Source organism: Streptomyces sp. NPDC001663 (assembly GCF_042893105.1).
Classification (GTDB): domain Bacteria; phylum Actinomycetota; class Actinomycetes; order Streptomycetales; family Streptomycetaceae; genus Streptomyces.
Map to the genome: position 1 here is coordinate 451,102 of NZ_JBIAUR010000004.1, position 113,037 is coordinate 564,138.

The following is a 113,037-nucleotide window of genomic DNA, read 5'->3' on the forward strand; positions in this document are numbered from 1 at the left end:
CATGCTGGACCTGGGTTTCGTCGAGGAGGCCACCGCCTTCGTCCACTGGCTCGTCGGCAGACTGCACGAGCGCGAGGGCAAGGAGGAGGAGCCGCTCCAGACGATGTACCGGATCGACGGCAACCCCGACCTGCCGGAGGAGACACTCGAACACTTCGAGGGCTACCGGGGCTCCTACCCCGTCCGCATCGGCAACGGCGCCGCCGACCAACTCCAGCTGGACATCTACGGCGAGGCCCTCTACGCGCTGTCCCAGGGCCGCGAGATCGGGCCGCAGGCCACCTACCGGGCATGGAAGACGATGGCCAGGACGCTGGACTGGCTCGCCGACCACTGGGACCGGCCGGACGAGGGCATCTGGGAGACCCGCGGCGGCCGCCAGGACTTCACCTACAGCCGGGTGATGTCCTGGGTCGCCTTCGACCAGGGGCTCAGCCTGGCCGAGCACTACCGCAGGCCCGCCGACCTGGACAAGTGGCGCAGCGCCAGGGACGCCATCCTCGAACAGGTCATGGAACGCGGCTGGAGCGAGCAGGAGGGCGCCTTCGTCCAGCACTACGGCGGCGACGTCCTGGACGCCTCCCTCCTGCTCATGCCGAGGGTCTCGTTCATCGCCCCGAAGGACCCGGCCTGGCTCTCCACCCTCGCCGCCATGGACCGCAAGCTCGTCTCCGACAGCCTCGTCTACCGCTACGACCCGGCGGCATCCCCCGACGGGCTGCGCGGCTCGGAGGGCACCTTCAGTCTGTGCACCTTCCTCTACGTCGACGCGCTGGCCCGGGCGGGGCGACTGCCCCAGGCCCGCTACACCTTCGAGAAGATGCAGACCTACGCCAACCACGTCGGGCTCTTCGCCGAGGAGGTCGGTCCGACCGGGGAGCAACTGGGCAACTTCCCGCAGGCGTTCACGCATCTGTCGCTCATCATGGCGGCCACCACCCTCGACCAGGCGCTCGACGCGGAGCAAGGGCGCTGACCCATGACCACCCGTGCCCGTCCGGCCGGACCGCCACGGCTGACCAAGGACGAGTTCGGTGTGCTCCACCGGCACCTGCTCTCCCGCGCCGCCTGGGCCTCTGGGGACCGGGGCGCCCTGGAAGCGCTCACTCCCGCCCGGGTGGTGGCCGCCACCCGCGAGGTGCGGACGGGCCGGACGGTGACGCTCGCCGCGCCGGTGGAGACACTGCCCGGCCCGGACAATCCGGAGCCCGCGAAGCACCGGATGAGCGGCCGGCCGGACGAAGACACGTCCAGCGGGCTCCACTTCGCGAGGGACAGCTTCGCGATGAACGTGCACGGCGACGCCGACAGCCACCTCGATGCCCTCTGCCACGTGATCTACGACGGCACCCTGCACGGCGGCGTGTCCGCGAGCAGCGTCACGGCGGACGGGGCCACGGCGCTCTCGGTCGAGGCGGCGCGCGACGGGATCGTGGGGCGCGGCGTGCTGCTGGACATCGCGCGGCTGCGCGGCGTGCCCTGGCTCGAACCGGGTGATCACGTGACGGTCGGCGACCTCACCGCGGCCGAATCCGCCCAGCACGTCCGCGTGACCGAGGGCGACCTCCTGTTCGTCCGCGTCGGCCATCGCCGACGCCGTGCCGAACTCGGGCCGTGGCACGCGGCGCGTGAGCGCGCCGGACTCCACCCGTCGGCACTGGAGTTCCTCGCCGACCGGCGGGTCGCCGTGCTCGGCGGCGACGGCAACAACGACACGGCCCCGAGTTCCACCGAGGGCGTCGACTTTCCCGTGCATGTGCTGGCGGTCCAGGCCATGGGCCTGCACCTGCTGGACTACCTGCAGTTCGAGGACCTGGCACCGGTCTGCGAGGCGGAGGGACGCTGGTCCTTCCTCTGCGTGATCGCCCCACTGAGGCTGCCGGACGCCACCGGCTCGCCGGTCAATCCGATTGCCGTCCTGTGACCCCGGCACCCTCCGTCGTGGTGGTCATGGGTGTCTCGGGATCGGGCAAGTCCACCGTGGGACTGCTGCTCGCGCAGCGGCTCATGGTGCCCTTCCTGGAGGCGGACGACGTCCACCCGGCCGCGAACCGCGCCAAGATGGCCGCGGGTCGCCCACTCGACGACGAGGATCGCCGCCCGTGGCTGCGGTCCGTCGCCGCATGGATCCGCGAGGCGACAGACGCCGGACAGGGCGGGGTGGTGGCCTGCTCGGCCCTCAAGCACGAGTACCGGGACGAGTTGCGCAGGGCAGGCGCACGCGTGTGGTTCCTGTATCTGGCGCTGGACCGCGCGATCGCCGACCAACGGGTCACAGGCCGTGTGGGCCATTTCATGCCCGCCCGGCTGGTGGATTCCCAGTACGCCGCCCTGGAACCGCTGCGCCCCGACGAGCCCGGCCTGACCGTGGACGCGCAGGCCGACCCGCAGACCCTCGTCGACCAGGCGGTGCGCGCCGTCCGGGCCGTGAAGTGACGGGCGCCTGATCGACTCCGCCCGGTCGCCGCCGACCGACCCACCCGATAGTTTGGGAATTGGCGCTGAATGTCCCGAATGCGCGAATGTCCGTGCGGAACAGCACAGCCCGGAGCCCCCCGGACGGGCGCTCCGGCCAGGACAGCCGACGACTCCTAGAACGGGACCCTCTCATGGCCGACGATCAGCACTACGACGTCATCGTCATCGGTACGGGAGCGGGCGGCGGCACGCTCGCCCACCGGCTGGCCCCCTCCGGCAAGCGGATCCTGATCCTGGAACGCGGCGGCTACCTGCCGCGGGAGCGGGACAACTGGGACTCCACCGCCGTCTTCGTCAAAGGCAGGTACCGTGCCCCGGAGTTCTGGTACGACAAGCACGGCAACCAGTTCCCGCCGGAGGTCAATTACTACGTCGGGGGCAACACCAAGTTCTACGGCGCCGCGCTCTTCCGGCTCCGGCCCGAGGACTTCGGTGAACTGCGCCACCACGACGGCATCTCTCCGGCCTGGCCGATCCGTTACGAGGACCTGGAGCCGTACTACACCCAGGCCGAGCACCTCTACCTGGTGCACGGCCGGCACGGCGAGGACCCCACCGGAGGGCCGACCAGCGCGCAGTACGCCTACCCGCCGGTCGAGCACGAGGCGCGCATCCAGCAGCTCAGCGACGATCTGGGCAAGGCCGGTCTGCACCCCTTCCACCTGCCGATCGGTGTGAACCTCACTCAGGACGAGCACGGCCGGGCCACCCACGACAGCGTCTGCATCCGCTGCGACCGGGTCGACGGCTTCCCCTGCCTGGTGGGCGCCAAGTCCGACGCGCAGGTGATCTGCGTCGACCCGGCGCTGAAGTACGAGAACGTCACGATGGTGACCAACGCCGATGTGCAGCGCCTGGAGACCGACCCGACCGGACGCACCGTCACCAGGGTCGTCGCCGAACTCGGCAACGGAGCGACCGAGGAATTCAGCGCGGACATCGTGGTGGTGGCCGCCGGCGCGGTCAACTCCGCCGTTCTGCTGCTGCGTTCGGCCAGCGACAAACACCCCGCCGGTCTGGCCAACAGCTCGGACGTGGTGGGTCGCCACTACATGCGGCACAACAACCTGGCGCTGATGGCGGTGTCGAAGGAACCGAACCCCACCAGTTTCCAGAAGACCCTGGCGCTGAACGACTGGTACCTGGGCGCGGACGACTGGGAGTTTCCGCTCGGCGGCATCCAGATGCTCGGCAAGTCGGACGCCGACCAGATCCACGGCGAGGCTCCGCGCTGGGCCGGTGCCGTCATGCCCGACATGCCCTTCGAGGTACTGGCCCACCACGCCGTCGACTTCTGGCTCTGCGGAGAGGACCTTCCGCTGCCCGAGAGCCGGGTCACCCTCGACAAGGACGGCGCCATCCACCTGGCCCTCGACGAGAAGAACAACATCGCCGGGTTGAAGCGCCTCCAGCACAAGCTGCGGGGGATGCTCGGGCACCTGGGCATGCACGAGCACCATCTGCTGGATCACAGCATCTACCTGCACAAGGGCATGCCGATCGGCGCCACCGCACACCAGGCCGGCACCGTGCGGTTCGGCGACGACCCACGCAGTTCGGCCCTGGACGTCAACTGCAAGGCCCACGACCTCGACAACCTCTACGTCGTGGACACCAGCTTCTTCCCCAGCATCGGCGCGGTGAACCCGTCACTGACCGCCATCGCCAACGCCCTGCGGGTCGGCGACCACATCGCCGCCCGGCTGAGCTGACCGGGGGCCGCTACGCGTTGTCGCCGGACGCTCTGGCGGCCCGGGTGTCGGCGTCGGTGAGCTCCTCCAGCTCACCCATCGTGTCGAGCCGGTAGAGCAGTACCAGCGCCGGACCGACCAGCACGATCGCGATGGCGGTGACGATCACCAGCCAGCGCAGGGTGTGGGTGGCCCCGGCCGCCTCGGTCACCGTCAGCGAGGTGGGCAGCACGTAGGGCCGCTGCGCGAAGCCCCAGGCGCCGACGACCAGGGCCACGCTCGCCACCGAGGTGTAGCGGGACCAGCCGTGGGACCGGCGCAGCAGAAGCAACACCGTGGCCAGACCGCAGACCGCGGCCAGAATGATCAGCAGCAGGCCCCAGCCCCCGGTGAGGCCGTCCCAGACGTAGCGGGCGTCATCGTGCGTGACGGGCAGGGCGATGAGCGCGAGGACCACAATGGCACCCAAGGCACACAGCGCCCGTACGCGGAAGTAGTCGACGAGATCGAGCGCGCCGAACCGCAGGGCGTCGGAGCAGAGGAAGACCGCTCCGAGGAAGGCGGTGGCGGCGATGGCCAGCAGACCCGTGAGGACGGAGGTTCCGTTGGCCCAGGCGTCCGCGGAGGCGGTCGTGCCGACCTCGACCCGGCCGGAGGCGATGCCGCCGAGCACCGCCCCGAGGAAGAACGGCGTCATCAGTGACGAGACGGCGAACATCGCGCCGTAGATCCGTTGTTGGGCCAGGCGGCGGGTCGGCTTGCGCAGGGCGAACCCGGCGCCGCGCAGGACCAGACCGACGGCGGCGAGGGCGAGCGGGAGCCACATCGCGGAGAAGACGGCCTGGAACATCGTCGGGAAGCCGGTCCACATGATGACCAGGACGAAGATCAACCAGACGTTGTTGGCCTCCCAGACCGGTGCCATGGCGTGGTCGATCAGCCAGCGGGGCCGCTTGCCGCGCTCCGGGCCGCCGGCCAGGAGGTCCCAGAAGCCCGCGCCGTAGTCGGTGCCTCCGGCGCAGGCGTAGGCGGCGATGGCGAGCACCAGCACCCATGCGATGAATTCGGCCATTACGACGCACCGCCAGGGGTGTGGTCGGATCCGCCACCGGACACGGTGCCGGCGGTTGTGGGCTCGGGCTCGCTCCGGGGCCCGTAGGGGGTGTCGGTCTCCGGTGGCAGTTCGGCGCGCGCGGCGGCCGAGCCCTCGTCGGCGATGCGCCAGCGGGTACGCATCTTCAGGACGACCGCGAGGAACGAGCCGAAAACGGCCACGTACACGACGATGACGATGCCGAGCATCGCCCACAGCGATCCGGCACGGGTGCTGGTCACCGCCTCCGAGACCTTCATGTACTGGTAGACGATCCAGGGCTGACGGCCGACCTCCGTGGTGATCCACCCGCACTCGACGGTGAACAGGCAGGCGACTCCCGCGAGCGCGGCACAGCGGTAGAACCAACGGCTGCCGGGGTTGTCCCGGTGCCGCAACCAGGCCCAGGCGTACCAGAGCGCGAGCAGGATGAGCACGCTGCCGATGGTGGCCATGATGTCGAAGGCCCAGTGGGCGATGGTGGCCTGGACGGCGGTGGGGCGGTCGGCGGCCGGCACCGACGTCAGCCCGATCACCTGGGTGCTGGGCTTGAAGCCTGCGAGGATCGAGTCCAGCTGAGGGATCTTGAGTCCGCCGGAGATGGTTCCGTTGGTGTTCAGCCGCCCGAACATGTACTCGGGCACATGGGTGTCGGTCTTCCAGACGACCTCCAGGGCGGCGAACTTGACCGGCTGCTTGTGGAAGACGGCGCGAGCGGCGGAGTCGCCGAGCATGAACTGGATCGGGGTGAGGATCGCGGCGACGGTGAACGGCACGGTGAAGCCGAGCCGGTGGTAGCGGTCACGGCGCCCGCGCAGCCAGCCGACCGCGTAGACACCGGCGACCACGTAGCCGGCGGTCATGAGCATCGCGACCACGAAGTGCCAGTACTCCGGGCCGAACATCGGTGTGAAGACCGCCTGCCGCACGCCGACGTCGACGGGATTGCCGTGGGCGTCCAGGCGGAACCCCTGCGGGGTGTTCATCCAGGAGTTGGCCGCGATGATGCCGAACGCCCCCATCAGGGCGACCGGCGGCAGCGGCACGGCCAGCCAGAAGTGGGTCCAGGGCTTGAGCCGGCGCCAGCCGTAGAGGTAGATCGCGATCAGGACGGCTTCCAGGAAGAACGCCCACGCCTCGACGCCGAACCCGAGGCCGAAGACGTCTCCCCAGCGGCCCATCATGCCGGGCCACAGCAGGCCGAACTCGAAGGACAGCACGGTGCCGGTGATGATGCCGATGGCGAACTGGACGGCCATCACCGCCGACCAGCGCCGGGCGAGTGTGAGGGCGACGGGGTCGTTGCGGCGGAGCGCCCGGTGGTGCATGAGCAACGTGATGAGCGGCAGTGCGACGCCGAACGGGACCAGCAGGATGTGCGAGGCCAGGGTGAAGGCCATCAACTCTCGTGCCGGCAGGAGTTGGTCCGGGGTGCTGTTCGCCAGAAAGCCGACGGTGCTGAGCATGTGCGCCTCGATGGTCTGCCCTGTGGGGGTGGCGGGGCTGAGGAGGGACAGGACGCGAAGGGGCGCCCGTAGCGGATCGGCCGGGGCCCGTCAGGGAGGCGGAGATGCCCCCGGGCCGCCCGCCCGGGCCGCCGACACGCCGGTGTCGGGCATGGTGAAGGCGCGTTCGCGGCGCGAGCCGGTGGCGAAGGCGACGGACCAGCTGAGCACGGCTCCCAGCCTGCTGCGGAAGCCGGTGAGGAACGCCAGGTGGATGAAGAGCCAGACCAGCCAGCCGGTGAAGCCCGACAGATGCAGCGGGCCGACCTTGACCACGGCCCGGCCGCGGGCGATGTAGGCGGCGCTGCCGAGATCCATGTACTTGAAGGGCTTCGGTTTCTTCGTCCTGCCTTCGACTGCGTGGCGCACGCTCCGACCCGCGTACGCACCGGACTGCATGGCGACCTCGGCCAGGCCCGGCAGCCTGTTCAGGCTCATCACGTCGCCCGTGACGCGGATCTCCGGATGGCCCGGGACGGTGAGGTCGGGTTCGACGAGGATGCGTCCGGCCCGGTCCTGTTCGGCACCGGTTGCCCTGGCCAGCGCGGCTGCGATGGGCGGCGCCTCGACTCCCGCCGTCCACAGGACGGTGCGTGCGTCGAACCGGGTCGCCTTGCCGTCATGGTCTTTTACGGTCAGGCCGTGAGCATCGATGTCGGTGACCGTCGTGCCGAGGTGGAGCTCCACCCCGAGACCCTGCAGGGTTCGGGCCGCGCGGTGAGCCAGTCGAGGACCGAACGCACCCAGCACCGCGTCGGACCCCTCGAACAGCAGCACCCGGGCCTTGGCGGAATCAATCGTCCGGAACTCCCGCTCGAGTGTGTGGCCGGCGATCTCCCGGATCTGTCCCGCGAGTTCGACACCGGTCGGCCCGGCGCCGACGAGCGCGAAGGTGAGCCATTGCTGCCGTTCCCGGTCGTCCGCGGCCGTTTCGGCCATCTCGAACGCCCGGTAGATACGTCGGCGGATGTCGAGCGCGTCGTCCAGGGTCTTCATGCCGGGGGCGTGCGCGGCGAACTCGTCGTGCCCGAAGTAGGACTGACGCATGCCCACCGCGACGATCAGTTCGTCGTACGGCAGCACGACGGTTCCGCCCTCGGGTCGCCGGGCGTGGACCAGCCGGGCGCCGGCATCCACGTCCGTGGCCTCGGCGAGCACGCAGCTCACGTTGTGGTGGCGTCGCAGGACCCCGCGCAGCGGCTGTGCGATCTGTCCCTCGGACAGGATCCCGGAGGCGCACTGGTACAGCAGCGGTTGAAAGAGGTGGTGGGCTCGGCGGTCGACCACGGTTACCGCGACCGGTGACCTCCGCAGTGCGCGGGCGGCGAACAGCCCCGCGAACCCTCCGCCGAGGACGACCACCCGGCGGGGCGTGACGTGATCCTCCACCGGAGATCAGCCTCCGGTGGCGAAGCCGGGAAAGAGCGTCATTCCGCCGTCGACGTAGAGGGTGGTCCCGACGACGTAGTCGAGCAGGTCGGACGCCATGGCGACGACGGCGTTGGCGATGTCGTCCGGGTCGCCCACGCGGCGGTACGGGATCAGCCGCAGGAGGTCGGCCTCGGCCTCGGGGGTGGACCAGGCATCGCGGTTGATCGGCGTGCGGATGGCGCCGGGTGCGACCGCGTTGACCCGGATCCGATGGGGAGCGAGCTCCTGGGCGAGGGTCTGCATCAGCATGCCCACACCGCCCTTGGAGGAGGCGTAGTTCACGTGCCCCGACCACGGGACGACCTGGTGGACCGAGCTCATACAGATGATCTTGCCCGCCGAACGGGAGACCTCCTCCACCACACCGCGCCGCATGAACTCCTTGGCGGCCTCCCGCGCGCACAGGAACTGGCCGGTCAGGTTGACGTCGATGACCTTCTGCCACTGGGCGAGCGTCATCTCCGTGAGGGCCGCGTCCCGCTGCAGGCCCGCGTTGGCCACCATGATGTCGATGGTGCCGAACTCCTCGACCATCCGCGCGACCATGGCGTTCACCTGGTCCTCGTCGGACACGTCGGCCTCGTGGGCGTAGGCGCGGACCCCGAAGCCCTCGATCTCCTTCACGACGTTCTCTGCCTCGTGCGCACCGACGACGTAGTTCACCACCACGTCCGCTCCGGCCCGGCCCAGGGCGACGGCGGTCGCCAGGCCGATGCCCGAGTTGGCACCGGTCACCAGCGCCTTCTGGCCCCTGAGAAGCTGCGCGGGCATCGCCCTGCGCCTCTCGCTGACGTTTGCTGTCACCACGATCTCTCCTTCTGCGTTGCGGACGGACGCCCTCGGCAACCGGACGACGCAGGAGAACGGCTGGACGTCGGCCGACCCGTCAGGACCGACACAGGAGCCGTCGCACACCCGGCCCCCCGACGAAAGCACCCCGCGTCGCGGGTGGGACTGACCGGCGCGCAAGGCAGCCGCACTTCGGCCGGGCACGTCATACGATCGGGCTACGAGCTGATCCCAAACCGCCTTCGTACACCGCGGCCCGCCGCACCGGGATGTCACCGCCGTCCACGTGTGGCCGTACCTGTCCTCGGCGCAGGGCGGACCGGCCGCGCAGGGTTTCTGCGCGGCCGGAATCGCTCGGTTTCAGACCTTCAGGGAGACGTATTCCTTGCCCTGGTCGTTCTCCACCCGGACCTTGGCGACGTCGTCGATCGGAATGGCCGCCGAACCGTCGAGGTTGGCGCCCTTGTCCTCGTCGGCGACGACCCAGCTGCCGGCGATCTCGCGTTTGCCGTCCTTGCTCTCCACGATGAGGCGGCAGTGCTCGCCCACCGGGATGCCGGCCACCGAGGCGTTCACCCGGACCCAGGACGCGGCCGGGGTCACCCGTACCGTCATCCGGCTGCCCGTCGAGGCGCTGGTGCCCGAGGCGAGCCGGGTACCGACGGGCGGGGTGGCAGTCGCCGTGATCGAGGGCGTCGGGGGGTCCGCGACCGAGCTGGTGTCTCCGCCCATCTGCCGGCCGATCAGCACACCGCCGCCCAGTACGGCGGCCGCAGCGACCGCGGCGACCGCGGCCAGGACCGTCCGTCGTCGGCGCTCCACCCCGTCGCGTTCGTTGCGCACCTGCCTGATCGTGCGCTGCAGCAGCAGATCGCCGCCCTCCGGCGGACCGTCGAGGAACGCCTCCGGCGGCACCTCACCGAGTGCCGCTTCCATCTCCCGCAATCCGTCCAGTTCTTCGCGGCACCGGTCGCACGAGGCCACGTGTTCGTCCACGGCTCGCACTTCCCGCTCGTCGAGCGTGCCGAGGACGTAGGCGCCGAGCAGTGCGCTGTCGTGCTCCTTGATGCTCATGCCGCCACCTCCTTCAACGCGACGAGCTTCGCGGTCTTCGGTTTGTCTCTGTACAGGTCCCTCAACTGTTTCAACGCATAGTGTGATCGGGATTTCACGGTCCCGGGAGGTATTCCGAGAGTCTCGGCCGCCTCGGCGACGCTGCGACCCTGGAAGTAGATCTCGTTGAGCACGTCCCGGTGGTCCGGGGAGAGCCGGTCGAGGGCCTCCATGACGAGCATCGAGTCCACCACGCCCTCCGCGTGGTCCTTCTCCACCGGGGTGGTGCTCACGGACTCGGCGACCTCCTGCGGCCGCGCCGCCTTGGCCCGGAACCGGTCCGTGATGATGTTGCGGGCCACGGTGAGGAGCCAACCGCGCACCGAGCCCTTGCCGTTGACCAGGGCCTCCTGGTTCTTCCAGGCCCGGATCAGGGTCTCCTGGACCACGTCCTCCGCGGCGGCATGGTCACCCGTGAGCCGCTGGGCGTAAGCGAGCAGGGCCCGGCCGTGCTCCTCGTACAAGGAGCGGATCAGTACCTCGTCGCTTGTTCTCTGCTTGTCCCGAGCGCGGGACCACAGCGCCGCCATCCACTTTCTCCCGTCCTCTCCTGAGCTGACGCGCTGTACACGGGTGGCAGCCGGAGTCGGTTCGATCGAGTTCGGAACTTTTTTCACGCCAGGCTCCGGCGTCACTCCGGTCGGCAGTGCCGGCCCTCGTTGAGGCAGCCGACCAGTGCGGACATCTGACGGTCCGTCATGACGTCGATGAACATGCCGTGGTCCGTCTTCGGGTCGCGCTTCTCCTCCGGGAAGGAGTCCACCGCGTACGGGGTGCCCTGCGGCAGCGCGTACGTGAGGGTGATGCGCAGTTGCGGCACGGCGAAGGTGGCGTGCGGGCAGACTCCGTCGGCCGCCGGGAACACCACATGCGTACGGTGGTCGGGGCTGTCCGTGGACAGACCGTCCCAGCAGCTGGGGAAGTCCAGGGTGCGGGTCGGCCCACTGCCCTGCGGGCACAGGGTGTACCTGGTCGTGAAGCGGTCCGTGAAGCCGGAACAGCCCCACTGGGCACGCACGTTGGCGTCGCCCACGATCACCGCGACCGGGTCGCCGGTGACCAGCCGGAGGAACCGGGGCATGGCGACCACCTTGCTCACCGGGTTGCCGCGGAACTCGATCACGGCCGAGGCCGGCGTCAGGATCTCACCGGTGTTGCCGTCCGTCCCGCCGCCCAGGGCGTGGGCGTCCGCCCCCGCCCGGTCCAGCCGCCGCAGCACCGGCCAGTAGTACGTGGAGCGGTCGCCGCCGACACAGGTGGTGCGGGCGGCGGCCAGGCTCTCGTTGCTGGACAGGGCGGTGGTCGACACATTGCCCACGTAGTCGTGGACATGGTGGGCCGAGCCCGAGACGCCGGGTGAGACCACCAGGTTGTCCGCGTTGCGGTGGGCGTTCTCGTTGCGGCCGCAGTCCTCGGTGTACGTACCCGTGGAGGCGTCCGGCAGGACGGCGGGCAAGGAGGCCCGGGCGACCGAGGCGATGTCGACGTACCGGTCGGCGGCCGGCACGGCCTGGGCCGCGGACGGACGGCCGGCGACGATGAGACCGGCTCCCAGGACGGCCGACACACCGACGGCCGCGGGCAGAACCATCCGGAGTAGACGGGCTCTTGAACGGAAGAGTCGAATCCACACGCGAGCAGGGTCGCAGTAACGTCTAGACCAATCAAGTCTCGCTTGGAACGATGACTGATTCTTGAAGGTCGTTCGCCCGGAAGCCGTCTGTTACTGAACGGTGGTTCACCTTTTGTTGAACGGCGGTTCAGCGGAAGAGCTGACCGCGGACCGCTCCGTCGGGGAACTCCTCGGTGTGCAGGTTGGCGTAGAAGCCGGTCGGGGACTTCTTGATCTGGGCGAGCACCGAGGGGTCCTGGACGCTCACGGTGCCGGAGATCGCGAAGATGTTCTGCGGGACCGGGGTGACGAACAGCGGGATCTTCACGTCGCCGTTGCGGCCCAGCGTGCCCTGGTGGACGTGACCGGCGAGCGGTTCGCCGATGTTCACCCAGGCCACGGAGTAGCCGACCCGGCTGCTTCCGGGGTACAGGAACGTGACCGCGTGGCCGTCCGGATCGCCGACCCGCTTCGGGTCGCCGGTCGGCACCTCCTGACCGCCGTCCGCGAGCGCGCGCAGCTTGCCGCCGCGGATGATGCTGAGCGGGTTGACGGGCTTGGCCAGCGGCCGCAACTGACCGCGGACGGCACCGCCGGGGAACTCCTTGGTGTGCAGGTTGACGTAGAAGTCGGCCGGGTCGGTGCGCAGTTGGCGGGCGAGCGCCGCGTCGGTCACCGAGGTCTGGCCGGCCGCGGACTGCACGGTGGACGGCATGGGAGTGGTGAACAGACCGACCTTCACATCGCCGTTGGTGCCCGTGGCGCCCTGGTGGATGTGGCCCAGCGTCGGGCGGTCGATGCCGTTCCAGGAGAGGGCGAAGGTGATGCGGTTGCCCTTGACCTTGACCAGCGCGACGGCCTTGCCGTCCGGGTCGCCGACAGCGGGGCCGTCCTTGACGGGCACCTCCTGGTCGCCGGAGAGCTGGGCGATGAGGGAGACGGCGGGTTCGTTCGGGGAGACGGCGGGCGGCGGTGAGGCCGTGGCCGACTCCGATGTGCCCATGGCGCCGTGCGAGCCGTGGCCCTCGTGGGCAAGTGCCGGGGACGTGGCGAGCAGTCCGGTGGCGAACACGGCTGCGGACACCGCGAGAGAGAGCTTGCGCATTGTTTTCTCCGTCGTTTCGGTTTTCGGTCCGGTGCAGTGCCGGAAACACGAGCGGACGCAGTCACCGGTTCAATTCCATTGCCGTAGAAGAAAACTGAACCCGAAACCGACTCGGCACGTGTGGGTCGCGGGGATGCGACCCCCTCCAATTCACGGCTGAGAGAGGTCATCACAATGCGCGCACGGACGGCTCTGATCGCGATACCGCTGGCTCTGGGGCTGGTCGCCTGCGGCGGGGGCAAGGACGACGGCGGCGCCGGCCAGGGGTCCGGCGGCAAGAGCGAGGCCATCGCCGTCAAGGACTCCGGGCTCGGCTCCATCCTGGTCGACGGCGAGGGCCGGACCCTGTACGCCTTCACCAAGGACAAGGGCGGCGCGAGCAACTGCGACGCCAAGTGCATCGCCGTGTGGCCCGCGTTGACCGGCGGCGCGAAGGCCTCCGCCGGGAAGGGCGTCAAGTCCGCGCTGATCCAGGAGGCCAAGAAGTCGGGCGGCGCGGTGCAGACGACGTACGGCGGCTGGCCGCTCTACTACTACGTCGGTGACGCGGCGCCCGGTGACGTCAACGGGCAGGGCCTGGACGGGCAGTGGTTCGTCGTGGGGGCGGACGGCAAGCTCGTGCGGAACGACACCTGAGGGCACCCAACGCTTCGTACGCGGATGGCACGCGAGCGCCGGTCGACGGCCCGCGTGCCGTCCGCGTTTTCGTGCCCGCACATTTGACATGCCCGGGCTTTGAACCGCCCCGCCCCGGGTCCCGTTCCTGGTGCGAGGCAGGACGAGCCCGCCGAACCACGCACCCAGGGAGGAGCCCATGGCCGAGATCAACATGCCCGGAGACGAGGTGGAGCGCCTCGGCACGCTGCTGCGGCAGGTGATGGACCTGATCGAGACCAGGTCGAGCGGTTTCGACGCCGACGCCGTGGGCCGGCCCCTGGTCGACGCGGGCAGCAACTTCGACAAGAAGTGGAACGACGGGCGCACCCAGCTCAAGCGGAACAGCAAGGACCTCAGGGAAGCCTGCGAGGCCATCGTGAAGGCGTTCGCGGACGCCGACAACCAGCAGGCGTCGGCGCTCGACGGCAATGACGGAAGCAAGTCCTGACGACGGCGACGGCCGAACGCGACGAACCAACCGGACGCGACCAACCCAAGGAGCACGGTCCCCATGACCAACGGTTCGCAGACCTTCGGGATCGCCATCCCGGACAACTGGACGGAGTACGACCTCAGCGGCGACACACTCGCCGAGCGCCGGGCCGAGCTGCTGCGGCAGACCCCCGACAAGCCGACGCGGGACGTCGTCAACCAGGCCTTCCGCAATGCCCGGCGGATCATGGACGGTGCCCGCCGGCGCGGCGCCGTGTACGCCGCGGGCACCACGACCATGTACGAGGACGGCCTGCTGATGGCCGGTCTGCTGGTGTTCAGCATCACCCCGCCGCCCGGCGAGGACTTCTCCGCGCACGGCCTGGCCAAGCAGTTCTCCGCCACCGGGGACCGCCGGGGCCAGGGCACGACGCGGACGTTCACGACGGAGACGCTGCCCGGCCCCGGGCAGGTCGGCCGGCTCGTCGGCATCGAGGAGAGCGAGGTCGCCGCGGGCGTCTCGTACAAGCTGGTGGTGATGCACACGGTGGTGCCGGTGCCCGACAGCCGGCGGGTGCTGATCATCACCTGCTTCAGCCCGAACATCCCGCTGGCCGACCAGCTCTACGACCTCTTCGACGCCATCACGTCGACGTTCGCGTTCGGGGAGGAGGCGCCGGTCGGCGCCGCGCGCTAGGCGCGGAACACGAAAGGGGCCCTGCCGTCCGTCGGACGGCAGGGCCCCTTTCGTACGGGCGCAGTGGTCAGTCCACCGTCGTCTCCGGCACCCGTACCGTCAGGAACCGGCCGTCGCCGAGCTGGAGATGGGCGCGGCCCGGTTCGCTGTCCTCGCCGAGGATCCCGCGAGGGACGCGGGCGCCGACGAGTTCGCCGTCGCTCGCCGAGCGCGGGGCGAGCAGTGCCCCGCAGCGGTTGCGGCGGACGATGGCCTGCCAGCCGGACAGGCCGCCGAGCAGGACCTCGTTGTTGCCGGCCACGACCAGGCCCCAGCCGTCACCCGCGCTGCCCCGGGCGAGGGCGGCCAGGTCGTTGTCCAGCTCCGAGTTGATCATCAGCTCCGCGTCGTCGACCAGGATCGCGCCGGCCGGTGAGTCGACCCTGCCGAGCGCCGCGCGGAAGGCGGCCACCTCGACGTCGGAGTCCGTGAAGACCTCGACCACACCGGGATGTCCGGAGAGCCCCCGCAGGAGCGAGGTGCGGGGCGTGATCACCACGAGCTTCGTGCCCAGGTCGAGCAGCGAGCGGGCCATGGTGAGCAGCACGGTGCTGCGGCCCGAGCGCGGCGGTCCGCCGATCACGAAGGACGGGACCTGGGACATGTCGGTGCCCTGCGCGGAGAGTTCGTCGCCGCCGACGCCGACCATCGCCCACAGCGGGGAGACGTTACGGGGCCTGCGCTCCAGGGCCTCCTCGAAGCCGAGCCGGTCGGGCAGCACGTCTACCCTGAACGGCCGCCGCCCGTCCGGGACTTCGGCGTCCCGCTCCGTCGTCCGCTCGGCCAGTGCGACCAGGGCGCGGGCCTGGGCGGCGCCGCTCGGGTCGGTGCCTTCGACGAGCGCGATCTGGGCGTTCGTCGTGTCCTTGGGCTGGATGGCGCGGCCCGCGGGGAGGTCCTCGGGGACGGAGCGGGCGGTCAGGCCCACCATCGAGTAGTCGTTGCGGTCGTTGAGCCGCAGCACCAGCTTGTCCTCCGTGGTGGAGGAGAACCGGCTCTGGCTCAGCACCCGGTCACCGGCGAGCACCAGATGCACGCCGACGCTCGCACCCTCGCGCATCAGCAGCGTCATCGCGTCCATCACACTGCCCTGGTCGTACGCGGAGAAGTCCCGCTCGAAGGCCTCGAACCGGTCGACCAACAGCAGTACGTGCGGCGGCCGTTGCTCCTCGGGCAGGATCCGGCGCAGCTCCGTGAGGTCCGCGACGCCCTGCCGGCCGAGCAGCGCGCGGCGCCGGCCGACCTCGCCGGTGAGCCGGGACAGCAGCCGCACCACCCGCTCGGTCTCGCCCCGGTCGACGACCGCGCCGCAGTGCGGCAGCCCGGTCAGGGCCTGGAGGGCGCCGTTGCCGCAGTCGAGGCCGTAGAGGTGGACGTCGGCGGTGCCGTGCGCCCCGGCCAGGGCAGCGGCCAGGGTGCGCAGCGTCTGGGAACGGCCGCTGCGGGGCGAGCCGATGATGTGCAGATGGCCCATCCGGTCGAGATCGAAGGCGAGTTCGCGCTGCGCCTGCTCGGCCGGCACGTCGACCATGCCGTACGCGACGGGGGCAAGGTGTCCGGGTTCGGAGGAGGCGGCGGAGGAGGCCAGGTCGGCGAGTGCCAGTGTGTCGGGCAGCGGCGGCAGCCAAGGCCGGCGCGCGGGCGGTACGGCGAGCTGCTCCGCCGCCCCGCGCACCGCCTCCACCAGCACCGAAAGGTCGGTTACCGGCTGCACGGCGAGCTCCGCGACGGCCGCGCGGGGCAGCGGGTCGCCCAGTTCCTCCCAGTGGAGTTCGGTGAGGACCGGGGCCGCGTGCTCCTCGTCCAGGGCCGTCGGGTCGAGGCGGCGGCCGCCGATCCGGCCGGTCTGGAAGGGCAGCAGTGCCGCGTGTCCGAGCCGGGCGTAGGCGCGGCCGGGGGTGCGGGGCGAGAGCTGGCCGGAGTCGGGGGCGTCGATGATGTCGCGGCTCTCGCCGGTGTCCGTCGTGCGCAGAGCGATACGGAGGTTGGTGTTGGCGCGGATGTCGGCGGTGACCGCGCCGGAGGGGCGCTGGGTGGCCAGCATCAGGTGGATGCCGAGGGAGCGGCCCCGCTGCGCGATGTTGACCAACCCCGAGACGAAGTCGGGCAGTTCACGGATCATCGAGGCGAACTCGTCGATGACCAGCACCAGTCGGGGCAGCGGTGCGAGCTCGGGGCGCCGGGTGCGCTTGTCGGTGTAGTCGTCGATGTCCTTGGCGGCCGCCCCGGCCAGGATGTGCTCGCGGCGCTTGAGTTCGGCGCCGAGCGAGACCAACGCCCGTTCCACCAGGTGGGTGTCGAGGTCGGTGACCATGCCGACGGTGTGCGGCAGGTCCTCGCACTCGGCGAACGCGCTGCCGCCCTTGTAGTCGATGAGGACGAAGTTCAGCTCGTCGGGCCGGTTGGCGACGGCGAGGCTCGCCACCAGGGTCTGCAGCAGCTCGGACTTGCCGGAGCCGGTGGTCCCGGCGATCAGTCCGTGCGGTCCGTCCGCGGCGAGGTCGACGGAGAACGGCCCGTCGACTCCCTCGCCCAGAACCGCCCTGGTGCTACGGCCGTTGAGGACCCAGCCGGCGGCGACCCCGTCCGGCACCGGCGGTTCCAGACCGAGCACGTCGAGCAGTCGTACGGAGCCGGGCAGCAGGTTCTCCTCGGCGTCGTCGCCCACGTCCCGCAGCGGGGCGAGGGCGCGGGCGACGCCGACGGACCAGGCACGGCCCGGCGCATCCATGAGCACGCCGACCACGGGGTCGGCCCCGGTCTGCTCGACGCGTAGCCGCCCGTCGGGCCCGGCCACCGCCACGGCCTGGCACTCCTCGGGCAGCAGCCGTGCCTCGTCGTCCACGCACACCGCGTACACGCCGACCGCCGGCCCCTCCCGCAGGATCTGGATGACGCCGGGCAGCGCGCGCAGTCTGCGGGCGCCGTCGAGGACGACCAGGACGTCCGGTTCGCCGGCCGCTCCCCCGCGCGGTCCGCGGTTCCCGGCGGCCTGCCGGGCGGCGATCAGCGCGCAGATCTCGGCGATACGGCGGCCCACGGACTCGGTGGTCGCGCCGACCAGGCTGCGGGTGTCCTCGCCGAGCGGGGCGGTGTGCGGCAGCCAGTGCACCCAGGACCAGCGGTCCTCGCCACTGCTGCCCGCGAGTACGCAGATCCGCAGGTCGGAGGGGCTGTGCAGGGTCGCGGCCTGGGCGGCGAGCCAGCGTACGAGCGGTTCGGCGGCGTCGCCGCCCGCGATGCCCAGCACTCCAGCGGCGCGCAGCGGAACGGTGACGGGCACGGCCCGGGTGATTCGGGTGATCCGTCGGCGGTGCTCCGCCTCGGCCGGGTCGTCGAGTTCGACGTAGGCCGGCCGGTCGGCGACACCGAGGCGCAGCAGCAGGAAGTCGTCGTCGCGCCAGCGCCGCTCCCACAGCCGCAGGCGCGGACCGGCGGCGATGAGCAGGGTGCTCGCCGGGTCGGGGCTCGCGGTCCGCCGGGCCCGCTGCTCCGCGAGCACCGCCTGGTCCACCTCCTCCTCCAGCTCGGCCTTCTTCTTCTCGTACTCGGCGACCTGCTCCTGGTGGTTCTCCTTGCCGCGCTTCTTGTTGGAGAGCTGGCTGACCAGGGCGATGACCGGGGAGAGGAGACCGAAGATCAGGAAGCGGAGGTTGCCGAGCAGCAGCACGGAGACCCCCGCCATCACCAACGGAGCGAAGATGAGCGGCAGTTGGAGCTTGTTGCGGGCCGGCTTGCCGGGCGGCACCGGCAGCTTGAACCGGTTCTGCACGGGCGGCGGCAGCAGCCGCGGCGGACGGTTGTAGTCCAGACCGACGCCGTCCTCGGAGGGGACGAGGGCGGCGTCGGGGAACGAGGGGGCGGCCAGCTCCAGCAGGACCGGGCCCACTTCGAGGACACCGGCTGCGGGCCACTCCGTCCAGTCGGGTACGGCGGTGTCGTCCAGCAGCACCCCCTCACCCGGCGCGGACCGCACGGTCGCGGTGCCGTCGGCCAGGACCTTCAGCTGGGCGGCCGTCTTGGCGAGGCCGTCGGCGGTCAGCCGGATCCGGCAGGCGTCGGCGGCGCCGATCTCGTAGTCGCCCGGCGGCAGCCGGAACACGGCCCCGGCATCGGCACCACCGACCGCCCGCACCTCCGCGACCCCGTCCGGCTCCCGGCCGGGCACGGCCACGGGCACGTCCAGGGACAGCAGGCTGCCGGCCCTGAGGCCGGTGGCGCCCACGGGTTGGTCGTACGGCAGCGGGGTACCGCTGTGGAAGAGGACCGGCTGCGCGTCGGGGTCACCGCCGCGCAGCCGCCGGCGGAGTTCCTCGGCGAGCTCGCCGACCGGAACCGATGGATCGGCCTCGATCACGATGTCCGCGGTCTGGCCCTGCTGCGGGTCGACGGCGGTGACGGTCAGACGCATGGTCGGTGCTCCTCGGTGCACGCGGAGGTATGCGGGGGGGTGCGGAGGTACGCCGTGGGGACGGCGACGGCAGGCCGGGCCGGACCGCGGTGGTCCGGCCCGGCCGGCAGGAGTGAACGGGCCTACTTGGAGAGGCTGTTGCCCATGTCGGAGTCGAGCTGGTTGAAGCCCTTGCCGACGCCGTCGACGTACTTGGAGATGCCCGTCAGGCCCTCGACGACCGAGCGGTAGCCCTTGGAGAAGTCCTCGACGAAGGGCTTGAACTTGGTCTTGGCGGCAGGGGTGTTGTAGCCGTCCTCGGTCAGCGCGTCCAGGTCCCGCTTGATCTTCTCCAGCTGGGCCACGGCCGTGTCGTACTCGTTCATGGTGCTGGAGGCGGTCGCGGAGGTCTTCTCGTCGTTGACGATGTAGTCGGCCATCGGAATTCTCCCGTTTCTATATCGGTAATTCGCCGCTGTGCGGGCTTCTTTGGTGGCTTTTCTCTGGGCTTCTTGGTCCGGCGCCATACACACGTGGGGCGCGCGGAAGTGGTTCAGAGAGTGACGGGCTTTTCGTCGTTGGAATGCGCGAAGTCGACGTCGGCGTTGTTGTTCAGGCCGCCGAGCACCTTTGTGGGCAGACTGGAGATGGCCGTCTCGGGACCCTTGGTCTTGAAGACGTAGGAGTTCTCCAGCTGCTTGCTGCCCAGCGAGCTGCCGATGCCGTTGCCGATCCGGATGCCGGCGTTCTCCAGGGTGGTCAGCGGGTCGGCGTGGTTGGCGCCGATCTGGTAGGCGGCGCTGATGCCCTGGTTGAAGACGCCCTTGAGGACGCTGGTGACGGCCTCGTAGCCGTACTCGCGCAGGTCGGTCACCGCGGTGGGCCCGCTCGTGTGCGAGTAGTACTCGTGGACCGGCGAGTGCTGCTCGTTGACGGAGCCCGCCGCGTCCACGTCGGTGACGGTGTTGCCGGTGCCGTCCTTGACCTTGACGGCGCCGCTGTCGCCGACGCCGACGCCGAAGTTGGTCTGGTTGCCGCCCGGGGCGGTCTTGGTGACGGTGCCGTCCACGCCGTTTCCGCTGACGTTGAGGGTGGTGTTCTCGCCGCCTGCGTTGCTGTTGAACGTGGCGTTGCCGTCCGGGTGTTGGGTGATGGTCACGCCGTTGCCGGGATCGGTCGTGGTCGCCGTACCGTTGTTGAAGGTGCTGGTCGGGCCGCCGTTGGGGGTGGTGACGGTGGTCCCGCCGGGCCCCTGACTGATCGTGGTGCCGTTGCCGAGCGGTGCGTGCGAGGGTCCGACCGGGCCGAACTGGCCGTCGGGGAGGGTCGGGTGGACCACTCCGGGACCGGACAGACTGCCGTCCTTGCCGACGGTGACCGTGGCACCGTCGCCGCCGCCGGGCGGGGAGACCTCGAAGGTGCCCTTGCCCGTCGACTTCACGTCGAAGCCGCCGCCGTGCACCGTGGACTTGCCGCCGCCGACCGGGACGTCCACGCTGGGGCCGCCGTTGTTGCCGCCGACCTTGAAGGTCTCGGGGCCCGGGGCGTCCTGGGGGTTGAGCGGGTTGTGCGGGCCGTCGACCACACCGGACTTCTGGCCGGCGGTGCCCGCGTTCTCCTGGCCGCCGGGCGTCTTGGTGACGGTGACGTTGCCGGTGTCGACGGTGGTCTTGCCGCCGAAGAAGCCCTCGTGGTGCACGGTCGGGCCGTTGCCCGGCGTGGTCACGGTGATGCCGCTCGCGCCGTCGCCGTGGATCGTGCTGATCGGGGTCTGCCCGGGTCCGTTGCCGATCGGGTTCCCCGCGGTGTCGATGGGCGCGCCGGTGTTGGGGTCCACATGAGTTCCGGAGGGGCCGAGCTGGTGGACGCCGCCGGGGCCGAAGGTGCCCTGGGCCGGTCCGTAGGTGGTGGTGAACTCCCCCTCGTGGCCCGGGTTGGGGTTGTGGGTGACCGTGCTGCCGGGCTCGTGGATCGGGTCGGCGCCGTGGGTGGTGATGGTGGGGCCGTTCGGGCCGTTGGACAGCGTGTTCTGACCACCCGTCATCCCGGGCTTGCCGAACAGGCCCCAGCCCTCCTGCTGCGGGGTGGTGACGTTGACCTGGCTGTTGGTGCCACTGATGTCTGCGCCGCTCGGCGAGTTGTGGACGGTGGCCTGGCCGTTGCCGTCGACGCTGTGCCCGATGCCGGACCCCTCGTGGACGGTGGCGGTCACCGGGCCGTTCGGACCGTCGGTGATGGTGGTGGTGAAGCCGCCGTCGGAGTGGGTGATGGTCTGCCCGTCCGAGGTGATGGTGTTGCCGTGCGTGTTGATGACCGTCGTGTCGCCCGGACCGCCCGGAACGTTGGCGATGGACCCGTCGGGTCCCTGGGCGGTGAGGCTGCCGTCGGGGCTCACGGTGGCGGTGGTGGGCAGTCCGCCACCGTCCGGCTGGTGGGTGAAGACGACGTCACCGTTGCCGTTCACCGTGGTGGACACGCCCTGGCTGTCGATGCCGTTCGGGCCGAGCGTCGCCTGGGCGCCGCCGTCTCCGGCGTTGGCGATGGTGGCGACGGGGGTGGTGCCGTCGGTGTCGGGGTGGACGGTGATCTGGCCGTCGGTGACGGTGCCGTTGTTGTCGACGGCGAAGGTGCCGCCGTTGTCCGTGGCGACCGTGCCGGTCGGGCCGTGGTCGACGGTGGTGTTGGGGCCGGCCGGGGCGTTCGTGGAGACGGAACCGTCGTTGTTGACGGTGCCGTTCGCGACGTTGTTGCCGCCGACGTCGGTCTGGGCGCCGTTGTTCGTCAGGGTGGAGGTGCTGCCGTCGGTGGTGACCTGGGTCGGGGTGCCGCCCTTCGACGGGGTGACGGTGACCGCGGGCGGCTGCCCGGTGCCGTGATTGCCCACGGTGGTCGGAGTGTTGGCGCCGGTGCTCACCGTGGTACCGCCGTGCGAGACCGTGGAGATGCCGTCGGTGCCGTGGCCGACCTGGATCGGGTTGACGCCGGTGGTGGTGCCGTTGATGCCGTTCGGGCCGTGACTGACCTGGAACGGGCCGTGGTTGACGGTCGTGGTGCCGTTCGTCACCGAGGCCGTGGTGCCGTTGTTGCCGGTGACCGTGACGGTGTGGTGGCCGACGCCGTCCACGCTGACGGTGGTGTTGCCCAGGGTGACCGGGTTGCCGGGGGTGGGCTGCGGGGCGCCCTGGACGCCGGTGTTGCCGGGGCCCGGGGTGACCGTGATCCGGCCGTCCGGGTCGACCTTGAACTCCTGGCCGTTGTGCGCGATGGCCGCGGAGCCGTCCTTGTTCAGCGTGGTCGAGCCCGAGGTGATGACGCCGTCCGGCGACTGGTGGATGCCGTCGACGTCGAAGCGGCCGTTGGGATTGACGCTGAACCCCTTGCCGTCCGGTCCCTTGAACGTGACGTCGTTCGGTGAGAAGTCCACCGAGTGGGTACCGTCCGTGACCGAACCGCCGCCCGTGTGGTCGGTCTTGAACCCGCCGACGGAGACATCGCCGTTCGGGGTCACCGTCACCGGCGGGTGCCCGCCGGCCGGGGTCACGTCGAGCGTGCCGTTGTTCCCGTGGAACTGCACGGTGTCGGGGTTCGGGCCGCCGGTGTTCACCGTGAAGCCGTTGTCGCCGAGGGTGGTGGTGTGCCCGCCCGGCGTGGTGATGGTCGCGCCGCCGCCTCCGGGCAGGGTCGTCGTGGTGCCGCCGTCGGTGACGGTGACCGGGTTGTTGGTGTGCGCGGGCGGCAGCGTGACGCCCTGCCCGCCCGGGCCGCCGTTGTCGACGTGGATGGTGCCGCCGCCGTCGATCGAGGTCTGGGTGCCGCTGGGCAGCGTCACACCGTGGTCGAGGTGGCCCGCGTCGGCGTTGATCGTCGTGTGGTTGCCCAGGTCCACGCCGATGGAGCCGTTGCCCGGGTTGTGGGTGACGACCGGCGCGGCGCCGCCCCCGGGGTGCGCGGTGTTGAACACCGAGTGGGTGCCGTTCTGGTTGTCGACGGACAGACCGGGACCGTGCACCTCGGAGAAGCCGGGGCCGTTGGTGGCGCCGACGCCGCCGGGCGTGGAGATCTCATGGCCGTTCACCTGGAACTGCGGCGTCGGACCTGCTTCGCCCACGCCGGGCGTGCTGATGGTGGTGACTCCGCCCTGGTGGTTGACGTCACCGAAGGAACCGGATGTCTTGAACCCGCCGTTCGGCGTCAGCTCCGTACTGATCGTGGGCTTGTCGGCGCCGATGCCGAAGTGGTCGTTGATGCCCGGCCCGAACTCGCCGCCGACCGTGTTGATGCCGTTCTCGAGCTTGCCGGGGCCGGTCAGCGGGGTGTCGATCTTGGTCGTCGTACCGTTCGAGGAGATCTTGTCCCCGTCCGGCGACTTGATGGTGTTCGTGCCGTCCTTGGTCTCCGAGGTGAAGCCGTCGGGCGTGGTGGTCTTGGCCACCGGCTCGGGGTCGGCGTCCCCGGCGAAGGGCAGTTCGTTCGTGGTCGGGTCCGCCTTGGGCCCGCCCGGGTCGATCTTCCCCTCGGTCTTGGTCCCGTCCGGCGTGGTCACCTTGGTCTTGAGCACGCCGTCGGCCGGGTCCGAGCTGGTCGAGCCGTTGATGCCGTGGAAGCCCGTTTTCTGCGGCTGTCCCTTGCCGTCCACGTGCAGGATGCCGCTCGGTTTGAACTTGCCGTCGACGATGCCGAGGCTCCCCTTGGAGAACGCCTTGTCGATGTTGCTCTTGAACTTGCCCTTGGTGGTGAAGGCGTCCTTGATGCTGTTGGCGAACTTCGTGCCGCCGAACGCGGAGAGCACACCGCCCGACGCGGCACCGATCAGCGAGCCGATGGCGGCGGGCCCGAGGTCGAACTTCTTGCCGTCGGCCGCCGCGGTGATCCCGGCCGCGGCGAAGCCGAGCGTGAACTCGGTGCCCACGTCGAGCGCGACCTTGCCGGCGAGGGCGAGCCCCGGGTTCGCGCTGAGCCCCACCAGGCCCTTGCCCAGCGGGTTGATGACCTTGCGGACCAGCGTCGAGCCCTTGACGATCTTCGTCAGGGCGGCCGAGATGGTCCCGGCGCCTTTGCCCAACTTGGCGAGGGCCGGGGCGAGTTTGGCCAGCTTGGCCACCGAGGCACCCACCTTGCCGAGCGCGCCGAGCAGCACACCGCCGGGCACCAGGGTCAGGATGCCGATGACCAGATCGCCCACGTCGATCTTGCCCTGCGAGACCATCCGGATCACGGACAGGGCCAGCAGTGCGGCGCCCAGCAGCACGCCCACGAAGGGCAGGAAGACCGCGACGATGCCGACGATGATGCCCGCGATGATCTCGATGATGGGGTTGTCGGCGAGGAAGTCGCCGACCTTCTTGAAGAAGCCCCGCTCCGGGATCGCCTCCTTCGCCGCGTCGTCGAGGATGACCGACGCCCGGCGTGAGCCGTCCTCCCGCAGCCGCTCCGCGTCCCGGCCGAGCGCCTCGGCGGCCGACAGCCGGTCCTTCGCCGCATCCACCTGGTTCTGTTGGCTGTTGTGCGCGTCGACCTGGTCCGGAGTGGCGTCCGCGGCCAGTGCGGGCACGTCGGTCTTCGCGGTGTCCGCGACCTCCTGGCCCTCGTCGATCGCCCGGTCCAGCATCTCCTGGGCGTTCGTCAGGGTGTCGGCGTACGTGGTGTAGGCCTCGGCGGCGTCCCGGAAGGAGTCCCGGGTCTTCACCAGCATCCCCGGCAGGTCCTTGTTGATCCGCTCCCGCAGCGCGTCCATCGCCTTGCCCTGGCCCTGCCGGATCGCCCCGCCGTCGCTGAGCAGGTCGACGGCCTCACCCGCCCCGTCACCGAGTTCCTGGTAGGTCTTCGCCAGCGTCCGGATCGCCTCCGGATCGCCGGGGGTGGGGTCGCTCGTGAACCCCAGGACCTCCCAGCCCGTGGTGTGCCGTCGTGCCATCTCAGCGCCTCCCCGCTTCTGGTTCGTTGGGCGCCCTGTGCACGCGTGGCGCCGCGGAACGGTTCAGAGCGTTTGAACCACCCGCCCGCTCCGCCCGTGTGACGGCCGACGCGCTCCCAGCCGACGCGTCGACGGCCCTGACGGAGGAGGACGAGAAAGATGCGAGACGCACCAGCGACGGGCGCACGGACGACCACGGCCCGGGTACGGCGCACGGATGTGCAGCGCAGAACGGCACAGGCCATGGCGGTGTGCGGGCTCGCGCTCGTCACGTGGATGGCGCTGCCCGCGCCCGCCCACGCGGCGGTCCCGCAGCGGCCGGGGCAGGTGCTGCTGGCCGAGGACGTGACGAAGTTCTACGTCGTCAAGGAGCCGAAGGACAACGGCGGCAAGCCCGACACGCTCTTCGACATCGCGCAGCGCACCCTCGGCGACGGCAACCGGTTCGAGGAGATCCTGGTGCTGAACAGCGGCCGGGTGCTGCCGGACGGCTCGGTGTTCGTCAGCCCCGACCAACTCGAACCCGGCTTCCCGCTGATCCTGCCCGAGGACGCCTCCGGTTCCGGCGTCCAGGTGGGCGTGCTCCCCCAGTCCAAGTCCGCGCCCTCCGGGCAGAGTTCGCCCGCGGCCTCGCCCAGTGCGTCCGCTACGACCCCTGCGACGGCCGGCAGGTCGAGCGGACCGTTCGCCGCGGTCGGCGACCGCGTCCCGCTGCCCGCACTGGTCGGTGGCATCGCCGGCGTCACCGCGCTGACCGTGGTGATCGTCGCGCGCCGCCCGCTCGGCCGGGCCGCCCGGGCCACCGGTTCCGGGGCCGCCCGGGCGGGCCGCGTCCTGCGCCCCCGGCTGCCGCGCGGACTGGCGCTGGCCCTGCGCCGGCGGCGCCGGGGCGCCCTGGCCCGGCGGCTCGCGGCGGACACCCGTACGCCGGTGGTGGTCCGCCAGGCCCTGCGCGAGATCGTCCCCGCACACGACACAGACGCCTCGGAGACGACCCGGCCGGTCCGCGTCTACAGCGTGCTGGCGGAGCCCACCAAGCTGCTCGCCTCGGTCTCGGGTGCGAGCCAGGCCCCGGCACCGTGGACCGCGGTCGCGCCAACTCGGTGGGAACGCAAGGGACTTCCCTCGGTCATCGAAGGCGTCCCCTCGGCCGACCTCGGTCTCGCCCTGCCGCATCTGGCCCGGGTCGGCGTGAGCGAGCGTGACGCGCAGGTCATGGTCGACCTCGGCCAGATCAACGGCGCGCTGAGCGTCACCGGTGACCTCACGGTCGCCCAGGACACGGTGGCGGCGCTGGTCCGGGGTCTGCTCGAACTCCCCAGGCAGCGCACGGTGGTTGTCTCGGTCGACCCGACCGCGAACGCCCTGCCCGGGCTCAACGGCCTGGTGCGGGTGCGCTCCGTGTCCGACGTGAAGGGCCGGGCCCCCGAGGAAGTCCTCAACTCCGCCGAGGAGTTGGGCGTCGGACTGGTGCGCGGCGCGGCCCGGACGGGTGAGGTCACCGGGTTCGTCGTACTCCTGGATCCGCCGACCGCCGACGAGGCGCGGGCGCTGGCGGACCTCGCCGCACCCGAGGGCGGCGGCTGGATCGTCCTCACGGTCGGCGACGTCCCCGGGGCGCACTGGCGGTGGTACGCCGAGTCCGACGGCCTCGTCGACCTGGGCGTGCTGGGCCTGCAGGTGATCGTGCCCACCCAGACCCTCGTGGGCGCGGGCACCGGCCGCGTCTGACCTGCCGCAACGGCCGAAACACCCCTGACTCCGCCCCGGCAGCCGGTCGACCTCCTCCCCGGCGGCCGGGGCGGTCTCCCACCCGAACCAACACCCTTCGAACAGAGACGAGGCACAGCCATGCGCGCACTCACCTGCATCCCGGTCGCGTTGACGGTCGCGGCGGTCATGTCGACGGCCGCGTGCGGGAGTTCACAGACCCCCGCCGCTCCGGCGAACGCCGCGGTCGCGACACCGGCGGCCTCGGCCGCGACCACGGTCCAGGACGCCGGCGCCCAGCCGACGGAGGCAGGCAGGCTCAGCGTCTGGCAGAGCGCCGAGCTGGGCCCGGTCGTGACCGACGGTGCCGGATTCACCCTGTACCGCTTCGACGACGACACGGCCTCACCGCCCGCCTCCACGTGTACGGGCGACTGCGCCGCCGCCTGGCCGCCGGTCCCGGCGGACGGCGCCTCGGCGGGCCAGGGCATCGACCCCGCGCTGCTCGGCTCGGTCACCCGGCCCGACGGCACCAAACAGCTCACGGTGGCCGGCCGGCCGATGTACCGCTACACGCGGGACACCGAGCCCCGCCAGGCGAACGGCCACAAGGTCGGCGGGACCTGGTTCGCCACCGCACCCGACGGAAAGCGGGCCGGTCGGACCGAGAAGCTGCCCGCGCTCTCCACCGTGGCCGACCCGAAGCTCGGCGAGATCGTCCGGGACGGCAAGGGCCGTACCCTCTACCGCTTCACCAAGGACACCGCCTGGCCCATGAAGTCCAACTGCCTGGGCGACTGCCTGAAGCTCTGGAAGCCCGCCGCACCCGTGGACGTGCAGAACCTCAAGGGCATCAAACCCAAGCTGATCAGCACATACACCCGCCCGGACGGCAGCAAGCAGCTCTCTCTGAACTGCTGGCCGCTCTACTGGTACACCGGCGACCAGAACCCCGGCGACACGCTCGGCCAGGGCGTCGGCGGCACCTGGTTCGCGGTACGGGCCGACGGCGCACTGGCCCAGTGACGCGCAGCGCCTTTTTATTCTACAGAACCTTGACGTTCTGACGATCTGCTGTAGAGGATTCTCGTAACGGTACTCGCACCGGCACGAGGAGGCGCTCGGCATGGTGATGGTGTCCTTCGACCGGAGTCCGGACACGTACCGGCACTGGAAGCTGCGTACCGACGGCCCGGTCGCCTGGCTGGAACTGGACGTCGACGAGCAGGGCGGACTGGTCCCGGGGTACGAGCTGAAGCTGAACTCCTACGACCTGGGCGTGGACATCGAGCTGTACGACGCCCTGCAGCGACTGCGCTTCGAGCACCCGGAAGTGCGGGCCGTGGTGGTGACCAGCGCCAAGGAGAAGGTCTTCTGCGCCGGGGCGAACATCCGGATGCTCGCCGCCTCCGCGCACGAGTGGAAGGTGAACTTCTGCAAGTTCACCAACGAGACCCGCAACAGCATGGAGGACGCCTCCGAGCACTCGGGCCTCACCTTCATCGCGGCCGTCAACGGATCTTGCGCGGGCGGCGGCTACGAGCTCGCCCTCGCCTGCGACCGCATCCTGCTGATCGACGACAACTCCTCGTCGGTCGCGCTGCCCGAGGTGCCGCTGCTGGGCGTGCTGCCCGGGACCGGCGGCCTGACCCGGCTGACGGACAAGCGCCGGGTGCGCAAGGACCTGGCCGACGTCTTCGCCACCCGCCCCGACGGTGTACGCGGCAAGACGGCCGTGGACTGGCGGCTGGTGGACGAGGTGGTGCCGCGCCGGGACTTCCGTGCGGTCGTCGAGCAGCGGGCGCGGGAGGCGGCGGCCCGCAATCCCCGCCCGGCGGACGTCCAGGGCATCCGACTCGCCCCGCTGGAACGGGAGATCAATGAGCAGGGACTCTTCTACCGTTGTGTGCGCGCCGAGTTCGACCGCCCGGCGGGGCTCGTCCGCATCACCGTACGAGGACCCGAGGACGACAGCGGGGACGGCTGGCTGCTCGCCCTCACCCGCGAACTCGACGACCTGATCCTGCGACTCAGGACGAACGAGCCCGAGCTCGGCACCTGGGTGCTGCGCACGGAGGGCGACCCCGCGCTCGTACTCGCCCATGAACAGCGGCTGTTGAGCACGAAGGACGACTGGCCGGCGAACGAGATCCTGCACTACTACAAGCGCACCCTCAAACGCCTCGACGTCACCAGCCGCAGCCTCGTCGCGCTCGTCGAACCGGGCAGCTGCTTCGCCGGACTCCTGCTGGAACTGGCCCTGGCCTGCGATCTGCAGTACATGCTGGACGGGCCCCCGATCGAGGACCCGGACAGTGAGGAGCGTGCCCAACTCACCCTGTCCGAGGCGAACTTCGGCGTCTTCCCCATGGGCAACGGCCTCTCCCGTCTGCAGTCCCGCTTCTTCCGGCAGGACGACCACCTCGACTGGCTGCACCGGGAGGCCGGACGGCCCCTGAGCGCCGCCCAGGCCCGCGAACTCGGCCTCGTCACCGACGCGCCCGACGACATCGACTGGGAGGACGAGGTCCGTCTCGTCCTGGAGAACCGGGCCGCGCTGAGCCCGGACGCACTGACCGGGATGGAGGCCAACCACCGGTTCGTCGGCCCGGAGACCATGGAGACCAAGATCTTCGGTCGACTCAGCGCTTGGCAGAACTGGATCTTCGTACGTCCCAACGCCTCAGGTCCGGAAGGCGCGTTGCGCCGCTACGGCACCGGACAGCGGGCCGTCTACGACCGGAAGCGAGTGTGACCCGATGCCCACGGCCATCGACTACGACGCCAAGATCCCCAACAACGTCGGCCTCGCCGACGACCGCCGGCTGCAGCGCGCGCTGGAGGGCTGGCAGCCCAAGTTCCTCGGCTGGTGGGGCGAGATGGGCCCGTCGCTGGAGAACCACGGCGTCTATCTGCGCACCGCCGTGTCCGTCGGCCGCGACGGCTGGGCCCACTTCGACCACGTCAACGTGCCCGACTACCGGTGGGGCATCTTCCTGGCCGAGCCCACCCCCGATCGCCGTATCGCCTTCGGCGAGCACAAGGGCGAGCTGGTCTGGCAGCAGATCCCCGGCGAGTACCGCGCCGACCTGCAACGGCTGATCGTCATCCAGGGCGACACCGAGCCCGCCTCGGTCGAGCAGCAGCGCCTGCTGGGGCTGTCCGCGCCCAGCCTGTACGACCTGCGCAACCTCTTCCAGGTCAACGTCGAGGAGGGGCGGCACCTCTGGGCGATGGTGTACCTGCTGCACGCCTACTTCGGCCGCGAGGGCCGCGAGGAGGCCGAGGCGCTGCTGTACCGCAACTCCGGCAGCCCCGACTCGCCGCGCATCCTGGGCGCGTTCAACGAGGAGACCGCCGACTGGCTGGCCTTCTACATGTTCACGTACTTCACCGACCGGGACGGCAAGTACCAGCTCGGCTCGCTCAAGGAGAGCGCCTTCGACCCGCTGTCGCGGACCTGCACCTTCATGCTGAAGGAGGAGGCGCACCACATGATGGTCGGTACGACGGGTGTCGACCGTGTGGTGATGCGCAGCGCCCAACTGATCAGGGACCACGACACGTTGGACATCGCCGCGTGCGGCGGCATCCCGCTCGACATCATCCAGAAGTACATCAACTTCCACTACACGGTCTCCCTGGACCTCTTCGGCAGCGAGACCTCCACCAACGCGGCCAACTACTACACGGCCGGCCTCAAGGGCCGCTGGCAGGAGGAGCGGCGCGGTGACGACCACCAACTCACCGAGGACGGCGTCCTGTTGGACAAGCCGGCGGACGACGGCACCTGGGCCGTCGACGAGGTGCCCGCGCTGCTCGCCCTCAACCTGGACCTGCGCGACGAGTACATCGCCGACTGCCGGACCGGCGTCAAACGCTGGAACCGCATCCTCGACGAGCACGGCATCGACTTCCGCCTCAAGCTCCCGCACCCCGGCTTCAACCGCCAGGTCGGCCTCGCCTCCGGCCACCACGTCACCCCCGACGGCACGATCGTCGACGAGGAGACCTGGCGGGCGTGCCACCACCACTGGCTGCCGACCGCCGAAGACCTGGCGTTCGTACGGTCGTTGATGCAGCCGGTGTACGAGCGCGGGAAGATCGCGAGCTGGGTGGCGCCGCCGGTCAACGGGATCAACGGCAAACCGTTCGACTACGAGTACGTCCGACTGGTGTGAGGCGGTCCGGATGCCCGAGCTGTTCAACGCTGCGGACTGGCTGGTCGACCGGCATGTGAGAGGCGGGAACGGCGGCCGCACGGCCGTCGTCACCCCCAGCCGGACCCTCACCTACGAAGAGCTGTCCGGCGAGGTCCGCCGGGTGGCCGCCGGGCTGCGCGCCCTCGGCGTACGGCCCGAGGAGCGCGTCCTGTTCTGCATGGCGGACGACGTCGAGCTGTTCGCCGGCATCCTCGCCGCCTTCCGCATCGGCGCGGTGGCGGTACCCGCCTCGACGATGCTCACCGGCGGCGAACTGGGCAGGCTGGTGGCGGACTGCCGTACCCGAGTGGTGCTGGGATCCGAGGAGTTCGCTCCCGTGGTGCGGGCGGCCGTGCAGGAGGCTCCGGAGGTCGAGCACCTGCTGCTGGGCGACGACTGGCGGCGGCTGCTCGACGCGGGCCCGGATGAGGAGCCGTATCCCACCTGGCCGGACTCCCCCGCCCTGTGGCTGTACACCTCGGGCACCACGGGCACGCCCAAGGCGGCGATGCACCGGCATGCCGCCATCAGGTTCGTGGCTCGGACGTACGGGCGGCAGGTGCTCGGCATCGGCCCGGACGACCGCTGTCTGTCGGTCGCCAAGCTTTTCTTCGCGTACGGCCTCGGCAACTCGATGTTCTTCCCGCTGGCCGTCGGCGCGACGGCGTTGCTCGAGCCCGCCCGGCCCTCCCCCGCGCTGTTCGCCAAGCGGGCCGCAGCCGACCGGGCCACGGTCCTGTTCGGCGTGCCAGGGTTCCTCGGTGCGCTGCTCGCGAGCCTCGACATACCCGACGACGCCTTCGCGACCGTACGCGTGGGCGTCTCGGCCGGTGAGGCGCTTCCGGCGCGGATCTACCGGGGGATGCTCGAGCGGTTCGGCGTGGAGGTGCTCGACGGCATCGGGTCGACCGAGCTGCTGCACATCTTCATGTCCAACCGGCAGGGGCGCGTACACCCGGGTTCTTCCGGCGAACCTGTTCCGGGGTACGCCGTGGAGCTGCGGGACGTCGACGGCAGCGTGGTGGAGGGTGAGGCAACGCCCGGCGAGCTGCACGTCCGCGGGGAGTCGGCCGCCACCGGCTACTGGTGCCGGGCGGAGACCAGCCGGCAGGTCTTCCTCGGCGACTGGGTGCGCACCGGCGACACCTACGTCCGCAACGCCGACGGCACCTACACCTGCATGGGCCGCACCAACGACCTGCTCAAGGCCGGCGGCATCTGGGTCTCGCCCGCGGAGGTCGAGGAGCGGCTGCTGGCGCACCCGGACGTCGCCGAGGTCGCCGTGGTCGGCGCACGGGACGCGGACGGCCTGGACAGGCCGGTCGCCTGCGTGGTGCCGAGACCCGGGCACGAGGTCGACCCGGAGGCCCTGGTCGCCTGGTGCCGTGAGGGCCTGGCCGCCTTCAAGCGGCCGCGCGCGGTCATCGGGCTGCCCGAACTGCCCCGTACGCCGACCGGCAAGATCCGCCGCAACGTGCTGCGCGGCATGGTCCGCGACGACTCCGAGGGGGAGCCGTGATCGGCGGCGAGACGGTCGTGGACGCGCACGTCCACGTACCGAGGCTGTCCACCCTCAAGCCGTCCTGGTTCGAGTGGGCGCAGACCTTCGGCCGCGGACATCCCTGGCGCGATGCCTACGACGAACACGGCGACCCCGTGCCGGAACGGCTGGACGCACTGCTGGAGTCGGAGGGCGTGGACCGCGCCCTGCTGTTCTGCGAGTACAGCCCGCGTGCCACGGGGATCCAGCCGATCGAGGACCTGCTGCCGATCGTGGCGCACAACCCGGTCCGCTTCCGGCTCGTGGCGAACGTCAACCCGCACCTGCACCACCCGGTGGCGGCGGAGGCCGAACGCCAGCTGGACCTGGGCGCGGTGGCCGTCAAACTCCACCCCGTGCACGGCGGATTCGACCCGGCCGACAAGGAGCTGTACCCGCTGTACGCCCTGTGCGCCGAGCGCGGGGTCCCGGTCGTCGTGCACTCCGGCACGTCCAGCTTCCCCGGCGCCCGAGCGCGGTACGGCGATCCGCAGCTGATGCTCGACGCCGTGGAGGACTTCCCGGACGTGCAGTTCGTCTTCGCGCACGGCGGGCGGGGCTGGTGGTACGACACCGCGGCCTTCCTCGCCCTCGCCCGGCCGAACGTCTGGCTGGACCTCGCCGGGCTGCCACCACGCAGACTCCCCGAGTACTACGCCCGGTTCGACCTGCCGAGGCTGGCCGGCCGGTGGATCTTCGGAACGGACTGGCCGGGCGTGCCCGGAACCTCCAAGAACGTGGCCGCGCTACGGGAGTTGGGCCTGCCCGGGGAGACCTTGCGGGGAGTGCTGTCGGGCAATGCGGCCAAGGTGTTTCCCGGGCTGGGAGTGTGAGGGGGCGGGGCGTCAGTCGGCCGCCAGCTCGTCCCATCGCCGTTGCGCCGCCGTCGTCCACTCGGCGTGCCTGCCGTGGAAGAGCTCGGTCGCCCTGGCTCCGCTCCAGCCCGCCGGCAGCAGCTTCGGCGGCAGCCGCGGATCGAGGAACGGGAAACGGCGCCACTCGTGCACGAGCAGGGTCAGGGAGTGCAGGACGGGGTCGCCGTCGGCCGGGTGCAGTCCGGTGAACTCGTCGATGAAGGCCTCGTACCGGTCCTCCACCCCGCTCAGGTCCCAGGCCCGGGCCACCATCGCGGCCTCGCTGCCGACGGCACCGTAGGTCGCGGTGAAGGACATCGCGTCGTCGGCCAGCCCGAGCTCCTTCAGGACGCCGAGCGCCTCCGCCTCGCGGTCGGCCCGCGGTGTGATCCACACGCCGGGCTCCGGGGAGCCGAAGCCGGCCCAGCTGAGCCGCGTGCGCACCCGGTGCCGCAGGTCCCGCTTGGCCTCCGGCACGGAGACGAGGACCACCAGCCAGGTGCCGTCCCAGACGCGCTCGCCGCTGCCGAAGTCGTAGATGCGCTGTGCACCCTCGGTCAGCAGCCGCCGCCCGGGCGGGGTGAGGGCCCAGCGCGTCCGGCGGCCCACCCGCTCCGAGGCGAGCCAGCCCTCCGCGGCGGTCCGGGCGAGCGACTGGCGGGCCGACTTCTCCTCGACGCCGAACAGCGCGAGCGCCTCCACCAGGGCCGACGTCCACACGGGGCGGCCGCGGGGCAGGACGTACTCGCCGAGGACGGTCATCAGCAGCGACCGCGCGCTGGCGTCACCGACCTCCCGGCGCCGGCTGACCACCGGCCGTGCGGCCGCGTCCTTCGCCATGCCCCGTCACCCCCTCGCCGCCGGATTTACGTACACAATATCTTGTCGCAGCGCGAAGTATCAGTAGAGTGTCGCGACCCCTGGGCGACCGGGACCCGGGGGGGCCGGAACCCGTGTCAGGCACGGTGTCCCGGCCGCCCGGCCGCCGGTCAGGCCTTGGTCAGGGTGACGTCGTACACGTCGTAGGCGTGGAAGGCGGGCAGCGGGATCAGGCCCACGCCGCGGAGTTCGGTGACCGAGGCCTCGACGGTGGCCTCGCCCGGCTTGAGGCGCGGGAACGGCTTGCCCGTGTTCTCCCAGCGGTGCTCCGCACCGTCGCACACGGCGAGGGTGCCGCCGATGCCCTGGTGGAGGTTCGGGTTGTCCTTCATGCTCACCGAGGAACTGACGAAGGCCAGGCCCTCGCTGCCGGTGCAGCGGTAGGTGCCGGTCAGGGTGACGGTGCCGTCGTCGGTGACGCGGCCCGTCGGGTCGACGGTCACGGTCTGCTCCAGGGCGGCGCGGGGGTGCGTGGTCGCTGCCGCCGGGACGGCGGGAGCGGCGACCAGGAACAGCGCGGCACCGGCCGCGAGGGCCAGGGCGGATCGTCCGGACATCGGAAACCTCCTCGAGGGTGGGGCTTCCAGGGGTACCGGGCGCACCCGCCGGTGGCCGTCATCGTCACCCCTTCGGTGGCGAGTCCGCACCGACGGTCGTGGAACCGTCCGGGTGTTGTCCGCGTGTTGTCACGCTTCACGACAGGCCGTTCCGATGAGTTCGCGTCGGGAGCATGGTCTACCTATCGGGACCGGACGGACGGTCCCGACCGACGTGGAGGTGCGACATGTGTTCCCACCAGTCTTCGTGCCCTTCCTTCGACGGCAGCGCCGTGCACGTCGTCGCCGCCCATCCCGAGCAGGGCTGGAGCCTGCTGTGCGACGGGGCGATCGTCTTCGACGACACCGGCGAGCTGACGCCCGACGGCCGCGCCGTCGCTCCGCACCGGGTGCCGACCGAGCACCTCGCCATCGCGGCCTGACCGGCTCGGCGCGGTGGTGCTACGGCAGCACCGCGAAACCGTCGAGTTCCACCATCGCCTGCGTGTCCCACAGGCGTACGACCTCGACGACCGCCATCGCCGGATAGTCCCGCCCGGCCGACTCCCGCCAGATACGGCCGAGTTCGGGGGCGTGGATCCGATAGGCGGCGATGTCCGTCGCGTAGACGGTGACCCGGGCCAGGTCCCCGGGAGCACCCCCGGCGGCACGCAGCGCCGAGAGCAGATTGCCGAGGGCCCTCTCGAACTGCTCGGGGAGGGTGTCGCCGACCACTTTGCCGTCGGCGTCGAGAGCGGTCTGACCGGCCAGGAAGACGACGCGGGTACCGGTGGCCACGACCGCGTGGGAGAAGCCGGTGGCCGGGGAGAGTTCGGGCGGGTTGACGCGCTCGGTACTCACTCGGCGGCCCCCAGGGTCTCGGAAGTCTCCACGTCACTCTCCACGTCGGCGTACAACTCCTTTGCGATGATGCCCCGTTGGACCTCGCTCGCGCCCTCGTAGATGCGCGGGGCGCGCACCTCGCGATACAGATGCTCCAGCAGGTGGCCGCGCTGCAGCGCCCGCGCACCGTGCAGCTGGACGGCCTTGTCGACGACGTACTGCGCGGTCTCGGTGGCCAGCAGCTTCGCCATCGCCGCGCGCTTCGGGACATCCGAGGCGCCTTCGTCGTACGCCGTCGCCGCCGCGTACACCATGAGGCGGGCCGCGTCGGTGCGCAGCGCCAACTCCGCGACCTGGTGGGCGACGGCCTGCAGATCCCTCAACTTGCCGCCGAAGGCGTCGCGTTGGGCTGTGTGCGCGAGGGTCGCGTCCAGCGCGGCCTGTGCCATACCGACCGCGAACGCGCCGACGCTCGGACGGAACAGGTTGAGGGTGCCCATCGCGACCCGGAACCCGCGGTCGACCTCACCGAGCACGTCGTCGGCCGTGACCGGCACGGCATCGAAGCCGAGGGCGCCGATCGGGTGCGGCGAGAGCATGTCGAGGGCCGTGCCGGTCAGGCCGGGGCGGTCGGCGGGCACGAGGAAGGCGGTCACACCACGGGCACCGGCGCCCGGGGTGGTGCGCGCGAAGACGGTGTAGAAGTCGGCCTCGGGGGCGTTGGAGATCCAGCACTTCTCACCGGTGAGCCGCCAGCGGGAGGGGCCGTCGGCGTGTGCCGTCAGGGAGAGCGCCGCAGCATCCGACCCCGCCCCGGGCTCGCTCAGCGCGAAGGCGGCGACCGTCGTCCCGTCCGTCACGCCGGGCAGCCGGCGCTCCCGCTGGGCCGGGGTGCCGTACGCATGCACCGGGTAGGCGCCCAGGCCCTGCAGGGCGAGAGCCGTCTCCGCCTCCGTGCACGCGTAGGCCAGGGACTCCCGCATCAGACACAGGTCGAGGGCGCCCGAGGTGAACAGCCGCTCCAGCAGCCCGAGTTGGCCGAGCTCGGCGACGAGCGGGCGGTTGACGTGCCCCGGTTCGCCCTTCTCCGCGAGCGGGCGCAGCCGTTCCGCCGCCAGGGTGCGCAGCTCGCCACACCAGGCGATCTGTTCCGGTTCGAGCGAGAATGCGGGCATTGCCGGTCCCCTCTCTGCCGTGCCTCCCTCCGACGGTATCGCGTACTGTTGACTGCCGTCACCAACACGATACGCTCCATGTGCGAGCCCACCACGACGCCCAAGAGGCAAGGCAAGGGGGCGCACCGCCATGAACGTCTCGGCCCACGTCGACACCTTCGCGCGCGACCACCTCCCGCCGCCCGAGGAATGGCCCGAACTCCGGTTCGACCTGCCGGAGCTCCGGTACCCCGATCGGCTGAACTGCGCCGCCGAGCTCCTCGCCGGCGCCGACCCCGCCCGCCCGGTGTTCCACACCCCCGCGGGCCCTTCCTGGACGTACGGCGAGCTCCGCGCCCGCGTCGACCGCCTCGCGCACGTCCTCACCCGCGACCTCGGCGTGGTCCCCGGCAACCGCGTCCTGCTGCGCGGCCCGACCACGCCCTGGCTCGCGGCCTGCTGGCTGGCGGTACTGAAGGCGGGCGCGGTCGCGGTCACCGTGCTGGCCCAGCAGCGCCCGCACGAGCTGGCAGTGATATGTGACATGGCACAGGTCCGGCACGCCCTGTGCGACGTGCGGTCCATCGACGACCTCGTCAAGGCCGAGATACCGGGCCTACGGATCAGCACATACGGCGGCGACACCCCCGACGACCTCCTGCACCGCCCGGCGCCCGACACCCCGTACCAGACCGTCGGGACCGCGGCCGACGACGTCGCACTGATCGCGTTCACCTCGGGCACGACCGGTCGCCCGAAAGGGTGCATGCACTTCCACCGGGATGTGCTCGCGATAGCCGACACCTTCTCGAAGTATGTGCTGCAACCACATGTGGGCGATGTCTTCGCGGGCAGTCCGCCCCTCGGCTTCACCTTCGGCCTCGGCGGTCTTGTGGTCTTCCCGATGCGGGTCGGCGCCAGCGCGCTCCTGCTCGAACAGGCCCATCCCAAGCAGCTGTTGGCCGCTGTCGCCGAACACCGGGTCTCGGTCCTGTTCACCGCGCCGACCGCCTACCGGCTGATGCTCGACGAGCTAGACGCGTACGACGTCTCGTCCCTGCGCCGCTGCGTCTCCGCCGGCGAGAACCTGCCCGCCGCCACCTGGCAGGCCTGGCACGAGCGCACCGGTCTGCGCATCATCAACGGCATCGGCGCCACCGAGCTGCTGCACATCTTCATCTCCGCGGCCGACGAGCACATCAGGCCCGGGACGACGGGGGTGCCCGTACCGGGGTGGCACGCGCGCGTGCAGGACGAGAACGGGCAGCCCGTGCCCGACGGCGAGCCCGGCCTGCTCGCCGTGCAAGGCCCCGTCGGCTGCCATTACCTCACCGACCCGCGCCAGCGCGTCTACGTGCAGGGCGGCTGGAACGTCACCGGCGACACCTACGTCCGCGAGCCCGACGGCTACTTCCGTTACGTCGCCCGCGCCGACGACATGATCATTTCGGCCGGGTACAACATCGCGGGACCGGAGGTCGAGGACGCGTTGCTGCGCCATTCGGACGTGGTCGAGGCGGCCGTCGTGGGGCGGCCCGACGAGGCCCGCGGTCAGGTGGTCGTGGCCTTCGTCGTCCTCAAGGAGGGCGCCGAGCGGGACGCCGAATCCCTGCGCGCCTTCGTCAAGTCCGAGCTGGCACCGTACAAGTGCCCCCGGGAGATCGTCTTCTTGGACGCACTGCCGCGCACCGCGACCGGCAAGCTGCAGCGCTTCAGACTGCGCACCGAACGCAGCGCCGAAGGCGGCGTCGAACGTGACACCGAAGGTGACCAGCACTGATGCCGAAGACCTAAGATGATCAACGTGTCCGACCAGCATGCACCACGGTCTCTCATCGTCACGCTCTACGGCGCCTACGGCCGCTTCGCACCGGGCCCCGTGCCCGTCGCCGAGCTGATCCGGCTGCTGGCCGCGGTCGGCGTGGACGCGCCCTCCGTACGCTCCTCGGTGTCCCGTCTCAAACGCCGCGGGCTGCTGCTGCCGGCCCGTACGGCGCAGGGCGCGGCGGGGTACGAACTGTCGCCGGACGCCCGGCAGTTGCTCGACGACGGCGACCGGCGGATCTACGCCACCGCGCCGCCCGAGGACGAGGGCTGGGTGCTCGCGGTGTTCTCCGTGCCGGAGTCGGAGCGGCAGAAGCGGCACGTGCTGCGCTCGCGCCTGGCCGGACTCGGCTTCGGCACGGCGACCCCGGGGGTGTGGATCGCCCCGGCCCGCCTGTACGAGGAGACGCGGCACACCCTGCGGCGGCTGCACCTCGATCCGTACGTCGACCTGTTCCGCGGTGAGCACCTCGGCTTCGCGGCGACCGAGGAGGCGGTCGCCCGCTGGTGGGACCTGGCCGCGATCGCCAAGGAGCACGAGGAGTTCCTCGATCGTCACGGGCCCGTGCTGCACGAGTGGGAGCAGCGGAGCGACACCCCGCCCGAGGAGGCCTACCGCGACTACCTCCTCGCCCTGGACTCCTGGCGCCACCTCCCGTACACCGACCCCGGCCTGCCCACCCGCCTGCTGCCCGAGGACTGGCCGGGAGTCCGCTCGGCGGCGGTCTTCCGCGGGCTGCACGCGCGGCTCAGGGATGCGGGGGCCGAATTCGTCGGCGTGTGACCTCAGGCACAACACAGGTCACTAACGGAACCCTCAGGTTGTTCTTTCCCTCTTCTCAAGTTTCTTACCTAGCGTTCAACGGGCCGACCGCCGGGTAGAGAAGAGGACTGTTTCGCATGACCACCACGGCCAGGGTTCAGGGAGCCACCGTCTGGCTCACGGGACTGCCGAGCGCGGGCAAGACGACCATCGCCCGCATCCTCGGCGACCGGCTCAAGGCCGAGGGACATCGCGTGGAGGTCCTCGACGGCGACGAGATACGCCGCTTCCTCTCCGCCGGTCTGGGTTTCTCCAGAGCGGACCGCAACACGAACGTGCAGCGCATCGGCCTCGTCTCCGAGGTCCTCGCGCGCAACGGCGTCCTGTCCGTCGTGCCCGTCATCGCGCCGTACGCCGACAGCCGCGAGGCCGTGCGCAAACGGCACGAGGCCAGCTCGACGCCGTACATCGAGGTGCATGTGGCCACTCCGGTCGAGGTGTGCAGCGAGCGGGACGTGAAGGGGCTCTACGCCCAGCAGGCCGCGGGCCGGCTGACCGGGCTGACCGGCGTCGACGATCCGTACGAGCCGCCGGTCGACCCCTCGCTCGTACTGCCGACGCAGCACCAGACGCCCCAGGAGTCGGCCGACGCGGTGTACGCGGTGCTGGCGGAGCGGGGGCTGGTGTGAGCACGCAGGGCAAGGGCTTCGCGATCTCCCATCTGGACGCTCTGGAGTCCGAGGCGGTGCACATCTTCCGCGAGGTGGCGGGCGAGTTCGAGCGGCCGGTGATCCTCTTCTCCGGCGGCAAGGACTCCATCGTCATGCTGCACCTGGCACTGAAGGCCTTCGCGCCGGCGGCCGTTCCCTTCTCGCTGCTGCACGTCGACACGGGCCACAACTTCCCCGAGGTCATCGAGTACCGCGACCGCACGGTGGCGCGGCACGGTCTGCGGCTGCACGTCGCGTCGGTGCAGGACTACATCGACCGCGGTGTGCTGAAGGAGCGTCCGGACGGGACGCGCAACCCGCTGCAGACGCTGCCGCTGACGGAGAAGATCCAGGCGGAGAAGTTCGACGCGGTCTTCGGCGGCGGGCGGCGCGACGAGGAGAAGGCGCGGGCGAAGGAGCGGGTGTTCTCGCTGCGGGACGAGTTCTCGCAGTGGGACCCGCGCCGGCAGAGGCCCGAGCTGTGGAACCTGTACAACGGCCGGCACGCTCCCGGTGAGCACGTCCGGGTGTTCCCGCTCAGCAACTGGACCGAGCTGGACGTCTGGCAGTACATCGCCCGCGAGGGCATCGAGCTGCCGGAGATCTACTACGCACACCACCGTGAGGTGTTCGCGCGGGGCGGCATGTGGCTGACCGCCGGCGGGTGGGGCGGGCCCAAGTCCAGCGAGACCGTCGAGAAGCGGCAGGTGCGCTACCGCACGGTCGGCGACATGTCCTGCACCGGCGCCGTCGATTCGGACGCCGACACCATCGAGAAGGTGATCGCCGAGATCGCCGCGTCCCGGCTGACCGAGCGCGGTGCGACCCGCGCCGACGACAAGATGTCCGAGGCCGCGATGGAAGACCGTAAGCGCGAGGGGTATTTCTAGTCATGACCGGCACGACCACCAAGACCGGCACGACCATCGACACGCTTCGGTTCGCCACCGCGGGTTCCGTCGACGACGGCAAGTCGACTCTCGTGGGCCGACTGCTGCACGACTCGAAGTCGGTTCTCGCCGACCAGCTGGAGGCCGTCGAGCACGCCTCCCGCAACCGCGGCCAGGAGGCCCCGGACCTCGCGCTGCTGACGGACGGTCTGCGGGCCGAGCGGGAGCAGGGCATCACGATCGACGTGGCGTACCGCTACTTCGCCACCCCGCGCAGGCGGTTCATCCTCGCCGACACCCCGGGCCATGTGCAGTACACCCGCAACATGGTCACCGGCGCCTCCACCGCCGAGCTGGCGATCATCCTGGTCGACGCCCGACACGGTGTCGTCGAGCAGACCCGCCGGCACGCCGCCGTGGCCGCCCTGCTCCGCGTCCCGCACGTGGTCCTCGCCGTCAACAAGATGGATCTGGTCGGCTACGAGGAGAAGGACTTCGACCGCATCGTCGAGGACTTCGCGGGCCACGCGGCCGAGTTGGGCCTGCCGTCCTTCACCCCGATCCCGGTCTCGGCGCTGGTCGGCGACAACGTCGTGGACCGCTCGGCACGCATGGACTGGTACACCGGTCCGGCCCTGCTGGAGTTCCTGGAGAACGTCCCGGTCGGCACCGAGTCGGCGGCCGACGCCCCGGCGCGCTTCCCGGTCCAGTACGTCATCCGGCACGGTGAAGTCCGTTACTACGCAGGCCAGTTGATGTCGGGCGCGCTGCGGGTCGGCGACCGTGTCATCGTCCACCCCTCCGGCGAGACCACCGAGATCACCGCCATCGACGTGCTCGGTGTCGCCCAGGACGCGGCCCACGCACCGCAGTCGATCAGTCTGCGGCTCGCCGGCCAACGGGACATCTCCCGCGGCGACCTGATCACGGCCGGGGGTGGGGCCCCGGTGCTGACGCAGGACGTCCGGGCGGCCGTGTGCCATCTGGCCGACCGCCCACTGAAGGTCGGCGACCGGGTACTGCTGCGGCACACGACCCGGACGGTCAAGGCGATCGTCAAGGACCTTGCCGCGGCTGGTGAGTTGACCGCGAACGACCTCGGCCGCATCACCCTGCGCACCGCCGAGCCGCTCCCCCTCGACGACTATGCGGTCTCCCGCCGCACCGGCGCATTCATCCTGATCGACCCGGCGGACGGCGCGACGCTGACCGCGGGCATGGTCGAGCTGCCGTAGGAGATCTTCCCGCGTGCGCCCTCAAGTCCCCAGTGAAAGGCGGGGCTTGGGGGCGTCCGTGCGTCCGGTCTGGGGGCGGCGGCTGCCTGCGCGGTACGGGGCCGGCCAGACGACGCCCGGGCCGTCGTAGTCCAGCGCGGCCGCGGCGTGCAGGGTCCAGTGCGGGTCGTAGAGGTGGGGGCGGGCGAGTGCGCACAGGTCCGTACGCCCGGCCAGGATCAGGGAGTTGACGTCGTCCCACGAGGAGATCGCGCCGACGGCGATCACGGGGATGCCGACGGTGTGGCGAATGCGGTCGGCGTACGGCGTCTGGTACGACCGTCCGAACTCGGGGCGTTCCTCGGCCACGACCTGCCCGGTCGACACGTCGACGGCGTCGGCGCCGTGCGCGGCGAAGGCGCGGGCGATCTCGACGGCGTCCTCGGCCGTCGTACCGCCGTCGGCCCAGTCGGTGGCGGAGATACGGACGGTCATGGGCTTCTCCTCCGGCCAGATGCCCCGGATCGCGTCGAAGACCTCCAGTGGGAAGCGGAGTCGTTTCTCCAGCGAGCCGCCGTAGGCGTCGGTGCGGCGGTTGGTCAGCGGGGAGAGGAAGCCGGAGAGCAGGTAGCCGTGGGCGCAGTGCAGTTCGAGCAGATCGAAGCCGGCCCGGGCGGCGCGCCAGGCTGCGGCCGTGAACTGCTCGCGGATGTCGGTGAGTTGGGCCCGGGAGAGCTCACGCGGGGTCTGGCCGTCCGGCTTGTACGGGAGCGGTGAGGCGGCCACGAGGGGCCAGTTGCCATCGGGCAGCGGTTCGTCCATGCCCTCCCACATCAGCCTGGTCGAACCCTTGCGGCCGGAGTGGCCGAGCTGCACGCCGATCGCGGTGCCGGGCGACTGCGCGTGCACGAAGTCGGTGATCCGTTTCCAGGCCTCGGCCTGCCTGCCGGTGTAGAGGCCGGCGCAGCCCGGGGTGATCCTGCCCTCCGCGCTGACGCACACCATCTCGGTCATGACCAGTCCGGCGCCGCCGAGCGCCCGTGCGCCCAGGTGGACGAGGTGGAAGTCGCCGGGGACGCCGTCGACCGCCGAGTACATGTCCATGGGCGAGACGACGACCCGGTTGCGCAGGGTCAGGCCGCGCAGCCGGAACGGCGTGAACATCGGGGGCGTACCGGTCGGGCAGCCGAACTCGCGCTCCACGGCGCCGGTGAAGCGGGCGTCGCGCAGGCGGAGGTTGTCGTGGGTGACGCGGCGGCTGCGGGTGAGCAGGTTGAAGGCGAACTGGCGGGGCGGCTGGTCGAGGTAGAGGCCCAGGTTCTCGAACCACTCCAGGCTGGCGCGGGCCGCGCGCTGGGTGGAGGCGACGACGGGCCGCCGTTCCTCCTCGTACGCCGTGAGCGCCTTGTCCAGGGACGGCTGTTCCTCCAGACAGGCGGCCAGCGCGAGGGCGTCCTCGACGGCGAGCTTGGTGCCGGAGCCAATGGAGAAGTGGGCGGTGTGGGCGGCGTCGCCGAGCAGGACGACGTTGCGGTGCGACCAGTGTTCGTTGACGACCGTGCGGAAGGTCGTCCACGCGGACTTGTTGGAGCGCAGGGGGCGGCCGCCGAGCGCTTCCGCGAAGATCTTGGCGCAGCGCTCGACGGACTCGGTCTCGTCGAGCTCGGCGAAACCGGCGGCTCGCCAGACGTCCTCGTGCATCTCGACGATCACGGTGGACGCGTCGGGCGCGTACGGGTAGCCGTGCAGCTGCATCACGCCGTGTTCGGTCTCGGCGATCTCGAAGCGGAAGGCGTCGAAGGCGAAGTCGGCGGCCAGCCAGATGTAGCGGCAGTGGTGGCCGGCCACATGGGGGCGGAACACATGGGCGTAGGCCTCGCGGGTGGTGCTGTTGACTCCGTCGGCTGCGATGACGAGGTCGTATGTCTCGGCGAGCCAGTCGGGGTACGGGGCCTCGGAGCGGAAGCGGAGGTCCACGCCGAGGTCTCGGCAGCGGTTGTGGAGGATTTCCAGGAGGCGTTTCCTGCCGAGTGCGGCGAAGCCGTGTCCTCCGGAGGTGTGCCGGGTGGCTCGGTGGACGATATCTATGTCGTCCCAGCGGACGAAGTCCTTCTGGAGGGCCTCGTAGACCTGTGGGTCGGCGTGTTCGATGCCGCCGAGGGTTTCGTCGGAGAGGACTACTCCGAAGCCGAAGGTGTCGTCGGGGGCGTTGCGTTCCCAGACGGTTATCTCGCGGGACGGGTCGAGGCGTTTCAGCAGGGCTGCGGCGTAGAGGCCGCCGGGGCCGCCGCCGATGATCGCCACTCGTAGGGGGTGGCTGGTCTTCGTCGGCGACTGCGGGTCCGTTGTGGCTGGTCGCGCCCGCGCGGCGGTAGCCGCAAATTCAACACGGTCCCGCGCCCCTGAAGTCTCCATCCTCACCGCCCCCTCCATTTGGGAGGGCGCTTTTCCTTGAAGGCCGCGTGGAACTCGGCGTAGTCCTCGCCGTTCATCAGGAGGGCCTGTGTGGAGGCGTCCAACTCCACGGCGGCCGCCAAGGGCATGTCCAGCTCCGCTGTGAGCAGGGCCTTCGTCTGGGCGTATGCCAGGGCCGGGCCCTCGGCCAGGCGGCGGGCCAGTTGCTGTGCGGCCTCGTCCGCTCGGCCCTCGTCCGTCAGTTCGCTGATGAGGCCGATGCGCTCGGCCTCGGGTGCGCGGACCGAGTCGCCCAGCATCAGCAGGCGGGTCGCGTGCCCGAGCCCCACGACCCTCGGCAGGAGATACGCCGCGCCCATGTCGCCGCCGGAGAGGCCGACCCGGGTGAAGAGGAAGGCGAAGCGGGCCGTCGGGTCGGCGACGCGGAAGTCCGCCGCCAGGGCCAGGACCGCCCCCGCGCCCGCCGCCACCCCGTGCACGGCCGCGATCACCGGGAAGGGGCACTCCCGTATCGCCCGCACCGTCTGGCCCGTCATGCGGTTGAAGTCGAGGAGCTGGGCGGTGTCCATGGACAGGGTCGCGCCGATGATCTCGTCGACGTCGCCGCCCGAGCAGAAGCCACGGCCCTCACCGGCCAGCACCAGCGCCCGCACCGACCGCTCCCGGGACAGCTGGGCCAGCAGGTCGCGCAGGTCGGCGTAGGCGCCGAAGGTGAGCGCGTTGAGCTTCTCGGGGCGGGCGAGGGTGACCGTCGCGACGCCGTCGGCGTGCTCGACGCGCAGATGCTGCCACTCGGAGGTGCGGGCGGCGGAGCCTGTGAAGGGACTCATGACGTGCGGCCTCCTCGGGGGGCGGGCACTGCCTCACTGAGCTCTACCCTTCGAAGCTATCACTCATCCGTGACTGTCGTCACGAGCGCGCGATAAGCCTGTCCGGATGTGACCTGGACGGGTCACATCCGTCACGGCTCGTCGACAGAGCGGCTACGACGGGAGCAGCCGCGGGAGGCGGGCCGTTTGTGGGGGTAAGCCGCCCTGCAACGGGGCCGAAGGTCCCGCACGGTGCCCGTCGGACGCCTCTGCCGGGCGGCGCCGTACCATTCATAAGGTTGAAAGCAGGACAGCCTGCTCATGAACGGAACCGCCTTGTACGAACGCCCCGCCTCCCCCGCCTCCTGGCGCATCGCACTGCCGCATTCCGCCGCGGCCGTGCCCGTCGCCCGCGCTCTCGTGCGCACGGCGCTGGCCGAGCTGGAGCACGGGGCCGACTGCGACACCGCGGAACTGCTCACGGCGGAGCTGGTCGCGAACGCCGTGGAGCACACCGTCGGCGACTCCCCGATAGAGCTCGTGGTGGAGTTGCTGCCGAGCGGCTGCCAGGTCGAGGTGCACGACCCCGACCCGGCCCCGCCCGGCAATCTGACCCGGCCCGACGGCCGCGAGCCCGACCCGTGGCAGGAGCACGGCCGCGGCCTGTTGCTGATCCGCGCACTCAGCTCGTCCTGCGGGCACCGCCCGACCGAGTCGGGCAAGGCGGTGTGGTTCCGCCTGCCGACGGTGCCGGCTCAGCGGCGTCCCGCCTGACGGCGGTTACGGCGGTCAGGCCAGCGTCGCGACCAGGACGGCCTTGATGGTGTGCATCCGGTTCTCGGCCTCGTCGAAGACCACCGAGTGCTCGGACTCGAACACCTCGTCGGTGACCTCCAGCTCGGTGAGCCCGTGCCGCTCGTGGATCTCGCGGCCGACATCGGTGCCGAGGTCGTGGAAGGCCGGCAGACAGTGCAGGAACTTCACGTCGGGATTGCCGGTGGCACGGAGGACCTCCATGGTCACGGCGTAGGGGCCGAGGAGCGCTATGCGCTCGTCCCAGACCTCCTTCGGCTCACCCATCGACACCCATACGTCGGTGGCGATGAAGTCGGCGCCGCGCACGCCTTCCTTCACGTCCTCGGTGAGCGTGATCCGGGCGCCCGAGGCGACGGCGAGATGCTGGGCCAGCTCCACGATCGTCTCGTCCGGCCACAGCAGCCGGGGCGCGACGATACGGACGTCCATGCCCAGCAGCGCGCCGGTGACCAGGTAGGAGTTGCCCATGTTGTAGCGGGCGTCGCCGAGGTAGGCGAAGGCCATCCCGGTCAGCGGCTTTGCGCTGTGCTCGGTCATGGTGAGCACGTCGGCCAGCATCTGGGTGGGGTGCCACTCGTCGGTGAGCCCGTTGTAGACGGGGACCCCGGCGTGCGCGGCAAGTTCCTCGACGACGCCCTGGCCGTGCCCGCGGTACTCGATCCCGTCGTACATCCGCCCCAGCACGCGCGCGGTGTCCTTCACGGACTCCTTGTGCCCGATCTGCGAGCCCGACGGGTCGAGGTACGTCGTCGAGGCGCCCTGGTCGGCGGCGGCGACCTCGAACGCGCAGCGCGTGCGCGTCGAGGTCTTCTCGAAGATCAGGGCGATGTTCTTCCCGCGCAGGTACTGCGTCTCGGTCCCGGCCTTCTTGGCGGCCTTCAGCTCGGCGGCCAGCTCGATCAGGCCGAGGAACTCCTCCTGGGAGAAGTCGAGCTCCTTGAGGAAGTGACGGCCGACGAGGGCGGTCGGGACTGTCGCCATGGGGGCACTCCAGGAATGCGGGAACACAACCCTTGGAACTCTATACGATGATTTGCATTTCTATACAGCCTCACGTTCGACCGGACAGCTCATACAGCGCGGTCCGCCCCGACCCCGGCCCAGTTCGCTGCCCGGGATCTCGATGACCTCGATGCCCTGCTTGCGCAGGTGGGTGTTGGTGGTGGCGTTGCGCTCGTAGGCGACGACGACGCCGGGCTCGACGGCCAGGACGTTGCAGCCGTCGTCCCACTGCTCGCGCTCGGCGGCGTGCACGTCCTGGGTCGCGGTCAGGACGCGGATCTCGCTCAGACCGAGGGCGGCGGCGATCGCGCGGTGCATGTGCTCCGGCGGGTGGTCGGTGACCTTGAGCTCCTTCTCGCCGACGCCCGGTTCGATGGTGTACGAGCGGAGCATGCCGAGGCCCGCGTACTGGGTGAAGGTGTCGCCGTCGACCATCGTCATCACCGTGTCGAGGTGCATGAACGCGCGTCGCTTCGGCATGTCCAGGGCGACGATCGTCTGGGCCGAGCCGGCGTCGAACAGCTTGTGCGCGAGCATCTCGACGGCCTGGGGCGTGGTGCGCTCGCTCATGCCGATGAGGACGGCGCCGTTGCCGATGACGAGGACGTCCCCGCCCTCGATGGTGGACGGGTAGTCGGCCTGCCCCTCGGACCAGACGCGGAACGTTTCGTCGCGGAAGAGGGGGTGGTGCCGGTAGATCGCCTCGAAGTGCACCGTCTCGCGCTGCCGGGCCGGCCAGCGCATGGCATTGACGGCGACGCCGTCGTAGATCCAGGCGGAGGTGTCGCGGGTGAAGAGGTGGTTGGGGAGCGGTGCGAGGAGGAAGTCGTCGAGGTCCATGACGTGGAAGCGCACGGAGGTCGGCTCCGGGTGTGCGTCCAGGAACTCGCGCTTGGTCATGCCGCCGACCAGGGCCTCGACCAGCTCCGGCGCAGGGAGGGTCTCGAAGGCGGCTCTGAGGTGGTCGGTGGCGAGGACGCCGTACTCCTTCTCGTCGAAGACCCGGTCCAGGACGAGTTTTCTGGCCGCCGGGATCTCCAGCGCCTCGGTGAGCAGGTCGCCGAAGAGGTGGACGGCGACCCCGCGGTCGCGCAGGACGTCGGCGAACCCGTCGTGCTCGGCGCGGGCCCGGCGGACCCACAGCACGTCGTCGAAGAGGAGGGCGTCCTTGTTGCTGGGGGTGAGCCTTTTGAGCTCGAGATCCGGCCGGTGCAGGATGACGCGGCGCAGCCGCCCGGCCTCGGAGTCGACATGCATTCCCATGACTCCATCCTGACCATCGCGGGGCCGCTTGACCCGCCGGTCGGCCGTTTCTTCGATTACTTGTTTTCGTCCTCTTGACGATAATCAAGTGGGGCGGTTATCGTCGAGCAGACGAAAACGAGGGGGTCCGATGGCCGACATCACCCGGCGCCTGGGCTGGCGCCATCTGCGCGGGGCGCCGACGGCGCACATCCGGCACCACCGCGGCGGCAGGCTGCTGCACGACGGCCCGGGGCTCAGCTTCTGGTTCCGTGCGCTGACCGCGGCGCTGTCCGAAGTGCCGGTCGACGACCGGGAGTTGGCGATGACCTTCCATGCCCGTACGTCCGACTTCCAGGACGTGGCGGTGCAGGCGACGGTGACGTACCGCATCAGCGACCCGGCACTCGCCGCCGCCCGGCTGGACTTCTCCGTCGACCCGGACACGGGCGTGTGGCGGGGCGCGCCGCTGGAGCAGCTCGGCACGCTGCTGACGGAGACGGCCCAGCAGCATGCGCTGGACGTTCTTGCCCGTACGTCGCTGTCGTCGGCGCTGGTCGACGGGGTGGCGGCGGTGCGGGAGCGGGTCGCGGCGGGGCTGGGCGCCGAGCCGCGGCTCCCCGCGACGGGCATCGAGGTGGTCGCCGTACGCGTGGTGGCGCTGCGTCCGGAGCCGGAGGTGGAGCGGGCGCTGCGCACACCCGCCCGTGAGCAGATCCAGCAGGAGGCCGACCGGGCGACGTACGAGCGACGGGCGGTGGCCGTCGAGCGCGAGCGGGCCATCGCCGAGAACGAACTGGCCAGCCAGATCGAACTCGCCCGCCGCGAGGAGCAGTTGGTCGACCAGCGCGGCACGAACGCGCGGCGCGAGGCGGAGGAGCACGCGGCGGCGGACGCGGTACGGGCCGAGGCTGAAGCGGCGCGTTCCGTACGGCTGTCCCGTGCGGAGGCGGAAGGGGCGCGTACGGTCGGTGAGGCGCGGGCTCAGGCGCAGGCGGCCTGGCTGCGGGTGCATGCCGATGTGGACGTGGCGACCCTGCACGCCCTCACCGGGACCCGGCTGGCGGAGAACCTGCCGAACATCGACAGCGTGACCATCTCGCCGGACGTGCTCACAGGGCTGCTCGCCAAGCTGGGACAGGCACAGGAATGAGCCTCGCACCCCGGGTCGTCCTCGTCCATCGCACCACGGAGTACGAGGAGTTGGTGGCCCACCACGGCACGCACGGGCAGGCCGCCTTCTTCCTCTCCTCCCGGGGACGGGACATCGAGGAGGTCGCCGAGCGGCATCGTCGTGCCCGGCGGGCGCTGGCGCAGGTGACCGCCGCGATTCCACTGACGTGGCGTCAGTCAAGGGTCGAGCGCGCCGACTTGGACCGCTTCCTCTTCGCGCCGGAGGACGTCGTGGTCGTCGTCGGCCAGGACGGTCTGGTCGCGAACGTCGCCAAGTACCTCACCGGTCAACCGGTGGTGGGCATCGACACCGACCCCGGCCGCAACCCGGGTGTGCTCGTACGGCACCGCCCGGAGGACGCGGCCGGACTGTTGACATCCGCCGGCCCGTCGGTCGACGAACTGACCATGGTCGAGGCCGTCGCCGACGATACCCAGCGGATCGTCGCGCTCAACGAGATCTACCTGGGCGCCGCCGGACACCAGACGGCCAGGTACCGCCTGGGCCTCGAGGACGACGGGGGTGTCGTCGAGGCCCAGGCTTCTTCCGGGGTGCTGGTGGGGACGGGGACCGGGGCGACCGGGTGGATCGGGTCGGTGTGGCAGGAGCGCGGCGCCGCCCTCTCGCTGCCCCGGCCCACGGACGGCCGGCTGCTGTGGTTCGTACGGGAGGCGTGGCCTTCGCCGGCCACCGGGACCTCGCTCGTCGCGGGCGAGCTCTCCGCCTCCGGCGGACTGCGGATCACCGTCGAGTCGGAGCGGCTCGTCGCCTTCGGGGACGGGATGGAGACGGACGCGCTGGAGCTGACCTGGGGGCAGTCGGTGCGGGTGGGCGTGGCGGACACGGCACTTCGCCTGGTCGGCTGAGGTGCACCGCGCCTGGTCGGCCGACGTCGCTACGCCTGGTCGGCCAGCGGGACCATCACCCCGGCCGGCCGCTGCGGCCGCACCGGCGCCCACAGCGTCGCCCCCGCCACCAGCGCGACCGCCGCGGCGGCCACCAGTACGGGTACGTTGCCCAGCGCCGCCGCCAGCGCCCCGCCGCCCAGCGCCCCCACCGGCACCGTCACCAGGAGCGCCGCCTGGTTGAAGCCCGCGACCCGGCCCTGCAGTCCGGCCGGGGTGATCAGCTGCTGGAGGGTGGTCAGGGAGATGGTCCAGACGGTCACGGCGAGACCGTACGAGATCTGGTACGCGAGCAGGATCGCGAAGGCGGGGCCGACGGACGCCGCCGGCACCAGGAAACCCGCGGCGCCCGCGACCAGTCCGCAGATCCTCGTCGACCGCCACGGCCCGAGACTCTCGCCGAACCGCCCGGCCACCACGATCCCGAGTACGGTGGCCGCACTGAACGCGGCGTACGTCGTGCCCAACTGCCATGCGGTGAGCCCGAGTTCGCGGCTGGCGTAGAGCACGTAGAGCGCGGCCGAGGCTCCGCTGCCGAGGTTGAGCCCGGCACCGGCCAGCACCATCCTCAGCAACCGCCGTTCCCGCCGTACGACGTCAAGTCCCGTTCGCAGGGCGGCAGTCGGCGAGCTGCCCGAGGAGTCTCGCTGCCCCACCGGTGTGTCGAGGGCGGCGGGCAGCGCGAACAGCACCAGCGCCTCCACGGCGTACGCGGCGCTGCCCACCGTCAGCGCGAGGCCCGTGCCCGTGAGGCCGACGAGGACTCCGCCGAGTGCCGGGCCGCCGACCTGGCCGACGGTACGGGCGCCGGTCAGCACCGAGTTGGCGGCGAGCAGCCGTTCGCGGCCGACCACGCGGGGCAGCGCGGCCTGGAGGCCGAGGTTGAGGGTGAAGGTCAGACTGCCGGAGGCGACGGCGACGGCGTAGAGATGCGGCCAGGTGATGTGCCCGGTGGCCTGCGCGAGCGGGACGGAACCGACCACCAGAGCCTGGAGGACCGTGGCGATCACCAGCAGGCGGCGCAGCGGTACTCGGTCGACCAGCACTCCGGCGAACGGGCTGAGCACCGCCCCCGGCAGATACGTCAGCGCCAGGATCACCGAGGCGGCGAACGCCCCGGCGTCCAGGACGGTCACGGCCAGCAGAGTCAGGGCGAGGGCGGTGATCTGACGGCCGACGGACCCGGCCGTCTGCTCCGCGCACAGCAGGACGAAGGGACGGTGACGCCGCAGCGGGCGGCCGTCCGGCGGGACGGCCACCCGTCAGATTCCGGTGCAGGGGACGGGCCAGCGGCCGATGCGGGGCGGGAGGGCCACCGCCCGGCCGTCGGTCACCCGGACGAGCCCTTCGCCGGCCAGCAGCGAGGTCGCCTCGCGCTGTATGTCGGTCAACTCGTCCAGTGGGGTGGGGACTTGGAGGGTGTCGAAGGCCGAGAGCAGGTCGGGGTCGTCGAGGGTGTAACGCACCGAGGCCGTGGGGTCCCTACGGTCCATGACGGTGACGAAGCCGGGTCCGCGCCGGTAGTAGAGCATCCCGTAGACATACCCCGCCGAAGGGCCGGTCACGGCATCGTCGTCCATGCGCAGCGGCTCGCCCCACGTGGGCAGCGAGACGCAGGTCCTTCCGTCGCGGAACAACAGGCCCAGTTCGAGGGCCTGTTGGAGCCATTCGTCGAGTTCCTCGGCAGGGACCGGGTGGCCGTCCTCGGCGAGCAGGCGGTGCAGCGCCGTCCCGCTTCTTCCGTCCTCCAGCCGGCGCAGGGCGGCCGACTGCCAGCCCGTGAACCGGTGGGTGCGCCGCGGCCAGCCCACCCGCCGGTCGTGCACCAGCAGGGCGTCGCCGTCCTCGGCGAACGTCAGCCGAGAGCCCGGGTGGTCGGTGAGCCAGCGTTCGACGCCCGCCCTGAGCCGCGCCTCCGCCTCTCCCCCGATGCCGGCGTCCTCCGTGTCGAACAGGTAGACCAGGTCGGCGAGTTCGTCCTCGGGGAGGTCGTAGACGTGCTGGTACATCTCGGCCGGGCGGCGCTTGCCGAAGCCGAGGCCGGGATCGTTGAAGTGGGGGCTGAACCGCTCGAGCTGGATGCGGTGGGCGCCGCCCGGGGGCTGGAGGTGGACGAGCGCCGGGAGCTGGTCGATCACGGACGTGTAGTCGTCGGCGGTCTCGCCCGGGAAGCCGTAGAGGAGGTTCCAGGAGCAGGTCAGGGAGTGGTTCTCGCACTCGCGGAGGGTGCGGATGTTGCGGGCGCCGGTGACGCCCTTGTCCATCAGGTCGAGGACGCGGCTGCCCAGGCTCTCGATGCCGGGCTGGATGTGCGCGGTGCCCGAGTCGGCGAGCAGGGCGAGCTGGTCGGGGGTGAGGTTGGACTTGACCTCGTAGTGCATGCGCAGGTCCCAGCCGCTGGCGGCGGCGCGCGGCAGGAAGTCCTTGAAGTACGCCATGTCGATGATGTTGTCGACGGTGACGACGTCCAGGATGCGGTGCCGGCGCACGAGGCGGTCGAGCTCGGACCAGAGGCGCTCACCGGGCTTGGCCCGGAAGGCCATCGCCGAGCCGTTGAGCCCGCAGAACGTGCAGTGGTGCTTCTCGCCCCACCAGCAGCCGCGCGCCCCCTCGACGACCAGCTTGGGGTGCACGTATTCGGCGACCGGGGAGGCGTCCAGCGCCGACTGCCAGTCGTCGTAGTCGGGCGAGGGGATGTCGGCGGGTGCCACCGTGCGCCGCGACTCGGGGTTGGCGCGCGAGACCTCGCCGTCCCACCAGCACAGGCCGGGGACGTCGGCGGGCGGGGTGCCCTCGTCGAGGTGGCGCAGGAGGGCCGGGAAGGCGTATTCGCCCTCGCCGCGCACCACGTGGTCGACGAATGGGTGGTTGCGGTGCAGGGCGTGACCCATCGGGCCGTCGCAGTTGCTGCCGCCGAAGACGACCGTCAACTCCGGGCGACGGACCTTGAGTTCGCGGGCCAGCGCGAGTGAGGAGACGTTCTGCATGAAGGTGGTCGTGAAGCCGATGACGTCCGGCTCGTCGGCGAGTACGGCATCCGCGCACTCGGCGATGAAGTCGGCCGCGTACGCGCGCATTTCGCGGGCTGTGCCGACGGTGATCGCGTGCCGCTCGGCGTAGTCGCGCAGCCGCTCGCTCCCCCAGCCGGGGTCGTCGTACAGCACCCCGGAGAAGACCCAGTCGCCCAGGCCGTGGAAGATCGAGTCGCTGCCGACCCGGACGTAGTCGCCCGGCCGCAGCCGTCCGCCGGAGCGCTCCAGCAGGAACTCCGCCCAGCGCAGCGAGCCGTGGAACTCGCGCACCTCGTCGTCGGGACGGGTGCGCGAGACCAGGGTGTGCAACAGGCCCACCTGCAGCGACGGCAGATCGATCGGATGCCAGGGCATCGTCACCAGGTGGACGCGCAGCCCGTTCAGCGCGTCGGCCGTTTCTCCACGATGCGCGGCTGCCGGTTGGTCTTCTCTTCCTCGCGGACGACTACCTTCTTGATCTCCACGGGGTACCCCGCCCTCCTCGAACTCCCCTGATTCGTAAGGTTGTTCAAGTTAGGCGGGGTGCCTATGGGACACAAGGGGTGCCCTGGGCCGGTGGCCGACCTTGGCTCAAAGCCGCGGGTCCACCGGCTCCGACTCCAGGGCCAGCACCCCGAACACGGCCTCGTGCACCCGCCACAGCGGCTCGCCCTCCGCCAGCCGGTCCAGAGCCTCCAGACCCAGGGCGTACTCGCGGATCGCCAGCGACCGCTTGTGGTTGAGGAACCGGCCGCGCAGGCGGGTCAGGTTGTCGGGGCGCGTGTACTCGGGACCGTAGATGATCCGCAGGTACTCGCGGCCCCGGCACTTGATGCCGGGCTGCACCAGCCGGCCCTCCGTGCTGCGCACGAGCGCGCCGATCGGCTTGACGACCATGCCCTCGCCGCCACGACCGGTCATCTCCAGCCACCAGTCGACGCCCGCCTGCACCGACTCCGGGTCACCGGTGTCGACGTAGAGCCGCCGGGTGGTCTGCAGCAGACCGCTGCCGTCGTGCTCCACCAGCCGGTCGAGCAGGGCGAGCTGCTCGTCGTGCGGCAGTGCGGCCAGGCTGCGGCCCTGGACGGCGAGGATCTGGAAGGGGGCGAGTCGTACGCCGTCCAGTCCGTCCGTCGTCCAGCAGTAGCGGCGGTACGCCTCCGTGAACGCGGCCGCGTTCGAGGCCCGTTCGCGCTGGCGCGCCAGTAGGTCGGCCACCTCGACGCCCCGCGCCGCGGCACCCTCGAGCGCGGCGAGCGCGCCCGGGAACACCGCGCCCGACGCGGCGCCGACGGCCGCGTACTGCGACCGCAGCAGCCCGGAGGCCTTCAGCGACCACGGCATCAGCTCGGCGTCCAACAGCAGCCAGTCCGTGTCGAGTTCGGCCCAGAGACCGGCCTCGGTGACGGCTGTGCGGACACGTCCGAGGATCTCCTCGGTCACCGACTCGTCGTCGAAGAACGGCCGTCCGGTACGGGTGTAGAGCGAGCCCGTCGGGCCATCCACGCCGAACCGCTTGCGCGCCGTCTCCGCGTCCCGGCACACCAGCGCCACCGCCCGCGAGCCCATGTGCTTCTCCTCGCACACAACCCGCGCGACACCGTCCGCCGCGTACTGCGCGAAGGCCTCGGCCGGGTGCTCGAGGTAGCCCTCGACATGCGACGTGGCGGTCGGCGCCATGGTCGGCGGCAGGTACGGCAGCAGGCGCGGGTCGACCGCGAACCGGCTCATGACCTCCAGGGCCGCGGCCGCGTTCTCCTCGCGGACGGACACCCGGCCGGAGTGCCGGGTCTCGACGATCCGGCGGCCGTGCACGTCGTTGAGGTCGAGCGGCCGGCCGTCGTGCCCGCCGGGCGCCTCGGTCCGCAGCGGCTTCGTCGGCTCGTACCAGACCTGCTCGGCCGGTACGTCGACCAGCTCCCGCTCCGGCCAGCGCAGCGCGGTGAGCTTGCCGCCGAAGACGGCGCCGGTGTCCAGGCAGATCGTGTTGTTCAACCAGGTCGCTTCCGGAACCGGGGTGTGACCGTAGACAACCGCCGCGCGACCCCGGTAGTCCTCCGCCCACGGGTAGCGCACCGGCAGCCCGAACTCGTCGGTCTCGCCAGTGGTGTCGCCGTACAGCGCGTGCGAGCGGACCCGGCCGGAGGTACGGCCGTGGTACTTCTCCGGCAGACCCGCGTGGCAGACCACCAGCCGGCCGCCGTCGAGGACGTAGTGGCTGACGAGCCCGTCGATGAACTCCCGCACCTGCGCGCGGAATTCGTCGCTCTCGCCCTCCATCTGCTCGATGGTCTCGGCGAGTCCGTGGGTGTGCTGGACCTTGCGGCCCTTGAGATAACGGCCGTACTTGTTCTCGTGGTTGCCGGGCACGCACAGGGCGTTGCCCGAGCCGACCATCGACATGACCCGGCGCAGCACACCCGGGCTGTCCGGGCCGCGGTCGACGAGGTCGCCGACGAAGACGGCCGTACGGCCCTCCGGGTGCACACCGTCGGTGTAGCCCAACTTGCCCAGCAGCGACTCCAGTTCGGAAGCGCAGCCGTGGATGTCGCCGATGATGTCGAAGGGGCCGGTGAGGTGGGTCAGGTCGTTGAACCGCTTCTCGGTGACGACGGTGGCGTTCTCGACGTCCTCCACCCCGCGCAGCACGTGCACCTTGCGGAAGCCCTCGCGCTCCAAGTGCCGTACGGAACGGCGGAGTTCGCGGATGTGGCGCTGGATGACCCGGCGCGGCATGTCGGCCCGGTCGGTGCGCGCCGCGTTGCGCTCTGCGCACACCTCCTCCGGGACGTCCAGCACGATGGCGATGGGCAGCACGTCGTACTGCTTGGCCAGGTCGATCAGCTGCCGCCGGGAGTCCTGCTGCACGCTGGTCGCGTCGACGACGGTGCGGCGGCCGGCGGCCAGGCGCTTGCCCGCGATGTAGTGCAGGACGTCGAAGGCGTCCTTGGTCGCGCTCTGGTCGTTCTCGTCGTCGGAGACCAGGCCGCGACAGAAGTCGGAGGAGATCACCTCGGTCGGCTTGAAGTGCCGGCGGGCGAAGGTCGACTTGCCGGAGCCGGAGGCGCCGACGAGGACGACGAGGGAGAGGTCGGTGACGGGGAGGACCCGTCCCTGCTTCTGCGTCTCGGTCATGCTGCCTTCGCCTCCTTCTCGTTCACGGTCTTCTGTACGGCTGTGCCCATTTCAAAAACGGCCATCTGCGTCGGCGGTCCGACCTCGGGGTCGTCGAGCCCGACGGGCACGAACTCCACGCCGTAGCCGTGCCGTTCGGCCACCGCCTGCGCCCACGTCCGGAACTCCTCCCGCGTCCACTCGAAGCGGTGGTCGCCGTGCCGGACATGGCCGGCCGGGAGGGACTCCCAGCGGACGTTGTACTCGACGTTCGGGGTGGTCACCAGGACCGTGCGCGGGCGGGCGGAGCCGAACACCGCGTACTCCAGGGCGGGCAGCCGAGGCAGGTCGAGGTGCTCGATGACCTCGCTGAGCACGGCGGCGTCGTACCCCTTGAGGCGCTTGTCGGTGTACGCGAGCGAGCCCTGGAAGAGCTTGACGCGCGAGGCCTGCCGCTCGCCCATGCGGTCCAGCTTGAGCCGCCGGGAGGCGATGGTCAGCGCGCGCATCGACACGTCGACGCCGACGATCTCGGTGAACCTCGGGTCCTTGAGCAGCGCCTGCACCAACTGACCCTGTCCGCAGCCGAGGTCGAGCACGCGCGCCGCACCGGACGCGTGCAGCGCCTCGATGATCGCGTCCCGTCGCTGCACGGCGAGCGGGGTCGGCTTCTCCTCCGTCTCGGTCTCCGCCTCGACGGCGTTGTCGATGTCCTCGACCTCGCTGTCGTCGGCCTCCGCGAGCCGGACCAGCTCCAGCCTCTCCATCGCCTCGCGGGTCAGCGACCAGCGGCGCGAGAGGTAACGGCTGGTGATCAGCTTCTGCTCGGGGTGCTCGGGCAGCCAGCCCTCACCGGCCCGCAGCAGCTTGTCGACCTCGTCGGAGGCGACCCAGTAGTGCTTGGCGTCGTCGAGGACCGGCAGCAGGACGTAGAGGTGTCGCAGCGCCTCGGCGAGGGTGCGGTCCTCGGCCTCCAGGACGAGACGCACATAGCGCGAGTCGCCCCACTCCGGGAACTCGGTGTCCAGTGCGACGGGCTCCACGGTCACCGTCCAGCCGAGCGGCTCGAAGAGACGCCGTACGAGGTCCGGGCCGCCTCTGGCGGGCAGCGCGGGCACCTCGATGGTGAGCGGCCTCTGCTCGGCGGGAAGTTCCGGCCGAGCATTGCACACGCCCTTCATCGCGCTGGAGAACACGCTGCTCAGCGCCACGGCGAGCAGCGAGGAGGCCGCGTACGGGCGGTCGTTGACGTACTGCGCGAGCGCCGCGTCGGGCGCCCCGCCGCGCCCCTTGCCCCTGCCCTTCCTGACCAGCGCCACGGCATCGACCTCCAGCAGCAGCGCCGCAGTGCAGCGCTGGGCGTCGGCCTCGGGGTAGAGGACGTGCGCCTTGCCGTAGGACGTGGAGAACGCCTGCGCCTTCTCGGGGTGCTTGTGCAGCAGGAAGCCGAGGTCGGTGGCGGGGCGTTCGGGGGTGCCGGTGGTGGTGATGGTCAGGAACATGCGGAGACTCTCCGACAGGTGGACGGTTTTGGGTGCCATGCGCACGAAAGCCCCCAGGAAGGGTGATCCTGGGGGCTCGGCAGGACGACGGTCTCACCTTCGCATACGGGGGCCGACCGGCGCCTTTGTTTATTGGTACGGGCTTTACGGCTGTCCGTTCCTACGACAGCTGCGACTGCACCCGGGACGAGATCAGCTCCAGGTGGTCGAGGTCGGAGAGGTCGAGGACCTGGAGGTAGAGCCGCTGCGAGCCGATGGCGGCGTAGCGGCCGATCTTGTCGACGACCTCGGCCGGGGTGCCCGCCAGGCCGTTCGCCTTCAGTTCGTCGACCTCGCGGCCGATCGCGGCGGCGCGGCGGGCGACCTCCTGGTCGTCCTTGCCGACGCAGACGACCAGGGCGTTGGAGTAGGCGAGGTCCTCGGGCCTGCGGCCGGCCTGCTGGGCGGCGGCGCGGACCCGGCCGAACTGGCGCTCGCTGTCCTCGATCGAGGCGAACGGCATGTTGAACTCGTCCGCGTAACGCGCGGCCAGGCGCGGGGTGCGGCTCGCGCCGTGGCCGCCGATCAGGACCGGGATCCGGTCCTGGGCGGGCTTGGGCAGCGCGGGCGAGTCCGTGAGGTCGTAGTGGGTGCCGTGGAAGTCGAAGGTGTCACCGGCCTTCGTCTCCCACAGGCCCGTGACGATCGCGAGCTGCTCCTCCAGGCGTGCGAACTTCTCCTTCGGGAACGGGATGCCGTACGCCTTGTGCTCCTCCTCGAACCAGCCCGCGCCCAGGCCCAGTTCGACGCGGCCGCCGGACATCTGGTCGACCTGTGCGACCTGGATGGCGAGCACGCCGGGCAGGCGGAAGGTGCCGGCGGTCATGAGGGTGCCGAGGCGGATGCGCTTCGTCTCACGGGCCAGGCCGGCCAGGGTGATCCAGGCGTCGGTGGGGCCGGGGAGGCCGTCCACGGAGCCCATGCGCAGATAGTGGTCGGAGCGGAAGAAGGCGTCGAAGCCGAGGTCTTCGGTGGCCTTCGCCACGGTGAGCAAGGTGTCGTAGGAGGCGCCCTGTTGGGGCTCGGTGAAGATGCGAAGATCCATGCCTCCATCCTGCACGCTCCGGTGACTGTCAACCCCACCGGTCCCGCCGGACACTGCCGTCCCCGGGCGGGTGAAATCCGTCAACGAGGGCCATGCGGTGCGCCCGCGCCAGTGACCGGGCCTGGTGGTGATCGTTGCTCGTGCGGAGCCGGACCGCCCGGCGCCCGCTCCGGCGTGTCGTCGCCGGGACCGTCACCCGCATCGGCCTCCCCGAGGGGCCCGGGGCCGAGGAGGCCGTCATGTCCGAAGAGTCCGTTCCGCAGCAGGGCGGGGGCGCCGGCCAGCCGAAGGGGTTGCTGCAGCAGATGGAGGAGCTGATGGCGGCGCTGAACGCGGACCTGTCGGCACTGGACGCGGACCTGCAGTCGGCGGGACGGGGCGTCGAGGAGGGCGGCGAGACCAGCTGAGCCCCGGGCCCGGCGGCCCGACCGGGAGCCCTAGCCCGCCTCCCTCTCCGGCTCCGGTAACGCCTCTTCCCGGTCCGCGAGTCTGCGCAGCATCTCCCGGACCCGGTCCCTGGACTCGTCCGCCGCGTCGATGGCCTCCATGCACTGCCAGTAGGTGCCCTCGTCGTCCACGGCGCAGGCGAGGCCGACCAGGGCGATGCCCACCTCGCCCAGCAGGCCGCCGAGGCCGAGGAGGGCCTGGCGGGCGTCGCCCAGGTCGGTGAGCTGGGCCGCGCGCAGGTCCTCGGTGGCGAGGCGCGGTGTGTCCAGGACGCCGCAGCCGCGACCCGCCAGCTCCGTCAACCCCAGTGCCTCGCCCCGGAGTTCGGGTGGTCCGGAGACCGCGAGGCGGCTGCCTATCGCCTGTGCCAGGGCCTGCGCCTGCCACACCTCCGTCATGGTTTCCGGCGCGTCGCCGCTTCCCGCCAGGGCCCGTCTGCTCGTCACGATGAGCCGCACCGCGTCCATGCGCTGTCCCCGTCTGTCAGCCCGAACTCCGTTGTTCACTACCCAGAGTGAGGGCGTGCGGGACGAAAAGCCAGAGGAAGGCGGAAATCTGTGGACAATGAATCGGTTTCAGGCCTGATTTTGACTCCGGAGAGTGAAAGCGGATCGATTCGCTCCTACGGCCGCGGGAACCTCCGCTCGTTGCGGTCGATCTTCGCGTCCAGCGCCGCGAGCGGATCGATGCCCAACACCTCGCACAGCTGCAACAGATAGGCGAGCACGTCCGCGACCTCGTCGGTGACCCGGTGGGCGGTGTCGGGGTCGTCCATGACCCGTGCCGACTCCTCCGGCGTCAACCACTGGAAGATCTCGACCAGTTCGGAGGCCTCCACGCTGAGCGCGGCGACGAGGTTCTTGGGTGTGTGGTACGGCTGCCAGTCGCGGGCGGCGGCGAAGTCGGCCAGCCTGCGCTGCAGTTTCGCCACGTCGAGGGGCTCGTGCGGGGGTTGGTGCAGGGAATCGGTCACGGCTCCAGGTGTACCACCGTGACCCCGTCGGCCCCGGCGGCCCACGACGCGTCGCTCACCGCGGCGACGAGGCGGATGTGCCCGCGGCCGGCCATCCGCACGGCCAGCCGCAGCAGTTCCCGGCGCTGCCGCGGGTCCAGTGAGCGGTCGAAGCCGTCGGCGAGGACGGTGAGCGACTGCATCGCCGCGGGCACCTCCCCGGCGGTGTCCACCTCCAGTACGCCGGGGCCGGTCAGCAGGACCAGGGCGAGGGCGACATACCTCAACTCACCTTCCCCCAGGCGCCCCAAGGACGTCCGGAAACCGTCGCCGCGGTCGAGCAGCGCGTGCACGGTTCCGTCGCCCAGCGGCTCGGCGAGCAGGTCGGCCACGGCCCCGGTGCATCCGCCGCGTACGGCGTCGACGAGCTGCGCATGGCGACGTACGCACTCGGCGCGGGTGCGCCACAGGACGTCGGCAAGGTTGTCGCAGCCCCCGAGGAGGCGGCCGGAGCCCGTCGGCACGGGGGCCCGCATCCGGTCGGGGCGCGGATCACAGGCGAAGACGGAGCGCAGGGCGACCACCATCTGTTCGGCGGCGGCCAGCACCCGGCGCTGTCCGTCGGTCTTGCCGGCCACGCGCAGCGGCAGCATCGCGGTGCCGAGCCGGTCGTCGGGCAGCGGGGCCCGGGTGACGGACGCCGAACCGGCGGTGTGCCAGGCGGCCTGCACGGTGCGGCGGGCGGGATCGCGCAGGGCGGTCTCCAGCAGGACAAGGCCGCCGGCCGTCAACCGCTCGCCCACGATGCGCAGTTCGGGCTCGGCCTGTACGGCGACGTCGAGCCGGACCGGTCCCTCGGGCCCGTCGGCCGTGCAGCCGATGCGGAAGCCGCGCCGGCGCTGGGCGTCGGGGCGGGCCCGGTCGGGCACGCAGGCCGCCGGGTCGGGGAACGCCTCGCCGACCTCCGCCCCGCCGCCGAGCCGGGCCAGCGCCTCGTACGCCCGCAGCGCACCGGTCTTGCCGACCCCGCTGGGCCCGGCGAACAGCGTGACCGCGCCCAGCCCGAACCCGGCCCCGCGATGCCCGGCGAAGGCGGACAGCCGCAGCTCGGTGACACAGGGCCGCTCCGGGAGTCCGCCGTCCGCACACGAGCGGCGCGTACCGGAAGACGGGTTGGTGTCCGGCTTCGGCGACACGGACGACGGCTTCAGCGACACAGATGACACGGCCATGCCCGGACCGTAGGGCTCCGCCGGAGCGACGAACCGTTCCGGCGTGCGGAGCTTCCTACGATCGGGGGACCGCGTCAGGTCGAGGAGACGCCGGCGCTCTCCATGAGGCCGGTGACCTCGGTGCCGGACGGGGTCAGCAGGAAGACGTTGCGGTCGACGCGGTGCATGCCGCTCGCCAGGCCGAAGACCACTCCGGTGCTGAAGTCCAGGACGCGCTTGGCGACTTCGGTCTCCGCGCCGGTGAGGTCGAGGAGGACGGGGACACCGGCCATCAGGGTCTCGGCGACCTCGCGGGCGTCGGCGAAGACGCTGATCCGCAGGACGACGAAGCGGCGGCGGGCCTCCGTCACCGCCTCCGGGAGCGCACGGTGGCCCACCGCGGACGGCCAGGCGTCGCGTCCGCGCAGCGGCACGACCTGGGCGAGCCCCTCCCACTGTTCATCGGTGACGTCGTGGCTGTTCACCGGCTCCCCCCGAACTGACTCGCACTCATTGCCTGCACCAGCCAATTCTTACGCCATGTCACCCGTTCGGCCCAACAGCGACACGGTCCGCGACCGTCACAACCGTATCGGCGGCGACAGATGCGGTCGACGCACGGGTCGGGAATGACCGGTTCCTGCCCGATCGGGGCTTCTTACCCGCCTCACACCGGACTCTTCACCTCCGGCCACGCCCCGCTCACCGGCCGCGACTAGCGTCCTGTGATGTGCACTTGGCAGAAACTCAGCTGCTGGCACCCGGCCGGCGGACGCAGTCGGCGGTGTCCGCCGCCCCGGAACCCCCCGCACAGTGGCACCGCGTCCTGACGCTGCTCGCCGACGTCAGCCTCTTCATCGGTACGCGGGCCATCTGGACCCAGGCAGCCAGTCACCGGCCGGCCGTCGCCGCCGTGATCTCGGTCTGCTACGCCTCGATCCTGGTGTGCGGGGTGCTGGCGCTCGTGGTGCGCCGGGCCCGGTCGCTGGCGCGGCTCGACGTGGTCGTGCTGGTGACCGCCGTGGTCCTCGCCCTGTGCGCGTGGGCCATGAACCACGGCGGCTCGGACGAGGCGGTGCTCACCACCCAGGCCGCCAAGGAGCTGGTCGCGGGCCATCCCGTCTACGGGCACCCGTGGCCCTGGCTCTTCACCAAGGGGATCGCCCTCACCACGACGTTCAACGGCGGCTACGACTTCACGTACGGCTATCCCCCGCTCGCCCCGCTGCTCACGGCACCCCTGCTCTGGCTCGGTCACGGTGGCGCCCCGGCGACGGCCGTGAGCACGGGTGCCCTGATCGTCGGCACCGTCGTGCTGTGGCGGATGCTGCCCGTGCAGTGGCGGTCGGCGGCGACCATGGCGTGCCTCGGCTTCGGGTTTCTGCCGACCTACGGCCGCGAGGGCTACCCGGCGATCACCGCGCTGGCGCTGCTGATCCCGGTGGTGGTCCGCTGGCCGCGCATCGGTTACGGCGGGCGGCTCGGGGCGGCCGGTGTGGCACGTGCGGTGTGCCTGGGTGCCGCGTGTGCGGCGCAGCAACTGCCCTGGTTTCTGGCGCCGTTCCTGCTGGCCGGGATCTACGCGGTGCGCCGCGGGGAACTGGGCGGACGGGCCGCGGCGCTGGTGGTGCTGCGGATCGTCGGCATCGCCGCCACCGTGTGGCTGCTGATCAACACGTACTTCATCGTGAGCGAGCCGGGCACCTGGATCAGCGGCATCGCGCTGCCGTTGATCCAGGGAGCGACGCTGCACGGGCAGGGCCTGGTGGGCGTCTCCCTGTACTTCACCGACGGCAGCGACCGGCTCGACTGGTACGCGCACGCCAGCCTGCTGCTGGCCGCGGCCCTGCTCGCGCTGCTGGTGCTGTTCATGCGCCGGCTGGGACCGGCCGCGACCGTCCTGCCCTGGTGCGCCTTCTTCCTGGCGACCCGGTCCCAGGACGGCTACTACCTGATGATGACCCCGCTGTGGCTGGCGGCCGCGGTCACCGCGCCCCCGTCCGAGTTCGCGCGGGCCTGGCAGCCGCGCCCGCGCCTGCTGACCGGCCGGCACCGGCGTCCGGCGCTGGTGGCGACGGCCGCGCTGCTGCTCGCCCCGGCGCTGGTGAGCGCCGTCCTGGCGGTCAGCGGGAAGCCGCCGCTGCGGATGGAGGTCGCCTCGGTGCGCCGAGCCTCGGCGAGCGTCGTCTCCCGGCTGACCCTGCAGGTCACCAACACCGAGGACAGCGCCCTCGAACCGCACTTCATGCTCACCGTCGGCCAGGGCCTGAAGCAGTACTGGACGATCCTGCGCGGACCGTCCACCCTGCCCGCGCACAAAACGGCGCGCTACGAACTCCGGCCGCCGACCGGGAGGTTCGCCCTGCCGGGGCCGCACGCCCGGCTCCGGCTCCGGGTCTTCACGCCGACCCCGCAGACGCTGTCCAGCATGGACCTCCACCTGGTGGCGGGCACCACCGACGCGCAGGCCCGCCAGCGAGGTTGACGGGACGTCAGGCCGCCGTACGCACGAAGCGGAGCGTCGCGGCGACGGTCGTCAGGCCGCGGATCATGCCCATCTGGTTCCAGCCGAGGCCGAACTCGCTGCGGTCCACGGTGAACTCCGCGTCCAGGGTGAGGGCGTCCGCGTCCGCGCCGACCAGGCGGGCGGTGAGGGACTGCGGGCGGCTGATGCCGCGGACGGTGAGCTGACCGGACACCTCGACGGAGTCGCCGGCGCCGGCCTTGGCGCTGCGCACGGCGAAGGTGATCTCGGGGTGGTTCTCGACGTCGAAGAAGTCGGCCGAGCGCAGGTGCTCGTCGCGCTTCTTGTTCTTGGTGTCGAGGGTGCCGGCATCCAGGGTGATCGTGCCGGTGGCCGAGCCGTCGGCGCTCACCTCGCCGTGGCCGCCGACGGCGGTGAAGGTGCCCTTCACGGTGACAAGGCCCCACATCGTCTTGTGGCGCAGGGCAACGGTGGAGGCGGCGGCGTCGAGCTGCCACACCCCGGTTTCGACGGCGACGGTCATGATCTTCTCCAGTGAGCGGGGGTTCGGTGAGGGGACCCGAGAAACGGGGTGCTTCAAATTTGGATGACTGGCACGCTAGCTCGTTATCCAAATCTGGACAACCCCCCTCGTCCAAAATTGGACAACGAGTAGACTCGAATCCATGGCCGACCCCGAGGAGCACCGCACCGACCTGCCCGAATGTCCATCCGCGCAGGGTGGCGGTCTGCTGCCCAAGGAGCTGCGGGCCTGGATGGTGATGCTGGCGGCCATGGGGGCGGTGGAGCAGGAGCTGCGGTCCGTCGTGAAGGAGCGGCTGGACGTCTCGCACGACGAGTTCCTGATCCTGTGCCTGCTGGCCGAGCAGCCCAGGGCGGGCCTGCGCATGACACGGATCGCGGAGCTCCTCGGCCGCCCGAAGACCCGGCTCACGTACCAGATCGCCTGTCTCCAGCACGCCGGGCTGGTCACCCGCAAGTCGGTCTGCGGTGACAAGCGGGGCATCGAGGTCGCCCTCACCGAGAAGGCCCGCCGCCTTCTGCAGGAGGCCTCCGGCGCCCTCGCGGCGACGGTCACCGGGGCCCTGACCCACGTCATGGGCCCGGACCAGCACGAGGCGATGTGCGGTCTACTGCCGGAGCTCGCCAAGGAGGCCGGGGAGCCCGAAGCGCCGTAGGACGGGGCCGCGGCGGTGACGACCGGCGCCGCGTGCGGGCACCCGGCTGCCGGTCGTCGTCATGTGGCTACTGCGCCTTGCCGGAGCGGTTGCGTACGACGGCGAACACCGCGGCCGCAAGGCCCAGCACGCCCACCACCAGACCTGCGACGCCGAGCCCGCGGGCCGTGGAGTCGCTGCCGTCCGAGGCGGCGGTCGACGTGGAGCTCTTGGCGGTCGTCGCGGAGGAGGCGGCCGGGGTGCCGTCCTCGCCCGAGGCGCCCTTGGCGGTCAGCTTGAGGACCGGTGCCGGGTTCTCCGGCTCCTCGTCTCCCTGCGCGGCCGCCTCGATCCAGCGGACGGTCTTGCCGTCGGAATACGTCTGCAGCGCCTTGAAGGTCAACTGATCGGTGTCTTCCGGCAGTTGGCCGAAAGCCACGTTGAAGTCCGCGTACTGGCCCGCGGAGATCCTGCCGCCGGTCCAGGTGATCTCGGAGACGGCGTCGGTGATGGTGCCGTCGTCGGTCCTCACCGGCTTCTTGAGCTTGGTGTTGGTGACCTTGGCGGTCCAGCCGTCCTGCGGCGAGACGAGAACACCGAGGACGGGGTGGTCGGTCGGCAGGAACACCTGGACCTTGGTGGTGCTCGCCGTGTCCTCCTCGTTGGGGACGCGGAAGGTGATGACGCCGTCCGTCGCGCCCTTGGCGTAGCGCTCGGGGTGGACGGTGACATGCGCGGAGGCGATGCCCGCGGCGGTCAGGACTCCGGCGGCGGCCAGACCGGTGACGACGCCGGCGCGGCGCAGGGCGGTGCGTGCTGTGGACATGGGTGGGCGGATCTCCGTACTGGAAGAAGGGATGTCGAGTCAGTTCGCGTACGACATCCCCGCCGGCGGACCGCGCCGCTGCACCGCGTGCCGCAGCAGGATCCGCCTGAGCGGCCGCGGACCGTCGGCACACAGGCGTACGAAATCCGGCGGGACCGGTACGGCTCCCGTCCCGCCGCGCACCTGCCACCAGGCCGCGAGGCCCGGGACGAGCGCGGCGGCCCGGCGCAGCAGCGACCACAGCGCGGCCTCGCCGCGCCGCAGCCACCAGGTCAGCACCACGGCCGCCCCGACATGCGCGGCGGTGGCGTGCGGGGTCAGGGCGTGGGAGTGGGCCATGCGCATGCCGTGCATGGTCTGCATACCGTGCATGGCCATCGCCGTGTGCGGCCGTACGGCGTCGAAGGCGAGGTGCAGCCCGCCCTGGGCCGTCACCGTGCCCGCGCCGATGGCGGCCAGCGACCGCTCCCGGCCGCCCAGCAGATACCCGGCCCCGAAGACCGGCACGAACCCGACGGCCTGCACCCACACGGGCGGCGCCGCCCCGGTCGCCAGTGCGTGTCCTCCGGCGGCGAGCAGCACGCACAACGCGGCGAACACCGCCGCGCGCAGCCCGCGTATGGAGGAAGACGCCTTCATGGCGCCCGATACTGCCACGCACGGGTGCGGCCCCGCCCTGTGGATGACCAAGGGCACAGGTGCACACTTGAAGACCCAGCTCACTGACAACCCACTCTCACTGAAAACCCACACAGCGAGGAGCCCAGGCGGTGACGGGATGACGGCCGGTCTGCGCATCCGTATCGAGGGAGTCGACCTGCCGGGCCGCGCGTGCGGGCCCGACGGCGGCATCCCGTCGTACACGAACATCCATGTGGCCGTGCAGCGCCGGGAGCGTCCGGGCGAACTCCTCGATCCGCAGCCCGGTGACGCCGCGTCCGCGAGCTGGACGCTGGAGTGCGCGGTCAGCGGTACGGACGTCAAGGGGCCGTACGTGCAAGGGCGTTCGGGCAGTCGGTTCATCTATCTGTCGTGGGGAGCGGTCGACGGCTCCGGTGCCTTCGCAATGTTCCGGCGCGCCAAACTGATGCTCGACGGCGTGCCCGACGACGTGCTGGACGCCGCCGTACGCGAAGGGCTGCTGGTCGGGCGTCTGGGGCTGACCGACGGGCGTGGTCACCCCCTGTGTGCGCGGGTCGTGCCGCCGCACATCACCTGGACGGCCGGGCCGACCGGTCGGGGGTGAGCGTCGGCGCGCCCGGAGCGGGGTGCGTAGCATGAGCGGCGTGACAGCCCGTGCACAGCGACGTAGCGCGCCGCCGCCCTCCGTGGGGCGGCGGGCGTTGCTCGTGCTCGCGCTGCTGGCCGGGCTGTTCGGCATGCACGGCCTGGCTCCCGGCGGTGCCGTCCACGAACACTCCGCCGCCCGGCACATGACGACGGTGGCCGATGTTCGCGACGGCTGCTCCGGTGACGACTGCGGCGGCGGGCATGTCCGGCACGCCGACCAGACCTGCGCCTCGGGGGCGGTGAGCGGCGGGCCGACACTGCCCGCGCCCGTCCCCGACGCGGTGGCCGTCCCCGTGCGCACGGAAACCGTGTGCCCGTACGCCGGCACGGCCCCGGACGGCGCACGCGCGCCGCCCGATCTGGCGGAACTCCAGCTCCTGCGGATCTAGACACCACGCGGCACCGCGGCCTCGTACGACCGGCGACGCGGTGCGCTCCGGCACGTCCAGATCCCTTTTCCGCAGTACGCATCACGCTGCACGCACAGCAGGAGTTCCAGCATGCGCAACACCCGTACGTCCGTGATCCGTCGGGCCGGTGTCACGGTCACCGCCGTCGCCGCCGCGCTCGTCCTCGCCGCCTGTGGCAACGACAGCGACAGCGGGAGCGGCAGCCACCGCAGCTCCGACTCCGCGTCGTCCGCGGCCTCGTCGAGCGCCGGTGCCCACAACGCCCAGGACGTGACCTTCGCGCAGGGCATGATCCCCCACCACCAGCAGGCGCTGGAGATGGCGAAGCTCGCCGCCGGCCGGGCCTCCTCGGCCAAGGTCAAGGACCTCGCCTCACGCATCGAGAAGGCGCAGGACCCGGAGATCCAGACCATGTCCGGCTGGCTGAAGGGCTGGGGCGAGGACACGGACATGTCCTCTTCGATGCCCGGCATGGATCACTCGAGCGCCGGGATGGCCGGGATGATGGACAGCAAGGACATGGCCGAGCTGAAGAAGATGTCCGGCAAGGACTTCGACACCATGTTCCTGACCATGATGACCGAGCACCACCAGGGTGCCGTCGAGATGGCGAAGACGGAGAAGGCCAAGGGCTCCTACGGTCCCGCCACCTCCATGGCGGACGACATCGTCACCGCGCAGACCGCCGAGATCACGGAGATGAACAAGCTCCTCGGCAAGAGCTGACCGCTCCCTGAGGAGGGGCCGGTGTCCGCGCCGGCCCCTCCCCCGCCCACTCACCTCACCGACCGACGAGGCGACCATGCGTGATCAGGAACGACCGGCCGAGGGCTCCGCCGCCGACACCCAGCGCACCCACTGGCAGACGACCTACACCGCGCACCCGCGGATGTACGGCACGGAGCCCTCCGAGGCCGCCCGCCACGCCGCCGCCGACTTCCGTGCCGCCGGCGCCCGCACGGTCCTCGAACTCGGTGCCGGGCACGGCCGGGACGCCCTGTTCCTGGCCCGCGAGGGCTTCACCGTGCACGCCGTCGACTTCAGCGCCGCCGCACTCGGTCAACTCACCGCCGCGGCAAGGGAGTCGGGCCTCGCGGACCGGATCACGACGACCGTCCACGACGTACGCGATCCGCTGCCGCTGCCCGAGGCCTCGGTGGACGCCGTGTTCGCGCACATGCTGCTGTGCATGGCGCTTTCGACGCAGGAGATCCGGGCGGCGGTCGACGAGATCGGCCGCGTCCTGCGCCCCGGCGGGCTCCTCGTCTACACCGTCCGCCACACCGGGGACGCCCACTACCGCGCGGGCATCTCCCATGGCGACAACATCTACGAACACGGGGGTTTCGCCGTCCACTTCTTCGACGCCGACCTCATCCACTGCCTGGCCAAGGGCTGGCGCATGCACGGCGTCCAGGCCTTCGAGGAGGGCGAACTGCCGCGCAGACTGTGGCGGGTCACGCAGGCCAGGCGGTAGGGCACCCGGGACCGGGTGTGGCGGGAGCTGTGGACCGGCCGTAGGCACCGTCCAGCCGTATCGCGCGGATCCCGCTGATGTAGCGGGCCCCGCAACGGTCCTGCGGCAGCACGAGCTGCGGTCCGGCGCGGTCGAGGGGCGTGTCGTCGATGCTCGCCGCGAGCAGCACGGGCGCATGGGCGAAGTCGGGGTCGATCTCGGCCCAGGTCAGCAGGGCGTGATGGCCGTCGGTGCCGGTGACGGCGATCAGGAAGCGCAGCCGGTCCTTGCGGCGGGCGGGGTCGAAGCCGGGGCCGGCGTCGGACAGCACGTCGTACAGCCGCGGCCCCTCGAACTCGTGGTGCTGGACTCCGCTGGTCCGGCACTCGAAGGCGACCCGCACCCGGTGCTGCGGCCAGCCGAGCAGATCCGGCACGGTCAGGCGGGCCGGGCGGGCGAGATCACCGGTCAGGTCGAGCTCGGCGACCGGCTGCGTCAGGGTCCGACTCACGGGCTACCACCTCCCGGATGACGGTACCCGGCAGCCCTCTCCCGACAAACGCACATGCACGCCAAAAACCGGAGATGGCCGGGCTTATGCGAACCCACAGGCGCCAGCGCCTCGCATCTGCAACAGATCGACAAACGGGTCGGCGGCTCGCCTACCGGTCCAGCGCCGCCAGCACTTCCGCACAGATCGCCATGGCCGTCTCCGCCGGTGTACGGGCGCCGATGCCGAGGCCGATCGGGCCGTGGATGCGGCCGAGGTACGCGTCGTCCAGGCCCGCCTCGACGAGGCCGCTCGCGCGGCGGGTCTGGGTGTGCCGGGAGCCGAGGGCGCCGACGTACGGGATGCCCGAGGTCAGCGCGGTGTGCAGGGTGGGCACGTCCACGTCGGGCTCATGGCTCAGCATGATCAGGCAGGCGGCGGCAGGCCGCTCGGCGAGCAGCTTGCCGGCGTCCTGCGCGGCGGAGGTGACGGTGGCCTGCCAGCCGAGCAACCCGGCCTGGGCGACGAGGAGTTCGGCGAGTTCGCCGCCGCCGACGATGACGAGGTGCGGGACGGCCGGGCAGGTCTCGACGAGGCAGAGTCCGGCGTCGGTGGCGTGCACCTCGCGGCCGGCGCGATGCCGTGCGAGCAGCTCACGGGCGCGCTCGGCGGCCTGCGGCGGCACGTCCGGACCGTCGGCCTGTCCGTCCCGGGTCACGACGGCACTGACGGCATGCGTGCGCCGCTCGTCGAGCCAGGTCACGAGCGCCACGTCGGCACCGGAGCCGAGCAGCTCCCACCAGCGGCCCGGGACGGCGGGCAGCGGCTGCAGGAGCACCTCGGCCTGCCCACCGCAGGTCAGCCCCGCCTCCTTCACGCCGTCCTCGTGCACGGCCACCGCGACGACCCGAGCGGCGTGCCCGGGCAGCAGCGAGGCGGCTTCATCGACGAGCTGCCGGTCGAAGGCACCCCGATACAGGCTGCCGTGGCACTGCCCGTCCGCGTCGATCAGGACCGCGTCGGCCGGGTGCCGCGGCCCGAAGCCCCGCTCGCTGAGTGGCCGCGCAAGCACCGCCGCACGCCCCAGTGCCGCCCACTCCCGTGCCGTGTCCGCCAGTTCACGCATGAATCCAGGGTAGTCCGCAGGTCAGTACACGTCCCGGACGTACCGCTTCTCCGTGGCCAGCTGCTTCACGAACGCGGCCGCACCCGCCTCGTCCAGCCCGCCGTGCACGACCGCGATGTCACGCAGCGCCTGGTCGACGTCCTTGGCCATACGGGACGCGTCCCCGCAGACGTAGAAGTGGGCGCCGTCCTGGAGCCAGGACCACAGCTGGGGGCCGTGCTCCCGCATCCGGTCCTGGACGTACACCTTGGCCCGCTGGTCACGGGAGAACGCGGTGTCCAGCCGGTCGAGCGTGCCGTCGGCGAGAAACCCGGCGAGCTCCTCCTCGTAGTAGAAATCGGTCGCCCGGTGCTGTTCCCCGAAGAACAGCCAGTTGGGACCCCGGTGGCCGAGGGCGCGGCGCTGCTCCAGGAAACCGATGAAGGGGGCGACACCGGTGCCGGGGCCGACCATGACCATCGGGGTGGCGGGGTCGGCGGGCGGCCGGAAGTGGGAAGCGCGCTGGACGTGGACCGGGACCGCGGTGCCGGCCTCGGCGTCGGCGAGGAAGGGCGAGCAGACGCCCTGACGGGGACGGCCGACGAGGTTCTCGTAGCGGACGACCGAGACCGTCAGAGACACCAGGTGGGGGTCGGTGAGCGGGCTGGACGATATGGAGTACAGGCGGGGCTGGAGGCGCCCCAGCACGTCGGTCCACTCCTGGGCGTCGGCCCGGACCGCGTGCTCGGCGATCACGTCGACGGCCTGCCGGCCCCAGGACCACTTGGCCAGCTCGCCCTTGTTGTCGGGGCGCAGCAGCTTCTTCAACTCCCGCGGGTCACGGGCCCGTTCGGTGACGAACCGAAGCAGGTCGGGGGTGATCCGGGTGATGTCGAGGTGCCGCAACAGGGCCTCGCCGAACGGGATTTCCCCTGCGCCGTTCACCTCGACCGCGCTGTCCGCGTCCAGGTCGGTCACGGTCAGCCATTCCCCCACCAGTTCACGGGAGTTGAGCGGTCGGACGCCGAGCGCGTCGCCCGCGTCGTAGAGGAGCGGGGTCTCGCTGTCGCGAGTGTCGAAGGTGAAGCGGCGGACCTCCTTGCCGGCGCCCGGGAGGCTGAGCAGGCGGTTGCCGGTGAGGCGGGCGGTGACGGGCGCGGGCTTCTTCGGGCGGCTCGGGCGGGGGGCGGCCGGCGCGGGTGCGGGTGCGGGGACCCCGGACAGGGCGGTCAGGATCTGGTCGAGCCAGGCGTGCGCGGCGTCCTCGTAGTCGGGCTCGCAGTCCGTGCGTGGGGCGAGGCGGAGCGCGCCGAGCTCGTCCAGGCGCTGGTCGAGGCGGCGGCCATGGCCGCAGAAGTCGTCGTAGGAGGAGTCGCCGAAGGCCAGGACGGCATAGCGGCGCCCCTCCATGCGCGGGGTGTCGGGCGCACCCAGGGTCTCCCAGAAGCCGCTGCCGTTGTCCGGTGCGTCGCCGTCGCCGAAGGTGCTGGTGATCAGCAGCAGATCGGCCTCGGGGGGCAGCGCCGAGGGGTCGGCCTCATCCATGCCGAGCAGGGACGCTGCGTGCCCGTCGGTCTTGAGCCGCTCGGCGGTGGCGGCCGCGAAGTCCTCGGCGTTGCCGGTCTGCGAGGCCCAGAGGATCACGACCTCGCGGCCGGGCACGGACGGCACCGCGGCGACCGGAGCAGGCGCGGCGCTCCGCGAGTACAAGCCGGCCAGCACGCCGTTCACCCACAGCGCGTGCTCGGGGCTGAAGGGCGCCGAGGGCGGCAGCACCGGCACGCCCGGGGCGCCGGTCGGAATGCCGGCGAGGAACCCGACGAGGTACTGGCGTTCCTGGGCGGTCAGGACGGGCGGCGGCGCGGGCTCCAGCCCGAAGGGGTCGGAGCCGGGGACGACGGCGGCGGGGACGACGGCGACGGACACGGGCTCAACTGCCGCTTCCGCACCGGGCGTTCGGACCGTCACCGGCGTCGACACCTTGGTCAGCGACACCGCGCACACCTTCAACTCCGGCTGGAACGACAGCGGATCGACGGCATCGCTGGTCACGGCGTTGACGCTCAGATACTCCCCGAACAGGTCGTTCCAGTGGAACGGCGCGAAGCAACTCCCGGGCCGCACCCGGTCGGTGACCACCGCGGGCAGCACCGCCCGCCCGCGCCGCGAGGCGACCTCGACCGAGTCGCCGTCGACGACACCGAGGCCGGCGGCGTCCTGCGGATGGATCTCGACGAAGGGCCCGGGGTTGAGCTTGTTGAGCTTGGCCACCTTCGCCGTCTTGGTCAGCGTGTGCCACTGGTGCTGCAGCCGTCCCGTGTTCAGTACGAACGGGTAGTCGTCGTCGGGCATTTCGGCGGCCGGAATGTGCGGACGGGCGAAGAAGGCGGCGCGGCCACTGGCGGTGGGAAAGGTCAGGGAGCCGTCCCCGTCGACGTACCGGATGGGGTTGCGGTCCGGCCCGTCCTCGCTCGCGGCCGGCCACTGCACGGACCCGGAGCGGAGCCGCTCGTAGGTCACCCCTCGCAGGTCCCAGCCGGTCTTCGGGTTCCAGGCCCGCTTGATCTCCTCGAAGACGTCCTCTGCGCTGTCGTACGAGAAGCCGTCCTCGTACCCCATCGCCCGCGCGACGGCCGCGATGATCCGCCAGTCCGCCATCGCCTCTCCGGGCGGGTCGGCGGCGGGCTGCGCGAGGGTGAGGTTGCGCTCGCTGTTGATCAGGACGCCCTCGGACTCGGTCCACAGGGCGGCGGGCAGGACGACGTCGGCGTACGCGTTGGTCTCGGTGTCGGCGAAGACGTCCTGCGTGACGACGAACTCGGCGGCCTCCAGGCCCTCGATGACCGTCTTGCGGTTGGCGACGGAGGCGACCGGGTTGGTGCAGATGATCCAGCAGGCCTTGATCTCGCCGTCGGCCATCTTCCGGAACATCTCGACGGTGCCCTTGCCGACCCCGTCGGCCCTGATGCTGCCGGCCTCCAGGCCCCACAACTCCTCTACGAATGCCCGCTCTTCGTCGACGAGGACGGACCGCTGCCCGGGCAGCCCCGGCCCCATGTACCCCATCTCCCGTCCGCCCATGGCGTTGGGCTGACCGGTGAGGGAGAAGGGCCCGCTGCCCGGACGGCAGATGGCCCCCGTCGCGAGATGCAGGTTCACCAGGGCGTTGGTGTTCCAGGTGCCGTGCGTGGACTGGTTGAGGCCCATGGTCCAGCAACTGGTCCACTCCCCCGCCTCGCCGATCAGCCGGGCGGCCTCGCGGATGTCGTCCTCGGGGATGCCGGTGATCTCGGCGACGGCGGTGGGCGGGTAGTCCGCGAGGAAGGCGGGCATCTCGTCCCAGCCGTCGGTGTGGCGGGCGATGAACTCCTGGTCCGTGTGCCCGTTCTCGTACAGCAGGTGCAACAGCCCGTTGAGCAGGGCGAGATCGGTGCCGGGCCTGATCTGCAGGAACAGGTCGGCCTTCTCGGCGGTGGCGCTGCGCCGCGGGTCGACGACGATGAGCTTGGCCCCCGACTTCACCCGTTCCATCATGCGCAGGAAGAGAATCGGGTGGCAGTCGGCCATGTTGGAGCCGATGACAAAGAAGAGATCGGCCTTGTCGAGGTCCTGGTACGAACCGGGAGGCCCGTCGGCGCCGAGCGACAGCTTGTAGCCCGTGCCGGCACTGGCCATGCACAGCCGGGAGTTCGACTCGATCTGGTTGGTCCGCACGAACCCCTTGGCCAGCTTGTTCGCCAGGTACTGCGCCTCGAGGCCCATCTGCCCGGAGACGTACAGGGCGACGGCGTCCGGCCCGTGCTCGTCGACGACCGCGCGCAGCCGCCGGGCGGTCTCCGTGATCGCCGCGCCGGCCCTGGCCGGCACCGGCTCCTCGCCCCGATCCTCCCGGACGAGGGCCGTGGTCAGGCGTCCGGGCGCGGCGAGCAGGTCGGCGGTGGTCGCGCCCTTGGTGCAGAGCCGACCGAAGTTCGCGGGGTGCTCCTTGTCGCCGGAGGCCTTGAGGACCGTACGGCGTCCGTCGGGCCCCATCCCCACATCGAGGACGAGGCCGCAGCCCACACCGCAGTACGAGCAGACCGTCCGCACCTTCCTCGTGTCGGCGTTCCGCGAGCCCGGCGCGGCCACGGGCACCCCCTGCCTCTCATGCTCGTTCCGTGCGGGTGGATCTTCCGCGACGGTACGAAATGCCCATTACACATGTGTCTCCTGAGCCGGTCATCAGGGGTTACACGTGACGCACAGGGGTGCGAGGGGCACTGTGAGAGGGCCATCGGGCAGGGGGACAGGCCTCAGCTGCCGCCCACCTCCAGGGCAGCCAGCAGCACCAGGACCAGGCTCGCGGCGCCGAGGAGGCCGAGGGCGGTGACCACCGGGAGCGGTAGGTGGCGTTCGGCAGGGGTCGTGGTCTCGTCGCCGGCGGGGGCCGTGCCGTACACGGGGAGCCAGCGGGCGAGCGTGGTGAAGCCGAGCAGGGCCACGGCGACGAGGACACCGAAGGACGTTCGGGCCAGGCCTTCGCGGTCGGCGGCGACGTAGACGATCCAGACGATCAGGCCGGCCGCCGCGAGCAGGAAGTGGCCGAAGACCAGCGGCGCCGGGAAGCGGGTGGGCCCGGTCTGCAGTCCACGTCCGGCTCCAGTGGTTCTGGTCAGGGCGTCGTACGAGTGCTCCGGTAGCCCTCGGCCTGCACGGATTCGGCGGCCACGCGCACGCCGTAGCGGTAGGCGAGCCTGCCGCCGAGGTAGCCGGAGACGGCGAGGGCGGCCAGGGCGGCGGCGGAGAGCGTCAGTTGCCCGTTGCCGACGCTCTGCCCTCCCGCATAGCCGCCGCCCTGCCGCCAGGCGAAGCCCGCCGCGTAGGCGGCGGTCACGATGAGGTTCAGCGCCATGTGCACCAGCGCCGTACGGAACGCCGGGGTCCCGGTGGGGATGGCGAACAGGTCGAGGAACCCGACACAGGCGGCCACCAGCGCCCCGATCCCACCGATCGCGATCAGCCAGGCCGACCCGTGCGTCAGGAACCCCGGCCGGTCCACGACCTTGGAGGCGATGTCGAAGACCAGGCTGGACACCCAGGCCCCGATCGGAACGGTGACCAGGATCGGGTGGAACGGATGCCCGTAGGGCCCCGCCAGGGCACCGCTCACCGGCTGCTTCGCCTGACGCAGATCACTCTCGACCGTCATGGGACACCTCGCCCGTGAGGTATTTCACCAACAAGTGTTGGTCTTATTCGGGCCTGGGTCAAGTACGGAGTTACCGTGACCCTGTGACGTCCGATTCGACCGCCGCCGGCGCGGCGGAACCGCCCGGCTCGGAGACGATGGCCGCGCTCGCCGTCCTCGGTGACGAGTCGCGGCGGCGGCTGCTCGACTTCGTGCGGCGGGCCAGGCGGCCGGTGACCCGGGAGGAAGCCTCCGCGGCGGTCGGGATCTCCCGCAAGCTCGCGGCCTTCCACCTCGACAAGCTGGTGGCCTCGGGCCTGCTGCAGACCCGGCACGGCGGCCACCGTCCACGTCGCGTCGGCCGCGCACCGAAGCTGTACGAGCCGAGCCCGCACGCCCTCTCCCTGAGCCTCCCCCCGCGCCGCCACGAACTGCTGGCCTCGCTCCTCACCGAGGCCCTGACGGCACAGAAGCCGGACGAGAGCGCACAGGCCGCGTCGTTCCGCGTCGCCCGCGAGCGCGGCGAGGCCCTGGGCGCCGAGACCCGCGGCGGCGACATCACGACCACCCTGGAATCACTCGGCTTCGAGCCCGCCGACGCCGGTTCCGGCCGGACCGTGCTGCACAACTGCCCCTTCCATCCGGTGGCCGCACAGGCGCCGGATCTGATCTGCGGCATGAACCACGCATTCCTCTGCGGCTATCTCGCCGCGTCCGGCCACGACGAGACCACCGCCGTACTGGCCCCTCAACCGGGCCTGTGCTGCGTCGAGTTGCACACCGACCGGTAAGGCATATGCATTCACGGCGATTCCGTGAAGAAGAAATGCCGTGCGCGTTCGAATTCACGGACCCTACTTTTTCTTCACGGAATGCAATGCACGCATTGGGGCGGCAAGGTCCGTTCTCACAGACACCCCCCGGTCGGAAATGAGGCAATGAAACGGCCGATTAACTGACGCGTAGCGGACGGGAATCGTCACGGCAGTGCACTCCTGGTCACCGCCGTTCACGCACAGCGTCAGGAGGGACCATGTCCTTCTTCGCCAGGGCATCCTGGCCAGGAGACCACCGCGACGAAATAGTGGCGGGCACTCTCGTCGCAGCCGTAGTCGTCGTACTCGGATACGCCTCGGGCATCGGCGCGTCCACGCCACCAACCGTCGACACCGCGGCACCGCCGGCCTCCGCGGCCCCGTCGCACGAGCCCACGGCCCGCTCCCAGACCGGCCCGCCCGACACTTCCGAGGGGAATGCGGGCGCCGGCTGGGCGGGCGGTTACTGGACAGGAGGGGCCGGCAGCGGAATTCCCGTGGGCGGTGTCCCGTCGGCCACCGGCGGGAACAGCGGCCACGATCACGGCACGGGCGGCGGCAGCGGACACGGCTCCACCTCTGCCTCGCCTTCCTCTGCTCCCACCCCGTCGCCCACCGCCTCCGACAGCTGTGACGAGGGCGAAGTCCGCCTCGTACAACCGCTGTTGAAAGGCGTGGTGACTCCGGTGACCGGCCTGCTGAACGGCCTGCTGAACCCTGCGTCGCCGAACCCGTCCCCCTCTCCCTCGTCGTCGGCCGACAGTGTCTGCGTCGGCGTCGCGGCCTCGCCGTCGGTACTGCCGGAGGTCCTCCCGTGAGACGCCGCCTCCCGCCCCTGCTCGTCGCCGTCCTGGCCGTCCTCGCGGCTCTGCTCCTCGCCGCGCCGCCCGCCTCGGCCCATACGGAGCTGGAGTCCTCCGCCCCGAAGAACGGCGCCCGGCTCACGCACACGCCCACCACCGTCCGGCTCACCTTCAGCGAGCCGGTCGAACTCGCCGACGTCCACATCAAGTCGGCGGGCAAACAGCTGACCGTGTCCCACAGCGGGCGTGGCAACGATGCCATCCAGGTCACCGTCCCCAGGACCACCGGTCAGGACCGCCTCACCCTGGTTTGGCAGGTACTTGACATGGAGGACGGACACTCCACCTCAGGCACACTCTCCTTCCGCCTCACCGCGAAGGGCACATCGGACGCCGCCGCACCCGAGGCACCGGAACCGAGCGACACGGTGCACACGGCCTGGGTCGCCGTCCGCTGGGCCGGCTATCTCTCCCTCGCCCTGTTCATCGGCGGCCTCGCCTTCCTCGCACTGCTCTGGCCGCAGGGCGCCGAGGACCGCCGTACCCGACGCATCCTCACCCTCTCCTGGACCGCCGGCCTCGCGGCGAGCCTGCTCGCGCCGGGGCTCCAGGGCGCGTACGGAGCGATGGGCACGCTCGGCGACGTACTCGAACCCGCCACCTACACCGACCTGTTGACCACCGAGGTCGGCATCGTGGCCGCCTGCCGGGTGCTGATGTGGGTGCTCGCCGCCGTCGTCCTGGCCGCCCTCCTGCAGGGCGGTGACCGCGCCGCACGCTCGCCCGGCTGGCGTGTCGGCGCTCTGGCGGTAGGCGTCGGACTGCTGCGCACGACGGGCATGACCGGCCACAACTCCGAGGGCTCGCACCCCGGTTGGGGCGAGGTCGCCGACCTGGTCCATCTGCTGGGCGTCTCGCTCTGGCTGGGCGGTCTGACGCTGCTGCTGATCGGCGTGCTGCCCCGGCGCCGCCCCGAGGAGCTGTCGGCCGTCGTGTCCGGCTACTCCACGCTGGCCGCGGTGTCGGTCGCGGCGATCGTGGCCGCCGGCGCGGTGCTGACCTGGCAGGTGGTCGGGTCCTTCGACGCCCTGTTCCACACCGGCTACGGGCGGCTGCTGCTGCTCAAACTCGCCGTACTGGCCCTGGTGTTGCTGATCGCCCAGCGCAGCCGGGGCTGGGTGCGGACACGGCTCGACATCGCCGTGCTGCTGCGCGGCGACCGGGCCACCGTACGGCCCTTCGTCCACTCGGTCGCGGCCGAGACGGGGCTCGTCCTCGTCGTACTCGCCGCGACGAGTCTGCTGGTCACGTCCGCCCCCGGCCGCTGACCGGCACCTGTCCCACCCCTCTTCTCTCACCAGCAATCTCACAAGGGAGACGCACCACCATGCACACTGAGGAAACCACCGCACCCCCGCGCCACGGGCGCTCACGGGTGGGCAACCGGGTGCTGCTGGCCACCGGCCTCGGCGCGGGCCTCGCGGCCGTCGCCGGCCTCGGCCTGCTCCAGGCGTCCGCCGGGGCCTCCACCCCGCAGACCGCGGCACCGGCCGCCGAGGCCCAGTCGATGTCGGACATGGACCACTCGGCCACCGAGGCCAAGGCGGCCGACCACACCGTCGAGATCAAGGACTACAAGTTCGACCAGCCGAAGCTGACGGTGAAGGTCGGCGACACCGTCAAGTGGGTCAACGAGGACTCCGCTCCGCACACGGTCACCACCACCAGCGGCCCGGCCAAGTTCGACTCCGGCACGCTGCAGAAGGGCGACAGCTGGTCGTACACCTTCACCAAGGCCGGTACGTACGACTACTACTGCGCGGTCCACCCGGACATGACGGCGTCCGTCACCGTGGTCGCCGACGACGGCGGCAGCTCGGGCGGCTCCAGCGGCGGCTCGACGGGCGGTTCGACCGGCGGTTCCACGGGCGGCTCCACCGGGGGCAGCACGGGCGGCTCGACGGGCGGTTCCACCGGGGGGTCGACCGGCGGCTCGACCAGTGGCGGCAGCAGCTCCGGCGGCACCAGCGGCGGGGGCGACGGCGGTGACGAGCAGTGCGTCAGCGTCCAGCAGGTCCTGCTGCCGATCCTGCAGCACATCAACAAGGCGCACCTGGAGCAGTCCCCGGGCCAGCAGGTCCAGGACGCGCTCCAGCTCGACAACTACATCAAGATGCACACCGTGTGGGTGGAGTCGATCCTCACGCCCGCGGTGAACGGCGCCGGCAGCGTCGCCGACGACACCCTCAGCGTGCTCCTCCAGCACATCAACTCCGCGCACCTGGAGGAGTCTCCGGGCCAGCAGATCGCCGACATCCTCAACCCCGACGCCTACGTGAAGATGCACACGGTCTGGGCCGAGCACCTGCTCGCCCCGACCGAGGACTACATCACCAACTCCTGCTGACCCTCCTTCAGCAGGACGCGGCGGGCCGGCCGAGTCGCAGTCGGCCGGCCCGCCGCTCCCTCCATCTTCCCCACCCGTCACTCCGCAGGGCCTGTCTTTCGGATCAGGTCGGCTGTGAGATACGGCGCTTCCCGGACCCCGCGACGCCGAGATGATCCGCAAGACAGGCCCTATGCGCACCGAGGTGCCGAGATGACCACCGAGACCCTGCCCACCGCCGCCCTGCCACCGCCCCGCCCCGGCCCCGACTGGCTGCCCGACCCCGGAGCCTACGGCGCCGCGCCCGACCGTTGCATCACCGAACTCAGCGCCCGCCTGGGCCCGTTCGCCACCATGCGCCGCCGCCTGACCCCGGTCGACGCCACCCTCACCGTCGCGCCCGATGCCGAGGACTGTGTGCTGAGCCTGGAGCTGGGCGGCCGGGTGCTGCGCGGCAGGTCGCTCACCTTCGTCAGTACGGCGATCATGCCCAAGGACGACGGCGCCCGCCTCCGCATGGCCGGCGAACTCGCCCTGGGCGACGCCTCCCTCCCGGCCACGCTCCCGCTCCGGGTCGTCGACCGCACCGCCGACCGGCTGCTCGTCGTCGGCACCCTCGGTGTGCCCTACCGCGCTCTGCGCCGTACGACCGGCTTCGCCCTGCCCCGCACCCGCCCCGCAGCCCGCATCCGGCTGCTCGTCGCCGCGGAGTTCACATGCCCCGCCTGACCTTCCTGCGCACCCTGCTCGCCGCCCTGCTGGTGGCCGGCTCCGCCACCGCCGTCCTGCCCGCGCCCGCGGCACAGGCGGCCGCCACCCACCAAGTCCTCATGTCCGGCTACGCGTTCAGCCCCCGCACTCTGACCATCACCGCCGGGGACACCGTCACCTGGACCAACCGGGACCAGGCACCCCACGACGTGAAGACCACCTCCGGCCCGGCGTCGATCCACTCCCCGATGCTCAGCAAGGGCGGCACCTGGAGCCACACCTTCACGACCGCGGGGACGTACGGCTATGTCTGCACCGTGCACCCGGACATGACGGCCCAGCTCGTCGTGCAGCCCGCCGCGGCGCCCACCCCGACCATGCACCACCACCCGACCTCCGCCGCACCGGCCACCCGGCCCGCCACCGCGATGCCGCCGTCGATGCACATGGACCACACCACCAAGGCCGCCGCCCCCGCAGCATCCAAGAAGGACGCCGGGTCCCCCTCCCCCACCGTCACCGCCCCCGCCGCACCCGCGACGGCACAACCGGTCGACACCCAGAACACCGCCTCCGCCACCCGTCCCCTCAACCCCCTCCTGCTCCTCACCGGCGTCGTGGCGGGCGTGGCGGTCCTGTGCCTGCTGCTGGTCGGCTCCCGCTCGGCCGCGCTCCCCTCCCGGAACGACGATCCGGGCACGGACTGACGCGACCCCGGTACGCGCCCACCCCGCGCCCGGCACAGCACCGGAGCACGACACAACCCGGGACGAGCCACACAGCGGCAGCTCACGCCACCCCCTGGCGTGAGCTGCCGCAGGCCGTCCATGCATACCCAGGTTCACCCGTGGTCACTGAGTCACCCGTATGCGTGAACAACACTGCGAGTTCCCGGCGACGCGCCGCCACCCTTGGACTTAACCCCGGGTTCAGCGCGACGCGATCAAACTTGGATCGTTCGTTTTCTTGAACTCTTCGTGTTTATGCGACTAGGTTGTCCGCATGACCGCATCCCCGACTCCGACCACCGCCGAGGAGCTGCGCGGTGCCGGCCTCCGGGTGACGGCCGCCCGCGTCGCGCTGCTGGAAACCGTCCGCCACGGTGACCACCTCGACGTAGAAGCGATCGCCTCAGGGGTGCGCGATCGTGTCGGCCACATATCGCTGCAGGCCGTGTACGAGGCGCTGCACGCGCTCAGCACGGCGGGACTCGTCCGCCGTATCGAGCCGCCGGGCAGCCCGGCCCGGTTCGAGGGACGCGTCGGTGACAACCACCACCACCTCGTCTGCCGGTCGTGCGGCGCCGTCGTCGACGTCGACTGCGCGGTCGGCCACGCCCCCTGCCTGACCGCATCCGACGACCGCGGCTTCGCGGTCGACGAGGCAGAGGTCATCTACTGGGGCCTGTGCCCCTCCTGTTCCACCGAAGCCCGCAGTTCAGCTCAGTGATCCACCCAGTTCGGAAGGACTCCCATGTCTGAGAACCCTGACGCAATCGTCACCGACCCCAAGGCCGAGGGGACCGGTGGCTGCCCGGTCGCGCACACGCGCGCCGCGCACCCGACCCAGGGTGGCGGTAACCGCCAGTGGTGGCCGGAGCGGCTCAACCTGAAGATCCTCGCCAAGGACCCGGTCGTCGCGAACCCGCTCGGTGCGGAGTTCGACTACGCCGAGGCGTTCGCGAACCTCGACCTCGCCGCCGTGAAACAGGACATCGCCGAGGTGCTGACCACCTCGCAGGACTGGTGGCCGGCCGACTTCGGCAACTACGGCCCGCTGATGATCCGTATGGCCTGGCACAGCGCCGGCACCTACCGCATCAGCGACGGCCGCGGCGGTGGCGGCCGCGGTCAGCAGCGCTTCGCGCCGCTGAACAGCTGGCCGGACAACGGCAACCTCGACAAGGCCCGCCGTCTGCTGTGGCCGGTCAAGAAGAAGTACGGCCAGTCCATCTCCTGGGCCGACCTCATGATCCTCACGGGCAACGTCGCGCTCGAGACCATGGGCTTCACGACCTTCGGCTTCGGCGGCGGTCGCGCCGACGTCTGGGAGGCCGACGAGGACGTGTACTGGGGTCCCGAGACCACGTGGCTCGACGACCAGCGCTACACCGGCGACCGTGAGCTGGAGAACCCGCTCGGCGCCGTCCAGATGGGCCTCATCTACGTCAACCCGGAGGGCCCGAACGGCAACCCGGACCCGCTGGCCGCGGCCCGCGACATCCGCGAGACGTTCCGCCGTATGGCGATGAACGACGAGGAGACCGTCGCGCTCATCGCCGGTGGTCACACCTTCGGCAAGACCCACGGCGCCGGCCCGGCCGACGCGGTCGGCAACGACCCCGAGGCCGCCTCCATGGAGGAGCAGGGCCTGGGCTGGAAGTCCACCTACGGCACCGGCAAGGGCGGCGACGCCATCACCTCCGGTCTCGAGGTCACCTGGACCACCAAGCCGACCCAGTGGAGCAACGACTTCTTCAACATCCTCTTCGGCTACGAGTGGGAGCTCACGCAGAGCCCCGCCGGCGCCAACCAGTGGGTGGCCAAGGACTCCGAGGAGATCATCCCGGACGCGCACGACGCGTCGAAGAAGCGTCGGCCCACGATGCTCACCACCGACCTCTCGCTGCGCTTCGACCCGATCTACGGTGAGATCTCGCGCCGCTTCCACGAGAACCCGGCCGAGTTCGCGGACGCCTTCGCCCGCGCCTGGTACAAGCTGACCCACCGTGACCTGGGCCCGAAGTCCCTGTACCTCGGCCCGGAGGTCCCGGCGGAGACGCTGCTGTGGCAGGACCCGCTGCCGCAGGCCGAGGGCGAGGCCATCGACGCCGCGGACGTCTCGGCCCTGAAGGCCAAGCTCCTCGACTCGGGGCTGACCGTCTCGCAGCTCGTCTCCACCGCGTGGGCGTCGGCCTCGACGTTCCGCGGCAGCGACAAGCGCGGCGGTGCCAACGGCGCCCGCATCCGCCTGCAGCCGCAGGCCGGCTGGGAGGTCAACGAGCCCGACGAGCTCGCCCAGGTGCTGCGCGTCCTCGAGGGCGTCCAGTCGGCGTTCAACACCGGCGCAAAGAAGGTCTCCCTGGCTGACCTGATCGTCCTCGGTGGTGCCGCCGCCGTGGAGAAGGCCGCCAAGGACGCCGGCTTCGACGTGGAGGTGCCCTTCACGCCGGGCCGCGTGGACGCCACGCAGGAGCACACCGACGCGGAGTCCTTCGCCGCGCTGGAGCCCGCCGCCGACGGCTTCCGCAACTACGTCGGCAAGGGCAACCGTCTGCCGGCCGAGTACCTGCTGCTCGACAAGGCGAACCTGCTCACGCTGACCGCTCCCGAGCTGACCGTCCTCGTCGGTGGTCTGCGCGTTCTGGGTGCCAACCACCAGCAGTCCGCGCACGGTGTCTTCACCGAGACCCCGGGCAAGCTGACCAACGACTTCTTCGTCAACCTGCTCGACCTGGGCACGACGTGGAAGTCGACGTCCGAGGACCAGACGACCTTCGAGGGTCGCGACGCCTCGGGCCAGGTCAAGTGGACCGGCACCCGTGCCGACCTGGTCTTCGGCTCGAACTCCGAGCTCCGCGCGCTCGCCGAGGTCTACGCGAGCGACGACGCGAAGGAGAAGTTCGTGAACGACTTCGTCGCGGCCTGGGTCAAGGTCTCCAACCTGGACCGCTTCGACCTGGTCTGATCCACCCGAACACCGCACCGGGCCGGCCCCTCAGGGGCCGGCCCGGCCGTCGTTGTGCCTGCTCCCGGCGTCAGGCGACGAGCGCAGTCCGCAGGGTGGCGGCCATCAGCTCGATGGCCTCCTTCCCGGCCAGTACCGGACCCGTGTGCGTGAAGTAGTGGTCGACGCCCTCGAAGACACGGTGGGTGACGGGGACACCCGCGGCGTCCAGCGCCTTGGCGTAGGCGTCGCCCTCGTCGCGCAGCCGGTCGTGCTCCGCGGTGATGACCAGGGCGGGCGGCAGCCCGGCGAGGTCGTCGGCCAGCCCGGGCGAGACGAGTGGGTGGGCGAGGTCGACGGGATCCGGGACGTAGGCGGCGGTGAAGACCCGCATGAGATACGGGGTGAGCAGTGGCTTGGGGATCGGGGAGTGCTTGCTCGCGGGGTCGGCGAGCTGGTCGAGCGGTACGGAGTCGAGGATCTGCAGCCGGGGCGAGAAGGTGCGCCGGTCCCGGGCCGTGCGGCAGACCGCGGCGGTGAGGTTGCCCCCGGCGCTGTGCCCGCCGACGGCGAGCCGCGAGCCGTCCCAGCCGTGGGCCGAGCCGTTCTCGACGACCCACGCGGTGACGTCGTAGGCCTGGGTGACGGCGGTCGGATACGGGTGTTGCGGGGCGACGGCGTAGTCCACGTTGATCACGACGCACCCGGCCGTGGCGGCGATGTACCGGCAGATGTGGTCGTCCTGCTCGGCTCTGCCGACGATGAAGCCGCCGCCGTGGAAGTTGACGTACACGGGCGCGGGGCCCTCGGCGGCGTTCGGCGGGCGGTAGACGGTGATGGCCACCGGACCGGCGCCGGTGGCCACCCGAAGCGTCTCCGTCTGCTTCGGCACGTCGGTGAAGCGCAGGTCCTTGTGGACGCGGGACATCACGCCGCCGAGCAGCAACTGGACGCCTCTGGCCTGGATTCCTGGACTGAAGGGCATGGTCCGACCCGCCTATCGCTACAACATTGAAGTAACAGGATTCCTGATAATGAAGCCTCGACGCGCGCCGCGCAACGGGCAGCGCGTCCGAACCTGTCGAGGCCGACACCCCGCGAACGGGATCCGCACATCCGCACCCTCGGCCCTCCGGCCGAGGGCCCGCCCGATCACCTGCGTCTCCTTGACCGTTCGGCCGAGGCGGGGTGATCGCGGGAGGGAGCAGAGTCTGGGGTGCGACGGCCGCGGATCGCTAGCCTGCACGTCCCCACCGCCCGGGCGACAGCGGCCGCACCGGACCGCCCCGCCGCCCAGACCCTCGGCCGGTACTACGACCAGCGGCCCGCCTGGCACCACTGCGGCCCCGGCCCGCAGTACCCCGCCGCCCTATGGTGCGGGACCGTCACCGTGCCCGTCGACTACACGCGCCCGACCGTCCCCACCCGCCACCTGAAGATCTCCCGGCTGCGCACCGCCCGGCCCGGCAAGCGGCACGGCGTACTGCTGTCCAACCCGGGCGGACCGGGGGCTGCCGGCCTGGGCAACCCCGTAGCCATGAAGGAGGCGCTCCCGGGAACGTGAGCTTCGACCCGCGCGGCCTGGCCGCCACAGCCCCCTCAACTGCGGCCTCGGCGAATGGGAGTTGACCTGGCCGGGCCCGTACCACTCCGCCGTGCGCCACCCGCGCTCGCGCCCGGCTGCCGTACATCAACACCCGCAACACCGCACGGGACACGGACGTCATCCGCGCGGTCCTGGGCGAGAGGCGGATCTCGTACCTCGGCGCCGTCTACACCCAGCTCTTTCCACCCCGCAGCGACCGTACGGTGCTCGACAGCGCCACGGACCCGAACCACATCGGCCGGGGCACCTACCGTGCGACGACCAGCCGGGCCCTCAGCGCAGACAGGTCCATGCCCACCAGCACGCCGTCGGGTTTGCCACGCGGCCAACGACAGCGTCGGAACAGGCCCACTGCCGGCCGGTCATCGGCCGGCCGAACCCCATCCCCGGCTCGACGTTCCGAGCGTCATTTCAGCGTCGGGATACCGCCCGCAACTCCCGCACCGCACATCATGCGCACCAGCAAAATCGCAGTTCAGGAGCCCTTGGCGGCCGGCTCAAGGATGGCAACGCACTCCACATGATGCGTCATCGGGAACAGATCGAACGCCCGCAACATCCGCACCCGGTACCCCCCGTCCCGGAAGTACCCCAAGTCCCGCGCCAGCGCCGCCGGATCGCACGCCACGTACGCGATCCTGCGCGCCCCCAGCGAGGCCAGGTGCTCCACCGTCTGCCGGCCGGCGCCGGCCCGCGGCGGGTCCAGGACGATCAGGTCGACCTCGGTGATTCCGGTGCGCGGCAGGACGGCCTCGACCTTGCCCTGTTCGATCCGCACCCGGTCGAAGTCGGCGAGGTTGTGCCGGGCGTCCTCCACCGCGCGCTTGCCGGACTCGATGCCGAGGACCGCGCCCTTGTCGCCGAGTCGGTCGGCGAGGGCGCCCGCGAACAGGCCGGCGCCGCAGTACAGATCCAGCGCCATCTCGCCCTTGCGCGGCAGCAGGCCCTGCATGACCGCCGTCACCAGTGTGTCCGCGGCCTTCGGGTGGACCTGCCAGAAGCCGCCGCTGCCGACGCGGTGCGTACGGCCGTCCGCGCGCTCGCGGACGAAGGGGCGGCCGTGCACCCGGTGCACCCCGCCGTCCTTCTCGCCGACCCGCATGACGGACACCGGCTTGTCCAGCTCGACGATCGGCAGCCGTGCCCCCGGCTTCGGCGTCAGGATCACCTGGCGGTCCTGCGAACCGGTGGCCGCGATCGCGTCGACCGACTCCATGCCGGCCCAGTCGCGCTTCTCGATGCCGAGCTCGGTCACCCCGGGAGCCGCGATCATGCAGTGGTCGATCGCCTCCACCTCGTGCGAGCGGTGCCGGCGCAGACCGGCGTGACCGTCGGCGTCGACGGCGTACTGCACGCGCGTGCGCCACTGGGGCACCTCGCCCGCGGGCAGCTTGTCGCCCTCGGCCGGCATGACCGTGCCGTCCCAGCCGGCCTCCTCGGGCGTGAGGCCCGCGAGTCGCTGCAGTTGCTCGGCGATGACCTCGCCCTTCAGCCGGCGCTGCGCCCCCGGCTTGGCGTGCTGCCAGTCGCAGCCGCCGCAGCGGCCGGGACCGGAGTAGGGGCAGGGGGCCTCGACCCGGTCCTTGGACGCCGAGAGGATCTCCACCGCGTCCGCGCGCAGGAACCGGGCCCCCTCCTCGCCCTCCGTCACCCGCGCCACGACCCGCTCACCGGGCAGCGCGTGCCGGACGAACAGCACCTGGCCCTCGGCCGTACGGGCAATGCAGTGGCCGCCGTGGGCGACGGGCCCGATCTCGACCTCGTACTCCTCCCCCACCAGCGACCCCGCCTGCGATTTCTTCGGTTCTGCCTGCATGGCGGGGTGACTCCACAACATCGGGAAAAGGGAAACGGCCGGACAACAGCCCACCAGTCTACGTGGGCGCCGTCCGGCCGTTGACCAACGAGCGTCAGCTCTTGCCGCCCGAGGAGCCCGAAGCCTCCTTCGGCCGACCCTGCTCCGCGGGACCGCGCCGCACGGAACCCGGCGCGTTCCAGTCCTGCCGCTTGCCGGCCCGCAGCTTCGCGGCCTCCGAGGACTGCAGCTGGTAGGGCACCGAGGTGACCATGATGCCCGGCGTGAACAGCAGTCGGCCCTTCAGCCTGAGCGCGCTCTGGTTGTGCAGCAGGTGCTCGTACCAGTGCCCGACCACGTACTCGGGGATGATCACGGACACCGCGTCGCGCGGCGACTCCTTCCGCAGCCCCTTCACGTACTCGATGATCGGCCGCGTGATCTCGCGGTACGGCGAGTCCAGCACCTTCAGCGGCACGTCGATGCCGCGCCGCTCCCACTCCTCCTTCAGCGCCTTCGTCTCCAGCGGGTCGACGTTGACGGTGAGCGCCTCGAGGGAGTCCGAGCGCATCAGCTTGGCGTAGGCGAGGGCACGCAGCGTCGGGCGGTGGATCTTGGAGATCAGGACGATCGAGCGGACCCGGGAGGGCCGTACGCTGTCGTCGCTCGGGCCCTCGGGGGCCGCGATCTCCGCTGAGACGCGGTCGTAGTGCTTACGGATGGCCGTCATCGTCGCGTAGAAGATCACCATGCCGAGCAGCGCGACCCAGGCGCCGTGCGTGAACTTGGTGACGAGGACGACGACCAGCACCAGACCGGTGAAGAAGGCGCCGAAGGTGTTGATGGCGCGCGAGCGGACCATGTGGCGGCGCTTGGCCTGGTCCTTCTCGGTGGCCAGGTGGCGGTTCCAGTGGCGGACCATGCCGGTCTGGCTGAGCGTGAAGGACACGAACACGCCGACGATGTACAGCTGGATCAGCCGGGTCGAGTCGGCGCCGTAGATCACGGTCAGCAGCATCGCCGCGCCCGCGAGCAGCACGATGCCGTTGGAGAAGGCGAGGCGGTCGCCGCGAGTGTGCAGCTGGCGGGGCAGATAGCGGTCCTGGGCGAGGATCGAGCCGAGGACCGGGAAGCCGTTGTAGGCGGTGTTGGCCGCCAGGAACAGCACCAGGGCGGTGGCCGCGGCCAGCACGATGAACAGGAAGCTGCCCTTGCCGAAGACGGCCTCGGCGACCTGGGTGATCACCGGGTTCTGGACGTAGTCCGCACCGACGCCGACGCCGTTCTTGAGCAGGTCGACGGCCGGGTTCTCGGCCATGCGGACCTTGGTCGTCAGGGCGAGGACGATGATCCCGCAGAACATGGTGACGGCGAGCAGGCCCATCGCGGCGAGCGTGGTCGCCGCGTTCTTCGACTTGGGCTTGCGGAAGGCCGGCACGCCGTTGGAGATCGCCTCGACACCGGTGAGTGCCGCACAGCCGGAGGAGAAGGCCCGCAGCATCAGGAAGACCAGGGCGAACCCGGCCAGCCCCTGGTGCTCGGCCTTGATCGTGTACTGCGCCGTCGGCGCCCGCATGGTGTCGTCGAGCACCAGCCCGCGGAACGCACCCCACGCGATCATGATGAAGACGCCGCCGACGAAGACGTACGTCGGAATCGCGAAGAGCTTGCCGGACTCCTTCACTCCGCGCAGGTTCATCAGCGTGAGCAGCAGGATCACGGCGACGGCGCACAGCACCTTGTGCTCGACCACGAACGGCACCGCGGAGCCCAGGTTCTCGATGCCGGAGGCGATCGAGACGGCGACGGTGAGGACGTAGTCGACGAGCAGGGCGCTGGCGACGGTCAGGCCCGCCCTGGGTCCCAGGTTGGTGGTGGCGACCTCGTAGTCGCCGCCGCCGCTGGGATAGGCGTGCACGTTCTGCCGGTAGGAGGCGACCACGGTGAACATCAGCACGACGACCGCGAGCGCGATCCAGGGGCTGAAGTGGTACGCCGACACGCCCGCGATGGACAGGACCAGCAGCACCTCTCCCGGGGCGTAGGCCACGGAGGACAGCGGGTCGGAGGCGAAGACGGGGAGGGCGATGCGCTTCGGCAGGAGCGTTTCGCCCAGCCGGTCACTGCGCAGTGCGCGCCCGATCAAGATCCGTTTGGGCACGTCGGTCAGTTTGGACACGACAGGTAATCGTAGGCGTTCGAACGGGCGCCCAACCACCCGCCACCCCACATCTGCTCTACGGGTGAAAACAGGGGTGGGTCCGGCTGCGGATTCCGCAGGTCGCGGTAGCCCCATGCCTATATGACAAACACCGCCCGTTTCCCAACCGTCACGGGCCAGTTGCCGCCCCCCGGAGGTTCCATGCACGCCACAGCAGAGTTGATCGGCGCCGCGGCGGCCCTCGTCGGCCTCGGAATCCTGACACTTGCCAGCGTTCGCAGCATCAGCCGACGCTGATCGTCCCCCGACCCCACGGCAACCGTGCACAGGGGTGCCGACGTCCTACCGCGCGTGTGTAGCTTGGGCGTCGGTCTGAGACCCTGAGGCTGAGCAGTAGTTTTTGGACACCGGAAGGACGGTCGTGCACATCGTCATCATGGGCTGCGGAAGAGTGGGTTCCGCTCTTGCCCAGACCCTGGAGCAACAGGGGCACACGGTCGCCGTGATCGACCAGGACCCCACGGCCTTCCGCCGCCTCGGCCCCGGGTTCGGCGGCCGCCGGGTAACCGGGATCGGCTTCGACCAGGACACCCTGCGCGAGGCCGGGATCGAGGAGGCCGGTGCCTTCGCCGCCGTCTCCAGCGGCGACAACTCGAACATCATCTCCGCGCGCGTGGCCCGCGAGATGTTCGGCGTGGAGAACGTGGCGGCCCGGATCTACGACCCCCGGCGCGCCGAGGTCTACCAGCGCCTGGGCATCCCGACCGTGGCCACGGTCCGGTGGACCGCCGACCAGATGCTGCGCCGTCTGCTGCCCTCCGGGGCGGAGCCGCTGTGGCGTGATCCCACCGGCGGTGTCCAGCTGGCCGAGGTGCACGCCTCCGCGGCCTGGGTCGGCCACAAGATCAGCAGGCTGCAGGAGGAGACGGGCGTCCGTGTGGCGTTCCTGACCCGGCTCGGCGAGGCGATCCTGCCCACCTCGCAGACGGTGCTGCAGGAGGGCGACCTGGTGCACGTGATGATGCGCACCGACGAGGTCGACAAGGTCGAGGCGTCCTTCGCCAAGGGTCCCGAAGAGGAGGGCGGTCACTGATGAGGGTCGCCATTGCCGGTGCCGGTGCGGTCGGCCGCTCGATCGCGGGCGAGCTGCTGGAGAACGGCCACGAGGTCCTGCTGATCGACAAGGCGCCGACCGCCATCTCGGTCGAGCGCGTCCCGCAGGCGGAGTGGCTGCTGGCCGATGCCTGCGAGATCACGTCGCTGGACGAGGCAGCCCTGCAGCGCTGCAACGTCGTGATCGCCGCGACGGGCGACGACAAGGTCAACCTGGTCGTCTCGCTCCTCGCGAAGACGGAGTACGGCGTCCCGCGCGTCGTGGCCCGCGTGAACAACCCCAAGAACGAGTGGCTGTTCAACGAGTCCTGGGGCGTCGACGTCGCCGTCTCCACCCCCCGCCTGATGTCGGCCCTGGTCGAGGAAGCGGTCTCGGTCGGCGACCTGGTCCGCCTGCTGCGCTTCAGCCACGGCGACGCGAACCTGGTCGAACTGACGCTGCCGGAGGAGTCGGCGTTGGCCGGCACCCAGGTCGGCGACGTCGAATGGCCCGAGGACACGTCCCTGGTCACCATCATCCGGGGCACCCGGGTCCTGACCCCGACCCGGGACGACTCCCTGGAACCGGGCGACGAGCTGCTCTTCGTGGCCGCTCAGGCGCGGGAGGAGCAGTTGGAGGACCTGCTGTCGGTGCGGCGCGAGGACGCGTCGAGCTGAGCCCTTCGGGGACCACGACGAGGAGGGGCGCCCTGCATGTGCAGGGCGCCCCTCCTCGTCGTACCGGAAACTACGCCTCCCGGCGGTGCCGTCCGCCCGCGGCCTCGCCGTGCTCCGCGCGCTCAGCCGCGAGCGCCGCCTTGCGCTCCTTCTCGGCCTGCTCCTCCGCTTCCATCTCCGCGAACACGTCGATGGGAGCGGGCGCCTTCGCGAGGAAGACCCACGTCAGCCAGACGGCCAGCAGGAACGGCGGGATCTTCAGCGCGACCAGGACCCAGCCCAACTGGGCCGTGTTCGCCCACCAGTACAGCGGGAAGAGGATCGCGCACTTGGCGAGCAGGATCAGGCCCCAGGCCCAACTGGCCTTCGCGTACGCCTTCTTGCGGCCCGGGTTGCGGGTGCGCCAGGAGAGGTTCTCCTTGAAGACCGGGCCGAGGATCAGACCGAGCAGCGGGACGCCGCACAGCGTCGTGACGATGTACGCCAGCGCCAGGCCCAGCGTGTAGAGCATGCCGGGGAGGTAGAAGTCCTTGGCGTTGCCGGTCATCATCGCGAAGACGACACCGAAGGCGACGCCGAAGACACCGCTGAACGCGTGCTTGACGGTGTCCCGCATGGCCAGCCGGACCACCACGAGCAGCAGGGACACGGCGAGGGCGGCGATCGCCGACCAGTGCAGGTCCTTGTTGATCGTGAAGATGGTGACGAAGAGGAGGCCGGGCAGCACCGTCTCGACCATGCCCCGCACTCCGCCGAACGCCTCGAACAGGGCGGCCTCGGTCACCGCCCGCGCGTCGTCGGCTTGAGTGTCTTCGGTCGGCTTGTCGAGCGACGTCACCGGCTACTCCCGTCCGAGGGGTCTCAGTTCGTATTTCGGATTGAACAGCACCCGGCGGCCCCGGCTCAGCGAGACACGGCCCGATGCGATCAGTCTGCGCCCCGGCTCTATCCCCACGATGGAGCGCCTGCCGAGCCACACCACGTCCAGGGCGGCGGAACCGTCGAACAGCTCGGCCTCCAGGGCCGGGACGCCCGCACGCGGCCGCAGAGTGACCGTGCGCAAGGTACCAGTAACCGTGACGATCTGTCGGTCGTGACAGTCACCGATCCGCGTACAGCCCGCGGTCTCCGTGTCCTCCCGCAGCTCCTCGGACTCCAGGTCCTCCTGCGACGAGGAGAGCCGGTCGAGCATGCGCCGGAACCGGCCCGCCGGCTTTTCGGAACGAGGAACAGCACTCATATCTGAAGCGTACCGGGGTGCACTGACACCTTCGTACCCGCCCGGCCCCGCCCCGAACCGGCACCTTTCCGCCCCCGGCCTGCTACTTCTCGAACCGGTATCCCATGCCCGGTTCAGTGATGAAATGCCGGGGATGTGACGGATCAGACTCCAGCTTCCGCCGCAGCTGCGCCATGTACACCCGCAGGTAGTTGGTCTCCGTCCCGTACGACGGCCCCCACACCTCCTGGAGCAGCTGCTTCTGGCTCACCAGCCGACCCGTGTTGCGGACCAGCACCTCCAGCAGATGCCACTCCGTGGGCGTCAGCCGTACGTCCCTGCCGTCCCGGTTGACCTTCTTCGCGGCCAGGTCGACGGTGAACTCCTCGGTCTCCACCGTCGTCACGTCGTCCTCGCCGGCGCCGACCGGCTCGGCGCGGCGTACTGCGGCCCGCAGCCGGGCGAGCAGTTCGTCCATGCCGAAGGGCTTGGTGACGTAGTCGTCGGCGCCCGCGTCGAGGGCCTCGACCTTCTCGTCGGAGGTGTGCCGGGCGGACAGCACCAGGATCGGCACCCGGGTCCAGCCGCGCAGGCCCCGGATCACCTCGACGCCGTCCATGTCGGGCAGTCCCAGGTCGAGCACGACGACGTCGGGGTGGCGGGCGGCCGCGAGCTGCAGGGCGGTGGCGCCGTCGTGGGCCGCGTCGACCTCGTACTTGCGCGCCTTGAGGTTGATCACGAGGGCGCGCACGATCTGCGGCTCGTCGTCGATCACGAGCACCCGGGTCATGTGACCTGCCTTTCGGGTTCCGCCGGGCGCCCAGCGGGTGCGGCGCCCTCTTCGAGAAGTTCCGCGCGCGATCCTTCCGCGCGCAGGGTGAGGACCATGGTGAGGCCTCCGCCGGGTGTGTCCTCGGCGTTGAGGGTGCCGCCCATGGCCTCGGCAAAGCCCCGGGCCACCGCGAGACCGAGGCCCACGCCGGCGCCGCGCGGGGCGTCGCCATAGCGCTGGAAGGGCTCGAAGATGCGCTCCTTGGCCTCGTCGGGGACGCCGGGGCCGCGGTCGACCACCCGCACCTCGACCCGGTCCGCGAGGGCGCTGGCGGCGACCAGGACCGGTTTGCCGGGCGGGCTGTACTTGACGGCGTTCTCGACCAGGTTGGCCACCGACCGCTCCAGCAGCCCCGGGTCGACGGCGACCATGGGCAGGGTCTCCGGGACCTCCAGCTCGACGCTGTCCTCAGGCACCCCGACCAGCGCCATCGGCACCACCTCGTCGAGGTCGATCTCGCGGATCAGCGGAGTGACCGTGCCGGTCTGCAGGCGGGACATGTCGAGCAGGTTGCCCACCAGGTGGTCCAGGCGGTCGGCGCCCTCCTCGATGCCCTTCAGCAGCTCCGCCTGGTCCTCCTCCGACCAGGCCACGTCGTCCGACCGCAGCGACGACACGGCCGCCTTGATCCCGGCCAGCGGAGTGCGCAGGTCATGGCTGACGGCGGCCAGCAGCGCCGTACGGATGCGGTTGCCCTCGGCCAGCGTCCGGGCCCGGTCGGCCTCCTCCTGGAGGCGCCGGCGGTCCAGCACCACGGCGGCCTGGGCGGCGAACGCGGCCAGCACCCGGCGGTCCTCGGCGGGCAGCACACGGCCGGTCAGCGCCAGCGCCATGTGGTCCCCGACCGGTACGTCCACGTCGGCCTCGTCGGGCCGCTCCACCGCCGGCCCGAGCCCGGCGCGCCCCGCACAGGTCCACGGGTCGTGGTCGCTCGCCCGCTCCAGCAGGGCCGCCGACTCCATGCCGAAGGTCTCGCGGACCCGCTCGAGGAGATCCTCCAGGCCGGTCTCGCCGCGCAGCACGTTGCCCGCGAGGAAGGAGAGGATCTCCGACTCGGCGCGCAGCCGGGCCGCCTGGTGGGTGCGGCGGGCGGCGAGGTCGACGACGGAGGCCACCGAGACCCCGACCGCGACAAAGATCACGATCGCGACGATGTTCTTCGGGTCGGCGATGGTCCAGCGGTGCAGGGGCGGTGTGTAGAAGTAGTTCAGCAGCAGCGAGCCCACGGCCGCCGAGGCCAGCGCGGGCAGCAGCCCGCCGAGCAGCGCCGCGGCGACCGTCACGGCGAGGAACAGCAGCATGTCGTTGGCGAGGCCGAGGTCGACGGCGCTGAGCAGCACCGCCAGGACGGCCGGACCGCCCACGCCGACCAGCCACCCCCAGATGATCCGCGACCGGCCGAGCCGGGCGCCCCGGGCCACCGGCAGCCCGCGCCCCTTGCCCGCCTCGTCGTGCGTGATCAGGTGGACGTCGAGGTCGGGCCCCGAGTCCCGGGCCACCGTCGCGCCGACGCCGGGCCCGAAGACGTACTGCCAGCTCTTGCGCCGGGAGACGCCGAGCACGATCTGGGTGGCGTTGACCCCGCGCGCGAAGGCGAGCAGCGCCGCCGGTATGTCGTCGCCGACCACGTGGTGGAAGGTGCCGCCGAGGTCCTCGACGAGGGTGCGCTGCACGGCCAGTTCCTTGGGCGAGGCCGCCGTCAGGCCGTCGCTGCTGGCTATGTAGACGGCCAGCACCTCGCCGCCGGCGCCCTTCTCCGCGAGCCGTGCGGCCCGCCGGATCAGCGTCCGCCCCTCGGGGCCGCCGGTCAGCCCGACCACGATCCGCTCCCGCGAACCCCAGATCTTCGAGACCTGGTGTTCGCTGCGGTACTGCTTCAGGTACTCGTCGACCCGGTCGGCCACCCACAGCAGCGCCAGCTCGCGCAGCGCGGTGAGGTTGCCGGGGCGGAAGTAGTTCGACAGGGCCGCGTCGACCTTGTCCGGCTGGTAGATGTTGCCGTGTGCCATACGGCGGCGCAGTGCCTGCGGCGACATGTCGACCAGCTCGATCTGGTCCGCCCGCCGTACGACCTCGTCCGGCACGGTCTCCCGCTGCCGTACACCGGTGATCGACTCGACGACGTCGCCCAGCGACTCCAGGTGCTGGATGTTGACGGTCGAGACGACGTCGATGCCGGCGGCGAGGAGCTCCTCCACGTCCTGCCAGCGCTTGGTGTTGCGGGAGCCGGGCACGTTGGTGTGGGCGAGCTCGTCCACGAGCGCGACCTGCGGGCTCCGGGCCAGCACCGCGTCGACGTCCATCTCGGTGAAGTCGGCCCCGCGGTACTCCAGCTCCCGGCGCGGCAGCTCCTCCAGGCCGTGCAGCATCACCTCGGTGCGCGGCCGCCCGTGGTGCTCCACGAACGCCACCACGCAGTCGGTGCCGCGCTCCACGCGCCGGTGTGCCTCGGAGAGCATGGCGTACGTCTTGCCGACGCCCGGTGCCGCACCGAGGTAGATCCGAAGCTTCCCGCGTCCCATGGCCCCATTGTCTTCCGGTCACTGCTGCCCACGCAGCGTCGACCTTACGGCCGCCAAGCGTGGCAAAAGGTGCCGGCAAGGGCCTGACGACCGTCTTTGACGGAACTCTGACGCCCGCGCCCCTCAGTGCTCGAGGATCTCCCCGTCGCCCAGCTCCAGCACCCGGTCGGCCAGGTCGAGCAGGGTCGCGTCGTGGGTGGCGACGAGTGCGGTGACCTGTTCGCTGTGGACGACGGCCCGCAGCAGCTCCATGACGGCGTGCCCGGTCTCGGCGTCCAGCTGGCCGGTCGGCTCGTCGGCCACGAGCAGCGAGGGGCTGTTGGCGAGGGCGCGGGCGATGGCGACGCGCTGCTGCTGGCCGCCGGACAGCTCGCCGGGCCGCTGCGCCGCGTGGTCGGCGAGACCGACCAGGGCGAGCAGCAGCTCGACGCGCTCCTCGCGCTCGCGCACCTCGGCCCGGCGCAGCCGCATCGGGACGCCGACGTTCTCGGCGGCCGTGAGGATCGGGATGAGCCCGAACGACTGGAAGACGAAGCCGACCCGGTCCCGGCGCAGGGCGAGCAGTCCGTCCTCGCCGAGCTCCGACAGGTCGAGCCCGTCGACGGTGACCCGCCCCTGATCCGGTACGTCGAGCCCGCCGACGATGTTGAGGAGGGTGGTCTTGCCCGACCCCGAGCGTCCCTTGAGGGCGATGAGTTCGCCGCGCGGGACCTCGAACGAGACCCCGCGCAGGGCGTGCACGGCGGCCGCTCCATGGCCGTAGGACTTGTGGACGTTCTCGACGCGCACCATGGTCTCGGTGACCACCTGACTGTTCATGTCGCCTCCCCCGTCGACCGGGCGCCAGTATCACCGCCCGACGCCCGGCCCTTCAACGGTTCAGCTCGGGTTGTCACCGTGGGTGAGGGTCTCCCAGGCCACGAAGAGGTTGTTGCTGCCGGCCGGACGCTGCTGCTGGGTGAGCGTCTGGGTGTTGGCCATAGCGATGCCGAGGCGGTTGTGCAGGGCGTTGTAGCCGACCTCGGTGACCGGCCCGAGCCCGAGCTTCAGCGATCCTCCGCACAGCCAGCTCGGGACGGCCGCGCCCAGCTGGTACTTGGCCTGGAACCCGAGCGCCTGCCGCAGCCGTTCGCCGACGTCGGTGCCGTAGAGGTCCTGACCCTGGATACGACTGGTCTCCGCGACGTGCGAGATCGCGGAGATGCCGTATCCCGTGTGGGTGAAGTCGCGGCAGGTCTCCTGGGTGAGCCCGGTGACGAAGGTGGACTGCCCCTGCCAGTACTTGACGATCTTCTCCTTGGTGTCGAGGTTCTGGCTGGGCACCGTCTTCGGCAGATCGCCGTCGGACGACAGATAGACATACGCGGCCGTACGGGTCCGGAACCTCGACATGGCCTTGTCGTACGACGTCCTGTCCTCGAGGAAGACGGAGATGCCGATCGCGGCCTCCGTCATCGACAGCTCCCAATTGCCGTTGGAGTTGGAGCCGTTGATGATCTCCGGGAGGTAGACATTGCGGAGCATGGTCGCGAAGCGGCCGGAGTTCGCCCAGCTCCCGGTGTACGTGTACTTGATGATCTCGGCGGCCTTCGGCCAGGAGGAGCCCGCCCAGCCGGTCTGCAGGGGCGCGTTGCTGTTGGTGTGGTCCTTGATCACCGCGGACCAGGCGTCCATCAGCTGGATCGCCTTCTTCGCGTACCGGTCGTCGCGCGTGATGTACCAGGCGAGCGCGTCGGTGTAGGCGGCGATCGCGTCCTCGCGCTCGTCCGTGCAGCCGTAGTTGGGATCGGAGTACGGGCCGCACTCGACGGTCGCGCGGGGCTTGGGGGTGCGGTTGAGGTCGGCGTACTTGCTCGCCAGCATCTGGTCGAAGGCACCCTTCCAGGGCTGGGCGCCGGCGTTGACCTTGGTGCGCGCGAAGTCCAACTGGGCCTTGGAGACGGTGACGCCGGGGTGGGCGAAGGTGGTGGGGGCGGCGTCGGCATGGCGGGCGGCGGGCCAGGCGAGCATGCCCACGACAAGTGCGGAGGCGGTTGCGAGCAGTGCGGTGCGGCGCATGGTGGGGGCCATCCGTTCTCGTATGTGAACGATGAGCGCCTCTGTGAACTCAGGCGTTGGGCCGAGACCATAGGTACAGACCAATCACCCGTCAAGAGTCCGCGCACGGAAAAGGGCCGCACCCCGCCAGGGGTACGGCCCTTTTCTGCTGTACGGCTACCGGACCTCGGTGATCTCCGGTCCGCGCTGCAGCTGTCCCATGCCGCCGGAGAAGCGCGAGCCCTCCTCCTGCTGGACGCCCTCGGGGACCATCTGGGCGTCGTTCGGCAGCTTGAGGACGATCGGGTCGCGAGGCGCCATCGGGCCCTCGCCGCGGACCACGACCGTGTCCCGGAAGATCTGCTCGAGCAGGCCGGCCGCCTGCGGCTGCACCGCGCCCTGGCCCGAGATCACACCGCGCAGGAACCAGCGCGGACCGTCCACGCCGACGAACCGCACGACCTGGAAACCGCCCGTGCCGTCCGGCAGTTGCACCGGTACCTGGGCGCGCAGCTCCCAGCCCAGCGGGCCCTCGACCTCGTCGATGATGCCACCCTGCTGGGTGATGCCGGAGCCGATCTCCTCGCGCACCTCACCCCAGATGCCCTCCCGCTTGGGAGCGGCGAAGGCCTGCAGCTGGATGGCGCTGTCGCGCAGTACGACGGTCGCCGCGACGATCGCGTCACCCGCGACCTCGACCCGCAGCTCCATGCCGTCGACTCCGGGCACGAACAGACCGCCCAGGTCCACCCGGCCCTCGGCCGGGTCACGCACCTCGGAGTCGTCCCAGGGCCCGTCGGGCCGCGGCTCGGGCTCGAGCCGCACGCGCTCACGCACGTCCTCTTCGTCGTCCGCCTCAGTGTCGACGTAGTCGACGACCTGCTCGGCCTCGCCGGCCGCGTCCTCGGCGGCACCCTTCTTCTTGCGACGTCCGAACACGTCACTGTCCTTCCCGGTCGGATACGACCGAAGCGTATCGATTCCCACCCGTAGTGCCGCCCACGGCGGCCTGACCGCTTGTGCTGCTCGTTCCGGCCACCGCCGCATGCCCTCCGGTGGACCCGAAGCCCCCTTCGGCCCGCGCCGAGTCGGGAAGCTCCGCGACCTCCTGGAAGCGGACCCTCTCGACCTGCTGGACGACCAGTTGGGCAATCCGGTCGAAGCGCTCGAACCGCACGGCCTCGCGCGGGTCGAGATTCACCACGATCACCTTGATCTCCCCACGGTACCCGGCATCAACCGTCCCTGGGGCATTCACCAGGGCGACACCGCAGCGGGCGGCGAGACCGGATCGCGGGTGCACGAAGGCCGCGTACCCCTCCGGGAGCGCGATGGACACCCCGGTGGGCAGCACGGCACGCTCGCCCGGCTTCAGTTCACACGCCTCGGTGGTGCGCAGATCGGCGCCCGCGTCACCGGGTTGTGCGTACGACGGAAGCGGTACGTCCGGGTCGACGCGCCGGATCAGCACGTCGAGCTCTCGACCGGGGGCACGGCTCACGGGTTCACCTCGAAGGCGCGGGCCCGCCGGCGCTGGTCGGGGTCGCTCATGGCTGCCTGGATCTCCTCCGGGCGGCCGTTGTCGATGAAATGGTCGACCTTCACCTCGATGAAGAGGGCGTCGGCGCGGACGGCGACGGGCCCCTCCGGACCGCCGATCCGCCCGGTGGCGGACGAGTAGATCTTGCGGCCCGCGACCGCCGTCACCTCGGCCTCCAGGTACAGCACCGTCCCGACGGGAACGGGCCGCACGAAGTCGGTCTCCAGCCGTCCGGTCACGGCAATCGTCCGCAGCAGCCAGTTCAGCGAGCCGAGGGTCTCGTCGAGGGCGGAGGCCAGCACCCCGCCGTGCGCCAGCCCGGGCGCCCCCTGGTGGGCGGGCTGCACGGTGAACTCGGCGGTGATCGTGACGCCTTCGCCGGCCCGTGCCTCGAGGTGCAGCCCGTGGGGCTGCCCGCCGCCGCACCCGAAACACTGTTCGTAGTGGGCACCCAGAAGCTCACCGGGCGCGGGAGCATCGGGGTGCCGCACGGGTTTCACCGCGTCGGCGGGAGGCTCAAGAGCTGGAGACGTACCACTCACAGCCGCAGACCTTACCCGCGCGTCGGTGGATTCCGGACACCGTGCCAAGCTTGGCTCCATGCAGCTCTCCGCCACCCCTTACGAAGAACGCCTCACCACCCCCCGCTCGTGGTGGCTGATCTCCTTCCTGGTCGGACTCTCGTTCGCCCTCATCCTGCTGCCCTTCGGCACGCTGCCGCTGCTCGGCGGCCTGGTCGGCGGCACGGCGGCGGCGGCGGTCGTAGCGAGCTCGTACGGCTCGGTCCGTATCCGTGTGGTGGGCGGCTCACTGATCGCGGGCGAGGCGAAGATCCCGGTCGCGGCACTGGGTGACGCGGAGATCCTGGACCCGGAGGAAGCCCGCGCCTGGCGCACGTACAAGGCCGACACCCGCGCCTTCCTGCTGCTGCGCGCCTACATCCCCGGGGCCCTGAAGGTCGAGGTGACCGACCCCGAGGACCCGACGCCGTACCTGTACCTGTCCACGCGGGAGCCGGAGCGCCTCGCCCAGGCGCTGAAGGCGGCCAAGGAGGCCGTGGCGTAACGGGGCGGCCACTCAGGGGTCTCAGAGCCCTCCGGGCCCGAGTTCCTTGCTGATCTCGCCCATCGTCAGCGGGTCCACCGGTCGCTCCAGGGGCGGGAGTTCGACAAGCGCGTCCCAGGGCACCTGAATCTTTCTCAGGTCTTTACGGATCCGCTCCGCGAGCTTCTTGGTGTCCCGGCGGTTCATGACCGCCCCGACGGCGGCCCCCACCATGAAGGGCATCAGGTTCGGCAGGTCGCGCACCATGCGCTTCATGATCTGCTGGCGCAGTTGATGCTTCATCTGGCTGTTGACCGCACCGCCGAAGCTCGACGGCTTCGTCACGTCGACCCCGCGCTCTCCCGACCAGGAGTTCAGATACGCGGTGCTGCGTTCCTTGAGGTTGCCGGGCGGTCGTACGCCGTAGACCTCGTGGAGCTCGGCGATCAGCTTCAGCTCGATCGCGGCGACGCCGGTGATCTCCGCGGCCAGCTCCGTCGGCATCGCGGGCGGCACGGGCAGCATCGCCGCCGCTCCGATCCCCGCTCCGACCGTCGACGTGGCGGCCGCCGCGCCCGCCACGAGCTTGTCGGCGAGCTGCTCGGGCCCGAGGCCCGGGAACTGTCTGCGGAGCGCCGCGAGGTCGCGTACGGGGATCCGCGGGGCGATCTCGATGATGCGGTCGGCGAGGTACGCCAGGCCCGCCCTGGCGCGGCTGCCGCCCTTGCGGACGCCTTCCACGGCCTTGTCGCGGATGGCCGCGGCCCGCCGCCGGGCGACGGGCACAGGTTTCTTCTGCGACGGCGCCGGGAGGTCACCCCGGCCGGCCGCCGGTTCGAGCGAGGCCGATCCCGTAGACCCTGTCGTATCGGGTGTCGTACCGGATGAGCCCCGCTCGTCGTCACGCGCGCCGTGAGGGCCTTCGTGCAGCCCTTCGTCCGCTCCCCGCAAAAGGGAGCGGCGCTTCCAAGGTGGGGTCGAGCCAGTCACGGCCGACCCGGCCTCAGTCGCAGTCGCGGCAGATCGGCTGACCGTTCTTCTCCCGGGCCAGCTGGCTGCGGTGGTGCACCAGGAAGCAGCTCATGCAAGTGAACTCGTCCTGCTGCTTGGGCAGCACCCGGACGGCCAGCTCCTCGTTCGAGAGGTCCGCGCCGGGCAGCTCCAGGCCTTCCGCGGCCTCGAACTCGTCGACGTCCACTGCGGACGTCGACTTGTCGTTCCGACGGGCCTTGAGCTCTTCAAGGCTGTCCGAGTCGACGTCGTCGTCGGTCTTGCGTGGGGTGTCGTAATCCGTTGCCATGTCGCTCTCCCCCTCTGGGTGTCTGCGGTGTCTCCAGCGCACGTAACGCGTGAGAGGCCGGACTTGTGCCCGACCCGAGGCGGAGATTTTGCCTCACATCAAGGTCTGTTACTCAATCGACACCCAACCGGACTCCTCAAGAGTGATCGGCTTGGATGGCGAACGGGACCGTACACGGTCCCCATGCCGCTCTTCAAAGGCGTCTCACCCTGTACTTCCCGTGATCAGGACACCCGAAAACCCGGATTTTCCCGGCTTTCCGCCTGCGCGCATGATCACGGAGAGTAGATGGCCAGAAAATCGCCCTTGTGATCGATCACACACGGGGTGCTCCATTCGGCGGCCAGAAAATTCCGCGCAAAGCGAACATCCCCGTGTGTCGGCGACATGATCTCAGATGGGCAGGGTGACTCGCATCACGAGCCCACCCCCTTCGCGAGGCTGTGCCGAAATGTGCCCGCCGTGCGCTCGCGCCACCGACCGCACGATGGACAGTCCGAGGCCGACGCCCTTGTCGCTGCCCGTGCGCTCCGTACGCAGCCGCCGGAAGGGCTCGAAGAGGTTGTCGATCTCGTACGCCGGTACGACGGGTCCCGTGTTCGCCACGACCAAAACCGCCTGACCGTGCTGGACCTCGGTGGTGACCTCGACCCAGCCGTCGTCCGGCACGTTGTACCGCACGGCGTTCTGCACGAGGTTGAGCGCGATCCGCTCCAGCAGCACGCCGTTGCCCTGGACGACCGCGGGCCGCTGCTCGCCGCGGATCACCACGCCCTTGGCGTCCGCCTCGGCATGCACCTGGTCGACGGCCTGCGAGGCGACCTCGGCGAGGTCGACCGGCTTGCGCTCGACGATCTGGTTGTCGCTGCGGGCGAGCAGCAGCAGGCCCTCCACCAGCTGCTCGCTGCGCTCGTTGGTGGCCAGCAGCGTCTTGCCGAGCTGCTGGAGCTCCACCGGCGCGTTCGGGTCGGACAGGTGCACCTCGAGGAGCGTGCGGTTGATCGCGAGGGGGGTTCTCAGCTCGTGCGAGGCATTGCCGACGAAACGCTGCTGGGCGGTGAAGGCGCGCTGCAGTCGCTCCAGCATGTCGTCGAAGGTGTCCGCCAGCTCCTTGAGCTCGTCGTCCGGGCCGTCCAGCTCGATACGGCGGGACAGGTCCGAGCCCGCCACGGCGCGCGCGGTGCGCGTGATGCGGCCGAGCGGCGACAGGACGCGGCCGGCCATGGCGTAGCCGAAGGCGAAGGCGATCACGGCGAGGCCGAGCAGGGCCAGCAGGGAGCGGCTGAGCAGGTCGTCCAGCGCCTGCCGACGCTGAGCGGCGGTGCAGGCCTTCCACACCGAGTCGACCTCGTCGTAGCTCGCCGAATTGAGATGCGGGCAGGTGGAGCTGCTGATCGCGATGTTACTGCCGGTCACCTGGAAGGACTGGTTGTCGCCCTCATGGAGGGCCTGGGCCGCCAGCAGGTAGATGATCGACAGCAGCAGGATTCCGGCGATCAGGAACATGCCGCCGTACAGCAGTGTGAGCCGTATGCGGATGGTCGGGCGCAGCCAGGGGAACGGCGGCTCGGGCCTGCTGGGGTCCCAGGTGGGCTTGGGGGGTGCCGTGGGGGGAGCGGGTGTTGCGGCCATCGGGCATCAGATCCGGTAGCCGGAGCCGGGCACCGTGACGATCACAGGCGGCTCGCCCAGCTTGCGGCGCAGCGTCATGACGGTGACCCGCACGACATTCGTGAAGGGGTCGGTGTTCTCGTCCCAGGCCTTCTCCAGGAGCTGCTCCGCGGAGACGACCGCGCCCTCGGAGCGCATCAGCACCTCCAGGACGGCGAACTCCTTCGGCGCGAGCTGGATCTCCTTGCCGTCGCGGAAGATCTCGCGGCGGTTGGGATCGAGCTTGATGCCGGCCCGCTCCAGGACCGGCGGCAGCGGCACACTGGTGCGCCGGCCGAGGGCACGCACGCGTGCGATGAGCTCGCTGAACGCGAAGGGCTTGGGGAGGTAGTCGTCGGCGCCGATCTCCAGGCCCTCGACACGGTCACTGACGTCGCCGGAGGCCGTGAGCATCAGCACGCGCGTGGGCATGCCCAACTCGACGATCTTGCGGCAGACGTCATCGCCGTGCACGAGTGGAAGGTCGCGGTCGAGGACGACCACGTCGTAGTCGTTGACGCCGATGCGCTCCAGGGCGGCCGCACCGTCGTACACGACGTCGACGGCCATGGCCTCCCGGCGCAGTCCGGTGGCCACCGCATCGGCGAGCAGTTGCTCGTCCTCGACGACGAGTACGCGCACGTCGCTTGTCCTTCCTGTGTCCACCCGCGTAGCGCCTGCAAGGGCACACGCGGGCAGGGGTCTTCATGAGTGTGTGCCTCCATCCTGCCCTTTTCGGCCATAAGTCGGCTGTAAGGCGGGTGGGCGGAGGATGAGGGCAGGATGAAGGACAGGTGTGAGACCCGGGAATGCCAGATTTTCTCGCCGGGTTGAGGTTTCCGTGGAAGGGAGCGGGGGGAGGACGGTTCATACCCCGCGATCACGCTCTGCTAGTGCCGCAGCACCATGCGGTACGGCGCAATCCGCTTTCCGCAGAGTGGGCGTGGGTGTCCGGCACCGTCGCCGCCCGGCGCGGGCTGTGCCGGGCACCTGCAGGAGACGTGATCGCCCCTTCCGAACGGCACACCCCCGTGCCACCCGACCCACGACCCAGGACGAGGGGGCGCAGCATGGACGCATTCACCGCAGGACTTCTGCAGCGCATAAGGGCGACCGAGACCGACCTGACGCGGGCTCGCGACGAGGGCGACGACTTCCTCGTCGAGGTTGAACAGGGCGAACTCGACGACCTGCGCCGCCTCGCCGCCGAACACGGTGTGGAGGTCAGCGCTTAGCGTCTGATCAGCGCGTACGCACGACAGCAACCCCCGGCGAATCCAGCGCCGGGGGCTGCTGTCTGTCTGCCGTCAGTCGTGCCAGGCGCCGAAGTCCTCCAGGAGGCCCTGGAGGGGCTCGAAGACGCCCGGGGTGGCCGCGATCGCCAGGTCGCGTGCGGGGCGCTCTCCGGGGCGGCCACCGGTCAGGGCGCCCGCCTCACGGGCGATGAGGTCGCCCGCCGCCAGGTCCCACGCGTTCAGGCCGCGCTCGTAGTAGCCGTCCAGTCGGCCGGCCGCCACGTCGCACAGGTCGACCGCGGCCGAGCCGCTGCGCCGGATGTCGCGGAGCAGCGGGATCAGCCGCCGGGCGACCTCGGCCTGGTGGGTGCGGACCTCGCTGACGTAGTTGAAGCCCGTCGAGACCAGGGCCTGGTCCAGCGGCGGCGCCGGGCGGCACGCCAGCTCCTGCTCGCCCTCCCAGGCGCCCGTGGCCCGGGCCCCTCCGCCGCGGACCGCGTGGAACGTCTCGCCGCGCATCGGGACCGCGACGACCCCGACCACGGTCTCGCCGTCCTGCTCGGCCGCGATGGAGACGGACCAAGTCGGCAGCCCGTACAGGTAGTTGACCGTCCCGTCCAGCGGGTCGATCACCCAGCGGATCCCGCTCGTGCCCTCGGTGGAGGCACCTTCCTCGCCCAGGAAGCCGTCGTCCGGGCGGCGCTCCGAGATCAGGTCCGTGATCAGCTTCTCGGCCGCGATGTCCATCTCGGTGACCACGTCGATCGGGCTCGACTTGGTCGCCGCGACCGCGAGATCGGCCGGTCGGCCGTCCCGCAGCAGCTCTCCGGCCCGGCGGGCGGCCTCCTGGGCCAGTGCGAGCAGTTCCTGGTGCAGGGGGTCGGTCACGGGGCTCCTCACGCGTAGGGGCTGTCGACGCCCGCGGCGGCCGGGCGCGCGGCGCGGGCCGGACAGCAGCCCACCGGACAGAGGTTGTGGCTCGCGCCGAGCGCGCCCAGGGCGCAGGGCGTGACCTCGGCGCCGCGCTCCACGGCCGCGCGCTCGACCACGAGGTCACGGATCGCGGCCGCGAAGCGCGGGTCCGCCCCGACGGTCGCCGAGCGGCGCATCGGCAGGCCCAGCTCCGCGGCCTTGGCCTTGGCCTCCGTGTCGAGGTCGTAGAGGACCTCCATGTGGTCGGAGACGAAGCCGATGGGCGAGATGACGACCGCCGGGACGCCGGCCGCGTGCCGCTCCTCGAGGTGGTCGCAGATGTCGGGCTCGAGCCACGGGATGTGCGGGGCGCCGGAGCGGGACTGGTAGACGAGCTGCCAGGGGTGGTCGACGCCGGTGCGCTCGCGGACCGCGTCGGCGATCAGCTGGGCCACGTCCAGGTGCTGCTTCACGTACGCCCCGCCGTCGCCGTGGTCCTCGACCGGGCCGGAGGTGTCCGCGGAGGCGGTGGGGATGGAGTGGGTCGAGAAGGCGATGTGCGCGCCGTCACGGACATCCTCGGGGAGGTCGGCCAGGGACTGCAGGACACCCTCGACCATGGGCTCCAGGAAGCCCTCGTGGTTGAAGTAGTGGCGGAGCTTGTCGACCTTCGGGAGGTCGAGGCCCTCGGCCTCGAGCGCGGCGAGCGAGTCGGCCAGGTTCTCGCGGTACTGGCGGCAGCCCGAGTACGAGGCGTAGGCACTGGTGGCCAGGACGAGGATGCGCCGGCGGCCGTCGGCGACCATCTCGCGCAGGGTGTCGGTCAGGTAGGGCGCCCAGTTGCGGTTGCCCCAGTAGACCGGCAGGTCCAGACCGTGGCCCGCGAAGTCCTTGCGGAGAGCGTCCAGCAGGGCGCGGTTCTGGTCGTTGATGGGGCTGACCCCGCCGAAGAGGAAGTAGTGCTCGCCGACTTCCTTCAGGCGTTCCTTGGGGATGCCTCGCCCACGCGTCACGTTCTCCAGGAAGGGGATCACGTCGTCCGGGCCCTCGGGACCGCCGAACGAGAGCAGGAACAGGGCGTCGTAGGGGGTGGCATCACGCGCGTCTGACATGGGTCGATCCTGCCACCCGGCACTGACACTCGGGGAAGGTGGGGGGACGACTCGGGTTCCCGGCTCATCCAGCCCAGCGACGCTTGGTCGCCAGAGCGTGCCTCTTCGATGGGCCCTACGGACGCCACTCCAGTGCCGGCGGGGACGAGCTGTGGGTGGACGACGACTCGGAAAGTCAGTTGATCAGAAATGGACCGACCTACTAAGTTGCCTGACCGGTCACCTTCGGTCACACCATGTGCAACTGGAGTCACTTCCGAAGGCGCCCAATTCAGATCCGCCGACCATCGGCCGCGGCGCTCCGTCCGGAGCCGCCCGGCAACGCGGACCGTCAGTGCCTCATGACAAGAACGGGGAGCAAGACATGGCAGGTTCGAAGAAGAAGGCCCTCGTGGGCCGCCTCGGTCGCGGCGCGGCCCTCGGGTTCGCCGCGACGACCGTGATCGTCACCCTCGGCGCCGTTCCAGCTCAGGCGCAGGAGGGTACCGCGGTCGACGCCCAGGACTGGAGCTGCGACTCCGGCCGCATCTGCATGTACGAGGACTCCAACTACACCGGCAGCAAGTACGTCAACTGGAAGCCCACCGGCACCAACCAGAAGTACCAGATCGACGGTTGGGACGGTGACAACGAGATCTCGTCGCTGATCAACAACACCAGCTACAGAATCCGGATCTACGACAACGACGACTACTCGGGCTACTCGATCTGCGTCGCGCCGCACACGGACATCAACAACCTGAAGAACGGCTGGGTCTTCAACGACGAGGCCGAGAGCGCCAAGACCGTCACCCGCTGCTAGTTACGGTGCTGTCGGCTACTTGAGGGCCTGCAGCCTTCTTCGCCCTGTCGGCTTCTGGTCGGCAGGGCGAAGAAGCGAGTGCCTCAGCGCACTCTGGAGGCCATTGCGTGGAAGTACCGCACGAAATCCTCACCACAGTCCTGGCAAGGGCCGACACCAGTGACGATCTCGGCTGGACGGTGTCGGTGGACTCAACCGTCTGCCGGGCCCACCAGCATGCCGCCGGGGCCACCGAACGGGGCACTAACGGCCGGGAACGGTGGGGTGACGGGCGAAGGCCGGGCTGCTTTCCGAACGCGGTCACCGGCCGGTCCCGGAGACGTCACCGGCGCATACCCGGGTGCATTAGGGCGACCTCACTCGTAAGCTGTATCGACTACATTCGCACCTTACTGAGCTGTAGCCAGCACCTTACTGAGCCGTACCCATCGGAGACCCCGTGCCGAGCCCTTACCGCGCCCTGTTCGCCGCCCCCGGCACCAAGGGCTTCTCCGCCGCGGGTCTCCTCGGCCGGATGCCGCTGTCGATGATGGGCATCGGCGTGGTCACGATGGTCTCCCAGCTCACCGGGCGCTACGGGCTCGCGGGCGCCCTCTCGGCCACCATCGCGCTGGCCGCCGCAGCGATCGGGCCGCAGATCTCCCGGCTGGTGGACCAGCACGGGCAGCGCAGGGTGCTGCGCCCCGCCACGCTCGTCGCGCTCGTCTCGGCGGCCGGGCTGTTGCTGGCCGCGCACTTCGAGTGGCCGGACTGGGTGCTGTTCGTGTGTGCCGCCGGGATCGGTTCCGTGCCGAGCCTCGGCGCGATGATCCGCGCCCGCTGGGCGGCCCTGTACCGGGGCACTCCGCAGCTGCACACCGCGTACTCCTTCGAGTCCGTGGTGGACGAGGTGTGCTTCATCTTCGGGCCGATCATCTCCATCGGCCTGTCCACGGCCTGGTTCCCGGAGGCCGGACCGCTGCTCGCCGCCTGCTTCCTGGCGGTCGGCGTCTTCTGGCTGACCGCCCAGCGCGCCACCGAGCCCGAGCCGCACCCGCGCGAGCACCACGGGGGCGGCTCGGCACTGCGCGCGCGTGGCCTGCAGGTCCTGGTGGCCACCTTCGCGGCGACCGGGGCGATCTTCGGATCCGTCGACGTGGTCACCGTGGCCTTCGCCGACGAGCAGGGGCACAAGGCGGCGGCGAGCATCGTGCTCGCCCTGTACGCGGCGGGTTCCTGTGTGGCCGGAGTGGTGTTCGGGCTGCTGCACTTCAAGGGGGCGCCCGCACCTCGCTGGCTGCTGGGCATATGCGCGATGGCCGTGAGTATGATCCCCCTCCTACTGGTCGGAAACTTGCCGTTTCTGGCCGTGGCGCTGTTCGTTGCGGGCCTGTCCATCGCTCCCACGATGATCACGACGATGTCCCTCATAGAAGAGCACGTACCACGCGCGCAGTTGACCGAGGGCATGACCTGGGTGAGCACCGGCCTCGCGGTCGGCGTCGCGCTCGGCTCCTCGGTGGCCGGCTGGGTCATCGACGCGGCCGGCGCGCGTGCCGGGTACGGGGTTCCGGCGGTGTCCGGGGCCGTCGCGGTCGCGGTCGGTTTCCTGGGGTACCGCCGGCTCAGCAGGCCGGCTCCGCGTCGGGGAGGGACCGTTGAGCAGCACAGCGAGCGGGAAGAACGGCACGTGGCGTAACTGGGGCGGCAACATCGCGGCGCGTCCCGCGCGGGAGGTGACTCCAGCGTCCGTGGACGAACTGTCCGCGGCGGTACGGCAGGCCGCGGAGGACGGCCTGACCGTGAAGGCCGTCGGCTCGGGGCACTCCTTCACGTCCATCGCCGCCACCGACGGTGTGTTGATCCGCCCTCAACTGTTGACCGGCATCCGCAAGATTGATCGCGACGCCATGACGGTCACGGTCGAGGCCGGCACTCCGCTCAAGAGGCTCAACATGGCCCTGGCCCGCGAGGGTCTGTCGCTGACCAACATGGGCGACATCATGGAGCAGACGGTCTCCGGCGCCACCAGCACCGGCACGCACGGCACGGGCCGCGAGTCGGCGTCGATCGCCGCCCAGATCAAGGGACTTGAGCTGATCACCGCCGACGGCTCGGTGCTCACCTGCTCCGAGAAGGAGAACCCGGAGGTCTTCGCGGCGGCCCGGATCGGCCTCGGCGCCCTCGGCATCGTCACCGCGATCACCTTCGCCATGGAGCCGATCTTCCTGCTCACGGCCCGCGAGGAGCCGATGCCCCTCGACAAGGTGCTCGCCGACTTCGACGAACTCTGGGCCGAGAACGAGCACTTCGAGTTCTACTGGTTCCCGCACACCGGCAGCACCAACACCAAGCGCAACAACCGCAGCGCGGGACCCGAGAAGCCGGTGAGCCAGATCGCCGGCTGGTTCGAGGACGAGTTCCTCTCCAACGGCGTCTTCCAGGTGGCCCAGTGGGTCGGCCGGGCGGCGCCGGCCACGGTCCCGACGATCGCCCAGATCTCCAGCAAGGCCCTGTCCGCGCGCACTTACACGGACATTCCCTACAAGGTCTTCACTTCACCGCGCCGGGTGCGCTTCATGGAGATGGAATACGCCGTTCCGCGCGAGGCCCTGGCCGAGACGCTGCACGAACTCAAGGCGATGGTCGACCGCTCCGGCCTCAGGGTCAGCTTCCCGGTCGAGGTGCGCACGGCCCCCGCCGACGACATCACGCTGTCCACGGCCTCGGGCCGCGACAGCGCGTACGTCGCCGTCCACATGTTCCGAGGGACGCCCTACCAGGCGTACTTCACCGCCGCCGAGCGCATCTTCACCGCGCACGAGGGCCGGCCGCACTGGGGCAAGGTGCACACCCGGGACGCCGAGTACTTCGCCGGGGTATACCCGCGCTTCGGCGAGTTCACCGCACTGCGGGACCGGCTCGACCCGGACCGCCGCTTCCAGAACGACTACCTGCGGCGGGTGTTGGGGGCGTAGTTCCGTTTCCGGCGATTACGTGAAGTACGCCACGTACAAGATCCCGAAAACCCGCAACGGGCGGCCGAGTCCCGTCCCTTGCAAGAAGTTGAGCGGCGTGCCAATCCACGCACGTGGCCCGAATGGAGTACTGTTGCGAGCCCTGGGTCCGGTCTCCCGCCAGGGCGTCCGCGGCTTCCAAGGACCGCCAGGAGGGGGCTAGTTGCACAGGGTGACGGAGTTGGTCACTTAGCGTTGCGAATAGGTAACCGTGCCATAACGGCGATCCAGGGCCCGTGCCCGACACGCCGGGCAACTCGGCAAGGTTGTGGCAGGCTGCACCCGGGCAGGCCACACTCGACTAGCGGAAGCAGCGACGCACGTGACGTCGGCAGGCACCACCCGGGAGGTCCCCATGCCCGAACTGCGTGTCGTGGCCGTCTCGAATGACGGCACACGGCTGGTGCTGAAGGCTGCCGACTCAACGGAGTACACGCTTCCGATCGACGAGCGGCTGCGCGCGGCGGTCCGTGGCGACCGTCCCCGCCTCGGCCAGATCGAGATCGAGGTCGAGAGCCATCTCCGCCCCCGCGACATCCAGGCGCGTATACGCGCCGGTGCCACCGCGGAAGAGGTAGCCCAGCTCGCAGGCATTCCCGTCGACCGCGTACGCCGCTTCGAGGGCCCCGTGCTCGCGGAGCGCGCGTTCATGGCCGAGCGGGCCCGCAAGACACCCGTCCGCCGGCCCGGTGAGAACGCCGGACCGCAGCTCGGCGAGGCCGTCCAGGAGCGGTTGCTGCTGCGCGGTGCCGAGAAGGACACCGTGCAGTGGGACTCCTGGCGCCGCGACGACGGCACCTGGGAAGTCCTGCTGGTCTACCTGGTCGCGGGCGAACCGCACTCGGCGAGCTGGACGTACGACCCGCCCCGGCGGCTCGTCCAGGCCGTCGACGAGGAGGCGCGCTCGCTGATCGGCGAGTCCGAGGACCTCGCCGCGCCGGAGCCCAGCTTTCCGTTCGTCCCGCGCATCGCACGGCTGCCACGCGACCGCCCGCTGGACCGTGCCCTCGAGCGGCCGAGCCTGCCCGCGCAGGCGTCCGAGCCCGCCGAGGAGAGCACGGGTGAACGGGACTCGCTGACCAGCCTGTTGGAGGCGGTACCGAGCTTCCGCGGCGACCTGGTGGTCCCGGAGCGCCCCGCAGAAGCGTCTCCTCCGCCGCCACCGCCGGAGGAGCCCGCTGCCGCTGCCGAACCCGAGGAGGAGGAGCCCCCGGCGCCCGCGGCCTCGGCCGGTTCCGCCTACGCGGACGTCCTGATGCCGCGTTCCGTCGGCAGCCACCGCGACCGACTCGTCGGCGCCACGGACCGCCAGGCCGAGGCCGACGGCGTCCGCCCGGGCCGCCGCGCGGCGGTCCCGAGCTGGGACGAGATCGTGTTCGGGACACGACGGAAGAAGCAGGAGTAGCAAGCAGGTCGTACGAGGATGAGGGCCGCGCTGTTCGACAGCGCGGCCCTTTTCGCGTCGTACGGACCATGCGTCGTACGGACTACTGCGGATCCGGCCCGACCGCCACCGGACGCGACGGATCCGACGACCACTCCGACCAGGACCCCACGTACAGCGCCGAGTCGATGCCCGCGACCGCCAGCGCCAGCACCTCGTGTGCACCGGAGACGCCCGAACCGCAGTACACGCCGACCTCCGAACCGTCGGTCGCACCAAGGGACTTGAAGCGCTCGGCCAGCTCCTCCGCGGGCAGGAACCGCCCGTCGGCCCCCACGTTCTCGTTCGTCGGCGCCGACACGGCCCCCGGAATGTGCCCGCCGACCCGGTCGATCGGCTCCACCTCGCCCCGGTAGCGCTCGCCCGCCCGCGCGTCGAACAGCACCCCGGCCCGGGCCAGCGCCGCCGCGTCGTCGGCGTCGAGCAGCCCCGCCGCTCCCGGCACCGGCTCGAAGTCGCCCTCGGGCGGCGTCGGCACCGCCGCCTCCAGCTCCCCCTCCCAAGTCGGCAACCCGCCGTCCAGGACCCGCACGTCCGGGTGACC

At 70.9% G+C, this 113,037-nt stretch carries 101 protein-coding genes and 1 pseudogene (2 of these 102 cut by a window edge); 47 read left to right on the plus strand and 55 right to left on the minus strand.

Features of this window, described 5'->3' with window-relative positions; all coding sequences use genetic code 11:
• The 4 genes from ACFY1L_RS15880 to ACFY1L_RS15895 all read left to right on the plus strand — a co-directional run.
• Window positions 1-976, plus strand: partial view of a glycoside hydrolase family 15 protein gene (locus ACFY1L_RS15880; RefSeq protein ID WP_388823640.1) — the 3' portion only. The gene continues 851 nt to the left of window position 1, outside the view; the window shows 976 of its 1,827 coding nt (coding positions 852-1,827); the start codon falls outside the window, past its left edge; its stop codon occupies window positions 974-976.
• A 3-nt stretch (window positions 977-979) separates the two neighbouring features.
• A complete protein-coding gene (locus ACFY1L_RS15885; RefSeq protein WP_388823642.1) occupies window positions 980-1,924 on the plus strand; it encodes a cyclase family protein in 945 nt (314 codons plus the stop codon).
• Window positions 1,921-2,436, plus strand: coding sequence for a gluconokinase (locus ACFY1L_RS15890; protein ID WP_388823644.1), 516 nt, complete (start codon window positions 1,921-1,923; stop codon window positions 2,434-2,436). The genes ACFY1L_RS15885 and ACFY1L_RS15890 overlap by 4 nt, the downstream gene beginning before the upstream one ends.
• A gap of 173 nt (window positions 2,437-2,609) precedes the next feature.
• Complete coding sequence (locus ACFY1L_RS15895) at window positions 2,610-4,190, plus strand: GMC oxidoreductase (protein WP_388823646.1); 1,581 nt, start codon at window positions 2,610-2,612, stop codon at window positions 4,188-4,190.
• 10 nt (window positions 4,191-4,200) lie between these two features.
• On the opposite strand, the gene ACFY1L_RS15900 is transcribed toward ACFY1L_RS15895, so the two are convergent.
• The 8 genes from ACFY1L_RS15900 to ACFY1L_RS15935 all read right to left on the minus strand — a co-directional run bounded on the left by ACFY1L_RS15900 (window position 4,201) and on the right by ACFY1L_RS15935 (window position 12,817).
• Complete coding sequence (locus ACFY1L_RS15900; protein ID WP_388823648.1) at window positions 4,201-5,241, minus strand: cytochrome d ubiquinol oxidase subunit II; 1,041 nt, start codon at window positions 5,239-5,241, stop codon at window positions 4,201-4,203.
• A complete protein-coding gene (locus ACFY1L_RS15905) occupies window positions 5,241-6,728 on the minus strand; it encodes a cytochrome ubiquinol oxidase subunit I (protein ID WP_388823650.1) in 1,488 nt (495 codons plus the stop codon). Before ACFY1L_RS15905 ends, ACFY1L_RS15900 begins: the two co-directional genes overlap by 1 nt.
• Window positions 6,729-6,818: 90 nt before the next feature.
• Window positions 6,819-8,156, minus strand: a complete 1,338-nt coding sequence (locus ACFY1L_RS15910; protein WP_388823652.1) for an NAD(P)/FAD-dependent oxidoreductase — start codon at window positions 8,154-8,156, stop codon at window positions 6,819-6,821.
• A gap of 6 nt (window positions 8,157-8,162) precedes the next feature.
• Window positions 8,163-8,969: an SDR family oxidoreductase gene (locus tag ACFY1L_RS15915; protein WP_388824023.1), complete on the minus strand. Its 807-nt coding sequence runs from the start codon at window positions 8,967-8,969 to the stop codon at window positions 8,163-8,165.
• 378 nt (window positions 8,970-9,347) lie between these two features.
• Window positions 9,348-10,061 (minus strand): zf-HC2 domain-containing protein, encoded by a 714-nt coding sequence (locus ACFY1L_RS15920; protein ID WP_388823654.1) that lies wholly within the window; start codon window positions 10,059-10,061, stop codon window positions 9,348-9,350.
• Window positions 10,058-10,630, minus strand: a complete 573-nt coding sequence (locus tag ACFY1L_RS15925) for a sigma-70 family RNA polymerase sigma factor (RefSeq protein ID WP_361260619.1) — start codon at window positions 10,628-10,630, stop codon at window positions 10,058-10,060. The genes ACFY1L_RS15920 and ACFY1L_RS15925 overlap by 4 nt, the downstream gene beginning before the upstream one ends.
• A gap of 101 nt (window positions 10,631-10,731) precedes the next feature.
• Window positions 10,732-11,691 carry a DUF1996 domain-containing protein gene (locus ACFY1L_RS15930; protein ID WP_388823656.1) on the minus strand — a complete coding sequence of 320 codons (960 nt, stop codon included), beginning with the start codon at window positions 11,689-11,691 and terminating at the stop codon, window positions 10,732-10,734.
• Window positions 11,692-11,860: 169 nt separating this feature from the next.
• Window positions 11,861-12,817, minus strand: coding sequence for a CHRD domain-containing protein (locus ACFY1L_RS15935; RefSeq protein WP_388823658.1), 957 nt, complete (start codon window positions 12,815-12,817; stop codon window positions 11,861-11,863).
• Between the two features lie 174 nt (window positions 12,818-12,991).
• Here ACFY1L_RS15935 and ACFY1L_RS15940 point away from each other — a divergent pair, with 174 nt between their 5' ends.
• The 3 genes from ACFY1L_RS15940 to ACFY1L_RS15950 all read left to right on the plus strand — a co-directional run bounded on the left by ACFY1L_RS15940 (window position 12,992) and on the right by ACFY1L_RS15950 (window position 14,603).
• The gene (locus ACFY1L_RS15940) at window positions 12,992-13,453 is read left to right on the plus strand and encodes a hypothetical protein (RefSeq protein ID WP_388823659.1); all 462 of its coding nucleotides are present in this window, start codon (window positions 12,992-12,994) and stop codon (window positions 13,451-13,453) included.
• Between the two features lie 178 nt (window positions 13,454-13,631).
• Entirely contained in the window at window positions 13,632-13,922 is a 291-nt protein-coding gene (locus ACFY1L_RS15945; protein WP_388823661.1) for a hypothetical protein, read from the plus strand.
• Window positions 13,923-13,985: 63 nt separating this feature from the next.
• Complete coding sequence (locus tag ACFY1L_RS15950) at window positions 13,986-14,603, plus strand: hypothetical protein (RefSeq protein WP_388823663.1); 618 nt, start codon at window positions 13,986-13,988, stop codon at window positions 14,601-14,603.
• Window positions 14,604-14,670: 67 nt separating this feature from the next.
• On the opposite strand, the gene ACFY1L_RS15955 is transcribed toward ACFY1L_RS15950, so the two are convergent.
• From ACFY1L_RS15955 to ACFY1L_RS15965, 3 genes are all read right to left on the minus strand, one after another.
• Window positions 14,671-19,053 (minus strand): FtsK/SpoIIIE domain-containing protein, encoded by a 4,383-nt coding sequence (locus ACFY1L_RS15955; RefSeq protein ID WP_388823665.1) that lies wholly within the window; start codon window positions 19,051-19,053, stop codon window positions 14,671-14,673.
• A gap of 122 nt (window positions 19,054-19,175) precedes the next feature.
• Entirely contained in the window at window positions 19,176-19,472 is a 297-nt protein-coding gene (locus ACFY1L_RS15960) for a WXG100 family type VII secretion target (protein WP_361260604.1), read from the minus strand.
• 113 nt (window positions 19,473-19,585) lie between these two features.
• A complete protein-coding gene (locus tag ACFY1L_RS15965) occupies window positions 19,586-24,946 on the minus strand; it encodes a putative T7SS-secreted protein (protein WP_388823667.1) in 5,361 nt (1,786 codons plus the stop codon).
• 159 nt (window positions 24,947-25,105) lie between these two features.
• Here ACFY1L_RS15965 and ACFY1L_RS15970 point away from each other — a divergent pair, with 159 nt between their 5' ends.
• The 6 genes from ACFY1L_RS15970 to ACFY1L_RS15995 all read left to right on the plus strand — a co-directional run bounded on the left by ACFY1L_RS15970 (window position 25,106) and on the right by ACFY1L_RS15995 (window position 33,231).
• Window positions 25,106-26,677 carry a hypothetical protein gene (locus tag ACFY1L_RS15970; RefSeq protein WP_388823669.1) on the plus strand — a complete coding sequence of 524 codons (1,572 nt, stop codon included), beginning with the start codon at window positions 25,106-25,108 and terminating at the stop codon, window positions 26,675-26,677.
• A gap of 120 nt (window positions 26,678-26,797) precedes the next feature.
• Complete coding sequence (locus ACFY1L_RS15975) at window positions 26,798-27,682, plus strand: SCO0930 family lipoprotein (protein ID WP_388823671.1); 885 nt, start codon at window positions 26,798-26,800, stop codon at window positions 27,680-27,682.
• Window positions 27,683-27,782: 100 nt separating this feature from the next.
• Window positions 27,783-29,411, plus strand: a complete 1,629-nt coding sequence (gene boxC / locus ACFY1L_RS15980; RefSeq protein ID WP_388823673.1) for a 2,3-epoxybenzoyl-CoA dihydrolase — start codon at window positions 27,783-27,785, stop codon at window positions 29,409-29,411.
• Between the two features lie 4 nt (window positions 29,412-29,415).
• Window positions 29,416-30,837 (plus strand): benzoyl-CoA 2,3-epoxidase subunit BoxB, encoded by a 1,422-nt coding sequence (gene boxB, locus ACFY1L_RS15985; RefSeq protein WP_388823675.1) that lies wholly within the window; start codon window positions 29,416-29,418, stop codon window positions 30,835-30,837.
• 10 nt (window positions 30,838-30,847) lie between these two features.
• A complete protein-coding gene (locus tag ACFY1L_RS15990; RefSeq protein WP_388823677.1) occupies window positions 30,848-32,377 on the plus strand; it encodes a benzoate-CoA ligase family protein in 1,530 nt (509 codons plus the stop codon).
• Window positions 32,374-33,231 carry an amidohydrolase family protein gene (locus ACFY1L_RS15995; protein ID WP_388823679.1) on the plus strand — a complete coding sequence of 286 codons (858 nt, stop codon included), beginning with the start codon at window positions 32,374-32,376 and terminating at the stop codon, window positions 33,229-33,231. Before ACFY1L_RS15990 ends, ACFY1L_RS15995 begins: the two co-directional genes overlap by 4 nt.
• 12 nt (window positions 33,232-33,243) lie before the next feature.
• Here the strand turns inward: ACFY1L_RS15995 and ACFY1L_RS16000 are convergent, their stop codons facing one another.
• Both ACFY1L_RS16000 and ACFY1L_RS16005 read right to left on the minus strand, forming a co-directional pair.
• Window positions 33,244-34,092 (minus strand): PaaX family transcriptional regulator C-terminal domain-containing protein, encoded by an 849-nt coding sequence (locus tag ACFY1L_RS16000; protein WP_388823681.1) that lies wholly within the window; start codon window positions 34,090-34,092, stop codon window positions 33,244-33,246.
• Window positions 34,093-34,241: 149 nt separating this feature from the next.
• Window positions 34,242-34,688, minus strand: a complete 447-nt coding sequence (locus tag ACFY1L_RS16005) for a DUF6299 family protein (protein WP_388823683.1) — start codon at window positions 34,686-34,688, stop codon at window positions 34,242-34,244.
• Window positions 34,689-34,915: 227 nt separating this feature from the next.
• Here ACFY1L_RS16005 and ACFY1L_RS16010 point away from each other — a divergent pair, with 227 nt between their 5' ends.
• Complete coding sequence (locus ACFY1L_RS16010) at window positions 34,916-35,110, plus strand: DUF5999 family protein (protein WP_388823685.1); 195 nt, start codon at window positions 34,916-34,918, stop codon at window positions 35,108-35,110.
• A 19-nt stretch (window positions 35,111-35,129) separates the two neighbouring features.
• On the opposite strand, the gene ACFY1L_RS16015 is transcribed toward ACFY1L_RS16010, so the two are convergent.
• Complete coding sequence (locus tag ACFY1L_RS16015) at window positions 35,130-35,528, minus strand: RidA family protein (protein WP_388823687.1); 399 nt, start codon at window positions 35,526-35,528, stop codon at window positions 35,130-35,132.
• Entirely contained in the window at window positions 35,525-36,685 is a 1,161-nt protein-coding gene (locus ACFY1L_RS16020; protein ID WP_388823689.1) for an acyl-CoA dehydrogenase family protein, read from the minus strand. The genes ACFY1L_RS16015 and ACFY1L_RS16020 overlap by 4 nt, the downstream gene beginning before the upstream one ends.
• Window positions 36,686-36,737: 52 nt before the next feature.
• Between ACFY1L_RS16020 and ACFY1L_RS16025 the strand changes: the two genes are divergently transcribed.
• The 5 genes from ACFY1L_RS16025 (at window position 36,738) to ACFY1L_RS16045 (ending at window position 42,086) form a co-directional block, all read left to right on the plus strand.
• On the plus strand, window positions 36,738-38,444 hold the full coding sequence (locus ACFY1L_RS16025; RefSeq protein ID WP_388824025.1) for an AMP-binding protein: 1,707 nt from the start codon (window positions 36,738-36,740) through the stop codon (window positions 38,442-38,444).
• Window positions 38,445-38,459: 15 nt separating this feature from the next.
• Window positions 38,460-39,272, plus strand: a complete 813-nt coding sequence (locus ACFY1L_RS16030) for a PaaX family transcriptional regulator C-terminal domain-containing protein (protein ID WP_388823691.1) — start codon at window positions 38,460-38,462, stop codon at window positions 39,270-39,272.
• A gap of 116 nt (window positions 39,273-39,388) precedes the next feature.
• Window positions 39,389-39,940 carry an adenylyl-sulfate kinase gene (gene cysC / locus ACFY1L_RS16035; protein WP_388823693.1) on the plus strand — a complete coding sequence of 184 codons (552 nt, stop codon included), beginning with the start codon at window positions 39,389-39,391 and terminating at the stop codon, window positions 39,938-39,940.
• A complete protein-coding gene (cysD, locus tag ACFY1L_RS16040) occupies window positions 39,937-40,851 on the plus strand; it encodes a sulfate adenylyltransferase subunit CysD (RefSeq protein WP_388823695.1) in 915 nt (304 codons plus the stop codon). Before cysC ends, cysD begins: the two co-directional genes overlap by 4 nt.
• 2 nt (window positions 40,852-40,853) lie before the next feature.
• On the plus strand, window positions 40,854-42,086 hold the full coding sequence (locus ACFY1L_RS16045) for a sulfate adenylyltransferase subunit 1 (protein WP_388823697.1): 1,233 nt from the start codon (window positions 40,854-40,856) through the stop codon (window positions 42,084-42,086).
• A 21-nt stretch (window positions 42,087-42,107) separates the two neighbouring features.
• Here ACFY1L_RS16045 and ACFY1L_RS16050 read toward each other — a convergent pair whose 3' ends face one another.
• Together ACFY1L_RS16050 and ACFY1L_RS16055 are read right to left on the minus strand one after the other, a co-directional pair.
• Window positions 42,108-44,480 carry a bifunctional salicylyl-CoA 5-hydroxylase/oxidoreductase gene (locus ACFY1L_RS16050; RefSeq protein ID WP_388823699.1) on the minus strand — a complete coding sequence of 791 codons (2,373 nt, stop codon included), beginning with the start codon at window positions 44,478-44,480 and terminating at the stop codon, window positions 42,108-42,110.
• A 2-nt stretch (window positions 44,481-44,482) separates the two neighbouring features.
• Window positions 44,483-45,310, minus strand: a complete 828-nt coding sequence (locus tag ACFY1L_RS16055; RefSeq protein WP_388823701.1) for an enoyl-CoA hydratase family protein — start codon at window positions 45,308-45,310, stop codon at window positions 44,483-44,485.
• Window positions 45,311-45,610: 300 nt separating this feature from the next.
• Here ACFY1L_RS16055 and ACFY1L_RS16060 point away from each other — a divergent pair, with 300 nt between their 5' ends.
• Window positions 45,611-46,063 (plus strand): ATP-binding protein, encoded by a 453-nt coding sequence (locus ACFY1L_RS16060; protein ID WP_388823703.1) that lies wholly within the window; start codon window positions 45,611-45,613, stop codon window positions 46,061-46,063.
• A 15-nt stretch (window positions 46,064-46,078) separates the two neighbouring features.
• Here the strand turns inward: ACFY1L_RS16060 and argF are convergent, their stop codons facing one another.
• Both argF and ACFY1L_RS16070 read right to left on the minus strand, forming a co-directional pair.
• Window positions 46,079-47,086: an ornithine carbamoyltransferase gene (gene argF / locus ACFY1L_RS16065; protein ID WP_388823705.1), complete on the minus strand. Its 1,008-nt coding sequence runs from the start codon at window positions 47,084-47,086 to the stop codon at window positions 46,079-46,081.
• A 60-nt stretch (window positions 47,087-47,146) separates the two neighbouring features.
• The gene (locus ACFY1L_RS16070; protein ID WP_388823707.1) at window positions 47,147-48,370 is read right to left on the minus strand and encodes an arginine deiminase; all 1,224 of its coding nucleotides are present in this window, start codon (window positions 48,368-48,370) and stop codon (window positions 47,147-47,149) included.
• A gap of 130 nt (window positions 48,371-48,500) precedes the next feature.
• Between ACFY1L_RS16070 and ACFY1L_RS16075 the strand changes: the two genes are divergently transcribed.
• On the plus strand, window positions 48,501-49,502 hold the full coding sequence (locus tag ACFY1L_RS16075) for an SPFH domain-containing protein (protein ID WP_388823709.1): 1,002 nt from the start codon (window positions 48,501-48,503) through the stop codon (window positions 49,500-49,502).
• Complete coding sequence (locus tag ACFY1L_RS16080) at window positions 49,499-50,389, plus strand: hypothetical protein (protein WP_388823711.1); 891 nt, start codon at window positions 49,499-49,501, stop codon at window positions 50,387-50,389. The genes ACFY1L_RS16075 and ACFY1L_RS16080 overlap by 4 nt, the downstream gene beginning before the upstream one ends.
• A 29-nt stretch (window positions 50,390-50,418) precedes the next feature.
• Here the strand turns inward: ACFY1L_RS16080 and ACFY1L_RS16085 are convergent, their stop codons facing one another.
• The 5 genes from ACFY1L_RS16085 to ACFY1L_RS16105 form a co-directional block, all read right to left on the minus strand.
• On the minus strand, window positions 50,419-51,687 hold the full coding sequence (locus tag ACFY1L_RS16085) for an MFS transporter (RefSeq protein ID WP_388823713.1): 1,269 nt from the start codon (window positions 51,685-51,687) through the stop codon (window positions 50,419-50,421).
• 3 nt (window positions 51,688-51,690) lie between these two features.
• A complete protein-coding gene (locus ACFY1L_RS16090; RefSeq protein WP_388823715.1) occupies window positions 51,691-53,820 on the minus strand; it encodes a RiPP maturation radical SAM C-methyltransferase in 2,130 nt (709 codons plus the stop codon).
• Between the two features lie 210 nt (window positions 53,821-54,030).
• Window positions 54,031-56,574, minus strand: a complete 2,544-nt coding sequence (locus ACFY1L_RS16095) for a polynucleotide kinase-phosphatase (protein WP_388823717.1) — start codon at window positions 56,572-56,574, stop codon at window positions 54,031-54,033.
• Window positions 56,571-58,055 carry a 3' terminal RNA ribose 2'-O-methyltransferase Hen1 gene (locus ACFY1L_RS16100; protein ID WP_388823719.1) on the minus strand — a complete coding sequence of 495 codons (1,485 nt, stop codon included), beginning with the start codon at window positions 58,053-58,055 and terminating at the stop codon, window positions 56,571-56,573. The genes ACFY1L_RS16095 and ACFY1L_RS16100 overlap by 4 nt, the downstream gene beginning before the upstream one ends.
• Window positions 58,056-58,215: 160 nt before the next feature.
• A complete protein-coding gene (locus ACFY1L_RS16105) occupies window positions 58,216-59,139 on the minus strand; it encodes an LLM class F420-dependent oxidoreductase (protein WP_388823721.1) in 924 nt (307 codons plus the stop codon).
• 239 nt (window positions 59,140-59,378) lie between these two features.
• Between ACFY1L_RS16105 and ACFY1L_RS16110 the strand changes: the two genes are divergently transcribed.
• On the plus strand, window positions 59,379-59,546 hold the full coding sequence (locus tag ACFY1L_RS16110; protein ID WP_388823723.1) for a hypothetical protein: 168 nt from the start codon (window positions 59,379-59,381) through the stop codon (window positions 59,544-59,546).
• A gap of 30 nt (window positions 59,547-59,576) precedes the next feature.
• Here ACFY1L_RS16110 and ACFY1L_RS16115 read toward each other — a convergent pair whose 3' ends face one another.
• The 4 genes from ACFY1L_RS16115 to ACFY1L_RS16130 all read right to left on the minus strand — a co-directional run bounded on the left by ACFY1L_RS16115 (window position 59,577) and on the right by ACFY1L_RS16130 (window position 62,234).
• A complete protein-coding gene (locus ACFY1L_RS16115) occupies window positions 59,577-60,053 on the minus strand; it encodes a DUF6099 family protein (protein WP_388823725.1) in 477 nt (158 codons plus the stop codon).
• Between the two features lie 155 nt (window positions 60,054-60,208).
• On the minus strand, window positions 60,209-60,559 hold the full coding sequence (locus ACFY1L_RS16120) for a nucleotide pyrophosphohydrolase (RefSeq protein WP_388823727.1): 351 nt from the start codon (window positions 60,557-60,559) through the stop codon (window positions 60,209-60,211).
• The gene (locus ACFY1L_RS16125) at window positions 60,556-61,770 is read right to left on the minus strand and encodes an ATP-binding protein (RefSeq protein WP_388823729.1); all 1,215 of its coding nucleotides are present in this window, start codon (window positions 61,768-61,770) and stop codon (window positions 60,556-60,558) included. Before ACFY1L_RS16125 ends, ACFY1L_RS16120 begins: the two co-directional genes overlap by 4 nt.
• A gap of 74 nt (window positions 61,771-61,844) precedes the next feature.
• Window positions 61,845-62,234, minus strand: a complete 390-nt coding sequence (locus ACFY1L_RS16130) for a cell division protein SepF (RefSeq protein ID WP_388823731.1) — start codon at window positions 62,232-62,234, stop codon at window positions 61,845-61,847.
• 245 nt (window positions 62,235-62,479) lie between these two features.
• Here ACFY1L_RS16130 and ACFY1L_RS16135 point away from each other — a divergent pair, with 245 nt between their 5' ends.
• On the plus strand, window positions 62,480-64,234 hold the full coding sequence (locus ACFY1L_RS16135) for a hypothetical protein (protein WP_388823733.1): 1,755 nt from the start codon (window positions 62,480-62,482) through the stop codon (window positions 64,232-64,234).
• Window positions 64,235-64,241: 7 nt separating this feature from the next.
• Here the strand turns inward: ACFY1L_RS16135 and ACFY1L_RS16140 are convergent, their stop codons facing one another.
• Window positions 64,242-64,757, minus strand: a complete 516-nt coding sequence (locus ACFY1L_RS16140; protein ID WP_388823735.1) for a YceI family protein — start codon at window positions 64,755-64,757, stop codon at window positions 64,242-64,244.
• Window positions 64,758-64,899: 142 nt separating this feature from the next.
• Here ACFY1L_RS16140 and ACFY1L_RS16145 point away from each other — a divergent pair, with 142 nt between their 5' ends.
• Window positions 64,900-65,412 carry a MarR family winged helix-turn-helix transcriptional regulator gene (locus ACFY1L_RS16145; RefSeq protein ID WP_388823737.1) on the plus strand — a complete coding sequence of 171 codons (513 nt, stop codon included), beginning with the start codon at window positions 64,900-64,902 and terminating at the stop codon, window positions 65,410-65,412.
• Window positions 65,413-65,479: 67 nt separating this feature from the next.
• On the opposite strand, the gene ACFY1L_RS16150 is transcribed toward ACFY1L_RS16145, so the two are convergent.
• Complete coding sequence (locus ACFY1L_RS16150; RefSeq protein WP_388823739.1) at window positions 65,480-66,217, minus strand: YcnI family protein; 738 nt, start codon at window positions 66,215-66,217, stop codon at window positions 65,480-65,482.
• Between the two features lie 39 nt (window positions 66,218-66,256).
• Window positions 66,257-66,856 (minus strand): hypothetical protein, encoded by a 600-nt coding sequence (locus ACFY1L_RS16155; protein ID WP_388823741.1) that lies wholly within the window; start codon window positions 66,854-66,856, stop codon window positions 66,257-66,259.
• Window positions 66,857-66,995: 139 nt separating this feature from the next.
• Between ACFY1L_RS16155 and ACFY1L_RS16160 the strand changes: the two genes are divergently transcribed.
• The 4 genes from ACFY1L_RS16160 (at window position 66,996) to ACFY1L_RS16175 (ending at window position 69,394) form a co-directional block, all read left to right on the plus strand.
• A complete protein-coding gene (locus ACFY1L_RS16160; protein WP_388823743.1) occupies window positions 66,996-67,463 on the plus strand; it encodes a DUF5990 family protein in 468 nt (155 codons plus the stop codon).
• Between the two features lie 31 nt (window positions 67,464-67,494).
• Entirely contained in the window at window positions 67,495-67,896 is a 402-nt protein-coding gene (locus tag ACFY1L_RS16165) for a DUF6153 family protein (RefSeq protein ID WP_388823745.1), read from the plus strand.
• A 111-nt stretch (window positions 67,897-68,007) separates the two neighbouring features.
• Window positions 68,008-68,643 carry a DUF305 domain-containing protein gene (locus tag ACFY1L_RS16170; protein ID WP_388823747.1) on the plus strand — a complete coding sequence of 212 codons (636 nt, stop codon included), beginning with the start codon at window positions 68,008-68,010 and terminating at the stop codon, window positions 68,641-68,643.
• A 76-nt stretch (window positions 68,644-68,719) separates the two neighbouring features.
• Entirely contained in the window at window positions 68,720-69,394 is a 675-nt protein-coding gene (locus ACFY1L_RS16175) for a class I SAM-dependent methyltransferase (RefSeq protein WP_388823749.1), read from the plus strand.
• On the opposite strand, the gene ACFY1L_RS16180 is transcribed toward ACFY1L_RS16175, so the two are convergent.
• The 5 genes from ACFY1L_RS16180 to ACFY1L_RS16200 form a co-directional block, all read right to left on the minus strand.
• On the minus strand, window positions 69,375-69,884 hold the full coding sequence (locus ACFY1L_RS16180; protein WP_388823751.1) for a molybdopterin-dependent oxidoreductase: 510 nt from the start codon (window positions 69,882-69,884) through the stop codon (window positions 69,375-69,377). The two genes, ACFY1L_RS16175 and ACFY1L_RS16180, sit on opposite strands and share 20 nt — an antisense overlap.
• Window positions 69,885-70,035: 151 nt before the next feature.
• Entirely contained in the window at window positions 70,036-70,989 is a 954-nt protein-coding gene (locus tag ACFY1L_RS16185; RefSeq protein WP_388823753.1) for an XdhC family protein, read from the minus strand.
• Window positions 70,990-71,010: 21 nt separating this feature from the next.
• Entirely contained in the window at window positions 71,011-75,096 is a 4,086-nt protein-coding gene (locus ACFY1L_RS16190) for a molybdopterin-dependent oxidoreductase (RefSeq protein ID WP_388823755.1), read from the minus strand.
• A 164-nt stretch (window positions 75,097-75,260) separates the two neighbouring features.
• Window positions 75,261-75,449, minus strand: coding sequence for a hypothetical protein (locus ACFY1L_RS16195; RefSeq protein WP_388823757.1), 189 nt, complete (start codon window positions 75,447-75,449; stop codon window positions 75,261-75,263).
• 170 nt (window positions 75,450-75,619) lie between these two features.
• Window positions 75,620-76,156: a DUF2231 domain-containing protein gene (locus tag ACFY1L_RS16200; protein ID WP_388823759.1), complete on the minus strand. Its 537-nt coding sequence runs from the start codon at window positions 76,154-76,156 to the stop codon at window positions 75,620-75,622.
• Between the two features lie 83 nt (window positions 76,157-76,239).
• On the opposite strand from ACFY1L_RS16200, the gene ACFY1L_RS16205 reads away from it, so the two are divergent.
• The 8 genes from ACFY1L_RS16205 to katG all read left to right on the plus strand — a co-directional run bounded on the left by ACFY1L_RS16205 (window position 76,240) and on the right by katG (window position 84,537).
• Window positions 76,240-76,926, plus strand: coding sequence for a helix-turn-helix transcriptional regulator (locus tag ACFY1L_RS16205; protein ID WP_388823761.1), 687 nt, complete (start codon window positions 76,240-76,242; stop codon window positions 76,924-76,926).
• Window positions 76,927-77,168: 242 nt separating this feature from the next.
• Window positions 77,169-77,768, plus strand: a complete 600-nt coding sequence (locus ACFY1L_RS16210) for a hypothetical protein (protein WP_388823763.1) — start codon at window positions 77,169-77,171, stop codon at window positions 77,766-77,768.
• Window positions 77,765-79,081 (plus strand): CopD family protein, encoded by a 1,317-nt coding sequence (locus tag ACFY1L_RS16215; RefSeq protein WP_388823765.1) that lies wholly within the window; start codon window positions 77,765-77,767, stop codon window positions 79,079-79,081. Before ACFY1L_RS16210 ends, ACFY1L_RS16215 begins: the two co-directional genes overlap by 4 nt.
• Before the next feature lie 59 nt (window positions 79,082-79,140).
• Window positions 79,141-80,160: a cupredoxin family copper-binding protein gene (locus ACFY1L_RS16220; protein ID WP_388823767.1), complete on the plus strand. Its 1,020-nt coding sequence runs from the start codon at window positions 79,141-79,143 to the stop codon at window positions 80,158-80,160.
• A 192-nt stretch (window positions 80,161-80,352) separates the two neighbouring features.
• Window positions 80,353-80,868 (plus strand): hypothetical protein, encoded by a 516-nt coding sequence (locus ACFY1L_RS16225; RefSeq protein ID WP_388823769.1) that lies wholly within the window; start codon window positions 80,353-80,355, stop codon window positions 80,866-80,868.
• Complete coding sequence (locus ACFY1L_RS16230; protein WP_388823771.1) at window positions 80,856-81,557, plus strand: plastocyanin/azurin family copper-binding protein; 702 nt, start codon at window positions 80,856-80,858, stop codon at window positions 81,555-81,557. The genes ACFY1L_RS16225 and ACFY1L_RS16230 overlap by 13 nt, the downstream gene beginning before the upstream one ends.
• 295 nt (window positions 81,558-81,852) lie before the next feature.
• On the plus strand, window positions 81,853-82,299 hold the full coding sequence (locus ACFY1L_RS16235; RefSeq protein ID WP_388823773.1) for a Fur family transcriptional regulator: 447 nt from the start codon (window positions 81,853-81,855) through the stop codon (window positions 82,297-82,299).
• A 24-nt stretch (window positions 82,300-82,323) separates the two neighbouring features.
• Window positions 82,324-84,537, plus strand: coding sequence for a catalase/peroxidase HPI (gene katG, locus ACFY1L_RS16240; protein ID WP_388823775.1), 2,214 nt, complete (start codon window positions 82,324-82,326; stop codon window positions 84,535-84,537).
• 70 nt (window positions 84,538-84,607) lie between these two features.
• Here katG and ACFY1L_RS16245 read toward each other — a convergent pair whose 3' ends face one another.
• On the minus strand, window positions 84,608-85,501 hold the full coding sequence (locus ACFY1L_RS16245; protein ID WP_388823777.1) for an alpha/beta hydrolase: 894 nt from the start codon (window positions 85,499-85,501) through the stop codon (window positions 84,608-84,610).
• A 231-nt stretch (window positions 85,502-85,732) separates the two neighbouring features.
• Here ACFY1L_RS16245 and ACFY1L_RS16250 point away from each other — a divergent pair, with 231 nt between their 5' ends.
• Window positions 85,733-86,080, plus strand: coding sequence for a hypothetical protein (locus ACFY1L_RS16250; protein ID WP_388823779.1), 348 nt, complete (start codon window positions 85,733-85,735; stop codon window positions 86,078-86,080).
• Window positions 86,081-86,597: 517 nt separating this feature from the next.
• On the opposite strand, the gene ACFY1L_RS16255 is transcribed toward ACFY1L_RS16250, so the two are convergent.
• On the minus strand, window positions 86,598-87,938 hold the full coding sequence (locus ACFY1L_RS16255; protein WP_388823781.1) for a class I SAM-dependent RNA methyltransferase: 1,341 nt from the start codon (window positions 87,936-87,938) through the stop codon (window positions 86,598-86,600).
• A gap of 94 nt (window positions 87,939-88,032) precedes the next feature.
• Window positions 88,033-90,096 carry an APC family permease gene (locus tag ACFY1L_RS16260; protein WP_388823783.1) on the minus strand — a complete coding sequence of 688 codons (2,064 nt, stop codon included), beginning with the start codon at window positions 90,094-90,096 and terminating at the stop codon, window positions 88,033-88,035.
• 403 nt (window positions 90,097-90,499) lie between these two features.
• Here ACFY1L_RS16260 and ACFY1L_RS16265 point away from each other — a divergent pair, with 403 nt between their 5' ends.
• Window positions 90,500-91,171, plus strand: a complete 672-nt coding sequence (locus ACFY1L_RS16265; protein ID WP_388823785.1) for a potassium channel family protein — start codon at window positions 90,500-90,502, stop codon at window positions 91,169-91,171.
• Entirely contained in the window at window positions 91,171-91,848 is a 678-nt protein-coding gene (locus ACFY1L_RS16270) for a potassium channel family protein (RefSeq protein WP_388823787.1), read from the plus strand. Before ACFY1L_RS16265 ends, ACFY1L_RS16270 begins: the two co-directional genes overlap by 1 nt.
• A gap of 70 nt (window positions 91,849-91,918) precedes the next feature.
• On the opposite strand, the gene ACFY1L_RS16275 is transcribed toward ACFY1L_RS16270, so the two are convergent.
• From ACFY1L_RS16275 to ACFY1L_RS16315, 9 genes are all read right to left on the minus strand, one after another.
• Window positions 91,919-92,686: a DUF3159 domain-containing protein gene (locus ACFY1L_RS16275; protein WP_388823789.1), complete on the minus strand. Its 768-nt coding sequence runs from the start codon at window positions 92,684-92,686 to the stop codon at window positions 91,919-91,921.
• 3 nt (window positions 92,687-92,689) lie between these two features.
• A complete protein-coding gene (locus ACFY1L_RS16280) occupies window positions 92,690-93,088 on the minus strand; it encodes an OB-fold nucleic acid binding domain-containing protein (RefSeq protein WP_388823791.1) in 399 nt (132 codons plus the stop codon).
• Window positions 93,089-93,170: 82 nt separating this feature from the next.
• A complete protein-coding gene (locus ACFY1L_RS16285) occupies window positions 93,171-93,857 on the minus strand; it encodes a response regulator (RefSeq protein ID WP_388823793.1) in 687 nt (228 codons plus the stop codon).
• Window positions 93,854-96,421, minus strand: coding sequence for an ATP-binding protein (locus ACFY1L_RS16290; protein WP_388823795.1), 2,568 nt, complete (start codon window positions 96,419-96,421; stop codon window positions 93,854-93,856). Before ACFY1L_RS16290 ends, ACFY1L_RS16285 begins: the two co-directional genes overlap by 4 nt.
• Before the next feature lie 123 nt (window positions 96,422-96,544).
• The gene (locus ACFY1L_RS16295; protein WP_388823797.1) at window positions 96,545-97,240 is read right to left on the minus strand and encodes an ABC transporter ATP-binding protein; all 696 of its coding nucleotides are present in this window, start codon (window positions 97,238-97,240) and stop codon (window positions 96,545-96,547) included.
• A gap of 60 nt (window positions 97,241-97,300) precedes the next feature.
• Window positions 97,301-98,491 carry an alginate lyase family protein gene (locus ACFY1L_RS16300; RefSeq protein ID WP_388823799.1) on the minus strand — a complete coding sequence of 397 codons (1,191 nt, stop codon included), beginning with the start codon at window positions 98,489-98,491 and terminating at the stop codon, window positions 97,301-97,303.
• A gap of 144 nt (window positions 98,492-98,635) precedes the next feature.
• Window positions 98,636-99,397: a DUF3710 domain-containing protein gene (locus ACFY1L_RS16305; protein WP_361270320.1), complete on the minus strand. Its 762-nt coding sequence runs from the start codon at window positions 99,395-99,397 to the stop codon at window positions 98,636-98,638.
• A gap of 1 nt (window position 99,398) precedes the next feature.
• Window positions 99,399-99,959, minus strand: coding sequence for a dUTP diphosphatase (dut, locus tag ACFY1L_RS16310; protein WP_388823802.1), 561 nt, complete (start codon window positions 99,957-99,959; stop codon window positions 99,399-99,401).
• A complete protein-coding gene (locus ACFY1L_RS16315; protein WP_388823804.1) occupies window positions 99,956-100,540 on the minus strand; it encodes a PaaI family thioesterase in 585 nt (194 codons plus the stop codon). Before ACFY1L_RS16315 ends, dut begins: the two co-directional genes overlap by 4 nt.
• Window positions 100,541-100,598: 58 nt before the next feature.
• On the opposite strand from ACFY1L_RS16315, the gene ACFY1L_RS16320 reads away from it, so the two are divergent.
• On the plus strand, window positions 100,599-101,063 hold the full coding sequence (locus ACFY1L_RS16320) for a DUF3093 domain-containing protein (protein WP_388823806.1): 465 nt from the start codon (window positions 100,599-100,601) through the stop codon (window positions 101,061-101,063).
• A 21-nt stretch (window positions 101,064-101,084) separates the two neighbouring features.
• On the opposite strand, the gene ACFY1L_RS16325 is transcribed toward ACFY1L_RS16320, so the two are convergent.
• The 4 genes from ACFY1L_RS16325 to ACFY1L_RS16340 form a co-directional block, all read right to left on the minus strand.
• Complete coding sequence (locus ACFY1L_RS16325; protein WP_388823808.1) at window positions 101,085-102,032, minus strand: hypothetical protein; 948 nt, start codon at window positions 102,030-102,032, stop codon at window positions 101,085-101,087.
• A gap of 13 nt (window positions 102,033-102,045) precedes the next feature.
• Window positions 102,046-102,342, minus strand: coding sequence for a DUF4193 domain-containing protein (locus ACFY1L_RS16330; RefSeq protein WP_005481602.1), 297 nt, complete (start codon window positions 102,340-102,342; stop codon window positions 102,046-102,048).
• A 393-nt stretch (window positions 102,343-102,735) separates the two neighbouring features.
• On the minus strand, window positions 102,736-103,974 hold the full coding sequence (locus ACFY1L_RS16335) for a sensor histidine kinase (protein WP_388823810.1): 1,239 nt from the start codon (window positions 103,972-103,974) through the stop codon (window positions 102,736-102,738).
• Between the two features lie 6 nt (window positions 103,975-103,980).
• Window positions 103,981-104,634 carry a response regulator transcription factor gene (locus ACFY1L_RS16340; RefSeq protein ID WP_373907771.1) on the minus strand — a complete coding sequence of 218 codons (654 nt, stop codon included), beginning with the start codon at window positions 104,632-104,634 and terminating at the stop codon, window positions 103,981-103,983.
• 428 nt (window positions 104,635-105,062) lie between these two features.
• Between ACFY1L_RS16340 and ACFY1L_RS16345 the strand changes: the two genes are divergently transcribed.
• On the plus strand, window positions 105,063-105,227 hold the full coding sequence (locus ACFY1L_RS16345) for a hypothetical protein (RefSeq protein WP_164784887.1): 165 nt from the start codon (window positions 105,063-105,065) through the stop codon (window positions 105,225-105,227).
• A gap of 72 nt (window positions 105,228-105,299) precedes the next feature.
• Here ACFY1L_RS16345 and ACFY1L_RS16350 read toward each other — a convergent pair whose 3' ends face one another.
• Together ACFY1L_RS16350 and ACFY1L_RS16355 are read right to left on the minus strand one after the other, a co-directional pair.
• Window positions 105,300-106,115, minus strand: coding sequence for an inositol monophosphatase family protein (locus tag ACFY1L_RS16350; protein ID WP_388823812.1), 816 nt, complete (start codon window positions 106,113-106,115; stop codon window positions 105,300-105,302).
• A gap of 8 nt (window positions 106,116-106,123) precedes the next feature.
• Window positions 106,124-107,251 (minus strand): ferrochelatase, encoded by a 1,128-nt coding sequence (locus ACFY1L_RS16355; RefSeq protein ID WP_388823814.1) that lies wholly within the window; start codon window positions 107,249-107,251, stop codon window positions 106,124-106,126.
• A 364-nt stretch (window positions 107,252-107,615) separates the two neighbouring features.
• Between ACFY1L_RS16355 and ACFY1L_RS16360 the strand changes: the two genes are divergently transcribed.
• The 5 genes and pseudogenes from ACFY1L_RS16360 to sepH all read left to right on the plus strand — a co-directional run bounded on the left by ACFY1L_RS16360 (window position 107,616) and on the right by sepH (window position 112,454).
• On the plus strand, window positions 107,616-108,053 hold the full coding sequence (locus ACFY1L_RS16360) for a peptidase inhibitor family I36 protein (RefSeq protein ID WP_388823816.1): 438 nt from the start codon (window positions 107,616-107,618) through the stop codon (window positions 108,051-108,053).
• 27 nt (window positions 108,054-108,080) lie between these two features.
• A pseudogene (locus ACFY1L_RS16365) lies at window positions 108,081-108,295 on the plus strand (IS5/IS1182 family transposase); the annotation flags it as partial.
• A gap of 197 nt (window positions 108,296-108,492) precedes the next feature.
• Window positions 108,493-109,731, plus strand: a complete 1,239-nt coding sequence (locus ACFY1L_RS16370; RefSeq protein ID WP_388823818.1) for an MFS transporter — start codon at window positions 108,493-108,495, stop codon at window positions 109,729-109,731.
• Complete coding sequence (locus ACFY1L_RS16375; RefSeq protein WP_388823819.1) at window positions 109,691-111,010, plus strand: D-arabinono-1,4-lactone oxidase; 1,320 nt, start codon at window positions 109,691-109,693, stop codon at window positions 111,008-111,010. Before ACFY1L_RS16370 ends, ACFY1L_RS16375 begins: the two co-directional genes overlap by 41 nt.
• 394 nt (window positions 111,011-111,404) lie before the next feature.
• Window positions 111,405-112,454: a septation protein SepH gene (gene sepH / locus ACFY1L_RS16380; RefSeq protein WP_388823820.1), complete on the plus strand. Its 1,050-nt coding sequence runs from the start codon at window positions 111,405-111,407 to the stop codon at window positions 112,452-112,454.
• An 82-nt stretch (window positions 112,455-112,536) separates the two neighbouring features.
• Here sepH and ACFY1L_RS16385 read toward each other — a convergent pair whose 3' ends face one another.
• Window positions 112,537-113,037, minus strand: the 3' portion of a protein-coding gene (locus ACFY1L_RS16385) for a sulfurtransferase (RefSeq protein ID WP_388823822.1). Its footprint extends 351 nt past the window's final position; 501 of the gene's 852 nt are visible here — the last part of the coding sequence; its start codon lies off the right edge, out of view; the stop codon is at window positions 112,537-112,539.

Coding starts and splice junctions, on each gene's coding strand:
- ACFY1L_RS16220 (WP_388823767.1), top strand. CDS start 79,141: ATGCACACTGAGGAAACCACCGCACCCCCGCGCCACGGGCGCTCACGG.
- argF (WP_388823705.1), bottom strand. CDS start 47,086: ATGGCGACAGTCCCGACCGCCCTCGTCGGCCGTCACTTCCTCAAGGAG.
- ACFY1L_RS15990 (WP_388823677.1), top strand. CDS start 30,848: ATGCCCGAGCTGTTCAACGCTGCGGACTGGCTGGTCGACCGGCATGTG.
- ACFY1L_RS16165 (WP_388823745.1), top strand. CDS start 67,495: ATGAGCGGCGTGACAGCCCGTGCACAGCGACGTAGCGCGCCGCCGCCC.
- ACFY1L_RS16005 (WP_388823683.1), bottom strand. CDS start 34,688: ATGTCCGGACGATCCGCCCTGGCCCTCGCGGCCGGTGCCGCGCTGTTC.
- ACFY1L_RS16300 (WP_388823799.1), bottom strand. CDS start 98,491: ATGGCCCCCACCATGCGCCGCACCGCACTGCTCGCAACCGCCTCCGCA.
- ACFY1L_RS16010 (WP_388823685.1), top strand. CDS start 34,916: ATGTGTTCCCACCAGTCTTCGTGCCCTTCCTTCGACGGCAGCGCCGTG.
- ACFY1L_RS15935 (WP_388823658.1), bottom strand. CDS start 12,817: ATGCGCAAGCTCTCTCTCGCGGTGTCCGCAGCCGTGTTCGCCACCGGA.
- ACFY1L_RS16255 (WP_388823781.1), bottom strand. CDS start 87,938: ATGCAGGCAGAACCGAAGAAATCGCAGGCGGGGTCGCTGGTGGGGGAG.
- katG (WP_388823775.1), top strand. CDS start 82,324: ATGTCTGAGAACCCTGACGCAATCGTCACCGACCCCAAGGCCGAGGGG.
- ACFY1L_RS16270 (WP_388823787.1), top strand. CDS start 91,171: ATGAGGGTCGCCATTGCCGGTGCCGGTGCGGTCGGCCGCTCGATCGCG.
- ACFY1L_RS16245 (WP_388823777.1), bottom strand. CDS start 85,501: ATGCCCTTCAGTCCAGGAATCCAGGCCAGAGGCGTCCAGTTGCTGCTC.
- ACFY1L_RS16140 (WP_388823735.1), bottom strand. CDS start 64,757: ATGACCGTCGCCGTCGAAACCGGGGTGTGGCAGCTCGACGCCGCCGCC.
- ACFY1L_RS16075 (WP_388823709.1), top strand. CDS start 48,501: ATGGCCGACATCACCCGGCGCCTGGGCTGGCGCCATCTGCGCGGGGCG.
- ACFY1L_RS16050 (WP_388823699.1), bottom strand. CDS start 44,480: ATGGAGACTTCAGGGGCGCGGGACCGTGTTGAATTTGCGGCTACCGCC.
- ACFY1L_RS15945 (WP_388823661.1), top strand. CDS start 13,632: ATGGCCGAGATCAACATGCCCGGAGACGAGGTGGAGCGCCTCGGCACG.
- ACFY1L_RS16360 (WP_388823816.1), top strand. CDS start 107,616: ATGGCAGGTTCGAAGAAGAAGGCCCTCGTGGGCCGCCTCGGTCGCGGC.
- ACFY1L_RS16335 (WP_388823810.1), bottom strand. CDS start 103,974: ATGGCCGCAACACCCGCTCCCCCCACGGCACCCCCCAAGCCCACCTGG.
- ACFY1L_RS16295 (WP_388823797.1), bottom strand. CDS start 97,240: ATGAACAGTCAGGTGGTCACCGAGACCATGGTGCGCGTCGAGAACGTC.
- ACFY1L_RS16055 (WP_388823701.1), bottom strand. CDS start 45,310: ATGAGTCCCTTCACAGGCTCCGCCGCCCGCACCTCCGAGTGGCAGCAT.
- ACFY1L_RS15915 (WP_388824023.1), bottom strand. CDS start 8,969: ATGCCCGCGCAGCTTCTCAGGGGCCAGAAGGCGCTGGTGACCGGTGCC.
- ACFY1L_RS15955 (WP_388823665.1), bottom strand. CDS start 19,053: ATGCGTCTGACCGTCACCGCCGTCGACCCGCAGCAGGGCCAGACCGCG.
- ACFY1L_RS16080 (WP_388823711.1), top strand. CDS start 49,499: ATGAGCCTCGCACCCCGGGTCGTCCTCGTCCATCGCACCACGGAGTAC.
- ACFY1L_RS16170 (WP_388823747.1), top strand. CDS start 68,008: ATGCGCAACACCCGTACGTCCGTGATCCGTCGGGCCGGTGTCACGGTC.
- ACFY1L_RS16095 (WP_388823717.1), bottom strand. CDS start 56,574: ATGACCGAGACGCAGAAGCAGGGACGGGTCCTCCCCGTCACCGACCTC.
- ACFY1L_RS16160 (WP_388823743.1), top strand. CDS start 66,996: ATGACGGCCGGTCTGCGCATCCGTATCGAGGGAGTCGACCTGCCGGGC.
- ACFY1L_RS15895 (WP_388823646.1), top strand. CDS start 2,610: ATGGCCGACGATCAGCACTACGACGTCATCGTCATCGGTACGGGAGCG.
- ACFY1L_RS16045 (WP_388823697.1), top strand. CDS start 40,854: ATGACCGGCACGACCACCAAGACCGGCACGACCATCGACACGCTTCGG.
- ACFY1L_RS15905 (WP_388823650.1), bottom strand. CDS start 6,728: ATGCTCAGCACCGTCGGCTTTCTGGCGAACAGCACCCCGGACCAACTC.
- ACFY1L_RS16280 (WP_388823791.1), bottom strand. CDS start 93,088: ATGAGTGCTGTTCCTCGTTCCGAAAAGCCGGCGGGCCGGTTCCGGCGC.
- ACFY1L_RS16115 (WP_388823725.1), bottom strand. CDS start 60,053: ATGGACGCGGTGCGGCTCATCGTGACGAGCAGACGGGCCCTGGCGGGA.
- ACFY1L_RS15975 (WP_388823671.1), top strand. CDS start 26,798: ATGCGCGCACTCACCTGCATCCCGGTCGCGTTGACGGTCGCGGCGGTC.
- ACFY1L_RS16020 (WP_388823689.1), bottom strand. CDS start 36,685: ATGCCCGCATTCTCGCTCGAACCGGAACAGATCGCCTGGTGTGGCGAG.
- ACFY1L_RS16345 (WP_164784887.1), top strand. CDS start 105,063: ATGGACGCATTCACCGCAGGACTTCTGCAGCGCATAAGGGCGACCGAG.
- ACFY1L_RS16330 (WP_005481602.1), bottom strand. CDS start 102,342: ATGGCAACGGATTACGACACCCCACGCAAGACCGACGACGACGTCGAC.
- ACFY1L_RS15900 (WP_388823648.1), bottom strand. CDS start 5,241: ATGGCCGAATTCATCGCATGGGTGCTGGTGCTCGCCATCGCCGCCTAC.
- ACFY1L_RS16285 (WP_388823793.1), bottom strand. CDS start 93,857: ATGACCCGGGTGCTCGTGATCGACGACGAGCCGCAGATCGTGCGCGCC.
- ACFY1L_RS16145 (WP_388823737.1), top strand. CDS start 64,900: ATGGCCGACCCCGAGGAGCACCGCACCGACCTGCCCGAATGTCCATCC.
- boxB (WP_388823675.1), top strand. CDS start 29,416: ATGCCCACGGCCATCGACTACGACGCCAAGATCCCCAACAACGTCGGC.
- ACFY1L_RS16235 (WP_388823773.1), top strand. CDS start 81,853: ATGACCGCATCCCCGACTCCGACCACCGCCGAGGAGCTGCGCGGTGCC.
- ACFY1L_RS15885 (WP_388823642.1), top strand. CDS start 980: ATGACCACCCGTGCCCGTCCGGCCGGACCGCCACGGCTGACCAAGGAC.
- cysC (WP_388823693.1), top strand. CDS start 39,389: ATGACCACCACGGCCAGGGTTCAGGGAGCCACCGTCTGGCTCACGGGA.
- ACFY1L_RS15920 (WP_388823654.1), bottom strand. CDS start 10,061: ATGAGCATCAAGGAGCACGACAGCGCACTGCTCGGCGCCTACGTCCTC.
- ACFY1L_RS16070 (WP_388823707.1), bottom strand. CDS start 48,370: ATGGGAATGCATGTCGACTCCGAGGCCGGGCGGCTGCGCCGCGTCATC.
- ACFY1L_RS16185 (WP_388823753.1), bottom strand. CDS start 70,989: ATGCGTGAACTGGCGGACACGGCACGGGAGTGGGCGGCACTGGGGCGT.
- ACFY1L_RS16100 (WP_388823719.1), bottom strand. CDS start 58,055: ATGTTCCTGACCATCACCACCACCGGCACCCCCGAACGCCCCGCCACC.
- ACFY1L_RS16150 (WP_388823739.1), bottom strand. CDS start 66,217: ATGTCCACAGCACGCACCGCCCTGCGCCGCGCCGGCGTCGTCACCGGT.
- ACFY1L_RS16355 (WP_388823814.1), bottom strand. CDS start 107,251: ATGTCAGACGCGCGTGATGCCACCCCCTACGACGCCCTGTTCCTGCTC.
- ACFY1L_RS16105 (WP_388823721.1), bottom strand. CDS start 59,139: ATGGATCTTCGCATCTTCACCGAGCCCCAACAGGGCGCCTCCTACGAC.
- ACFY1L_RS16125 (WP_388823729.1), bottom strand. CDS start 61,770: ATGGCCGTGTCATCTGTGTCGCTGAAGCCGTCGTCCGTGTCGCCGAAG.
- ACFY1L_RS16110 (WP_388823723.1), top strand. CDS start 59,379: ATGTCCGAAGAGTCCGTTCCGCAGCAGGGCGGGGGCGCCGGCCAGCCG.
- ACFY1L_RS15925 (WP_361260619.1), bottom strand. CDS start 10,630: ATGGCGGCGCTGTGGTCCCGCGCTCGGGACAAGCAGAGAACAAGCGAC.
- ACFY1L_RS16225 (WP_388823769.1), top strand. CDS start 80,353: ATGACCACCGAGACCCTGCCCACCGCCGCCCTGCCACCGCCCCGCCCC.
- boxC (WP_388823673.1), top strand. CDS start 27,783: ATGGTGATGGTGTCCTTCGACCGGAGTCCGGACACGTACCGGCACTGG.
- ACFY1L_RS16230 (WP_388823771.1), top strand. CDS start 80,856: ATGCCCCGCCTGACCTTCCTGCGCACCCTGCTCGCCGCCCTGCTGGTG.
- ACFY1L_RS15940 (WP_388823659.1), top strand. CDS start 12,992: ATGCGCGCACGGACGGCTCTGATCGCGATACCGCTGGCTCTGGGGCTG.
- ACFY1L_RS16060 (WP_388823703.1), top strand. CDS start 45,611: ATGAACGGAACCGCCTTGTACGAACGCCCCGCCTCCCCCGCCTCCTGG.
- ACFY1L_RS15960 (WP_361260604.1), bottom strand. CDS start 19,472: ATGGCCGACTACATCGTCAACGACGAGAAGACCTCCGCGACCGCCTCC.
- sepH (WP_388823820.1), top strand. CDS start 111,405: ATGCCCGAACTGCGTGTCGTGGCCGTCTCGAATGACGGCACACGGCTG.
- ACFY1L_RS16175 (WP_388823749.1), top strand. CDS start 68,720: ATGCGTGATCAGGAACGACCGGCCGAGGGCTCCGCCGCCGACACCCAG.
- ACFY1L_RS16210 (WP_388823763.1), top strand. CDS start 77,169: ATGTCCTTCTTCGCCAGGGCATCCTGGCCAGGAGACCACCGCGACGAA.
- ACFY1L_RS15930 (WP_388823656.1), bottom strand. CDS start 11,691: ATGGTTCTGCCCGCGGCCGTCGGTGTGTCGGCCGTCCTGGGAGCCGGT.
- ACFY1L_RS16030 (WP_388823691.1), top strand. CDS start 38,460: ATGATCAACGTGTCCGACCAGCATGCACCACGGTCTCTCATCGTCACG.
- ACFY1L_RS16000 (WP_388823681.1), bottom strand. CDS start 34,092: ATGGCGAAGGACGCGGCCGCACGGCCGGTGGTCAGCCGGCGCCGGGAG.
- ACFY1L_RS16200 (WP_388823759.1), bottom strand. CDS start 76,156: ATGACGGTCGAGAGTGATCTGCGTCAGGCGAAGCAGCCGGTGAGCGGT.
- ACFY1L_RS15965 (WP_388823667.1), bottom strand. CDS start 24,946: ATGGCACGACGGCACACCACGGGCTGGGAGGTCCTGGGGTTCACGAGC.
- ACFY1L_RS16320 (WP_388823806.1), top strand. CDS start 100,599: ATGCAGCTCTCCGCCACCCCTTACGAAGAACGCCTCACCACCCCCCGC.
- ACFY1L_RS16155 (WP_388823741.1), bottom strand. CDS start 66,856: ATGAAGGCGTCTTCCTCCATACGCGGGCTGCGCGCGGCGGTGTTCGCC.
- ACFY1L_RS16290 (WP_388823795.1), bottom strand. CDS start 96,421: ATGGGACGCGGGAAGCTTCGGATCTACCTCGGTGCGGCACCGGGCGTC.
- ACFY1L_RS15950 (WP_388823663.1), top strand. CDS start 13,986: ATGACCAACGGTTCGCAGACCTTCGGGATCGCCATCCCGGACAACTGG.
- ACFY1L_RS15970 (WP_388823669.1), top strand. CDS start 25,106: ATGCGAGACGCACCAGCGACGGGCGCACGGACGACCACGGCCCGGGTA.